General features: G+C 61.2%; 69 protein-coding genes and 1 pseudogene. 48 read left to right on the forward strand and 22 right to left on the reverse strand.

Going from position 1 to position 83,039, the window contains the following annotated elements:
• Positions 1-156 precede the first annotated feature (156 nt).
• Positions 157-1,158: an AsnC family transcriptional regulator gene (locus AC6CHY_RS19315; protein WP_498227911.1), complete on the reverse strand. Its 1,002-nt coding sequence runs from the start codon at positions 1,156-1,158 to the stop codon at positions 157-159.
• Positions 1,159-1,275: 117 nt separating this feature from the next.
• On the opposite strand from AC6CHY_RS19315, the gene AC6CHY_RS19320 reads away from it, so the two are divergent.
• Both AC6CHY_RS19320 and AC6CHY_RS19325 read left to right on the forward strand, forming a co-directional pair.
• A complete protein-coding gene (locus tag AC6CHY_RS19320; RefSeq protein WP_217390965.1) occupies positions 1,276-2,547 on the forward strand; it encodes a metal-dependent hydrolase family protein in 1,272 nt (423 codons plus the stop codon).
• On the forward strand, positions 2,544-4,115 hold the full coding sequence (locus tag AC6CHY_RS19325) for an AbgT family transporter (RefSeq protein ID WP_254456432.1): 1,572 nt from the start codon (positions 2,544-2,546) through the stop codon (positions 4,113-4,115). The genes AC6CHY_RS19320 and AC6CHY_RS19325 overlap by 4 nt, the downstream gene beginning before the upstream one ends.
• A gap of 420 nt (positions 4,116-4,535) precedes the next feature.
• Here the strand turns inward: AC6CHY_RS19325 and AC6CHY_RS19330 are convergent, their stop codons facing one another.
• A complete protein-coding gene (locus tag AC6CHY_RS19330) occupies positions 4,536-5,882 on the reverse strand; it encodes an MFS transporter (protein WP_217390966.1) in 1,347 nt (448 codons plus the stop codon).
• A 189-nt stretch (positions 5,883-6,071) separates the two neighbouring features.
• Positions 6,072-6,569, reverse strand: coding sequence for a flavin reductase family protein (locus tag AC6CHY_RS19335; RefSeq protein WP_336245173.1), 498 nt, complete (start codon positions 6,567-6,569; stop codon positions 6,072-6,074).
• Between the two features lie 230 nt (positions 6,570-6,799).
• Between AC6CHY_RS19335 and AC6CHY_RS19340 the strand changes: the two genes are divergently transcribed.
• From AC6CHY_RS19340 to AC6CHY_RS19355, 4 genes are read left to right on the forward strand one after another with little or no spacing between them, the layout of a single operon-like run.
• The gene (locus AC6CHY_RS19340; protein ID WP_498227912.1) at positions 6,800-7,327 is read left to right on the forward strand and encodes a cupin domain-containing protein; all 528 of its coding nucleotides are present in this window, start codon (positions 6,800-6,802) and stop codon (positions 7,325-7,327) included.
• The gene (locus AC6CHY_RS19345) at positions 7,327-7,785 is read left to right on the forward strand and encodes a nuclear transport factor 2 family protein (protein WP_498227913.1); all 459 of its coding nucleotides are present in this window, start codon (positions 7,327-7,329) and stop codon (positions 7,783-7,785) included. The genes AC6CHY_RS19340 and AC6CHY_RS19345 overlap by 1 nt, the downstream gene beginning before the upstream one ends.
• An 8-nt stretch (positions 7,786-7,793) precedes the next feature.
• A complete protein-coding gene (locus tag AC6CHY_RS19350) occupies positions 7,794-9,029 on the forward strand; it encodes an acyl-CoA dehydrogenase family protein (protein WP_498227915.1) in 1,236 nt (411 codons plus the stop codon).
• A gap of 14 nt (positions 9,030-9,043) precedes the next feature.
• Entirely contained in the window at positions 9,044-10,387 is a 1,344-nt protein-coding gene (locus AC6CHY_RS19355) for a carboxylesterase family protein (protein WP_498227917.1), read from the forward strand.
• On the opposite strand, the gene AC6CHY_RS19360 is transcribed toward AC6CHY_RS19355, so the two are convergent.
• Entirely contained in the window at positions 10,311-11,240 is a 930-nt protein-coding gene (locus tag AC6CHY_RS19360) for a PaaX family transcriptional regulator (protein WP_498227918.1), read from the reverse strand. The two genes, AC6CHY_RS19355 and AC6CHY_RS19360, sit on opposite strands and share 77 nt — an antisense overlap.
• A 506-nt stretch (positions 11,241-11,746) precedes the next feature.
• Here AC6CHY_RS19360 and AC6CHY_RS19365 point away from each other — a divergent pair.
• Entirely contained in the window at positions 11,747-12,793 is a 1,047-nt protein-coding gene (locus tag AC6CHY_RS19365) for a PDDEXK nuclease domain-containing protein (protein WP_498227919.1), read from the forward strand.
• A 332-nt stretch (positions 12,794-13,125) separates the two neighbouring features.
• On the opposite strand, the gene phtC is transcribed toward AC6CHY_RS19365, so the two are convergent.
• The gene (gene phtC, locus AC6CHY_RS19370) at positions 13,126-13,863 is read right to left on the reverse strand and encodes a 3,4-dihydroxyphthalate decarboxylase (RefSeq protein ID WP_498227920.1); all 738 of its coding nucleotides are present in this window, start codon (positions 13,861-13,863) and stop codon (positions 13,126-13,128) included.
• A 233-nt stretch (positions 13,864-14,096) separates the two neighbouring features.
• Here phtC and AC6CHY_RS19375 point away from each other — a divergent pair, with 233 nt between their 5' ends.
• From AC6CHY_RS19375 to AC6CHY_RS19395, 5 genes are all read left to right on the forward strand, one after another.
• A complete protein-coding gene (locus AC6CHY_RS19375; protein ID WP_264268569.1) occupies positions 14,097-14,423 on the forward strand; it encodes a 2Fe-2S iron-sulfur cluster-binding protein in 327 nt (108 codons plus the stop codon).
• Between the two features lie 70 nt (positions 14,424-14,493).
• Entirely contained in the window at positions 14,494-15,741 is a 1,248-nt protein-coding gene (locus AC6CHY_RS19380; RefSeq protein ID WP_498227922.1) for a Rieske 2Fe-2S domain-containing protein, read from the forward strand.
• Positions 15,738-16,226, forward strand: a complete 489-nt coding sequence (locus AC6CHY_RS19385) for a hypothetical protein (protein WP_498227924.1) — start codon at positions 15,738-15,740, stop codon at positions 16,224-16,226. Before AC6CHY_RS19380 ends, AC6CHY_RS19385 begins: the two co-directional genes overlap by 4 nt.
• Positions 16,223-17,035, forward strand: a complete 813-nt coding sequence (locus AC6CHY_RS19390) for a 3-methyl-2-oxobutanoate hydroxymethyltransferase (protein WP_498227925.1) — start codon at positions 16,223-16,225, stop codon at positions 17,033-17,035. Before AC6CHY_RS19385 ends, AC6CHY_RS19390 begins: the two co-directional genes overlap by 4 nt.
• An 18-nt stretch (positions 17,036-17,053) precedes the next feature.
• Positions 17,054-17,902: an alpha/beta fold hydrolase gene (locus AC6CHY_RS19395; RefSeq protein WP_498227926.1), complete on the forward strand. Its 849-nt coding sequence runs from the start codon at positions 17,054-17,056 to the stop codon at positions 17,900-17,902.
• 25 nt (positions 17,903-17,927) lie between these two features.
• Here AC6CHY_RS19395 and AC6CHY_RS19400 read toward each other — a convergent pair whose 3' ends face one another.
• Positions 17,928-18,395 (reverse strand): RpiB/LacA/LacB family sugar-phosphate isomerase, encoded by a 468-nt coding sequence (locus AC6CHY_RS19400; RefSeq protein WP_310289542.1) that lies wholly within the window; start codon positions 18,393-18,395, stop codon positions 17,928-17,930.
• Positions 18,395-19,324, reverse strand: a complete 930-nt coding sequence (locus tag AC6CHY_RS19405) for an ABC transporter substrate-binding protein (protein WP_498227928.1) — start codon at positions 19,322-19,324, stop codon at positions 18,395-18,397. The genes AC6CHY_RS19400 and AC6CHY_RS19405 overlap by 1 nt, the downstream gene beginning before the upstream one ends.
• Positions 19,325-19,411: 87 nt before the next feature.
• On the opposite strand from AC6CHY_RS19405, the gene AC6CHY_RS19410 reads away from it, so the two are divergent.
• The 4 genes from AC6CHY_RS19410 to AC6CHY_RS19425 are packed head-to-tail and all read left to right on the forward strand — an operon-like array spanning position 19,412 to position 23,287.
• Positions 19,412-20,575, forward strand: coding sequence for a zinc-dependent alcohol dehydrogenase (locus AC6CHY_RS19410; RefSeq protein WP_498227930.1), 1,164 nt, complete (start codon positions 19,412-19,414; stop codon positions 20,573-20,575).
• On the forward strand, positions 20,575-21,282 hold the full coding sequence (locus tag AC6CHY_RS19415; RefSeq protein ID WP_498227932.1) for a 4-carboxy-4-hydroxy-2-oxoadipate aldolase/oxaloacetate decarboxylase: 708 nt from the start codon (positions 20,575-20,577) through the stop codon (positions 21,280-21,282). The genes AC6CHY_RS19410 and AC6CHY_RS19415 overlap by 1 nt, the downstream gene beginning before the upstream one ends.
• Entirely contained in the window at positions 21,279-22,289 is a 1,011-nt protein-coding gene (locus tag AC6CHY_RS19420) for an amidohydrolase family protein (RefSeq protein ID WP_498227933.1), read from the forward strand. The genes AC6CHY_RS19415 and AC6CHY_RS19420 overlap by 4 nt, the downstream gene beginning before the upstream one ends.
• Complete coding sequence (locus AC6CHY_RS19425) at positions 22,286-23,287, forward strand: type 2 periplasmic-binding domain-containing protein (protein ID WP_498227934.1); 1,002 nt, start codon at positions 22,286-22,288, stop codon at positions 23,285-23,287. Before AC6CHY_RS19420 ends, AC6CHY_RS19425 begins: the two co-directional genes overlap by 4 nt.
• Positions 23,288-23,336: 49 nt before the next feature.
• On the opposite strand, the gene AC6CHY_RS19430 is transcribed toward AC6CHY_RS19425, so the two are convergent.
• Positions 23,337-24,593, reverse strand: a complete 1,257-nt coding sequence (locus AC6CHY_RS19430; RefSeq protein ID WP_498227936.1) for an NAD(P)/FAD-dependent oxidoreductase — start codon at positions 24,591-24,593, stop codon at positions 23,337-23,339.
• Between the two features lie 50 nt (positions 24,594-24,643).
• Entirely contained in the window at positions 24,644-25,366 is a 723-nt protein-coding gene (locus AC6CHY_RS19435; RefSeq protein WP_498227937.1) for a FadR/GntR family transcriptional regulator, read from the reverse strand.
• A gap of 348 nt (positions 25,367-25,714) precedes the next feature.
• Between AC6CHY_RS19435 and AC6CHY_RS19440 the strand changes: the two genes are divergently transcribed.
• The 6 genes from AC6CHY_RS19440 (at position 25,715) to AC6CHY_RS19465 (ending at position 33,462) form a co-directional block, all read left to right on the forward strand.
• The gene (locus AC6CHY_RS19440; RefSeq protein ID WP_498227938.1) at positions 25,715-27,259 is read left to right on the forward strand and encodes a tripartite tricarboxylate transporter permease; all 1,545 of its coding nucleotides are present in this window, start codon (positions 25,715-25,717) and stop codon (positions 27,257-27,259) included.
• Between the two features lie 26 nt (positions 27,260-27,285).
• Positions 27,286-27,825: a tripartite tricarboxylate transporter TctB family protein gene (locus AC6CHY_RS19445; RefSeq protein ID WP_498228001.1), complete on the forward strand. Its 540-nt coding sequence runs from the start codon at positions 27,286-27,288 to the stop codon at positions 27,823-27,825.
• A 44-nt stretch (positions 27,826-27,869) separates the two neighbouring features.
• On the forward strand, positions 27,870-28,925 hold the full coding sequence (locus AC6CHY_RS19450) for a Bug family tripartite tricarboxylate transporter substrate binding protein (protein ID WP_498227939.1): 1,056 nt from the start codon (positions 27,870-27,872) through the stop codon (positions 28,923-28,925).
• A gap of 109 nt (positions 28,926-29,034) precedes the next feature.
• Positions 29,035-30,204: an MFS transporter gene (locus AC6CHY_RS19455; protein ID WP_498227941.1), complete on the forward strand. Its 1,170-nt coding sequence runs from the start codon at positions 29,035-29,037 to the stop codon at positions 30,202-30,204.
• A gap of 459 nt (positions 30,205-30,663) precedes the next feature.
• Positions 30,664-31,344 carry a pentapeptide repeat-containing protein gene (locus AC6CHY_RS19460; protein WP_498227942.1) on the forward strand — a complete coding sequence of 227 codons (681 nt, stop codon included), beginning with the start codon at positions 30,664-30,666 and terminating at the stop codon, positions 31,342-31,344.
• Between the two features lie 1,878 nt (positions 31,345-33,222).
• Entirely contained in the window at positions 33,223-33,462 is a 240-nt protein-coding gene (locus tag AC6CHY_RS19465; RefSeq protein ID WP_217390979.1) for a hypothetical protein, read from the forward strand.
• A 381-nt stretch (positions 33,463-33,843) separates the two neighbouring features.
• On the opposite strand, the gene AC6CHY_RS19470 is transcribed toward AC6CHY_RS19465, so the two are convergent.
• The 6 genes from AC6CHY_RS19470 to AC6CHY_RS19495 form a co-directional block, all read right to left on the reverse strand.
• On the reverse strand, positions 33,844-34,197 hold the full coding sequence (locus AC6CHY_RS19470; protein WP_217390980.1) for a GNAT family N-acetyltransferase: 354 nt from the start codon (positions 34,195-34,197) through the stop codon (positions 33,844-33,846).
• 772 nt (positions 34,198-34,969) lie between these two features.
• Positions 34,970-36,673, reverse strand: coding sequence for an ATP-dependent nuclease (locus tag AC6CHY_RS19475; RefSeq protein ID WP_498227943.1), 1,704 nt, complete (start codon positions 36,671-36,673; stop codon positions 34,970-34,972).
• A gap of 91 nt (positions 36,674-36,764) precedes the next feature.
• Positions 36,765-38,885 carry a CHAT domain-containing protein gene (locus AC6CHY_RS19480; protein ID WP_498227945.1) on the reverse strand — a complete coding sequence of 707 codons (2,121 nt, stop codon included), beginning with the start codon at positions 38,883-38,885 and terminating at the stop codon, positions 36,765-36,767.
• 291 nt (positions 38,886-39,176) lie between these two features.
• Positions 39,177-39,752, reverse strand: coding sequence for a hypothetical protein (locus AC6CHY_RS19485; protein WP_498227946.1), 576 nt, complete (start codon positions 39,750-39,752; stop codon positions 39,177-39,179).
• Positions 39,753-39,807: 55 nt separating this feature from the next.
• Positions 39,808-40,383: a recombinase family protein gene (locus tag AC6CHY_RS19490; protein ID WP_498227947.1), complete on the reverse strand. Its 576-nt coding sequence runs from the start codon at positions 40,381-40,383 to the stop codon at positions 39,808-39,810.
• 1,023 nt (positions 40,384-41,406) lie between these two features.
• A complete protein-coding gene (locus tag AC6CHY_RS19495) occupies positions 41,407-42,297 on the reverse strand; it encodes an isocitrate lyase/PEP mutase family protein (RefSeq protein ID WP_498227948.1) in 891 nt (296 codons plus the stop codon).
• 103 nt (positions 42,298-42,400) lie between these two features.
• Between AC6CHY_RS19495 and AC6CHY_RS19500 the strand changes: the two genes are divergently transcribed.
• The 8 genes from AC6CHY_RS19500 (at position 42,401) to AC6CHY_RS19535 (ending at position 49,533) form a co-directional block, all read left to right on the forward strand.
• The gene (locus tag AC6CHY_RS19500; protein WP_498227949.1) at positions 42,401-43,651 is read left to right on the forward strand and encodes a cytochrome P450; all 1,251 of its coding nucleotides are present in this window, start codon (positions 42,401-42,403) and stop codon (positions 43,649-43,651) included.
• The gene (locus tag AC6CHY_RS19505; protein WP_498227951.1) at positions 43,651-44,835 is read left to right on the forward strand and encodes an NAD(P)/FAD-dependent oxidoreductase; all 1,185 of its coding nucleotides are present in this window, start codon (positions 43,651-43,653) and stop codon (positions 44,833-44,835) included. Before AC6CHY_RS19500 ends, AC6CHY_RS19505 begins: the two co-directional genes overlap by 1 nt.
• A gap of 9 nt (positions 44,836-44,844) precedes the next feature.
• Complete coding sequence (locus tag AC6CHY_RS19510) at positions 44,845-45,039, forward strand: ferredoxin (protein WP_498227952.1); 195 nt, start codon at positions 44,845-44,847, stop codon at positions 45,037-45,039.
• A gap of 29 nt (positions 45,040-45,068) precedes the next feature.
• Positions 45,069-45,854, forward strand: coding sequence for an SDR family NAD(P)-dependent oxidoreductase (locus tag AC6CHY_RS19515; RefSeq protein WP_498227953.1), 786 nt, complete (start codon positions 45,069-45,071; stop codon positions 45,852-45,854).
• A 144-nt stretch (positions 45,855-45,998) separates the two neighbouring features.
• Positions 45,999-47,408 (forward strand): FAD-dependent oxidoreductase, encoded by a 1,410-nt coding sequence (locus tag AC6CHY_RS19520; RefSeq protein WP_498227954.1) that lies wholly within the window; start codon positions 45,999-46,001, stop codon positions 47,406-47,408.
• 43 nt (positions 47,409-47,451) lie between these two features.
• Positions 47,452-48,213 carry an HpcH/HpaI aldolase family protein gene (locus AC6CHY_RS19525; RefSeq protein ID WP_498227955.1) on the forward strand — a complete coding sequence of 254 codons (762 nt, stop codon included), beginning with the start codon at positions 47,452-47,454 and terminating at the stop codon, positions 48,211-48,213.
• A 125-nt stretch (positions 48,214-48,338) separates the two neighbouring features.
• Entirely contained in the window at positions 48,339-49,046 is a 708-nt protein-coding gene (locus tag AC6CHY_RS19530; protein WP_498227957.1) for a GntR family transcriptional regulator, read from the forward strand.
• Positions 49,039-49,533 carry an HtaA domain-containing protein gene (locus AC6CHY_RS19535; protein ID WP_498227958.1) on the forward strand — a complete coding sequence of 165 codons (495 nt, stop codon included), beginning with the start codon at positions 49,039-49,041 and terminating at the stop codon, positions 49,531-49,533. Before AC6CHY_RS19530 ends, AC6CHY_RS19535 begins: the two co-directional genes overlap by 8 nt.
• A 603-nt stretch (positions 49,534-50,136) precedes the next feature.
• On the opposite strand, the gene AC6CHY_RS19540 is transcribed toward AC6CHY_RS19535, so the two are convergent.
• A complete protein-coding gene (locus tag AC6CHY_RS19540; RefSeq protein WP_498227960.1) occupies positions 50,137-51,798 on the reverse strand; it encodes a GMC family oxidoreductase in 1,662 nt (553 codons plus the stop codon).
• A 95-nt stretch (positions 51,799-51,893) separates the two neighbouring features.
• Here AC6CHY_RS19540 and AC6CHY_RS19545 point away from each other — a divergent pair, with 95 nt between their 5' ends.
• Both AC6CHY_RS19545 and AC6CHY_RS19550 read left to right on the forward strand, forming a co-directional pair.
• Positions 51,894-52,544 (forward strand): TetR/AcrR family transcriptional regulator, encoded by a 651-nt coding sequence (locus AC6CHY_RS19545; RefSeq protein ID WP_498227961.1) that lies wholly within the window; start codon positions 51,894-51,896, stop codon positions 52,542-52,544.
• 187 nt (positions 52,545-52,731) lie between these two features.
• The gene (locus tag AC6CHY_RS19550; RefSeq protein ID WP_498227962.1) at positions 52,732-54,219 is read left to right on the forward strand and encodes an aldehyde dehydrogenase family protein; all 1,488 of its coding nucleotides are present in this window, start codon (positions 52,732-52,734) and stop codon (positions 54,217-54,219) included.
• 609 nt (positions 54,220-54,828) lie between these two features.
• On the opposite strand, the gene AC6CHY_RS19555 is transcribed toward AC6CHY_RS19550, so the two are convergent.
• Positions 54,829-56,154 (reverse strand): cytochrome P450, encoded by a 1,326-nt coding sequence (locus AC6CHY_RS19555; RefSeq protein ID WP_498227963.1) that lies wholly within the window; start codon positions 56,152-56,154, stop codon positions 54,829-54,831.
• A 343-nt stretch (positions 56,155-56,497) separates the two neighbouring features.
• On the opposite strand from AC6CHY_RS19555, the gene dctP reads away from it, so the two are divergent.
• The 6 genes from dctP to AC6CHY_RS19585 all read left to right on the forward strand — a co-directional run bounded on the left by dctP (position 56,498) and on the right by AC6CHY_RS19585 (position 63,314).
• Positions 56,498-57,586, forward strand: a complete 1,089-nt coding sequence (gene dctP, locus AC6CHY_RS19560; protein ID WP_498227965.1) for a TRAP transporter substrate-binding protein DctP — start codon at positions 56,498-56,500, stop codon at positions 57,584-57,586.
• A 33-nt stretch (positions 57,587-57,619) separates the two neighbouring features.
• On the forward strand, positions 57,620-58,207 hold the full coding sequence (locus AC6CHY_RS19565; protein ID WP_498227967.1) for a TRAP transporter small permease subunit: 588 nt from the start codon (positions 57,620-57,622) through the stop codon (positions 58,205-58,207).
• Entirely contained in the window at positions 58,200-59,684 is a 1,485-nt protein-coding gene (locus AC6CHY_RS19570; protein WP_498227969.1) for a TRAP transporter large permease, read from the forward strand. Before AC6CHY_RS19565 ends, AC6CHY_RS19570 begins: the two co-directional genes overlap by 8 nt.
• A 79-nt stretch (positions 59,685-59,763) precedes the next feature.
• Positions 59,764-60,306: an HtaA domain-containing protein gene (locus tag AC6CHY_RS19575; protein ID WP_498227970.1), complete on the forward strand. Its 543-nt coding sequence runs from the start codon at positions 59,764-59,766 to the stop codon at positions 60,304-60,306.
• A 375-nt stretch (positions 60,307-60,681) separates the two neighbouring features.
• Positions 60,682-62,136, forward strand: a complete 1,455-nt coding sequence (locus tag AC6CHY_RS19580; protein ID WP_498227972.1) for an aldehyde dehydrogenase — start codon at positions 60,682-60,684, stop codon at positions 62,134-62,136.
• A gap of 89 nt (positions 62,137-62,225) precedes the next feature.
• Positions 62,226-63,314: an alcohol dehydrogenase catalytic domain-containing protein gene (locus AC6CHY_RS19585; protein ID WP_498227974.1), complete on the forward strand. Its 1,089-nt coding sequence runs from the start codon at positions 62,226-62,228 to the stop codon at positions 63,312-63,314.
• 961 nt (positions 63,315-64,275) lie between these two features.
• Here the strand turns inward: AC6CHY_RS19585 and AC6CHY_RS19590 are convergent.
• Positions 64,276-65,667: an amidase gene (locus AC6CHY_RS19590; protein ID WP_498227976.1), complete on the reverse strand. Its 1,392-nt coding sequence runs from the start codon at positions 65,665-65,667 to the stop codon at positions 64,276-64,278.
• A gap of 198 nt (positions 65,668-65,865) precedes the next feature.
• On the reverse strand, positions 65,866-67,365 hold the full coding sequence (locus tag AC6CHY_RS19595) for a peptide MFS transporter (RefSeq protein ID WP_498227978.1): 1,500 nt from the start codon (positions 67,363-67,365) through the stop codon (positions 65,866-65,868).
• A 189-nt stretch (positions 67,366-67,554) separates the two neighbouring features.
• Between AC6CHY_RS19595 and AC6CHY_RS19600 the strand changes: the two genes are divergently transcribed.
• From AC6CHY_RS19600 to AC6CHY_RS19625, 6 genes are all read left to right on the forward strand, one after another.
• The gene (locus tag AC6CHY_RS19600) at positions 67,555-68,292 is read left to right on the forward strand and encodes a TetR/AcrR family transcriptional regulator (protein ID WP_498227980.1); all 738 of its coding nucleotides are present in this window, start codon (positions 67,555-67,557) and stop codon (positions 68,290-68,292) included.
• Between the two features lie 27 nt (positions 68,293-68,319).
• Complete coding sequence (locus AC6CHY_RS19605; protein WP_498227982.1) at positions 68,320-69,579, forward strand: flavin monoamine oxidase family protein; 1,260 nt, start codon at positions 68,320-68,322, stop codon at positions 69,577-69,579.
• Between the two features lie 674 nt (positions 69,580-70,253).
• Positions 70,254-71,600, forward strand: a complete 1,347-nt coding sequence (locus AC6CHY_RS19610; protein ID WP_498227984.1) for a hemolysin family protein — start codon at positions 70,254-70,256, stop codon at positions 71,598-71,600.
• Positions 71,597-72,640, forward strand: coding sequence for a hemolysin family protein (locus AC6CHY_RS19615; protein WP_498227986.1), 1,044 nt, complete (start codon positions 71,597-71,599; stop codon positions 72,638-72,640). The genes AC6CHY_RS19610 and AC6CHY_RS19615 overlap by 4 nt, the downstream gene beginning before the upstream one ends.
• Positions 72,641-73,009: 369 nt before the next feature.
• Entirely contained in the window at positions 73,010-74,032 is a 1,023-nt protein-coding gene (locus AC6CHY_RS19620; RefSeq protein ID WP_498227988.1) for a TerC family protein, read from the forward strand.
• Positions 74,033-74,133: 101 nt separating this feature from the next.
• Entirely contained in the window at positions 74,134-74,472 is a 339-nt protein-coding gene (locus AC6CHY_RS19625) for a hypothetical protein (protein WP_498227990.1), read from the forward strand.
• Between the two features lie 106 nt (positions 74,473-74,578).
• Here the strand turns inward: AC6CHY_RS19625 and AC6CHY_RS19630 are convergent, their stop codons facing one another.
• A complete protein-coding gene (locus AC6CHY_RS19630) occupies positions 74,579-75,682 on the reverse strand; it encodes a zinc-binding dehydrogenase (RefSeq protein WP_498227992.1) in 1,104 nt (367 codons plus the stop codon).
• A gap of 113 nt (positions 75,683-75,795) precedes the next feature.
• Positions 75,796-77,061 (reverse strand): MFS transporter, encoded by a 1,266-nt coding sequence (locus AC6CHY_RS19635; RefSeq protein WP_498227993.1) that lies wholly within the window; start codon positions 77,059-77,061, stop codon positions 75,796-75,798.
• A 199-nt stretch (positions 77,062-77,260) separates the two neighbouring features.
• Between AC6CHY_RS19635 and AC6CHY_RS19640 the strand changes: the two genes are divergently transcribed.
• Entirely contained in the window at positions 77,261-78,739 is a 1,479-nt protein-coding gene (locus AC6CHY_RS19640) for an aldehyde dehydrogenase family protein (RefSeq protein ID WP_498227995.1), read from the forward strand.
• A gap of 19 nt (positions 78,740-78,758) precedes the next feature.
• Here AC6CHY_RS19640 and AC6CHY_RS19645 read toward each other — a convergent pair whose 3' ends face one another.
• A complete protein-coding gene (locus AC6CHY_RS19645; RefSeq protein ID WP_302263676.1) occupies positions 78,759-79,487 on the reverse strand; it encodes a GntR family transcriptional regulator in 729 nt (242 codons plus the stop codon).
• A 59-nt stretch (positions 79,488-79,546) separates the two neighbouring features.
• Here AC6CHY_RS19645 and lhgD point away from each other — a divergent pair, with 59 nt between their 5' ends.
• The 3 genes and pseudogenes from lhgD to pyk all read left to right on the forward strand — a co-directional run.
• Entirely contained in the window at positions 79,547-80,797 is a 1,251-nt protein-coding gene (gene lhgD / locus AC6CHY_RS19650; protein ID WP_498227997.1) for an L-2-hydroxyglutarate dehydrogenase, read from the forward strand.
• Positions 80,798-81,325: 528 nt separating this feature from the next.
• Positions 81,326-81,739, forward strand: coding sequence for a hypothetical protein (locus AC6CHY_RS19655; protein ID WP_498227999.1), 414 nt, complete (start codon positions 81,326-81,328; stop codon positions 81,737-81,739).
• Between the two features lie 238 nt (positions 81,740-81,977).
• Positions 81,978-83,039 (forward strand): annotated as a pseudogene (pyk, locus tag AC6CHY_RS19660) (pyruvate kinase); the annotation flags it as partial.

The raw sequence follows: 83,039 nt of genomic DNA on the forward strand, positions 1-83,039 counted from the left end.
ACGCCGAGGGGCGCAACCCGGCCGGCCTGCGATATTACATCGAAGGGGCCAGCCAAGGGGTCGGAAAAGAAGCACCTTCCTGCCGACACGCGCGCCTGGTGACCGGTTGCTGATCCACACCCCTAGGCCCCAGCGGGTAGAGCGAAGGCAAAAAACTCAGAATCCCACGGGCAGCACGTCGCCAAATCGCCCGGATTCGGTGATGCGCGCCCCGTTGTATTTAAAGGTACGCAAGACGATGCGCCGGTCATCGATCGTCAGTCCGGGAATCGCGTGCAGGATCTTGCGTTCGACGGCGAGCGAATCCCAGGGGCTGTTCAGCCACACCACCATATGGATGTTGTTGGCGCCGGTGACCGCCGTCATGATCCGGATTTCGGGCAGTTCCGCTGCTAGGTTGGGGCCCACGAGCAAGATGTCTTCGGGTGACATCGACCCCCAGAACACGGCGCTGACATTCTGGCCAAGCCCCTGTCGCACAATGTCGCACCGCACCATGATGTAGTTGCCGCCAATGAGGCGGTTGACCCGCCGCGCCGCCGCGGGTGGGGTGATCCCGGCACGCTGGGCGATTTCCCTGAAGCCCATGCGACCGTTGATGCTCAAGGAGCGCACGATTTCCTGGTCTATCTCATCCATCGCGACATGAGTCTCTCCGCCGTGGGATTCCGGGGGGTTCGCCAGCCGGCGCAATTTGCGCATGGTAGCCGGCGGCAACGCACGAAAATGCCAGTTGCTGGCTTCCACTAGCTGGCCTGTCACGGTTCGCACCGAGTAATGCAACACTCCGTCTAGGGAGCCAATGGTGGTGAGCAGGAAGTCGGCCAGGCTCTGCCCGGGGGCTGCGACCGTCACCAGAAGATGTGCGGATCCCGCAATGAACTGGATCGTCATGGTCCTGTGGTCCTGAAACAAGTCTTCGGCCACCTGGGTGACTTGGCTGTTGCGGCAAGTCAGTTCGATGAATGCCAATTCCATCAGTGCCGCCATGCCCGACCCCGGTGCAATCGAGATGCGCGCCATGCCTGCATTGGTGATGCGTTCCCAGCGTCGGGCCAGGGTGGTGGCATGTTGGCCCAGGATCACGGACAGCTCGCTCCAGCTCACGCGCGGCGCCAATTGCAGCGCATTGACGAGTTCCATGTCGTTTTCGGACATGCCGTCAGTTCCTTGCAAGTTTTTGCTCCTATAACCATTTTCGTGCGTTTTGAAAGAAAAGCGCCTCATCATCTTAGCGTTTAGTTCGATATATGACCTGGAGCACATGGAGGAAAGATGCCACAGCAGCGACAAACGGTGATCGAACATGCAACCTTGATCGATGGCACGGGTGCCGCCCCGGCACAGATGCACACCGTCGTCTTGCGTGGACGCAAGATCCAGTGGGTTGGACCGGACGCCGAGACACCCATCCTGGACACCGATGCGGTCCGCATTGACGGGCGCGGACAATTCCTGCTCCCTGGCTTCATCGATTCGCACGTCCACTTGGCCATGCCCGCCGGCCAGCTCAGCGGCACAGGTATGTTGCACCTGCCCCCGCGTTTTGGCTACTACGCCTCCATCCCGCTGCTGCGCGCCACGCTCGATGCCGGCGTCACCACCGTGCGCGACCTGGGCGGCATCGATATGGCGACCGAGGTTGCCATTGAACGCGGGCTTATCGAGGGTCCCGAAATCGTCTTTGCCTACCGCGCCCTGGGACCCACCGGCGGCCACGGCGACTTCCGCACCTGCTGCGGATTCAACCAGGGCGAGGCATTGTCCCCCAACGGGGACATCGGTTTCCTGACCGACGGTGTCGACGAGGCGCTGCGCAACACCCGCGAGGTCATGCGCCTGGGCGGTAAGGTCATCAAGGTCATGGCGGGCGGCGGCGTCTGGTCCCCGCGCGACACCCCTTGGCACGACGGCCTGAACATTGCCGAGATGCGAACCATCGTCGAGGAAGCGAGCAGCCACGGCGTACCGGTGGCCGCCCATGCCCAGTCGGCGCGTTCCATTTCCAACGCCCTGGTCGCGGGGGTGCGCAGCATCGAGCACGGCTACGAAATCGATGACAAGGCCATCGAATTGATGCTTGCAAAGGGCAGCTTCCTCGTTCCCACCCTGAGCACAGGAACCATCCCCCCGGACCCGGCCAAGGCCGCCCCGTATGCGGTGGAAAAGAAGCTGCGCCTGCAGGAAAAGCTCTACGGCTGCGTCTCGAAGGCCATCTCCGCCGGGGTCAAAGTCGCGCTGGGGACCGATGCCGGGGTCTGCGAGCACGGCATCAATCTGACGGAGCTTGGACACTTGGTCGATTTCGGCATGTCCCCCATGGATGCGCTCGTGGCCGGAACCTTGAACGCCGCAAAGCTGCTGCAATTGGAGGACCGCGTTGGATCCATCGAGCCCGGCAAGGACGCAGACATCGTGCTGACAGGCGTTGATCCGCTGGGCTCCATCCACGCGCTGGCCGATGCGAAGAACATTGATATCGTCTTTGCCAAGGGCCGGATGGTTAAGGACCTTCGTACCTCGGTCCCCGCAGGAGTAGGCGCATGAGCACATTGATGGGCAAGAAGCCGGCGCCCCGGCCTTCCAGCGAGAAGAAGAAGTTCGGAGCGGCCGCCCTTGACCGCATTGAGCGCGTGGGCAACAGGCTGCCCGAGCCCTTCGCCCTCTTCCTGTACCTCTTCCTGGCCGTGGGACTCATTTCCACGGTGGTGTCCTGGTTCAATGTCAACACCACGCTTCCCGGTGCCGAAGGACCCACCGCGATCAAGGGCCTGTTCACCGGCGAGGGCATCACTTGGCTGATGACCACCGCAGTGCAGAACTTCATCGGGTTCCCGCCCCTTGGGGTAGTGGTCACCTTGTTGTTGGCCGTGGGTGTTGCCGAACGCACTGGCCTGCTGCTGGTGCTGGTAAAGTCCACCCTGGGCCGCGCCCCTGCCTGGGCATTGCCCTACGTCATGGCACTGGTGGCGTTGTGCGCGCACATCATGTCCGACGCCTCGATTCTGGTCATCCCGCCGATTGCCGCCCTGGTGTTCCGAGCCGCAGGCCGCAACCCGGTCGCGGGCCTGCTTGGGTCCTATGCCGTGGGCATTGCCGCCTTCAGCTGCACCCCGTTCGTCACGTCGACCGACGCCTTGCTGGCCGGCATTTCCAACGCCGCCGCAGTCCCGGTCGCCGGGCTGGTGCTGCCGGTCACTGCGGTGTCCAACCTTTTGCTGAACATCGTGCTCGCCGGTGTCCTCACGGTGGCCGGCGGCCTAGTCATCGACAAACTGCTCGAGCCGCGGCTGAACCGCACCGGTGTCGGGGTCAACGCCACGGCAGCCGAAGAAGCCAGCACGGACGTCACCGCCGCGGAGAAGTCGGCCCTGCGTTGGGCAGGAATCGCCCTGTTGGTGGTCGTCGGGCTGATCCTGGCCCTGGCCCTTCCGGCCGGTGCGCCGTTGCGCAACGAGACCGGCGGGTTTCTGCCCAAGTCCCCCCTGTTAAGCTCGGTCATCTTCATAGTGTTCTGCGTCGTGCTGGCGCCGGCCATTGTCTTCGGCGCACGTCTGCGCTTGATCACCAACATCCAGTCGGTCGTGGAAATGATGGGACAGGCAGTGAAGGACGCGGTGTCCTTCATCGTGGTGGCCTTCATCTTGGCCCAGTTCCTCGCCCTGTTCACGTGGTCGGGGCTGGCGTCCTGGGTTGCCGTGTCGGGCGCGCAAACGCTCAAGGACGTGAACTTCACCGGCTACGGGGCCATCATCGCGTTCATCGTGGTGGTATCGATTCTGAACCTGTTGATATCCTCGGGATCCTCCCTGTGGACGCTGATTGCCGCGGTGTTCATCCCGATGTTTGCCCTGATCGGTTACGAGGCCGGATTCGTCCAAGCCGCCTTCCGCGTGGGAGATTCCGCCACCCAGGCACTGACTCCCTTGAACCCGTACTTGGTGATTATCCTGGGCTTCTTGCGCAAATACGAGCCAGAAGCCGGCATCGGTTCCATCATCGCCCGCATGCTGCCATTCACCGTCGTATTCTGGGTCCTGTGGGTGCTGGTGCTGACGCTGTTCTTCATCACCGGCACGGGCACGGGACCGGGCATGGACATCATGGTCGGATGATGTCTCCCGACATCCCGGGGTAAAGACGAGCAGGGCCGGTTGATTTTCCGGCCCTGCCCGTCTTTGCCGATGGCGCCAACGACAGGGATGCCACTTCACCGAGACCTATCCCGCGGATTCTGCAAGAGGATCATTTCTGAACGACAGAAGTGCGATTATCGGCGATCATCAACGAGTCGTAGTAGGCATTGCAACCTCTGTGGCGGAATATCGGCATCGGCACGGTCGATTCCCCGATTCCTGGGGGAGCAATCCGTGCTGTCGCGCTTGCCGTGGGTAGCAGGGTGGTGACCCGGCCATGGTCATCCGAATTGCCCTGTGAGGGCGGCATCCAATACCGGTGTACCAAACACCCGGGGGAGGGCCGCGTGGCCCTCCCCCGGGTGAGATTCGGGAATAGGGTATCCCCGTGGGCACGGACTAGTCGTTGAGGTCCTTGCCCTTCGTTTCGGGGGAGGCGATTGCTGCGATGAGTACGAATGCGCAGAGCACCATCAGGTAGATGTCGAAGATCCGTGGGTTGCCTTGGGAGTACAGCCACGTCTGGAGGTAAGGTGCGGTGCCGCCAGCCAGGGCCCCGGCGATTGAGTAGGGCAGGCCCATGCCCACTGCGCGCACATGGGTGGGGAACTGCTCGGGGAAGGTCGCGGGCATGATTGCCGTTGGCGCCGAAATCAGGATCATGCCCACGCCCATGTAGCAGGCCAGGCGCCAGACCTCGGGTCCGCCGTTGAGAACGAGCGTGAGCGGAATGATGAGCACGATGGCACCGATGGCGAAGAAGTACCAGTTGAACTTGCGGCCAATGCGGTCCGAGAGCCAGCCCCAGAACACCAGGCAGGCCATGAAGAAGACGTTGGCGCCGGTGCTGATCCACAGTACCTGGGTGGGGTCCATTTTCAGCGGGCCCATGGCGAAGGCCGGGGCCATGATCGACCAGACGTAGAACATCACGGTGCCGCCGGCGGCCAGGCCGACGATGCGCAGGCAGGCGCGGCGGTGGCGCCAGATCTCGCGTCCCAACCCGCGTGTGCGCGGAGCTGCCAGCCCGGCGGCCTTGGCTGCCTCGGCGGCTTCGACCTTGGCGCGGAACATGGGGGTTTCATCCAGCTTGCGGCGGAGGTATAGGGCGTAGACGCCGAGTAGGCCGCCGAGGATGAAGGGCACCCGCCAGGCCCACTCGCGCACGGCGTCGGTGCCGAGGGTCGAGGATAAGACGGCGCCGAGCAGGGTGGCGGCGATGACGCCGACGGTGACGAAGACGAATACCGAGGATGACCACAAGCCGCGGGAGTGCCGCGGGGCCATTTCCGTGACGTAGGTGAACGAGGAGACCACCTCGCCGCCGTGCCCGAGGCCCTGGAGCATGCGGCCCGCGAGCAGGAAGACTGCCGCAGTGGCCCCGATCATTTGGTAGTTGGGGGAGATGCCGATGAGCAGGCTGCCGCCTGCGGTGATGAGCATCGATACGCTCATGGCGTGGCGGCGTCCGTACTTGTCGGCGAACCAGCCGAAGAACAGTCCGCCCAGGGGTCGCATGAAGAAGCCGGCCCCGAAGATGGCCAGCGTTCCCAGCAGGGCCGTGACGGGGTCCTGGGCATGGAAGAACTGCCCGGCAAAATAGGCGGCGAAGATGGAATAGGCGGTCCAGTCGTACCATTCGAGGGCGTTGCCGACGCCCACGCCAAGGATGATCTTGCGCTTTTCCTTTCGCTCCATGGGAGTGTCGGACGAGCCGGGTAACGCTGTGGTGGTTGTTTCAGTCATGGTGGTGCCTTCGCGAGTAGACGTCGGACGGGTGGGATCTCTGGGCTTCGTGGAAAGGCCACGGCCTGGCACCTGCATCCCACGCATGGTTCACGCTTCGTGCGGGTGCGGGCGCTTCGCCGGCGGCCCCGGGGCCGCTACGGTCTTGTAGCGATCGTCATCGAAATGCCCGATCGCCGGGATGCGTGGTTATGCGGCGAGTTGCCTGAAGGCGGAGTCGTGGAACACCAGCGGGCTGGTCTGCTTGTCGAGGTGCAGGGCATGGATTTCCAGCAGCACCACGTCGTGGTCCCCGGCGGGATGTTCGTCGAAAACGCTGCATTCAAACCACAGGGAGGCGTTGGGCAGCAGCAGGGCGCCTGAATCCAGGCGATGCACCTCCACGCCGGCGAACCGCGCGTCCTTGTCCCGATTGGCGAGCTGCCTGCAGAGCGCGCCCTGGTCCTGTCCCAGGATGGAAACTCCGACGCGAGTTGCCTGCCGGAGAATGGGCCAAGTCCCCGAGGACTTCTGGACCGCGAACATCACCAGGGCCGGCTCGAGCGAGACGCCGACGGTGAACGACGAGGCGACAAGCGCATGGGCGAGGCCGTCGACCTCGGCCGTCATCGCGGCAACCCCTGAGGGAAAGTGGGCAAAGGTCTCGCGGAGGACCTGCGAGTCCAGGGACTGGGATGTCATGATCATTTTTTGCTCCTTGGCTGGTTCCTCCACCGCCGCCGGGGCTCGGTGGAACTTCCTGTGAGCAGAAGCCTGCCAGATGAAAGCGAGCGTGTATAGCTCTTTTTGAACGTTCGTCTAAATTTCGGCAATATGACGCGGCTCACAAAACTTTATTGCACTTATGTTGCGACCGTAGTAGTTTCGGTCACAACATACGGTGCCGGTGCACCCACCCGCCATGAAGGAGCAAAAAAATGACACAGCAAATCCAGCGCCAGACCAGCCGCCTGAGCGTGGTCCGCCAGTCCGAGCGGGAAAACCTGTGGTTCCTGGGCGACTTGATCCAGCCGATCATCAGCAGTGAAATGACGGACGGGCGATTCATGATGGCACTGACCCACTCGAAGCTCGCCTCGGAACCGCCGCTGCATGAACACATCGGCGAGGACGAGATCTTCTACATCCTTGAGGGAACCGTGACGTTCTGGGCCGCGGAGGCCGACGGCCTGGTCCTTGGCCCCGGTGACTGCATCCTGATGCCCAAGGACGTCCCGCACACCTTCCAGGCCAGCCCCGACATCGAAGCCAAATGGCTGGTCATGTCGGCACCCGGCGGGCTGGAGAAGTTCTTCCGCGCCGTGGCCATCCCCGCGGACTACGCCGGGCCGCAGCGCGGCTGGGAAATGGACGAGGAAACGGAACAGCGCCTGCAGAATGCCTGCGACGATTTCAACATCACGCTGCTGGCCGAGCCCGGGGTGGCGACGGGGACGGGCGCCTGATGGAGGACGCGTCCGGCTCGCAAATGCTCGCGGTGCGGACGTTCTGGGAGGCGCAGGCGGCAGGAGACGCGGAAACGGCCCGCGCGGTCCTGGCCGAGGACGTGGAATGGACGCTCGTGGGCCGGCACTCCGCCTTGGCGCGGACCTATCGCGGGGTGGATGAATTCTTCGAGGAATTGATCGGAACGCTCGCAGCGACGTTCATGCCGGGCAGCGCCGTCATGGAAATCCGCGGCATGTATCTCGACGCCGGGCAGTCCACGGTGGTCACCCACCTGCGCGAAACCGCCACCACCCGCGACGGATTGTTCTTTGACAACGACATTGTCACCATCATGACCGTCATCGACGGACGCATCACCCGGTGCCAGGAATTCATGGACCTCCACGAGGTCCGCCGAACCTTCGGCGAAGAAGACCTGCGCACGCCCCTGGCAAGATCCAACATCCAAGGTTAGGCAGAGCAATGACCCAAGTAGCAGTAAACCCGTCCACCGAAGACACCCGTGCGGTCATAGCCGAAGCCCCTTCGGCGCAGGTCGTCTCCGACATGGTCCAACGCGTCCACGAGATCGGCCCGCTGTTGCGCAAGAACGCGGTGGTTGCCGACCAGCAACGCGTGATGTCTGATGAATCCATGGAGGCCCTGGATTCCATCGGGGCCATGCGCATCGCAGCCATGCGGCGCTACGGGGGCCACGAGGGCGGCGCCTCGATGCTCCTGGAGGTCGCCCGCACCATCGGGTACTACGACCCTGCCGCGGCCTGGTGCACCGTCATCTCCAACGGATCGGTCATGCTGGCCAACCGCTACTCCGATGAGGTCCTCGACGAGGTGTTCGCCGACGGCCCGGTGCGCATGGCCTCGATCTTCGCCAGCCCGCAAGGCACCGCAACCCCCGAGTCAGGCGGCTGGCGGGTCACCGGCGAATGGCCGTTCGCCTCGAACTCCTCGCACTCCGAGTGGGCCATTGGCATTCTCTTCATCGAGGACGGTACAAGCGAAACCCCGCAGATCGGCTTCGCCTTGATGCGCCGCGGCGAATACGAGGTCAAGGACACCTGGTACACCATCGGCATGCGCGGCTCGGGATCCAACACCATGTCCACCCGGGACCTGTGGGTGCCCCGGGACCGGGTCATCACGTTCCAGCAGCTGATGGGGGACGCGAACGAAAAGGATCCACACGCGACCTTTGCCCGGCGCCTCACCCCGCACCTGACCATGTCCACTACCATCCAGGCCGCATCACTGGGGGCCGCGGCAGCGGCGCTGGACTTCGTCACGGAAAAGGCCCAATCCCGCGGTATCACCTACACCCAGTACAAGCGCCAAATCGATTCCGGCGCCTTCGTGCAGAACCTGGGGCAGGCGAGCATGAAGATCGATTCGGCCCTGCTGCTGCTGCGTCGTTCCGCCGCCGAGATCGACGCCGCGGCCGCAAGCACCACGCCCATTCCTTTGGCGGATCGCGCACGGAACCGCGGCGGGATCGGGCACGCGGGCCACGAATTGGTGGACGCGGTCAACGACTTGTGCTGGTTGCACGGGACCGCGGCCTTTGCCGAGAACAGCCTGCTGGGACGCATGTGGAGGGACATCAACACCGGGACACGGCACGCCTCGATTACCGCACCCATGGGCTATGAACTCCACGGCAACGGCATGACCGAGACCGACTACATCTCGACGAAGCTGTAGGGCAACGACACGTGATGGGAACCTCCAGCCCCGTGGCCCCGGGTAGATTCAGGGAAAGGACAAGCGAGGCAGGGATCCGTTCCGTGCTGGGCATCCGGTATGCGCGGCTGTCGGGAGGGGAACGGTTCGCCGCCCCCGTCGCGGCGGCCGGCCAGCTTGATGTCGACCGGCTGGCCGGGGTTCCCGTCTTTCCCCAGCTCCCCAGCCGGCTGGCTGCAGCCATGGGAGTGGGCGAGCCCAATCCGCAGGCCGAGGATGCCTTCTTCCTCAATGTCTGGGCACCCGCAAATGCCATCGGAGCGCCGGTCGTGGTCTTTGTCCACGGCGGTGCCTGGATGGGCGGGGGAGGATCCAACGAATGGTATGACGGTTCGTTGCTGGCCGCCGAGGGCATGGTGGTAGTGACGGTGAACTACCGGCTGGGTCCCGTGGCCCACTTGGCGCCGCCGGACACACCCGACCTCCCGCTGCAGGATCTGGCACTGGCCCTTGCCTGGGTGCGGGAGAACATCGGGGCCTTCGGCGGGAACCCGGACGAAGTGACGGTGGCCGGGCAGTCGGCAGGGGCCTGGTACGTGCATCTGCTCAGCCTGGATCCTGCCGCGCGCGGGCTCATGCGCCGCGTGGCGTTGCTGAGCATGGCCACGCGCCAACCGTGGACGCGCGAACGTCTCGGTGCCGTGAGGGATGCTGCGGCCCGGCTCCTGCATCCGCAGACGATGGAAAACGCCGGGATCCCGGATCTGTTGAGGGCCGGCGCCGGCGCCCTGCAGGAAACCGCCTTGCCGCGGCCCGTGGGGCACGCTGCCTCCGGGTACCTGCCCAGCGAAGCGGTGAACATTCCCGGGCGCTTCCTTGACCCCGCATGGTGCGCGCAACACCGCCACGTCGAGGAGGTCCTGCTCAGCTTCACGGCCGATGAAACGGCGACGTTCTTCTTCGCCTCGGATCCGGAGCGTGCGGTGACCCATGAAATGGTTGAGGACTGGATCGCGGCCCTGGATCCCGGCGCCGTGCCGCCCGCAGCGGAAACCCGGTCCCGGGGGCCCTACGAGCGGCTGGTGGCGATTTCATCGTGGATCCAGTTCCAGCGATTCCCCACGGAACTCCATGCCGCCTACCGCCAGCGAGGACTGGCTTCGGAGCTGATGGAACTAAGCATGCGCAGCCCGCTGCCGGGGCTGATGGGCGGGCATTGCCTCGACTTGCCGTTCTGGTTCGGAACCCGCCGCGCCTGGGCCGACGCGCCCATGCTCGAAGGCACCGACCCCGAGCAATTCGCTAGGCAGTCGCTGCTGCTGCGCCGGCGGCTTGCCGGGTTCGTCCTTGGCCGGCCGGACCCGCAGCCGAATGGATGACCCGCTGGGCGTGCCAGCCCGCCAGCGGGCTGAGCCGCGCCCGCAGGTCCAGGAAGAGGGAACGCGCCTCGCCGCCCTTCCAGGATTCGGGCAGCGCCTCGGCCGGAAGGCCCGGATCCAGATAGGGCAGGGCGCGCCAATCGGTCACCATCCGAATGAAGTCTCCGAAGGCCGCCCGTGAGCCGGCTTCCGTCTGCTGGGCCGGATCGCCCCATCTGCCCAGCAACACGGAGTACTTGTCGATAAATTCCTGGTAGTGGGCTTCCAGGCTGTCCAGGTCCCACCACTGGGCCACCTTGGTTCGCAGTTCCTTCGGCCCGCCATGGTCGGCGTGGAAAAAGTCGACGAATTGGAGCAGGTCGTTGTCCTGCAGGTATTCCAGGGCCTCGTCGTAGACGTTCCCCGGGGCAACACACAGTCCGGCACCGACCACGCCGAACCCCATCCGGGCCAGCCCGCTGCGGATCTTGTGGCGCTGCCCACGCTGGGCCTCTGGAACCGAAAACGACACCAGCAGCCAGGGATCGGAGACCCGTGCCGGGTGAGGCGAGAAGATGCGTTCGTCGCCCACGCGCATGTGTTCCTCCAACGCGGGCGACAGGGCATACCCCGCCTCGCCCTTGACATGTTCGCTAATGAGCACTTCGCGTTTTTTCAACCGGGAAATCGACGACCGGACACTCGCCGGCTCGGCACCGAGATCCTGCAGCAATTGCACGATGGCGGCCACGGCGATCGGAACACCGGCCGGACGCGCGTAGAGACCAAAGACCGTCAGGATATGACGATGGTGGGCAGCCTGCCCCAACTCCCCGGTCAGGCGACCGGCAATGATTTCTTCAATTGCACGCATACTTCGAGCGTATCAATACGAAGGCATGCCTAACGCAAAGTCCATGGTCATAATCAGCCCATCCTTGCACGGACTGACCGGCATCTCGCAAACGAAGGGCGCTGGTCCGGAACCCAACGAGGCATTTGGCGCCACCTCCGCCGACTGGCATATCTCCCAGGAAACCGTGGGAGCGCGACCCCATCCCAAGCCGGATCACTGAGCAGATTCCCCGATGGACGGGAAAGCATCATCGTGCGACAGGAGTGCGGTTATCGGCGATTAGACCATTCCGGTAGACGTGGCGGGAGTACCCACATCTACCGGATATTTCCTCGAATCCACACGGCGCCGGACGTGGCTTCCCGATCAGAAAGTGCCCATTGCCCCCGCTCAGCCCGTCCGCGGCAACCCCTGCCAATAATTATCTTGTCAGTTGATGGGGTCAGGCCCTTTGTCCGCCAATTGTCCGGACGGCGTCTGGACAATTGGGCCGGGACGTCGGTGCCTCCAACTAGGGTTGAACCATGACCGAGCTCGAGCCTGACCTTCCCGGGGACTATTCCGACGCACTCACCACCCTGAAAGACCTCGTACGGGAAGCACAGCACCGCGCGCAGCGCGTCGTGAACACCGCCATGATCGAGCTGTACTGGAACATTGGCCGCACCATCCTTCAGCGCCAGCATAGCCAGCCATGGGGGAGCAAGGTCCTTGACCGGATCGCCCACGACCTGCGCGCGGAGTTCCCTCATATGAAGGGATTCTCCCGGACCAATGTGTACAACATGCGTGCCTTCGCCGCGGCCTGGAACGGCGAGGAACCAATTGTCCAGACGCCGTCTGGACAATTGAGCTGGAGCCACAACGTCGCGCTCCTGAACAAGCTGGACGACCATGACCTGCGTCGCTGGTACGCCACACGGGCCGTCCAGCATGGCTGGTCGGTGGCCGTCCTCGAGCACCAGATCCGCACGTCCCTGCACACCCGCACCGGTGCGGCCCCGAACAACCTCGAGGCACGGCTGCCGGGCGAAGGCACAGACCTGGCGCGGGAGGTCGCCAAGGACCCCCTGGTGCTGGACTTCCTGGGACTCACCGAGGAAGCCCAAGAACACGCCCTGGAGGAGGCCATGACGCTGCGCCTGTCCCAGACCCTGGCCGAATTCGGGCCGGGCTTCGCCTTCGTGGGGCGCCAATATCACCTGGATGTCGACGGGGACGACTTCTTCGTGGACCTCCTGCTGTACCACGTGCCTTCGGACCGCTACGTGGTGGTGGAGCTCAAGGCCGGCAAGTTCAAGCCCGAGCATCTGGGCCAGCTGAACTTCTACGTCGCTGCCGTCGACGACATGCTCCGGTTGCCCCGGCAGGCACCGACCGTCGGGATCCTGGTGTGCGGGTCCAAGAACGACCGCACCGTGCGCTATGCCCTGGACGGTTCCGCCCAGCCCCTGGCCGTGACGTCCTACACGTACGAGGCCCTGCCGGTCGATGAGAAAGCGACCCTTCCGTCCCCGGATGCCATCACCGCAGCACTCGAGCACGATCCGGAGATCCTGCCCGACGCGTGACGCTTTGAAGGAGCCACCACACCCGTCTCCGAACGGTGCAGGTCACCCAGAAAAATCGGCGGAGAAATGACGAAAGTGCGGTTATCGGCGACCAACCAAGACGATTTCAGCAATCATGCCCCAACCAAGCGCAGCAGGGTTACCTAGGCACGTGAACTTGAACTTAGCGTGGCAGGCCGTAGACGCAAGGCGTTTATAAGGAAATTTCGGTAGAGAATCCTTGTTTTTTGAGGGCTATTTGGCGGCGCTGCCAGCGGCGAATGGTGGATCCCATGTCGGCAACCGGATTCTCCAGTTCACCCCACCTGCGCCGGGACGGCGATGATCGGGTGTCAGTGGGAGGCAAGGACACCGTCGATTCGCGCCATCTCGTGACGCCACGCCGTGCCCGTGTTGAAACCCGCTCCGAGGTCGGGCAGTTCGGCCATGTCCTCGTCGGAGAGATCGCTTAGCGTGCCCCCGGCGGAGAGGATGTCCATCGAGAGGCCGGCGATCGTGTCGACACTGATCGTCTGGAGCACGGCCTGCTCCACGGTGGGTGCCACGCTAGTGATGCCATGCGCCCTGAGCACGAGGACGGGACGTCCCTGCATTGCGGCAACCATCTCGGCCGCGAGCGAGTGATCTCGTACGAGCACGCCCCGTGGATACACCGGTATGCCCCCTGCCGCGAGCCGAGTGCCGGGGATGTCGAATGCGCCGACGATTGGGCGGATCGCAATGCCGGCGAGGTCGGCTGCGACGATGCGCGGCGGGTGCGCGTGCACTACCGCCGCGACGTCGTCGCGGGCCCTGAGCACCGCTGTGTGCAGCGGCAGCTCGTTCGGCACGGACCAACCGTCCAGCTCGCCCGGTGCGGCTTCGGTGCCGTCGAACCGGACGAGGCGGATGTCTTCGGCCTCGGTGTAGCCGAGACCTCGTTCGCGCGGACCCCGGCAGCGCACAAGGAGACTCTCGTCGTTGACGCGCAAGCTGATGTGTCCGAGGATCCCGTCGGCGAGGCCGCGGCTCGCGAGTACACGGCATGCGTCAGCGATGAGTGACCGCTCTTCTTCGAAGTTGTCGAGCATGCTCTTCCTTCTCATCTGTTGGATCTGCGGTCCCGCCTTCGAAGCCGGGCCTCACTACGCCCGTTGGTGGCGCACATATTGCCCTGGGGGTTTCGACCTTTGGCCGTCGCCAGCCAGCATAGCCCGTGAGCGCGAAAGTGGGCGAATGGCGGGGGCGCCAGCGGATTTCTCTTGACAGGTCCTCAACCTGAGGTATATTGGTCAGGCCATTAGTTATATCGGAGGAGCCTTAAATGCCCAAGGTTGTGTACGTCGGGAACGGCAATGAAAAGCATGTGGTCGATGCGACGATCGGTGAGAACGTGATGAGCGCGGCTGTGCGCTCTGGAGTCCCCGGAATCGTCGGCGAATGCGGAGGACAGATGTCCTGTGCCACGTGCCATGTGTGGGTCAATGACGAATTCCGCGAACGAGTCGGCGGTCCTGGCGAGATGGAAGCTGACCTTCTTGACCTCGGGGTGTCGGACTACACGGAGGCGAGCCGTCTCGGTTGCCAGATCTCCATCACTGACGAGCTCGACGAACTCGTCGTCGAGCCGCGCCCTGAAGCATGGCACTGAGAGAAAAGGGATAACGATGTTGCGTCCAGATATAAATGACCTGCTCACGCAGACCGGCCCAAAGACCCCCATGGGCAAGTTGTTCCGGCGCTATTGGCAGCCGGTCCTGCATACTGATGAGCTGCCTGAGGACGGGTGCCCACCCGTCCGAGTGAAGATTCTCTCGGAGCGGCTCATCGCCGTTCGCACGCCTGAGGGTGAATACGGACTCATGGACGAGTTCTGCGCGCATCGCGGCGTGTCGATGTTCTTTGGTCGTGTTGAGAACGGCGGCATCCGTTGTCCCTACCACGGCTGGAAGTACAACGCCGATGGACAGGCGATCGAGGTACCCAGCGAGCTCAACAACTCCGAGTTCTGCAAGAACGTCAAGCTCCGCTCTTACCCACTGGTCAAGGTGGGTGACCTTCTGTGGGCCTACCTTGGGGAACCCAATATGCAGCCGCCGCTTCCGACATGGGAGTTCGCGACCGTCCCTTCGGGACAGACCTTCACGTCGAAGCGACTCCAGGAGAGCAACTGGCTCCAAGCGCTCGAGGGGGGGATCGACTCCAGCCATGTGACGTGGCTCCACGGCGGTGGCCCGACGGGTGCCGGGCTTGAGGCCGACCCGTTGTTCGCAGGGGCGAAGGGTAATCAATACAACAAGGGCGACGTGAAGCCCTCCTTCGAAGTCGTCGAGAACGAGGGAGGACTGCTGATCGGCGCACGCCGCAATGCGGAGGAGGACCACTACTACTGGCGAGTTACCCCCTGGGTGCTTCCCAACTTCACCCTGGTTCCTCCACGTGGCGACCACCCCGTGCACGGTCACTTCTGGGTGCCGATCGACGACGAAAACTGCTGGGCCTGGAGCTTCGACTATCACCCTACGCGAGACCTCACGGAAGCGGAGGTCGCGGCGATGAAGGCCGGAGCGGGTGTGCACAGCAAGAACATCCCCGGCACGTATCGTCCCGAGGCCAACAAGGACAACGACTACCTGATCGATCGCGATAAGCAGAAGACGGGTGAATTGTTCTCAGGCGTCGAGGGCATCGCAATTCAGGATTCTTCCCTGCAGGAGAGCATGGGTCCGACAGTCGATCGCACGAAGGAGCGGCTCGTCGCGACCGACGCCGGAATTATCAAGGCTCGTCAGAAGCTGCGTCGTGTCGTTGAGGCGCTGCGTGATCACGGCACCGAGCCGATGGGCAACGTTCCCGAGCACCAGAACATCCGTTCCGTGGCGATCGTACTTCCGGCGGACCAACCGTTCGTCGAAGGTATCGGAGACGGGTTCGAGGCGCGCGCAGGCGTTCGGCAGACCACGGTATGATCACGACTGCACCGATCTCGGTTAGCGCCTGTGCTCGTGCGGCCACGGCGGAGGAGGCGGCCTACCGCATTGACTATCCGCTGGCATACGCCCGCTCGACCCGTGTGGTCGCATTCGATGAGACGGCGGAGAAGACCGTGCGGTCCGTCTCCGACGGACCTTGGGGACAGGCACAGTTCTATACGACGTCGGACTCCGGCGAAGAGCTCATTACCCTCGATGGCGAGCGGCGCCCGATGGCGATGGAGATCGAGCACTCCGACTCCGTCATCATGGTCGCGACGAATTCGGTCGTCGCGAATGCCGCCGCCGCAGTGGGTGTGGCCTGTCGCGAACGGTCGATCATGACCGCAGGTCTGCTCCTGCTGGACGCGGGCGCGCTCGGCGGCGACGCATTGAGCGCGCTTCGTCCATATGCCCGCATCCTGCTGGTTCCCGCGGACGAGGAAGACCTCTTCGAGCTGTTGAAGGGGATCAGGGCATGAGAACGATTCCTCAGCTCCAGGCGATGAAGCATGCGGGTGAGAAATCCGTCTGCTTTGTCTGCTGGGATTTCCAGATGGCGCGCATAGCCGATCGAGTCGGCGCCGACATCATATCGATCGGCGACACGGTCGGCGTCAACTTGTGGGGTCAGCCGAATCCGCTGGAGATCACATTCGACGAGCTACTCGTAGTCGCGAAGGCGGTGCGCCGCGGCGTGACGAACGCGCTCCTGAGCTGCGATTTCCCCTTCGGTCCGTTGCAGTCCGGAGGTGCGCTGCCCGCTGCAATCCGCTTGGTGAAGGAGGCGGGGATCGACCTCGTCAAGCTCGACGGCGCCGCCGACTTCCCGGAGGAGGTCGAAGCGCTCACGCGAGCGGGAATCCCGGTCTTCGCGCAGTTCGGGATCACGCCGCAGACCTCGCTGAAGTACGGTCTCGACTACTCGAGCGCCCACACCGTCCAGGTGCCTGACGAGCTGACGGAGGAGCTCGTCGCCGAAGCCAAGCGGTTGGAGTCGGCCGGCGCCGTGCTGCTTAACTTCACGAACTCCGGGTCGGTCGTGGGACCGGCCGTGGCCCAGGCGGTCTCGATCCCCGTGCTCGGCGGCTTCGGCGGAGGACCCTGGCTGGACGGCAGGATCCGCATGGCCACGGCGGCGCTTGGATACAACGAGAAATGGCTTGATGCCGAGCCCGACACGTACGCGAACGTCGCTCGCATCGCCTACGACGGACTTGCTGCCTGCGCAGAAGACATCCGCGCGGGACGCCAGATCCGTGGCGGCATCAAGGTCCCCGGCGCAAGTTGACAACCAGAGGAGAGGGCCATGCCCGTTATTGAAGTGGACGGAATCCGCACCCGCTACGAGATGGTCGGCGAGGGTCCGCCGATCCTGATGTTTAGCCCAGGCGGCTTCGACTCGAGCCTGGATAACTGGACGACGTTCGGGCGTTACAAACAGCTTGGATTCGTCGATGCCCTGTCACAGGATTACACCTGCATCGTGTTCGATCGGCGCGAATCGGGCCAGTCGGGCGGTCGCCTCGAGCGGCTGGCCTGGCCGAAGTACATCGATCAGGCGATCGGTCTGATCGACCACCTCGGTCTCGACGCCGTGCACACGATGGGCGGGTGCGTCGGCTGCTCGTCCGCCGCACTGCTCGCAATCGCGCAGCCTGAGCGCGTACGCAGCATGGTGCTGTTCTCCCCAGCTGGCGGAGTGACGTACCGGGCAGCTCAGAACCAGCGCTTCACGCAGCATCTCGGGTTCGCCCTGGAACACGGAGTGAATGCCGTCGTCGAGCACGCACGGTCCACCACTGCGGGGTTCACCAAGGATCCCCGCGTCGGGCCATGGTCCGCGGCGCTCCGCACTGACGAGGCATTCGCCGAGCGCTACGCGTCCACGAGTCTCGAGCGGTACCGAACGATCGTGTCGGGATCTGCGCGGCTGTTGTTCGACCGCGACACCGTTCCAGGGCCGGAACCGGAGGATCTCCAGCTACTTGAAGTCCCCGCGCTCGTCGTGCCCGGCGAGGATCTCTCGCACACCCGCTCGGCCGCGCGCTACCTCGAGGAGTGCCTGCCCCGGGCCGAGTACTGGGATGTGCCGGTCATCGAGCAGACGCCCGAAGCGTCGACGGCACGCGTGCGCGAGTTCCTTTCGCGCCACTGAGGCCGGCGGCCTCGGCGAGGAGTGATCACTCCTCGCCGAGGCCGCTCTCGATACGCGCGATCTGCGCGATCCGCTCTGCGTGGACGCCACCCTTGAACGGCGTCGCAAGCCACCGGTCGAGCAGCGTGAGGGCGGTCTCGTCGTCGACGACCTTCGTGCCGATCACCATCACGTTGGCGTCGTTGTTGCCGCGCGAGATGTCGACGGAGAACTCGGAGTACGCGAGCCCCGCGCGGATCGCACGCACCTTGTTGCAGGCGATCACCTCTCCCTGGCCGCTGCCGCCCACGATGATGCCGAGGTCGGCATCGCCCCGGGCGACCGCCCGGGCGACGGCAGCGCACAACGGCGGATAGTCCACCGTTGTGCCGCCGCGCGGGGCCAGGTCCAAGACAACATGGTGGCCCCGGGCACTCAAGACGCCCACGATGCGGTCGATGAGCCGCACGCCGTGGTGGTCTCCTGCGATGGCGATGCGTGCGAGATCTGGCATCATCCCTGAAGCTCCAAGGTTCCGTCGGCGAAGAGGTCCTCGATCACCGGACGGGTGCGGACGATGTGCTGGCTCATCGCGTTGTCGATGAGCTCTTCGAGCGTACCCCGATTCTTTTCGACGCCGTAGGGCAGGGGGTCTGATCCCGTGATCTTCATGACCCTCGCCAAGATCTGATCCTGGCGGCTGTCGCCGGGACCGCTGCGCAACCGCTCGACGTAGCGACGCTTCGCCTCGGCGAAATCAGCGAACAAGGTCGAGGCCAACTCGGGGTGCTGTGCGAGCAGCTCGTCTCGCACGACGACGAGGTGGTTGATGGGGAAGACCCCGCGCTGCCGGAGCACGTCGGTCGCTGCCTCGTCGGGGTTTGCGATCTGGGAGACCACCTCGGGATGCGTGATGCCGGCACCGACGACGGCGTCGATTTCACCGGCGAGGAGCATCTCCTCGAGCGTCGCCCCGTGGGGTGCGCGGAGCACGTTCTTCGGAGGCACATACGCGGGGACATGCTCGTCCCCTGAGCACACCCAGGTCACCGAGTCGAGATCGAGGCCGGCCTCGGCCAGTGCCGCTCGACCCCAGACTCCCGTGGTCACCGTGTAGCCGCGGTTCACGCCGATGCGCCTGCCGGCGAGGTCTGCGACGGGTCGGCTGCTGTTCTTCCGCAGCACCTGGGTGGCACCGTGGTGGAAGTCGCGCACGAGGAAGATCGGCAGTGCGGTGAACGCTACGCCGTGCTCCTTCGCGGTGAGATATGTGGTGAGAGCCATCTCGGCGACATCGAACTCGAGATCGCGCACCATCCTGCGGAACCCCTTCACGAGGACGGGTTCATCGACGAAGTCGAAGCGGAGCCCGGACGCCGCCGCGCCACCCTCGATCAGTGCGCGATTTGCTCCCTGCTGGCGCGTGAGTAGTGACAAGTGCATGAATCCTCCATGTCGTCAGAAAAGTTGTCTTATTGGATGCTAGCCTTGGTATTACCATTATGCCAATCACTAGCCCAAGGAAGTGCAATGACTGATTCAGTGCTCGCCGCCGTGCGTACAGCCCCCGGAATGACCGAGATGCGCGAATTCCCCAAGCCGCGCATCGACGCAGACTCCGCATTGCTCAAGATCGAGGTGGCGGGCATCTGCGGCACCGACGCCAAGCTGTATTTCTCGCCGCCCGACACTCCGGCGACCCAGGGACCCGTCATCATGGGGCACGAGAACGTCGGCGTGATTGTCGAGGCAGGAGAGCGGTTCAGGAGCCGGCACGGGCTAGCAGAGGGAGACCGGGTCTTCGTCGAGCATTACGTGGCCTGCTACAACTGCGAGTGGTGTCGCATCGGCGAGTATCGCCACTGCGAAGCCACCGATTGGCGTACGAACCCCGACGCGCGACGTTTCGGCTACACGTCCTCCGACATGCCCGGCCGCCTCTGGGGTGGATTCTCCGAGTACATGTACCTGCCATGGAATGCGGTGCTTCACCAGGTCCCCGAGACGATGTCTCCTGAACTAGCGGGACTCATCATGCCGCTGTCGAACGGCATCGAATGGGCGCTGCTCACCGCCGGGATCGGGTACAACGACACCGTACTCATCCAGGGTCCCGGCCAGCAGGGACTTTCCCAGCTCATCGCGGCGAAGCAGGCGGGCGCCTCGCGAATCATCGTCTCAGGCACAACCCGTGACAAGGAGCGCCTCGAGCTCGCGCTCGAGCTCGGTGCCGATGACGTCATCGACATCCTGACGGAGGATCCGCGCGAAAAGGTCATGGATCTGACTCAGGGGCGCGGGGTCGACTACGTACTCGACTGCACGTCAAGAGCCGGCACGGCCCCCTTGCTGCTCGGAGTCGACGTCCTCACTCGTCGCGATGGCACGCTGCTCGTGCAGGGCGAACTGGCAGCCTTCCCCGACTTCCCCTTGAAGAAGATCACCGAGAAGTCGATCACGATCAAGTCGGCGCGTGGCCACTCGTACCGCGCCTGCGAACTCGCCGTCGCGCAGATCGCATCGGGCCGGTTCCCGCTCGAGAAGCTCGCTACGCACCGGTATGGAATCGATCAGGTCGATCACGCGATCCGGGTGCTCGCCGGCCAGACCGACGAAGATGCGATCCACATTTCGATGATGCCCGACATGATCGGCCAGCCCGGTGGGCGGACAAGCGCGAAAGCGACAGCCTGATGGGCGGCCTCGTCGTGACGGGCACGCCCCGCACGCCCCTCGATCTCCTTGGCACACTGGCCCAGTACAGCGTCGCCACGGTGCACGAGGCACAGGGCCGCAGAGGACTGCTCGCATCGGCGATCACGCCGATTCAGAGCGGGATGCGCGTCGCCGGGTCGGCTGTGACAGCGACGGTCACCCCAGGGGACAACACGACTATCGCTGTGGCAGTCGAGCAGTGCCAGGAAGGTGACCTGCTCATCATCACCCCGACGGCGCCGTGCGACATGGGTTACTTCGGCGACCTGCTCGCCACCTCACTGAAGGCCCGTGGCGTGCGCGGCCTGGTCATCGACGCCGGCGTGCGTGACGTCGCCGACCTGCAGACGATGGGCTTCCCGGTGTGGTCGCGGCATGTCTGCGCCGAGGGTACGACGAAGGGCAACCTCGGCGATGTCAACGTGCCGATCTCTATCGCGGGACAGATCGTGCATCCCGGCGACGCGGTACTCGCCGATGATGACGGCGTCGTGATCGTGTCACGCGCACGGGTCGCCGAGGTGCTGGTCACCGCACAGGAGCGCGAAGCGAAGGAAGAGCTCTCCCGGGCCCGGTACCTCGCGGGCGAGACAGCGCTCGACGTGAACAACATGCGGCCGATGATCGAGGCTGCAGGGATCCGATACGTCGACTATCGCATGTGGCAGGAAGGGCGGACATCATGATCATCGACATCCACGGGCACTATACGACAGAACCCGAACCGCTCCATCGGTTCCGTGCGGCCCTGCTTCGGGGAGAGTCTCCGAGCGCGGCGGTCCTCAGCGACCAAGTGTCGGATGAAGAGCTCCGCCAAAGCGTCGAGGGCCACCAGCTCCGGGTCCTGCGTGAGCGCGGTGGCGACCTGATGCTGTTTTCGCCGCGCGCCTCCGGGATGGCACATCACGAGCCGGATACGGATATCGCCAATACGTGGGCGCAGGCGTCGAACGACATGGTCCATCGCGTCAGTGAGCTGTTTCCCGCACATTTCGCCCCCGTCGCGCAGCTTCCCCAGACGCCGGAAGGAAACCTCGAAGGCGTGCTCGCCGAGTTGCGACGCACCGTGGGGGAGCTCGGATTCGTGGGTGCCAATCTCAACCCGGATCCCTCGGGGACGTGGGCCGGCAAGCCGCTGACGGATCCCTCGTGGTTCCCGATCTACGAGACCGCCGAGGACCTCGATGTGCCTCTCATGGTCCACGTCTCGGCGGCGTGCAACCCGAACTTCCACACGCTCGGCGCGCACTATCTCAACGCCGACACGAGCGTCTTTATGCAGTTGCTGCAATCGGATCTGTTCACCCGGTTCCCCGGGTTGAGGATCGTCATCCCCCACGGTGGCGGTGCGGTTCCCTATCACTGGGGACGCTATCGCGGACTTGCGATGCGCAATGGCTGGCAGGATCCCTCTGAGCTGTTGGGCAACGTGTTCTTCGATACGGCGGTATACCACCAGCCCGGATACAACCTCCTCGTCGATTTGATCCCGGCATCGAACGTGCTCTTCGCCTCGGAGATGCTCGGAGCCGTGCGCGGCGCCGACCCCGACACCGGCGTGGAATGGGATGACACCCTCACGTATCTGCGGGCATCTGAACGATCGCAGGCCGACTGGGATGCGATCACGCACGAGAATGCGTTGCGCATCTACCCGCGGCTTGCCGCGCGCCTGGCAGGGAGCGGCGGATGAGTCGCCTGCAGCTGACCTTTGCCTGTGGCGACTACGACCGCACCCGCGGGGTCGAGGACGGCAGCGTGGCGGTCGACGGCATCGACCTCACGTACCTGCGCTTGCCGGTGGAGGAGACCTTCTTCCGCATGGCGAGGCATCATGAGTTCGATGCGGCGGAGATGTCGCTGTCGACCTACGTCTCGACCCTCAACGCGCTCGATAGGGGAGAGCAACCGCCGTTTGTCGCGCTGCCGGTCTACACGTCGCGTCAGTTCCGCCACGGAGGGATGTTCGTCAACGTCGATGCCGGGGTGGTGAAGCCCTCCGATCTGCGCGGCAAGCGGATCGGCATGCCCGAGGTGCAGCTGACCGCGTGCGTGTGGCAACGAGGGATCCTGGCCGACCACCACGGCCTGCCGCTCGATGCATCGACGTTCTTCACCGGCGGCCAGGAAAGTCCCGGGCGGATCGAGAAGGGCGTTGTGGATGTGCCGTTCGACATTCATCCGATTCCCTCGGACCGCACGCTGTCCGAGATGCTAGCCGTGGGCGATCTCGACGCGGTTTTCTCGCCGCGGATCCCGAGTACCTTCGGGCGGCCGGACGGGCGCATCGCTCGACTCTTCCCCGACACGAAGCAGGCCGAGCAGGCGTACTTCCGGGCAACGGGGATCTTCCCGGTCATGCACGTCGTCGTGCTGCGTCGCGAGTTGTACGAGCGCCACCGGTGGGTTGCGCAATCGCTGACCAAGGCCTTGGCCGCAGCGAAGGCACAGGCGGCAGCGCGCATCTACGACTCCTCGGCTCTGCAGTTCATGGAGCCATGGCTGATGTTCCATCTCGAAGAGGCGCGTGAGCTCCTGGGCAATGACTACTGGTCGTACGGGTTGGGTGGCGCCGATCGAAAGGTGCTCACCACGTTCCTCAGGTACCACCACGAGCAGGGATTGTCCGGAGCACGTCGAGAGCCCGAGGACCTGTTCGCTCCCGAATCGCTGGAGTCCTTCGTCATCTGACGCAGTTCGGCCGGAGCGCTCCCTTAGGCGCTCCGGCCGAACTACGTCGTCACCTCGTGAGGTATTTCTTCAGCGGAATGTCCGTGTCACCCGCAGCCTCCGGTGGGATGTTTCCGCCTGCCTCGAGGATGCGCCTGGCCGTCATGTAGTCGAGCGGAGCGTTGACCGCCTCGATCGATGCGAGCTGACCATCGCGGTAGTAGAGCGCCGAGAAACGCTCGCTGTCGGGATCGCCGCGAACGACCACCTGGTCGTGGCCCATCGTGAGACCGGCCATCTGGAGCTTGAGGTCGGCCTGATCCGACCAAAACCACGGCACCGCCGTCACGCCCGGCTCATGGCCCATCAAGGAGGCGGCCGCCGCCTTCGCCTGCGCGATCGCGTTCGGCACCGACTCGAGCCGGACAGGGCCGTGGACGGGGTGGGAGCTCACCGCGCAGTCGCCCGCGGCGACGATGCCAGGGATGCGAGTGCGCCCGAAAGCGTCGACGTCGATGCCGCCCTCGCTGGCCAGCCCCACCGACGCGGCGAGCTCCGTGTGGGCGATCAGGCCGATGCCGATGACCACGACATCGGCGTCGATCACACGTCCATCAGCGAGCTCGACGCCGCTCACGCGATCTGTTCCGCGGAAGCCCGACACGGCGGCATCGAGCACGATGCGCGTGCCGCGGCGCTGATGCGCGTCTGCATAGAAGCGGGACATCTCGGGCGCGACAGCGCGTGCCATGAGACGGTCCTGGGCTTCCAAGACGGTGACGTCCTTGCCGCCCGCCGTCGCCGCAGCTGCGATCTCAAGACCGACAAAGCCGCCGCCGACGACGACGACGCGAGACGCATCGTCGAGGGATTCCTTGAGCGCGACGGCGTCGTCGATAGTGCGCAGATAGTGGATCCCCGCGAGCTCAGCGCCATGCGCACGCATCCGACGGGGTGTGCCGCCAACAGTGAACGCGAGCCGGTCGAAAGCGATCGTCCGGCCGCTGCGAGTCACCGCTTCGCCCGACCCGGCGGCATCGTCGTCGAGCGTGATCGTATCCACCCACTCGCCGCAGACGAGGGTGATGTCGTTCGCCGTGTAATAGTCGGCGCCGCGAAGCTCCAGCTCGTGCTCCGCGGCCCTGCCGCTGAGGAAGGCCTTCGACAGCGGTGGGCGCTGATATGGCGGCCGGCTCTCCCCGCCGACAACGGTGATCGGCGCGGTATCCCCCAGCTCGCGCAGGGTGGCCGCGAGCTGGAGACCAGCCTGGCCGGCGCCGATGATCAGGGTGCGGGCGGAAATTCGAGGCGTTGCGATGTGATTCATGGTCCTCCTTAAGGGTAGGACCATTAGACCACATTATGTCGAGGTCGTCCCTACTTCTCCGCGACCCGTTGCGCCGTTCGCTCGAGGTGCTGGGCGAGGATCGCACGAGCGCGATCGAGGTCGCCGTCCTCGATCGCCTCTACGAGGTGGCCGTGCTCCTCGACGCCCTTGAGGCCCATATGCGGGGCGATGGTCTTCGCCACGCGGAGGGAGGAGATGAGGGGCCCGTGGAAGCTGTGCATCAACGCTTCGATGGCTGGGTTGTGCGTGCATGCCGCGAGTCGCACGTGGAACGCGGCAGACATGTCCGTGGAGGAGGCGCCGTCGACCTTCGCCTCGGCCACGAGGTCGTGGAGGGCGGCGATGTCCTCTGGCGTCGCCCGCTCGAGGACCAGGGGGAGGATCCCGAGCTCGAATATCTGGCGTGCCTCCGTTGTGGCACTCGCAGTGATTGGCGAGAGGGTCAGCAGGTGCGCGAGGTTCTCCCCCACGAGTTCTGGCGAGGGGGAGGTCAAGAACGATCCGCCGCGTGCGCCGAGGTTTACCTGGATCAATCCCGTCGCTTCGAGAACGCGGAGCGCCTCGCGAACCGTGACGCGGCTGACCCCGAGCTGCTGGCAGAATTCGCGTTCGTTCGGCAGGCGGTCGCCCGGCTTCAGGTTACCGTCCCTGATCAGCTGCTTGATCTGCTCGACGATGACGTGATAGGCGCGATCCACATTCACCTGGCTGAAAAGCTGTGTGGGTGGCGGGCTTGCGGGGGTTCCGGACAATGCCGTCTCCTGTCATTCGGATGCGTCGAGATCAATCGATGATTGCGTTCGCAAGGGGCTGGGCGCTGGCGGTTGCCAGCCCTGGGTGCGGGTGCACATACCTAGGATACCGGGCTGTTGACGAAAGGGTAAATGGTGGTATGGTCCTTCCATTGAGAATATGAGTCCGGTCACACCGATGTGTTCGGGCAGGGAGTCGCAGGCGATGCCCTGTGAATCAAAACGAAGTGAAGGGCGTTCGATGGTGTCAGCGACACGAAGGCGGGTCTTAAGACCGCTCCCTCGAGAAGTCGTGGGTAGCGTGGGTTTGCACGCTATGCACAGGGCGTGCACAAGGAGGCGTCTCGCATGATCGACGCGATCACAAGTGGTCTCGACCAAGTGCTCCAGTGGGAGACCCTGGGTCTGATGATCATCGGAATGCTCATTGGATTCGTCGTGGGGATCCTGCCGGGACTCGGAGGCGCCGTGGCGCTCGCCCTCCTGCTTCCATTCACCTTCGCGATGGAGCCGGTTCAGGGGCTTGTGTTCCTCCTGAGCATGTGGATCGTGACAGGGACCGCCGGCGACATCACCTCCGTACTGTTCGGCATCCCGGGCGAAGCCACGTCGGCGGCCGCGGTGCTCGACGGCTACCCGATGACGAAGAGGGGGCAAGGGGGACGCGCACTTGGAATTGTACTCACCAGCTCCGCTATGGGCATAGTCTTCGGTGCGATCGTCCTCGGTGTTTTCATCACCGTGATCCGCCCCCTCGTGCTGCTGCTGGGACCGCCCGAGTTCTTCATGCTCGTGCTCCTGGGGTTGGCATTTGTGGTGACGCTCGCCGGCAAGAACCTAGCGAAGGGGATGGCGATGGTGGCCTTCGGCCTCCTCGTTTCCTACGTCGGATCAGACCCCTCCGCGGGCCTGCCACGGTTTACATTCGACCAGATGTATCTCTGGAGCGGCATTGCGCTGATCCCTGTCGTCGTGGGTCTCTTCGGTGGCGCCGAGGTGCTCCAGCTGATGCTGACCCGAACGTCCATCGCCAACGGACCGCTCGGCGATACCAAGCTCACCGGCACGATGCGTGGAGTGAGTGACGCCCTCCGTCATTGGCCCGTAGTAATCCGTTCGTCGTCGATCGGCGTGGTTATCGGAATGCTCCCCGGTCTCGGCGGCACTGTCGCCCAGTGGATCTCGTACGGGCAGGCGCGCCAGACTTCCAAGAACCCCGAGCAATTCGGCAAGGGCGCCGTCGATGGGCTCGTCGCGGCGGGGGCGACGAACAACGCGAAAGACGCGGGTTCGCTCATACCCACGATCGCGTTCGGAATCCCCGGCGGAGCGGCCACAGCGGTCCTGCTCGGCGGATTCCTCGTTCTCGGAGTCAAACCGGGTCAGGAAATGCTGACCACGCAGCTGGGCATCACATTTTCGATGGTGTGGACGGTCATCATCGCCGGGATCCTCGGGGTCGTTTTCGCGTTCGCGCTCGTTCGCCCGCTCGCAGCCATGACGAAGATCAGCGGCCCAGTTATCACACCGATCCTGTTCATGTTCATCGTGATCGGTGCCTATACAGCCAACAACAGCTGGGGTGACCTGCTGGTGATGCTCGGAGCCTCAGTGCTCGGCGTGGTGTGCCTGCGGTGGGACTGGCCGCGCGTGCCGTTCCTGCTCGCGCTCGTGCTCGGAAAACTGCTCGAGCAGTACTTGAACCTCTCCAACACACTGTTCGGCGCCGAATGGCTCACCCGTCCCGGCGTCCTCATCGTCGGCTTGGCCGTCCTCGCGACGCTGTTCCTCAGCATCCGCTCGGTGCACCGCGACCACCGCGCACGCCTTGCCGATGAGACGGTCCCGGGGCCCCGCACCCGTGCAATGCAAACGATTGGAAAGAAGAAATGACGGCCCCGTCGACGAATCGGTCCGCGATGCCGGACCTTGTCATCTCGTGTGTGGTTCTTGTCATCTGCAGCGGGGCGCTCGTCACGAGCGTCACCTATCCTCCCGCGGTGTCGCTGCTGCTGCCCCGGCTGGCTGCGGGCCTCGGCCTGCTGTGTGCAGCCTGGCTGCTCGTCAGCAAGTCGATCGCGCTGGCGCGGCAGCGTGGGGAGACCGGGACTGACAGGACCGCCGGCCCCGCCGAGGAGCAGGCAGCGATGCTCAACGAGCCCGCAGAAGACAACGACGAGATTGATCCGAACGACGCGGAGTACGTCCTGTCGCACACCTCGCGGCGCGTGTGGCTGACGACGCTCGTTTTCATCGCCGGGTTCTTCTTGGTTCTCTACCTGTGCGGGCTGTTCGTCGCCGCGGCCGCGCTGTCCCTCGTATACCTGATGGCAATTGGCAAGAAGACCTGGATTTTCTCGCTCATATACACAGTGGTCCTGACTGGGCTGCTGTGGGTCCTCATGCGCTGGGTAACGTACATCCCCAGCCCCCCAGGAGCCTTGCTTCCCGGAGGATGACCTCCACCTCAAAACCCGGCATAAGTACCAAGGAAGGTATGTTCATGTTTCAAAATAAATCTCGCATCGCCCGTGTCGCCCTGGGGGCGAGTGTGATCGGCGCTCTCGCACTGACCGGATGCACGGCACCCGGTCAGGAGCGATCAACTTCCGGCGCGGCTGCGGCCGAAAGCTGTTCATCCTTCAAGGGAAAGACCATCGAGCTCGTGATCCCATACAACGCCGGAGGAGGGTACGACGTGCTCTCACGTGTCATCATCCCCGGCATAGAGAACGCGCTGGATGCCAAGGTGATCCCCATGAACAAGCCCGGCGCGGGCGGCCTGCTCGCAATCAATCAGCTCACCACGGCCCCTGCCGACGGCAGCCAGATCGCCATCGTCAATGGAACGGGCGCGGCCGCCGCGATCCTTGCAGGCGCCCAAGGGCCGGAATTCGGATTCGACGACCTCAGCTACATCGGACGCGTTGCCGTCGACGACCTGGTCGTCACCACCAATGCTGACAGCGACTACCAGACGTGGGAAGACGTCATGAAAAGCGATGGGTTCAGGTTCGGATCAACCGGCCGCGGGTCCTCCGATTACATCGTAGCCAACGCGCTAATCAAGGCATTCGACCTGAAGAACGCCGAGGTCGTCGTAGGATTCAACAGCCAAGCGGAAACCGACCTTGCCCTCATCCAGGGCAACGTGGACGCGATCGCAGGTCCGCTGGACAGCCGCCGCACGAGCATCGAGAACGGTGAGACGATCGTCCCGCTGTCGTTCGCGGACGAGGCACCGGCGGTTGCCCCCGACGCCACCGTGTTCAGCGAACTCGACCTCTCTGCGGATGCGCAGGAAATCATCAACGGCATCAAACTGCTCACAGAGTACGGCCGCCCGCTGGTCGCGCCGGCGGGCATGGATGAGCAGACGCGCGGCTGCCTGCAGGACGCGCTCGCAGCGGCAGTGGAGGACCCCGAGGTCCTCGAGCAGGCCGAGAAGATGCAGCGCGAACTGTCCTACCTCTCGGGCGAGGAACTCGCGAACGACGTCGTCCCGGCCTTCGACGAACTGCCGGCGAACTTCATCGACGTGCTCAAAGCATCGTACTGACTCGTTCGCGCACATAACCACCGGGGCCTTCGTCTCCGCGAACAACTTGCGGAGACGAAGGCCCCCTTTTCTTTGTGCGACCGGGAGGTCGTGAGAACGGGCATGAGACATGACGTCAGTGCATGACAGCGCGGTCCCCACGCCGCGGCGGGAGGACATCCTCTCCCAGTCGACTATCCTTCTGTTCTCCGTCACGCTCGGAATGGCGACAGTCGTCGTCCCGCTCGTGGCCACGGCAGCCGGGTACCAGTTAGGGGCTGTGGGATTCCTCGTCGGCGTGTCCGCCATCACGCAAATCATCGCGAGAGCAGGAATGGGCGCGCTGATGGATCGCTTCAGCACGCGGACCTTCGTCCTCGTCGCGCTGATTTTGTTGGCGTCCTCGTGCGTGATCCTCGGCGTTACCGATGCGCTGTGGGCGTTCGTCGCCTCGCAACTCCTCCAGGGGGCCGCCCGCGCGTACTTCTTCACGGGCATGCAGACGCACGTGATACGTGCATCGAGACCGGCGGTGTCCGCTCTAGCCATCATGAATGTGACAAACGGCGTCGGATTGCTCATCGGCCCCCTCCTCGCAGGAATCATCGGCGCCTCGTCGCTGTCTTTCGCACTCTTCATAGCCGCAGGCATCGCAGGACCGGGTGTCTTGAGTTGTGCATTCCTCATCCGATACGAACCGTTCGCGAAGCCGCGCACGGAACCCGCCGAGAAAGCGGTTCCTATGTGGCGGCGCGATGGAGTGACGACGGCGGGATGGATGGGCGCGACGGCCGGCGGGTGGCGGGGCATCCTGAACTCGTATCTGCCCGTTCTCTTGACCGAGGCGGGGCACTCCATCCCGGTCGTGGGCGCGATGATGACGCTGGCGAACCTCGCAGCGCTGGCGGGTTCCGCCGTCGCGAGGCCGGTTCGTCGGACAGGAGTGAGGCTGTCGGCCGTCCTAGGCGCGGCCCTCGCAGTTGGAGGGGTGGCGTTGATGGCGTTCATGACGCCCCACCTCGTGCTGGCGGGCGCGTTCCTGTTCATCTCGGGGGTGGGAGCGGGGATCCTGCAGACGCTTGGCCCAGCGCTCGCCACGGAGGCCGTCGGGTTGGAGGAACGCGGGCGTGCCATCGCCTCGGTCGGCACGTTCCGTGCCATCTCACTTCTTGTCACGCCAATGGGCATCGGCGCTCTGATCTTCCTTGTTCCTTCCGCAGCAGTTGCGACTGCGATCGTCGCTGTCGCCGTCGGGATCCCTGCGATGGCGACGAGGGGCGGCACGAGAAGAAAACCCTGACCCGAACAGGCGATCATCGGCGTCGCGTGGAACCGGTGCGACACCGCCCCGGACCGCGTGGCAGCGTAGGGGCTCCACGCCCACATCCGTACCGAACAATCCTCAATGCCGCAAATCTCCCAACCACTTCACGATTGAAGTTGGTGTGCCTCGAACTACCTGCTCGTTACCGGCGTCTCGGCGCCAACCCTCTACCGGTGAGTTCCGGCAGCAGGCGCTGCGGGGGATCGACGCAATAGTCGATGCTGTTTGGTGCAGACAATATCTGAAAATGACACATCCATTTACAGGATCCTCATGTGTGCGGACTCAGCGGGGAACCTCGCCAGGGAGCCCTCGCGCCGCTACTCTTGGCCCATGAGCCAAGCAGTGCCGCCTCCAACCGGTGCAACGCGACCACGCCAGTAGGGAATGGCGGCCTGGGTGCGGGAGACCATTGTGCGGGACATCATCGTAGCCATGATCGTTGGACTACTGGTCGGCACTGTGTCTGGGTTCATCGTCGCCGGCAGACAGGAGTCCCTCGACGAGGCTCGGGCGCAGCGCGAACTAGCGGCAGCCGAGCAACTCGCTGACCAAGCCATCAGAATCGAGAACCTTCGCTTCGTTCGCTCACAGCCCGATGATTCTGGGCCAAGCAGGCGTTTGAATGGCCTCGATCTTGCCGGCATGAATTTGTCCAACCAGTTTCTGACTTATGACGATTTCTCAGACTCCGACTTCACAGACAGCGTCATGGATGAATCCAACGTCTATAGGGCCATCATGGTCCGCGCCAACCTGACGCGCAGTCGCGCCGAGAGAACGTACTTCCAAGGGGTGGATTTCCGCCAGGCGACACTTGCCGGGGGAAATTTTCACGGGTCTTATTTCTTCAAGGCAGATCTGCAGTGGATTGACGGGCGCGGCTCCGACTTCACGGATGCACATCTCGAGCTCGCCAAACTTGCTCACGCGGACCTGCACGGGGCGAACTTGACGGGGGCGACCTTGGATGACACTGGGGCAGTCGGGACGTGTTTCGACGAAACCACCGTATGGTCAGCGGGATACACGCCAGCTGCCAGTGAGCCGCTTGATACCTGCGGCCCTGACAACTGGAATTCCAGTGAGCGAGAGAAAGCGTTTTGGGAGGACTAGCGCGGCGATTATGCAGTCCGGAGTCTCAGCAAAGGATCCGATGATGGGATGCTGGCCCGCGTGTCTCCACGCCGAAATCGAAGTGCGGTGAACCGCCGAATTTCGGGGAAACCAAAATTCTCAACATTGTGTCTCGTGTCCTATTTCTCAAGGCAGGTGAAATCCAACCGTTGATAAGACCCGGGGGAGTGGGTTTAGCCGGTATTGGTTGTGCGCGGGTCGGTACCGTGGAACAGAATGCCTTGGTGCGGATGTTCGCTTGTGGCAATCCGACGATCGTGATCGACAGCTCCTCGTCCCGGGGCCCGCCACCGGCCGGCCAACAGGATCTGCCCGGTGGGGCCGCTACAGCCTGGCCACCCCCGGGCATCCCGAAGGGACCATCCCGCAAGCCAGCGACCTCGTGTGGACGAGTGCCCAACCCCTCCAAAAACCCCGGAAACCTGGGGATTTGATTTTCTCTCGAAGCACTACTATATTTCTTGGCATGCGGGTGGGAAGAACGAATTACCCCCCAGGTTGAGGAAGCTGCAGTTGCTTCCTTTGGGGAAACCCGCACAGCAGTACCTGGCCGTCGGACAGTTTGAGACGGCCACCGCAGTAATGAAGTACCAGCAGTAAAGCAGTAGCAGCAGTACCCGGCCGTCGGACAGCTTGAGACGGCCACCGCAGTACAGCAGTAGCCGGAGGGCGTGGTCGTCGGACCGCTTGAGACGACCGCAGCAGTACAGCAGTACAGCAGGACCAGCAACCCCGGCAGCAAAGCAGTACAGCAGTACAGCAGTAAAGCAGTAGCCGGACGGCGTGGTCGTCGGACCGCTTGAGACGGCCGCAGCAGTACAGCAGGACCAGCAACCCCGGCAGCAAAGCAGTAAAGCAGTAGCCGGAGCGCGTGGTCGTCGGACAGCTTGAGACGGCCGCAGCAGTACAGCAGGACCAGCAACCCCGGCACTACAGAAGTACCAGCAGTAAAGCAGTAGCCGGAGCGCGTGGTCGTCGGACAGCTTGGGACGGCCGCAGCAGTACAGCAGGACCAGCAACCCCGGCACTACAGAAGTACCAGCAGTACAGCAGTACAGCAGTACCCGGCCGTCGGACAGCTTGAGACGGTCGCAGCAAAACCGGCAACACCAGCAGTAAATCAGTAAAGCAGTACCCGGAGGGAGTGGTCGCCGGACAGCTTGAGACGACCACAGCAGTACCAGCAACACCGGGAAGTACCTGCAGTACCGGGCCGTAGGACAGCTTGAGACGGCCACAGCAGTAAAGCAACACCCCATTGGGCGGGCTGGTGATGAATCCGTTTTCATCACCAGCCCGCCCCTTTCCGTTCTTGCCAAAGTTGGCGTCGCTCACCAGTTGCGCGCCACCGGGGCAGGAACCGGAGCTGACACTATCCAAGAACCCACCCCTTGCCTCCTCGGGTGTCCCTCTGCCGCTCGTGAGTGCTTCCCCATAGGGTTCGGGTTTGGGTAGCAATGGCGTGAAATGTGGACTTCGGCGCTCGTGAAGGTTTTCTGTTGTCGTTAGTTGCCGATGACGAGGATGATTGCAGCCGCTTCGATGACATCGTCGATGATGGTTTAGAGCTGGTTTAGAGCTGGTTGAAGCGGATGGGCTTCCTGGCGGGGTGCGTTATGCAGCGATCACGGAACGCCTCCACTTAGCGATCAAATCCACGCCGGTAACTGTCGAGGAACTGCCAGAAATCGATCCCGTCTTTCCAGCCGCATCATTAGCGGAACGGGGGCCGGTGGCCGATCCTAGCCACTTTTGGTTATGGTTGGCCACCAACCCAACCCCCCAAACAATTTGAGGGCGTCAGAACGCCGATTAGCTGACATTGAGTGCCGCACCTACGCCGGATAGGAAGTTTTCATGACCACACCTCCCTTCACAGCTGAGAAAGCTGCTGAAATCCGGAAACGGTTTGCAGCAGGAATCAGCAGGGTTCAACTCGCCAAGGAATTTGAGCTGAGCCAAACCGTCATCGGGCAGATTCTCCGCAACGAAGCCGTGGGCAATGATTCACAAAGTGAAGGGTTACGCACCGCACGCGTCCACAACCGGACGAATCCACGCGGCCAAAAACACGCACCGCGAAAAAACTGGTACTAATCCCGTGAAATCCTGGGGTGCCAACCACCCCGGATTTCACGGCTGGACCCTCACAAGCGGAGGGGCTTCCGGGCCGGGTGCGTTTGCAGCGATCACGGAACGCCGCCACTTAGCGATCAAATCCATAGACAACGTGGTCTCAACAAGATGTCTCGTGATATCCGGTGCAGGGAAGGCCGGACCGGAGGTTTGGTGGGACATGTCTGTCGGCATGGGGATCTCGGGAGGGCGCCGACAGCGTAATTGGGACTCACTGGCCTCGACCCATGAGGGGGGCGTTGCTAATACTTCACCTCCAACCAGTGGTGAAGCGGTAGCCGTTTCCTTGGCGAAGGCAAGTGCCGTTGGTCCGGGGCCAAGCACAGAACCCCAGGGGCATCGTTAGTTCATCGGCTTGTATGAGCGGTCCTCAAGCATCTCGAAAAGCTTGGGCGCATCGTTCTCGGCGGCGATGGCCTGCATGAAGTGACGGTCCAGGTTTCCGGACAGCGTCACCATGTATGGACGGTTGCGACCGAGACGCTCGAAGATCTTATGCATCATGTCCGTTGCCAGGCCATGCTTCCGGTACTCGTTGTCGACGAAGAAGCCGCTGAGGTAGGTGAACTCGGGTTTGTGCTCCCAGCGTTTGTAGGTCGCCTGGCCGACAATGCTCCCGTCCTTGGTGAATGCCGCCAGCTGGCCCCATGCATCGGTCGGTGTTTCCCCCACCCAGCGAATAATGATGTCGTCCATGCTCGAATTATGGCAGGGCAGCATTAAGCAAAACAAGATCCATGATTACCGCTTGTCATTCTGGGGTATGCCCCAACTCGACATAAAGAAGCGAGCAAAGAGCGGCCGCTTAGGGTTACAGCTTGGTTCTTGCTGACGCTTTTATTGCACCCTCTTGGAAGCTATCCGGACATAGCAACGTTGGCGGAAAACTAAAATATTCTGATAATCATCCTTCTCGCAAAACGACGGTCTGTTGACCGGGACGATTCAAACTCAGCGAGTGCGGCGTGTTTGACGGATGCTTGAAGCCCGGAACTCCGCACTGAGCCATTAGCCGCGTTTGCGCCGGTATATGCGGCGACATAAGCAGCCGGCCTGGTCGTTTTGGGGAATCCTTTTGAGCGCTTGCTACGGCTATTCGCTCCCGAAAGTCGATCAGCGGGCGAATCGGGATGTCGAATCCCGGGTGCCGGTGAAAGTGCCCGTGATGGCGAGGTCCGCTTGCCAGATATCCACGCTGACGGCGACTGAGGTGGTGTGAAGCTCGTGGGCAATCGACCTGTCCGGCGGCCGTCGGTTCTAGCTCTTTCAATCGTTTGTGCTGCCGCACCTATCTGGTGCTCTCTGCGTGTCCCCGCTGACGGGCATGAAGCGGGCTTGTCGATTGCCGTTGGCACCCGTCGGTCACGATCAAAAGGGCTACGACTACAGAGGCCGACGAGGAACCGCGAATTGCGGCACTGCTGGCGCAAAGCTTCGAAGAGACGCCCGAGGTAGTGACTTGGGGTCTCTATGTCGCAGCGGCGGCTTTGGCCGGCAAGGACCGGCGAAGGAGCTTGTACGAGTTTGGGAGTTTCATTGGCTGCAAGCCCGAAATGGCAGGTATCAAAATGTCCTGGCGTTTTATCTGCTTGGTTCTGTTTTCTAAGAGCTCTTTCGTCGTACGTTTGTCAGTTCCGTAAAGGCTACAGAGATCGTAGAGGCGCTCTCGAGGTGTTTCGGCGGCGATCAAGTCGATCTCAAGTGACCAGCGGAAGCAGAAAAAATCCACTTTGGCGAGCATTTCCATCGCTGCCGAGTGGTTATCCACCAGCAGGGACAAGAGCTTTAGCTGATCCGATTTCTTTGGAAACAGGTGCTCCACTACGGTTTCTGATTTTAGTCTTGAGGCGTATTTAGGGAATCCCTTCGCATCTCTGCTCTCCTTAAGATTCGTTCCTGTGTATGGCAGGAAGTAGTCTTTGTCGACCACGAACGCGGAGGCGATGTCGAGGGTTCGGAGAAGGTGGAAGACGTTCTCCAGGTTCTCAACCCCATCCAGCGACAAGACCGTCATGTTTAGATCCTCCATTGACACACCACTGCCGACCAAGAGCTCGGAGATTACTGCTGCGTCTATCGGGCTCTCCGTGACTACGACAAAGTCGGCGAAAAAGAACTCTGAGTTCCGACGGCCATGGAACTTGTAGTAGGCGTCTCTATCCATTCCATTCGACGGGAAAAAGTCCATGGGGAGCTGCGTGATGCGGGTTTCGATATCACGGGTACTGGATCGCACCCTCCGACACAGTACGACCTGTTCATGATTGAGGGCATCGATCATCGCCGAGGAATGAGTAGTGAAAATAACCTGTAGGTCCAGGGATTTCAGGTTGGCAAGGAGCTGATTTTGAGCTTGAGGGTGGAGGTTCTGCTCGGGCTCTTCGAAACCCAGGATATATGTGCTGTTCTCGAGCTCAGCAAGGTAAGAATAAAGAGCAAAGACAGCCATGCTCTGGGTGCCACTTCCACTGTCGGCCAGCCTAACCATCTGCGTTCCTTCTCGCACATGCAGGATGAGGTCACGCAACAAAACGGAGTAGTCGGGGACTTTTTCGTACTCGAGTGAGAAGTCAAATTTCCCGTTCAGTGGGGTGTTTTTTCGGAGCTGTTTTGCAAGTCCGTCAAGCGGGCCGTTGCGAATTTTCTCGCTCAGGCGCTGAATTCCAGGAGTGATGTGGTCACGTTGACGGTTCGATGCCACCCAGGCATCAACCACACGTTCCATAAGGCCGTCGGGACCCCAGCCTGCTATATGGTGGTCACGTCGAAGGGGGATGAACGCATAGCTGATGAACCGCTGCAGCTCCTGCTGCAGGTCCTGCGGAGCGGTCACCCAATCCCGTCCCTTCATGACTTGCCATTGGGCAGTCTTACGATATCTTAGCCTCGCTCGGACTTCCTCGCTTCCGGTTGATACACGTTCGATCTTGCAGTCGGCTGGTGTCCCGGAGAATGTCAGGTCAATTACGGAAAATGCTGTTTTTGAGAAGGAATGCTGACCGGTTTCGAAAGCGGTCCGCTCTTGTCCAAAATTGAAGAAGGCATTAAGTGCACGCAGCACTGAAGTCTTACCCGCACTATTTTGCCCAACCAGCGCAAGTTCGTCACCGATTCGAATATCGGCTTCTCGTATTGCTCGGAATTTGTCGATCTTCAGCCTAGTTAAGCGCACCCGTATCCCTCAGTAACTTTGTTTGTATTTTAGATTGTGGCACTGATTTGCATCCAAGACCGTACATGTCGGAAGACTGGAATCTAGGCATCTACTGAAGGCTTATTCGGTCCGGATAGCCCAGGAAGCAATAGAAGGCAGATTCAGGCACGTATCCTCTTTGGAGCCATGACTCCACGAGGCTCCGGTCACCTGATTGGTCGGCCACCTCAAGCAATCGGCTTTCGCTGTCCTTATATATGTCGCGTCCGGTGAGGGGCACGGTGGATGGTTCGCGTGTAAACCGAAATAGCGGTGCTTTTAGTCCCTTGCTGGGCGTCATGAACCAGCGGTGGAAATTTTGATTTCCTGCAGTCATATCGAAAACTGCATGGGTTGACTGGACTCGATGCCAGACGTCAAGGAGTGTTCCGTGGCGTTCTCGGCCACTTAGGACTTCTGTCATGTAGACAAAGAGACGCTGCATAAAAATTCCATTGTGTTTGACGTCAACGGGCACCATCGTTGAGAGCACCGCTAGGGCCCCTTCGCGCAAGAGGATGTCTGCGATTGTCACTGCGCCGGTTCCGCGAGGCCCGACATGACATGCGCTGAGAATGACAAGTGGTGGAATTTGGGCCAACTCCTCACCCATGAAAAAGTCGTGACCAACCATGATTCCTGCAACATTTTGGTCTGGTTTAGTGGACCCGTGGGCGCTGATAAGGAGCACGTCTGGCTGCTCTTCTTGAATGGCTGATCTAAGAGCTTGAACAGTCAGAGTCTCCCGGATCACCAACGTCACTCGAGGGTCATCCGTCGAGAAGTTCTCTGCAACGCCGCTCCACACCATTCGGGATAGGGGCCCAATTCGATCGCCTGGAAGGATGCATTCGGCAATCAAGACTTTGAAACCCTTGACGAACGTTGTGGTCAAATCGGGAATAGAAATATGTTGAATTGCCCGTGTCAGTGGTGTTAACGGGCGGTAAGCAATGCCAAGCCTGCTTGAAAACGGCGCGGATCCCCCCGGAGGGCTAGTCAATCCAAGCGGAAAGTTGCTGATTACTGATAGCGAAGATGCCCTCTGCATGGCTATGGCAGCGTCGGAGTTCCAAACCGGTTCCATAGCGCGGTTGAGTTCTTCCAATATTCTGTTGACGGCCTTCGGCTTCGTGGGCTGGAGTAGATGTTTTTCGAGCTTGGCCAGCGCGACGAAGGCCGCCGGCGGACATTCCGGGAGCACAATGCCGATTGAGTCACGCGCCACGGCTTCATGCGAGACAATTAGGGAGATGGCTGAGGCTTCGATTTCTGAGTCGGAACAACCCTCATATTTTTTGGGCCACTCAGGCGTGGGATTCGTTTCGTCTAGGGGAACGTTTTCCGTGGCGGAAGGATAGAACTTGTGTTGCTTTGGTGCCACACCTGGAAATCCGACCACGACTGGAATTGCTAGTGCCGCGCTTTGAACGGCAGACTCTTCTTTCATGCGAACTTCGGTTTCAGCTTCTGTGAAGATTTCGCCGTCTAACTTTGCAATGGTGGCAAGGTGGGCGTGGACTGCCCATAGGTTGACAATTGCGTCAGTGGTTTCAGTTGGGATGATTGCATCTTGCATCAATAATTGGCGTTTAAGCCGTTGGAAAGGGAGCTCTATGCCTGCTCGCTCCAAATCTAGGACCGGTCTGACGGGTGGCTGGTCCAGCATGCGAACTTGGGCGTTGATCTTTGCTTCGATCTGACGCCAGTGCTTTTCTAGCGTTGAAAGTGACAACTCCGAATACACGGCCGCAGGCAAATCAAATTTGTACTTCGTCGCCAAACGTTCAAGATGCGATTTTTTGTTATCAGGACCGATCAGTAATGTTCGACGTGCACCGGCAAAAGGACCTTTGAGAAGTACTTTAAGATGCATCTTGAGAGCATCAAAGGGAAGCAGAATAACGGTGTGGGCTCGGCCGTATCTTTGTTGCTCTTGGATTATTTGGCAAGGCGTGTCAAAGAAATCCAAGGTGTCTTTTGGGAGGTGCCGGCAGTACCAGAGAGCGGGTAGAGCTGGCACGATATCGCGATCCAAAAGATGGGGACCAGTCCCTGGACCAGTTAAAGCATCTACATCGGAAACATCTGACGTATACAGGATTGGCGAGTATGCGGATCCGGCAACGTCATTTGAAGAAAACGCAACGATGTAGACGAACGGCTCATACGGTGAAGATTCAGCTGACAATTGCGGTTCCCTCATTGATCGTTTGACTATCGTCACAATACTCACGTGCCCAGTGCATACGCTAAAACCTTGAAATCAGGCGAAAGGATTTGGCTTCATACGGCAGAGCATTCTGGACAAGTCGCCACCGCCTGTGACCGATTTCTGTAGGAGCCTTTTAGTTCAGGTGCTTGGTCTCGCCAGGGATCAATCCTTCGCCGGGATCGCCTTGTAGGTCTCGCCGCATGTTAGTCCGAGGGGTTTACTCGTCGAGAGCCGCGCCTAAGCATTCCAATGCCCCATTTCAGGCGTTTATTTGGTGATGCCCAGAGCAGCCCGTGAGGACGTGACAAAGGCCGAGCGTACTCGGCGGAGATCATATGCCGTTCCATAGACGACATCTGATTTGAAGAAACAATCCAAATCGCCGATCGCTTCTAACGCCGCATCATAAAGTGCGTTGCCAGCTGCATATTCCTCTTCGTCGCCGATGAGCTGCAGTTCCGATATAAGTCTTCCGAGTTCAGCAAGGTCGTTGAAACACTCTTGTAGCGCTTCAACCATGATTTCTCGGGCGATTTCGTCCAAAATATCCGGAATGCCTTCTTCCGGTGTCAGAAGGACTGACTTATGACCGGGGAGACGCTCGGCGCGTTCGTCGTTGTCCGTAAAGCACGCGGTGTCCAGCACTTTCTCTTCAATTTTTCGAGCAATGTTGATCAAATCCGTCGAGAGGTCGAGACGCTTTTCATGCCACCGCGTCGCATCCTCATGCTTACGCCGGTTCTTCTCCGCTTTTTGGCTAAATACGCTTGTTAGGATGACACCCAACAGGGTTGCGGTAAGGCCCGCTATCGCAACCAAAGCGTTAAGTGAGGAATCTTCCATGCTCCATTACTAGCATTGTTTGTTTCGATGATTTCAATGTGTCGATGGGCGGTTCTCACCGCATTGTGCGCTGCACAATGCGGTACACCGTGCTGCGGGCGACCCCGAAGAGCTCGGCGATCTCCGCGCTGGTGTGCTTGCCGCCGTGGTGCAGGGAGACGAGGTGTTTTTCCTGCGCGGGGGAGAGCTTGGGCTGCTTGCCGCGCAGCCGGCCCTTGGCCTTGGCGATCTGCATCCCTTCGCGGGTGCGGGCGCGGATGAGGTCGGATTCGAACTCGGCGACCATGGCCAGCACGTTGAACAGCAGCCGGCCGACCGGGTCGGTGGGGTCGTGGACGTTCCCGCCGAGGCTCAGCTTGATGTTGCGCTTGGTGAGGTCCTCGACGATGTCCCGGGCGTCGGGCAGGGAGCGGGCGAGGCGGTCGAGCTTGGTGACCACCAGGGTGTCCCCGGCCCGGCACGCGGCCAGGGCCTGGTTCAGTCCGGGGCGTTCGCGGTTGCGTCCGGTGAGCCCGTGGTCGACATAGACCAGGTCCTCCGGGACTCCGAGCGCCTTCAGGCCGGCCTGTTGGGAAGCGAGGTCTTGGTGGTTGGTGGAGACGCGGGCGTACCCGACCAGATGCGGTGACATGGCTCCAGTGTAGCGTTTGGGTTACCTTCACCGGGCATTAATGCGGGCGGGGCATGCGCGAATCCGGTTTCCTTGAATTTTCAACGTTTTTAGATGTGGGATTTTCGAGGCTGGGGTGTCGCGGTGGGGGATCGGCTTATAGGACCCCAATTCGAGTCGGACCGCGCCCGAAATCTGCTCTGTACGGTGGGGCTGGGATGTTCCATTGAACCAAGGCATGGAACGCTCAATGCGACTATTCGTTTCTGGCACGAATTTCGTGAAGCGGGGACCGTTGTCCGCGCCCCGGCGCGGGTAGCGGCTGTGCGCCAGCAGCAACAGCAACACACCGTAGTCCGGACACGGGAACGTACTTTTCGCACGGGTCCGGACCGATACCCTTCTCTGCGCTTTTACACGGTGCACCTGCTCCATCAGCGCCTTGTCCTGATATGGGAACAGCACACGCAGCGACGATCCATCACTGGTGGCAAAATTCGGGCCAAAACAATTTACCGTTTGGATTCACAAGTTATGACGCACACACGATAGCTGCAGGTGGCCCGCTATGGAACCGGGGCGGGCAATCCATGAGACCGCACTGACCGAATGCGCATCGCATTCCGCCAAACACTGTTGCGATTCCACCGCCAACAATCACTTCCAGGGGGGCTCCCAGATTGAGCCCCCGAGGTAGAAACCAACTGCTAATCGCGCCACTAACCGCTGCGAAAAACAAGCCACTTACCGTTGAGATTCACATGTCCATTGGACTCCTGCATTTGATGACTTCGAGTCTGATGCGCGAATACATGGGTGGAAAGCTTCGGTACTCCCTCTGGGCAGTCGGGTGATGCCTCCGACTGCGGATGGCTTTGTTTGGTGGGCGCTCCTTGGCTTTGTGGCCAGTATCGATTGGTCGCGCCAGCGCAAGAAAATGCCGAATTCGGTCACCTCTCAGAGCAAAAGGCGCTCTGTGGGACGCTGGACGCCGCACTCCTCGGCTCGGCCATAGAGACTTCAATCTGGCCGCGGCCGATGTCTTCAGCGGCCAGGGAATTCCTCGTCCCGTAGGACATACTCGTCGAGGCCCAGACTTTGCATCATCTCCAGATTGGCGGGCAGTCGTGGTGGGAAGGCGGCCATGTGCGCATCGGAGGACCCTGTGGCGCGCAACGAGTCAAAGTAGTTAATGGCGGCTGTCGTCGAGGCTTCCAGCGAAGCCAGTGGCATGACGACGAGGGCGACGCCGATATTGAATAAGTCTTGTGCGGTGAAGCCCGGGGGTGGATCCAGGGTCACAAGCGGATGCTCAATGCGATCAACGAGATCCGCGTAGATATTCATGCGCTCCTGCGCGGTGCGGTCCGTGAGGGGGATGCCGTCCAGGTTTCGCACCATGGGCAGGACGAGGTCGGCACCGGCCTCTGCGAAAAGCCGGCAGCGCTCCACCACCTCCGACGTGGAGATCTCGTCAGCGTCGGTTCGGGCAATAATCAGCATGTCTTCGCCCTGTCGGGCTTCGGAAGCGATGCGAATGCGCGCCACGGCGGTTTCCCGATCGACGACCTTCCGGCCACCCAGAAATGGGCATCTTTTCGGATCGGCCTGGTCCTCGATCTGGATGGCGGCGGCTCCTAGGCGCTCGAATTCACGCACGGTGCGGTGCAGGCTGTTGGGCCCTCCAAAGCCCGTGTCGACATCGCAAATGACGTCGACGTTTGCGGCATTGACGATGTGCGAAACATGAGTCGCTAGTTCGCTCATCGTCGCCAAGCCCATGTCGGGTGCCCCAAGCTGCGTTGCCTCGAACGCAAAGCCGGAAACGTAGATTGATTCGAAACCTGCCTTCTGTGCGAGGACGGCCGTCAGTGCGTCGTGGGCGCCGGGGGCGATTACTCCGCCGTTCTTTAAGCGGGTGCGAAGGGAATTCATTGCGGGACTCCTGGTGTCGGGGGCATCTACGGGGAAAGCTTGCGCTCCATAAATACTTGTGTTCAACTGTTACACAGTTCACATCATAGTAGAAAGGTTTTCGATGAGTAACCAAACAGCCCAGAAGACGACCTACCCGGTCCCGTATCCGATGCAGTCTCGGCAGGACCTCATCGTCGCTTCCGAGCTTGAGACCGAACTGGGGACCCTGCGCCACGAGCATGGCCCGGTGGTCCCGGCACTCATGCCTTTTGGCAAGGGGCGGGCCTGGATCGCCCTCGGCTACGACGAGGTCAAGCAAGTGATGAGCGATGAACGCTTTGTCGTATGGAAGCACCGCGGCAACGACTACCCCCGGCTTCGACATAGCGAGGGACACAAGCCACCCTTCCGCATGGCATTCGACAAGATGGACGGGCCGGAACAGATCGCCCGGCGTCGAGTCCTTGCCCGCCACTTGTCCGTCCGCCGTGTGATGGCCATGAAGGAAGGCTCCCGCGCGAAGATCGAGGGTTTCCTTGACCAGTTCATCGCGCTGGGCCAAGGCGCGGACATGATGAAGAAGTTCGTCGAGCATGTACCGCTCGCAGTCATCAGCGACCTCCTCGGTGTCCCGGCTGACGAGACGGACATCTTCCTCGAAGCCGCACTGGACCACATGAACGGGCGGATCACCAGCGAAGAACAGGCAAACGCGCACATCACCAAGGTCAACGAGTACTTTGACCGACTGGTGGCCCGCCGGCGCCAGGAGCCGGGGGACGACCTGATCAGCGCGCTGATGGGGGATTTGGATGGCGGCATCTGGGACGACGAGGAACTGGGCGGAGTCGGCTTCGTGCTCCTGACCGCCGGGCACGATTCCACCGCCTCCATCGTCGGCGGGATCCTCTACTGGCTCGCGCACGATCCGGAACGGTTCACGTACCTCAAGGAGAACCGCGAATTGCTGCCGCGCGCCGTCGAGGAATTCTTGCGTGTGGTGCCCGCAGGAACCGGTACGCGCGTGCGAATCGCCACGGAGGATGTCGAGATCGGTGGCGTGACAGTGAAGAAGGATGACGGGATCCATCCCGTGGTCCACCCGGCCAACTTCGACGAGGGAGTTTTCGCCGATCCGCGAAAACTGGATTTCGAGCGTGAGGGAGAGGCGCACTTGCGTTTCGGGTTCGGCCCGCACGCCTGCCCCGGCAACCAGCTGGCGCGCATGGAAATCAGAGAAGTGCTGGATGCGGTGCTCAACCGGTTCGCGACGATCCAAGCGGTTCAGCACACCGATGACTGGCGTGAGCGGATGCTCATGCGCGGACCGAAGTCGCTGGAAATCAACTGGACGCTCGAAGGAGAGCAGTGATGTCAAGGAAGACAGCAGTCATTATCGGAGCCGGAGCTGCAGGGCTGGCAATTGCGGACGGCTTGCGGGATCGCGGCTGGGACGGCGAGATCATCATGGTTGGCGCCGAAGTGCACCCCCCCTATGACCGTCCGCCCTTGTCCAAGCAGCTCCTGGCAGGAGACAAGGAATTCGAGTTCGTCCAGCTTGCCGCCTTCGAGACCTGCAAAGCCCGGGACATCGACCTCCGCCTGGGGACTACAGCGACCCGCCTGGACACCTCGACGAAGACCGTGCTCCTGGCCGACGGGGGAACGCTCGATTACGACGTGCTGGTCATCGCCACCGGCGTAGAGGCGCGCAAACTTGAGCTGGCCGCGGGAATCCCCGGGGTGTTCTCGCTGCGGACTTTCGATGACGCGATGGAACTCAGGGAACACATGGAAAGCGGTCGCCATATGGTGATCGTGGGCGCCGGCTTCATCGGCCTGGAAGTCGCGGCAACGGCCATTTCAAAGGGCTGCATCGTTGATGTCATTGAACCGGCGCCCAGCGCCCTGCTAGGGAAGTTCCCCACGGAACTGGCCCAAAGGATCGAGCAATCCCATCGCGCCAAAGGCGTGCGATTCCACTTCGGCCAGGTGGTGGAAAACTGGAACACCCACGAGGGGCGGATCGACTCGGTGACCTTGTCAGGTGGAGAGACCTTGCGCAGCGATGCGGCACTGGTGGGCATCGGCACCGTTCCCGCAGTGCGCTGGCTAGAAGGCTCCGGGCTTGAGCTTGCCAATGGGATCGTTTGCGACAGCCTCGGACAGGCCGCCCCGGATGTCTACGCCGTGGGCGATGTCGCCAACTGGTTCCATCCACTGCTGGGAGCGAACCAGCGCGTTGAGCACCGGCTCAGCGCCGGAGAACAGGCCCAAGTGGTCTCCGCCGTGCTCTGTGGCACGGACGTCCCGCACATGGACCTCCCATTCTTCTGGACCGACCAGTATGACGAGAAGTGGCAGGCCTACGGGTATGTCCACGGTGACGCCGAGCTGGAGATTGTCCTTGACGATGCCGACGCCAACCGGCTGGTGGCCGTGCTGCGCCGGGACGGGAACTTGGAAGCCGTGGTCGGCAAGAACGCAGCCAAACAACTGATCCCCTACCGCCGGGACCTTCGGGAATCGGCATCCAAGAAAAACCTTCAGAACTAGGAGTACACCGTGAAAGTCAAAGTTGACACCGACAAGTGCATTGCCGCCGGCGCCTGCGTCATGGAAGCCATGGAGGTCTTCGACCAGCGGGACGAGGATGGCGTGGTCATCCTGTTGCAGGAAAACCCGAGCAGTGAACAGCATGCCGCTGTTCGCCGCGGCGCCGCGGCCTGCCCGGCCAAGGCAATCCTGATCGAGGACTAGAACCCCCACCCGGAAAGAGAAGGAACACCATGAATGCACAGCAAACGACCACTGGCAAGATCGCCGTTGTGACGGGCGGGGCCAGTGGCATTGGCCTGGCCACCGTAAAGCGGCTCCAGGAGGACGGGCACACGGTCGTGATCGTTGATCGGTCGGAAGCAGCAGCTTCGGTTGCACAGGAACTGTCGAAAGACGGGGCCCGGCCGGTCTTTTCCGAGGTCGCGGATTTGGGAACGGCAGCGGACATCGAACGGGTGACGGCCGTGATCACCGCCACGTACGGCGGCGTCGACATCTTGGTCAACAACGCCGGTATCCATCCAAAGCGCAACGATGGCAGCCACTTCCCGATCGAGGAGATTTCGCTGGAACAGTGGGAGCAGGTCATGACCGTCAACCTGACGGCAACCTTCCTGCTGTCCCAGTGGGCCATGGTCCAAATGAAGAGCAAGGGCTGGGGGCGGATCATCAATGTCTCATCACGGGCCGGCCGGGTCTACATGCCCATCAGCGGAGCCCACTATGTCGCAAGCAAGGCGGCTGTCATCGGGTTTACGCGCACCTTGGCCGGCGACTGCGGTCCGTATGGCGTGACGGCAAACACCGTTGCCCCCGGCCGCATCAAAACGCCGTTGTCCGACGTCAGCGGTTTGGGCTCATCCCAGAACCTCCATGAGGAATTTTCCAAGTCGGTACCGCTGGGCCGCGTTGGAACATCCGACGAGTTGGCGGCAGCCGTCTCTTTCCTGGCCTCCGAGGACGCCAGCTTCATCACCGGGGCAGTGCTCGACGTCAATGGAGGAATTTTCGGCTGACACCGATCGGCCCGTTGCTGATTCCCACGAAACCGAGGTAGGACGTGGGAATCGGTGGGTCGAACGGCCCACCGATGCCCCCGGAACGCTCCCAGATCCGGCCATGGCCCTAACCGTGGCCTATATGCGTAAGGAAGAAATACCTTGGAATCCACAACATTCGACCTATTGGTCATCGGAGCCGGGATAGCCGGATTGACCGCGGCCACCGCTGCATCGGAATCCGGACTTGACGTCGCAATCGTCGAGAAGACCGAAGACATCGGCGGGTCCTCGGCGATGAGCGGCGGATGGTTCGCCTTCACCGGAACCAGCGAGCAAGAGACTGCGGAAATCCGCGACTCCCGCGAGCAATTCCTCCAGGATCTGCTCGAAGTGGGAGCCTATCGCAATGACCCCGGGCTTCTCGAGGCATACTTGGACAACCAGCTGGAGACCTACCAGTGGTTGAAGGATCACGGCGTCGAGTTCGGGCAAGTCGAGATCAGCTCCGGACAGTCGGCGCCCCGCGGCCACAGCACACGGATCCGCGAGGTCCTCCGGGAACTGCACAGCCACTTCGAAGGGCTGGGCGGGAGGACCCACTATGGACATCGTGTGCGTTCCCTGCTCCGTGACCGGGAAGGCCGGGTCACCGGCGTGGAAATCGAAACCGCGAATGGACCGGTCCTCATGAAATCCAGACGGGGTGTGGTCATCGCCTCGGGCGGATTCTCGCGCTCCAGCGACCTCCTGGCGACATTTGCACCCGAGCAGCTGGCCGCGATTCCCTATGGCGGCCGCGGAAACACCGGTGACGGACTGCGCATGGCGTGGAAGATTGGTGCAGGCATGGCCGACATGTCTTCGATCTCTGGCACCTACGGCTCGCATCCGGACACGACGGACGAGCAGCATGAGTTGCTCACGTCCTTCTACCTGGGCGGCATCATCGTCAATGCCGAAGGCGAGCGATTCGTCGATGAATCACTGGACTACAAGACCTTGGGCTCGGCCGTTCTGACACAACCGGATGCCATGGCCTTCCAGGTCTTCGATGCGCCGGTCCGCGCCAAATCGCAACGCGGCATCGCTTTGAAGGACATGGATACGCTCGAGGACCTGGGACACATCTTCCGGGCCGATACCCTTCCCGAGCTTGCCGAGCTGGCCGGCATTCCGGCTGACGCTCTCCTGACGTCCGTTCAGCGCTACAATTTGGTGGCCACCGGGCAGATCGCCGACGAGCTGGGCCGGACCCATCTGTGCAACGGCGTCGGGGCCTTGGGCGCCCTTGAGACGGGCCCCTTTTATGCCTACCCGGCCAAGACGCTGATGACCACCACCTATGGGGGATTGACGATCACTCCCCAGGGCCAGGTCACCGACGTGGACGGGGAAGTCATCGATGGACTCTACGCCATCGGGGAAGCCACCGGGGGATTCCACGGAGCGGCGTACATGACGGGCACATCATTGGGGAAGGGCGCGGTGTTCGGAAGGATCGTAGCCCGGCATATCGCATCGAAGGATGCCGAATCGGGAGTCCTGGCAGGTGTTCCCCATGCCGGCTAGAACAAACAACATCCTGGGCGCACTTCGCTGCGGCAAGACTTCATTGGGCGTCAATATTCAAACCAACAGCCCGGAATTTCTGGAGATGGTGGGCCGCGCCGGGTATGACCACGTCATGATCGACTGGGAACATGGTTCCTTTGGAACCGATGCCGTGGTGTCGATGATTCGCGCCGCACAGGTTTCACAGCTCACCCCGATTATCCGGGTACCGTCAAACGACGAAGTCTGGATCAAGCGCGTGCTCGACGCAGGGGCCTTGGGCATCGTCGTGCCCCATGTCTACAATCGTGAACGTGCCGAAGCCGCCGTGGCCGCGGCCCGCTATTCCACCCCGGGTGGCCCCGGCGCCCGGGGCGCTTGTCCAAGTGTCCGCGCGGCCGACCACATGGCATCGGACTGGCGCACCTTCGCGGAGTGGTCCAACGACAACGTCTTTGTGGCGGTGGCGATCGAGAGCCGCGCCGGCGTCGCCGCAGCGCAGGAGATTCTGGAAGTCCCCGGAATCGACGCACTCTTCCTTGGGACTTTCGACCTGGCCCAGGAAATGGGCCACCACGGAGATAATTCCGTTCCGGAAGTCGAGGAGCAGATCCTCAAGCTCGTCGAGGCGGCAAAACGTGCCTCGGTTCCACTCTTCGCGACACTGTATCGCGGACGTACGCCCGAGGAATCACGGAAGGAACTTGAGCACTGGGAAGGTCTCGGTGCCCGAGTCATCAATACCGTCAGTGACCGACGACTGATCCTGCAATCACTGTCGGAGAGACTCGAAATACTCCAGGACCAGGCACTTCCATGCTGACCGAAACATGGTTTCCCAAGGCTCCATCGGCATCGAGCCCGGTCCCGTTGGAGTAGTGTTGAGCAGTAGCACACTAGGAATCCCCGCTCCAACACCTGCAACGAGAATAGGATGGTCGATTCGACATGACAGCAACGAGTGAATCCCTGCTGACCAGCGGAAAGCTGCAGACGGTTTCGGTCGTGGATGCGTTGGAAGGGCGACTCCGCCTGGAAATCTTTGGCGGCAACATCCCGGCCGGAGAACGGATCAAGGAAGCTCCACTGGCCCAGGAGCTGGGGGTGTCCCGGCATACCCTGCGTGCTGCGCTTACCCGCCTCGAGAACGTGGGCCTGCTCCAGTACCGCGAGAACCGAGGATGGTCGGTACCGGTTTTCGGCCGCGAGGAATATGCCGACATACTCCTGCTGCGGGAGAGCCTGGAATCAGCCGCCTACCGTGTGGTCCTTGCAAAAAAGGCCAAGCCCGGTAAAGAGGTTGAGCGGGTGCTGGAGCAAGTGGTCTCCATGACGGACGACGACCCTTGGCCGCTGCGCCTTGACGCCGATTGCTCCCTGCATCAGGTCCTGGTGAACCTTGCCGGGAGCAAGAGGATCAGTCGTGCCTTCGCTGACATGATGGACGAATTCAGGCTTTGCCGGTTGCAGTCGATCGATTGGCTGGAGCACTTGAGCCTGGATGACTGGAAGGAAAAGCACGTGGATTTGGTCGACGCGCTTCGCGCTGGCGACATCGAAGCCATCTCAGTGGCCACCAGCGGGCACTTCACAAACGATCCGTGGAAGGACCCCCGAATCGAGGACTTCAAACCGAGAAAGACCGCGAGTGAATAACGCAGATCCCGTCGCACAGAATTTCGGGCCTCTCGCATGGGGGATAAAGCCAAGCTTCCTCTCGTACCTCCAAGGCCTGGAAGACCTGCTCGTCATGGCCAACGACGGTGCCACGGCCAGCGAGCATGGCGACGTGTTCAACTTCCCCTTCGCGGCGCGGACGGATCTTCCCGAGGGCGGGATGCGCCTCGAATTCACGGGAGACCTCAGGCTAAAGGCCCACGGCGGCATGCTGCTCGTCATCTTCATGAATCCCTGGCTCACATTGGCTCCTGAAGGCGCCGAGCTAAGCATCGTGGATCTCATGGCATGGCCGGATACCTCACGGCGAGAGACCATTGCCGTGTCGTCCGAGGGCTACAGCTACGCCGGGAACGGCGACATCGAGGTCCCCTTGCAGCTCACGGCCAACGGCGTGGAGACGTTCAACAACGTTTACCCGCAGGGATCGATGCTCGCACCAGCCCGGGTTCAGAACATTGGATGATCCCGAAGGAAACGAACCATCCGGCGGCGGATGCCATTAGGCTCACCGGTGCCCCGGCATGGACGCCGTCGGACAGCCTGCGCCCTGGCGGCAGTTCGCGCAACAGGGGAAGACCGCGGCGCCCGGGATCCGTTCGGATGCACTCCGGCCTTCCGTTGTTTCCCCAGGCGGGCGGACCCGCCGGCCATGGTGTGCATCGGCCGCGGTGGCTGGACAGCCCGGCATTTCACTGGTCCGGATTCTGGAGTCCTGGATGCGGCGGAAGGCTGATAGCGGCGATGCCCCTCGGTCGATGGCGCACTGGATGGGCCCCGCGGATGTGTATTCGTCCAGTGCAGGAAAATGCCTCGGTCCTCATCCTCCGCCTCCCGGACCGGGAACCTTGCATGTGGCGACCGTGCTGTCCACCTTGGCGTGGCCTCGGAAGCGAGTTTGCCCGGTGCTGGTTCGTACAGCAAGCGCCATGCACCGCGGGCGACTTCCCCGATTGAATCGTTGTACCGGTTGATGTCATCCCAGGCGAAGTCTCTGCGGGCCCCTAAAGTGCACGACGAAGCCCGCTGGGCTTCCGAATACCTCGGGCAGCTCAGCGGGCTTCGATCCTTACTGAGTCACGTTGGAGCCGGACGACTTGGTCTCGGATGCTTCACGCCGCGTGGATTCTTCCTTGATGAAGTCGGCCCCACGTTCGGCAATCATGAGCACGGCGGCATGGATGTTCGCCGTCAATTCTTCGGGCATGACGGAAGCATCAATAACCCTGAGTCCCTCAATGCCATGAACGCGCAATTGGGGATCGACGACCGACATCTCGTCGGTGCCCATTCGTGCCGTGCCTGCGTAGTGGAAGGCCGTGTCCGCATTCGCCCGAATGTACTCAAGCAGCCCTTCCTCGCTGTCTCCCTGGGGTCCGGGAGCGACCTCCTTCACCCCAAGTTCCTTGGGCATGGCTTCGGCAATCTTCTTGGCGATGCGCATCCCCGCCATGAGCGCCTTGCGGTCCTCTTCATGTGACAGGTGGTTGAAGATGAACTCCGGGTTGGCATCCGGGTCTGACGAGGTGATGCGCACATGTCCGCGGCTCTTGGGCCGTCCCTGGTACATGCCCAACCGGAAGCCTGAGAAGGTGGCCAGGTCCCAGCCTTTGTCGCCTGGCATGAAAGGCAGGAAGTGCAACTGTAGGTCCGCGTCTGGGGCCGCCGGATCGGTCTTGAGATAGGAGCCGGCCAGCGATGCGCCAATGGTCAGTGGGCCGGAGCGTTGGCCCAGCAAGTATTTGATGGCCTGCAAGCCTTGTTGGAGGGGAAGTCGGATGAGCTTGTTGAACGTGTACTTGCTTGTCGTGACGTACTTGCGCCCGACCTGGGCATGGTCCATGAGATCCTCGCCCACGCCCTTGAGATCGTGGACCACCGTGATGTCGTGCTTCCTCAGCAGTTCCGCTGGCCCGACGCCGGACAGCTGCAGCAGCTGGGGCGTACGCAATGCGCCGGCGCTGAGGACGACTTCTCGGGCCGCGGACACCGTCAGCTCCTGGCTGGTCTTGCGGTAGGTGACTCCAACGGCGCGTTTGCCATCGAAATTGATCTTGATGACTTGTGCCTCGGTGAGCACTGAAAGGTTGCCCCGTTTGCGGGCCTGCTTCAGGATCGTCTGGGAGGTCGATGAACGGACACCGTTATGGGTGGCCAGATCCCAGTACCCGGATCCTTCCGGGTTTCCGGAGTTGAAGTCCACGTGCTTGCGTGTGCCGAGCGTTGTGGAAGCGGCCTCGATGTACGCGTCGGCCAGCGGATTTTGCCATCGTGCCTTTTCGATGCCGATGGGGCCGTGACCGTTGTGCACCTCGGTATCGCCGCGATGGTCGGATTCGTATCGCTTGTGATAGGGGAGGATGTCGTCCCATCCCCATCCTTCCGCACCCTTGTCGACCCACGATTGGTAATCGCTCTTGGTGCCGCGCACATGCACCAGTCCATTGATCGCGCTTGATCCGCCCACGAGACGGCCGTAGGGCAAGGAGTACCTGCGGTTCTTGAGTTGCGGCTCGGGCTCCGTCTGGAGATCCCATGAAGTGTATTTTTTGTCGAACAGGATCTTCGCAAAGCCCAGGGGGATGCGTGACCACGGGCTTCGGTCCTCCGGGCCCGCTTCGATTAGTAGCACCTGGTTGCGTGGGTCTTCGGACAGGCGAGAAGCAACTACCGACCCTGCTGAACCGGCACCAACGACGATGTAGTCGAACTGGCGTGGAAGATGATTCATGAGTGTGGACTTTCCTTAGCTCTGGAGTGTGTCACGTCACAGCTTGCATCATTTGTGAACAGGTGTCAATAAACTCTTCGCGATAGAATTTGCCCATGACAGTTAGCTCCCAAGGCACCAGCATCGACGGGCGGCGAGAGGTGCTGCGAGGCTCGACGGACTCGCGCGCCATGCGCACCCGCAAGCAGATCGCCGACGCCCTTGACGAAATGGCTCGCCGCAAGATCGACGTGACCGTAAGCTCCTTGGTGCGGGAGGCCGGGATCAGCAGGGGAACCTTTTACACGCACTACGCGGGCTTGGACGAGCTGGCGGGGGAGCTTCAGGCGGCAATCGTGCACCGAATCGCCCGCTGGGAACGGCAGCGCGCGCACATGGACCCGCGGGAGGTCGTGCGGTCCAGGCGGGACAGCATCGCGGAGGCGTTGCGGATGGTTGTTGAGCACTATTCGGAGTATCGACTGTTTTATACCGCGGTATTCTCTTTGCCGACATCCCTGGTTGCCACCAACGTCCTTGTTGAAGCCCTTGCCGATGAGCTGCTCGAGCACATGCTCCATGACGCGCAGATCCCGCCGGACGTCGATCCGCCGATGGCCGCACTTTTCATCGCGGGAGGGTGGATGGCGGTGATCTCCGAATGGGTCATGGGACGCATTGAGGCGAACGAGGAGGCGGTGGCGCGACACTTGGTGACGCTGGTTCCCGAATGGATGTATCAACTTCGGGGCGCCGGAGAACTGTGACGTGGCCACCTTGCCCGTCCGACGCCCTTTTTCGGCAAGTCCTTGAGTATGTGATCCGAATCATGCAGAATGGGCAACTGTGGAACAATTCCACAAAACCCCCGCACGTTGCGACGCAATGCAGAACGGCCGTTGGCATAGCCAGTAGATCCATGCGGGCGGCACACACTCACAGGAAGGCCTACCAGTGGCAACCAATCTCCTCCCAGCAACCGATGTGAAGGAATTAGGGCTGTACATCGACGGAGAGTGGACCTCTCCATCAAGCCGCGAGCTCACCGATGTCGAGAACCCCGCGACCGGAGAAGTTTTCGCCAAGGTCTCGGTGGCCACAGTGGGCGACGTGGACAGGGCTGTGAAGGCTGCTCGACGATCCCATGACCAAGGCGACTGGTCACGAGCCACACCGGCACAGCGCAAGCGTGTCCTTGTGCGCTTTGCTGAGATCATGGAGCGCCGCAAAGACGAGTTGGTCGAGCTTGATATCGCCGAATGCGGCTCAGTGCGTTGGTTTGCCGAGGTGGGCCAGGTTGGGGGCGCCATTGCCCACCTGCGGTCCACCATTGATGCGATGGACAAGTTCGACTGGGAGCATTCATCTTCCGTCCATTTTGGAAATGGCATTGGGCAGGGACAGGTCGTGCGCGAGAGCTACGGAGTGGCAGCGCTGGTCAGCGCCTACAACTTCCCGCTGTGGCTGAACATCACCAAACTCGCCCCGGCATTGGCGGCGGGCTGCTCCGTGATCCTGAAGCCGGCATCGCCAACGCCCCTCGAAGGCCTCGTTCTTGCCGAGATCGGCGAGGAGGCCGGGCTTCCGCCCGGTGTCCTCAACGTTCTTACTGGGGACCGGGTCGCGACGAAGGCATTGACGACCCATCCGGAAGTCGACATGGTCAGCTTCACCGGGTCCGATTCCGTCGGCTCGCAGATCTACCAGCAGGCAGCTGCATCCATCAAGAAAGTCGTACTCGAGCTTGGCGGCAAGAGCGCGAACATCGTTCTGGAAGATGCCGATTTGGATGCAGTGGCGGCGCAGGTCGTCATGCACACCATCATCCAGGCGGGACAGGGGTGCTCCTTGCTGACCCGCACCCTGGTTCATCGCTCGCGGTACGAGGAACTGGTCGCAAAAATCGCTGACGGCCTATCCGCAGTGAAGGTCGGTGACCCAACGGCGCCCGACACCCAGATGGGTCCGTTGATTTCCGCAGCACAGCGGGAGAAGGTCGAGGAAATGATCGCTTCCGGGATTGAAGCCGGTGCACGGCTCGTCACCGGCGGAAAGCGGCCTGCCGACCTGGAGGAGGGGTATTACTTGGAGCCGACACTGTTCGCCGATGTCGATAACAAGATGCGCATCGCCCAGGAAGAGATTTTTGGTCCGGTCAACGTCGTTATCGCTTTCGATTCCGATGACGAGGCCGTGCAAATCGCCAATGACAGCCCCTACGGCCTGTCGGGCGCAGTCAATTCCGCGGACTCGGTCCGCGCATATGACATTGCACGGCGCCTGCGGACGGGCGCCGTGATCATTAACGGCGGCGGCGGTTTCCCCGATATCAGTATGCCGTTCGGGGGCTACAAGGCCAGTGGTATCGGCCGCGAATACGGCGCATGGGGCATTGAGGAGTACCTACAGGTGAAATCCATCGGCTGGGGCGTCGGACGCTGAGGGCACTGACCACCTAAAATTGCCGAAGGTCGGCCCCGGACGAATCGGGGCCGACCTTCGGCAATTTCGCATCCGGACGGCGCAGGCACCGGGATTTCAACCGACGTGCCATCATCTGGCCGCAGCCCAACGGGGTGAACCTGTTCCGACGACTTGAGATACTGATGCGAGTCTTCTCGTGCGGCACAGGCAGATAATTTCCAGCACGCGTGAAGATGAGCCGGAACGCGTTGTTTCAGTGGCGCGGGACGTCGTTGTCCCATCAACGCGAACCCCTTGCGGGCGCCCAGCACAGTGAATCGATGCGGACAAAGATGAGTAGCCGGTCCGCCTTCACGGGGTGGGGACGTGATTCGCCAGGAGGCTGGCTCTGGCTGGATGTACCTGGTCGCCATCCCAAGCACAGTCGCCCCCGCCGCGTCGATTTGAGACCAAACCCGGGATCGCTGGCTGCAACCGCTCGTGCCCCCACAAATGGCGGGAAACTCCACTTAGGACATGAAATGAAACCCGTGTGGCCAAGCAGCCCGGTGAAGTCACCGGACTGCTTGGCCACACGGGTTGGACCGACAGTACCTTTCGGGTGCCGGGTGGATCAGGCCGACGGCATTAGTCGATCAATTCCAATCGCACGGGCAAGGACTTAACGCCGCCCACGAAATTGGTCTGGAGCACCTTTCGGCCTTCAAGCAGTTCGATGTTCCGGACCCGAGGCAAGAGCTCTTCGAACAAGATGCGCAGTTCCAGACGTGCCAAGGGCTGGCCCAAGCAAGAATGCGGACCGCTGCCGAAGGCGATATGCGGATTCGGCTTTCGATCGTGTCGGAACTCGTGCGGGGCTTCGAAGATCTCCTCGTCGCGGTTGCCCGACTGGAACAGCAGCATCAAGCGGTCACCCTTCAGGATCTGCGTCCCATGCAGGTCATAGTCCACGGCGGCTTGGTGAACGAAGTGCTTCACCGGCGACGCCCAACGAAGGCCCTCATTGATGAGTGTGGGAATCAGCGAGGGGTCCTCTTGGACTGCCTTGAGCTGATCCGGGTGCTTCGCCAATTGCTCGAATATCGTTGCGGCGGTTGTCGAGGTGGTGTCATGGCCGGCACCGGAGATCGCGATGTAATACCCGATGCAGGTCTTCATCGGGTAGTAGTCGCCGTTGTCCTGTCGCGCATTGGCGATGAGGCTGGCCAAGTTGTCCTTGGGGCTTTTGCGCAGGTTTTCAACGAGAGAAACATAGTACGCTTCAAAATCACGGATATTGGCCGAATTCTGCTCCGCGGCGGCGGTGGCCGAATTCGAACCGATGCCGGAACGTCGCGATTCGGGATCATTGACGCCGAAGCGCTCGTGGGCCAACTTCATGATGACGGCTTCGTCCGCCTCAGGAACTCCGAAGAGCGTCATGATGACGTGCAACGGATAGAACCAGGCGAATTCGCGGGAAAAGTCGAGTTCGTTGATGCCGGGCTGGAGGTGCTGGTCAATGACTTTTCGTGCCAGATCCCGAATGCGTCCATTCCACTTCTTGAGCTCGACCGGTCGGAACCAGCCTTGGGCGATGTCACGGACGATCGTATGTTCAGGAGCGTCCATCATTTGAAGTGATTCCAGGGGACGGAGAGATCCGTGGGTCTTCTTCGTCCACGCGTCCCCGGCCTGTGTGGCAAGGATCGGGTTGTGTGTTCCCGGGTTTTCGCCGCCACCGTTGTGGAACACTTCCGGTTGTCGTTCGATTTCAAGAATGTCCGCGTGCTTTGTCACCAGCCAAAGCGGGTCATATCCCTCCACCTCGACCTTCGCAAGAGGAGCATTGTGCCGTAGCCACTCGTAGGCGGCAAACAGGGCCTCCTCATCCAGATGGCCTTCGGGCAACACTATTCGACGAGCGATTTCGTCGGGTATGCGTATTTGGGTTTCGACTTGAGTTGCAGTCATAACTCCTCCTTCGTCAATGTAGGTCATCCGCAGGATCGCCCAGAGTTAGGGAACCGCGGGCCCTCGGGTTGTTTCCGTTCGGTGGTTGTGTGGTCCGGCCCAGCTGTGTACGATGTGTGTCGTGTCACATAAGCACAGTGCTACTGTGTCACAGTTCATCGAAATTGCGCAACTTTGTCATCACCGGCACCGCTTGCCCATCCCCACCGACTCGAGGATCCCCATGCGACGCACTTCAACTCGCCCACTACTGGCTGCCGGAATGGCTTTCGGTTTGTTCTCCCTATCGGCTTGCGGTGTCCCCGGCGCCGCTGCCGGAGGCGCCGGAAAATCCCTGGCCGACATGGAGCCCCTGACGCTCACGTACAGTGACCTGACTTCGTCAACGTCCAAGGCCGGGGAAACCGTCCAGCAATGGATCGAGGAGCTCGACGAGCAGAGCCAAGGAAAGCTCGTGGTTGAGCCGTACTTCTCGAGTTCATTGCTGACCAGTGCGGACGCCTTGGCCGGCACCGGGAGCGGGGTTTCGGATATCACCTACACCGTGGTCACGTACAAGCCCCAGGCGCTGCCCGTCGCCAACTGGATCAACGAAGAGGGTTCCCTTCCGGTCGATTCCTACCCGCACAACCAACTCCAGACCGTCGGCGTGATGAACGAGATGTTCTCAACCGAGGCAGCCGAGAAGGAATTTGAATCCCAGAACGTCAAATTCCTGACCTCGACGAGTGTTGCCGGAAAGTACGACATGCTCTGCAACAAGGAGCTCAAGTCCCAAACCGACTTGGGCGGACTGCGTGTCCGTGCGCCGGGCCCCGTGTGGGCCGCTGAAGCTGAAGCCCTGGGAATGACGGTGGTCAGCGTGGCCCAGAACGAGGCCTACGAGGCGCTTCAACGAGGAGTCATTGATTGCCAGATCGGGGCGCCTTTCATGTACGAGGACTATGGCCTCTCGGAAGTGGCGAAGGAATACTACCCGGCCACCTTTAGCGCCAACATGGGATTGGTGATGCTCATGAACCTCGATACGTGGAATGGCCTATCGACCGAGGCGCAACAAGTCCTGCAGAAGAGCATGGAGGACTTGGCAATGAACCGCACCCAGGCGGACATCAAGGCCCAGCAGGTCTTCTTCGACCGTCGCGACGAATTGGGCATCACCACCCACGATGTCACCGAGATGAATCAGGTGCTTTCTGCTTTCCAGAAACAGCGCAGCGACACGTGGGTTCAGCGAGCACCTGCTTCCGTTGAAGACCCGGAGAGCCAATCCGAAATCCTCGGTTCAGCCATGGAGTCATGGGCGAAAGTCCTGGAAGAGGACGTTCCGTTGGTCAAGGCAGGCAAGGTCGCCAGCACGGACATCCAGGACTTCCCGGCATGGCAGTCCAAACTGGCGGAAGTCTTCGAAGCTCGCACCCCGCGTTCGTAGCGGATCCGCAGCTACAAGAAGGGATGCACTGAAGTGAACACAACTATTGTTCAAGACCGCCCAGCCCGCAAGGTGCTGGGGGCAATCAATCGGGGCAGCTCCGTCTTCATGGCAGTTTCCGGAATCGCGCTGGTCATCATGCTGGGACTGGTAGCGAGCGACGTGCTCCTGAGAAACCTTTTCGGCGTGGCAGTCACCGGGGTGTCCGAATACGTGAGCCAGTGGATGATGCCGGCAACGATTCTCTTCGCGATGGCATTCACGGAAAGGAAAAAAGACCACATCCGGGTGACCATCGTCGAAGACAGCATGATGGATCGTCCCCAGCAGGTTTTTGCAGTCTTGGGCCAATCCCTGGCAGTCATTGTCTCGGTGATCCTGGCGTGGGGGAGCCTGAATCTCTCAATTGAGTCGATGGATCTTCGCGAGACCGTTCCCATGGGTACCGGCGAGCTGGCCGTCTGGCCCATCAAACTCATCATCGTCGCCGCCTGGATATGGATGGCAGTGCAGGCATTCGCAAATCTCATGACAATTATGTTCCCGCGCTGGGCTGCCGAGCCGGCCACCGACGAGCAATCCGACGGGAATCTGAAGATGGAAGGTGGCACACATGCTTGAGACCATGGCGCAACCGGCGTTGAAACTCCGCCCTTCGACGGGGCTTTTCCAATGGCTCAAGGTCGTCATCCTGTTCGGGGGCTCCTTGGTGATCGCCGGAGTCTTGCTTTTCGGCAATCTCTCGCGTGAGTCGGTCGGTTTCTTGACGGTGCTTCTGATGCTGTTCCTCATGCTGAGCGGAGTCCATATCGGTCTGGCCATGGTTGGCGCCGGACTGTTGGGATTGTTCGCCTTGGGAGGCTGGACCGCGGCCACCTCGACACTGGCGCAATCGGTGTACGACCCGACCGCTACGTGGCAACTAAGTGTGATTCCCACCTTCATCCTCATGGGCACGGCCCTCTGGAAGTCCGGTCTGACCCAACGGGCATTTGAAGCCGCAAAGGTGTGGCTTGGGAACGTGCCCGGCGGACTGGCCCTGACCACCACCGTGGCGGGTGCCGGCCTTGCGGCATCCAGTGGCTCCACCATCGCCTTGGCCCATGCGCTGGGTCGAGTAGCGGTCCCGGAAATGCTCCGGGCTCAGTATCGGCCCGGATTCGCCATTGGTGCCACCGCAATGGCCGGGACGCTCGGCCAGATTATCCCGCCCAGCGTGCTGCTTGTTGTTTATGCAGGAGCTGCCCAGACTTCGGTCGGAACCCAGCTGATGGCCGGGATCGTTCCCGGCCTGTTGCTGGCGGCGGCGTTCTGCCTGTACATTTTCTGCGTCGCGGTCTTCAAGCCGAGCATTGCTCCCCGCATGGGGGAATCCTTCCCCCTTGGGGTCAAGGTCAGGGCGCTTCTGGGTGTAGTTCCATTGGCTGTTGTCGCCATCATCGTGGTAGGTGGCATAGCCTCTGGACTGTTCACGCCAACGGAATCGGCAGCCGTCGGAGCCGTCGTTGCCATCCTCCTCGGCTGGAGTATTCGGCCCAACGAACCGAAAACCCTTAGGGCGTTCGGTCGGTATTTCCTTGACGTGGTGTCCATTTCAGCAATGTCTTCGGCTGGCATCTTCCTGTTGTTGATCGGCGTCCATGCCCTCACCCGGGTGGTAACCCTGAGCCGGATCGCCAATGGACTCACGGACAGAATCGTGGGACTGGGGCTCAGCGCGTCCGCGTTCCTGTTGGTCCTGGTCGTGCTCTATTTGCTCCTTGGCATGTTCATGGACACCATGGCCATCATTCTGCTGACCGTGCCGATCCTTGCAGCGCCGCTGAACGAATTAGGTGTCGACATGGTGTGGTTCGGTGTCTTCATGGTGGTCATGGTCGAAATCGGGATGGTGACCCCGCCGATGGGAATTTTGAGCTTCGTGCTCCATCGCATCGTCCAGGACCCTGAAGTCAACCAAGGCAAGGCGATCTCCTTGACATCCGTCTTCGCCGGAGCGATGCCGTTTGTCCTGGTGGCACTGGGGTTCGCAATCCTGTTGATATACGTCCCGGACATTGTTACCTGGCTTCCGGGCCAGCTGGCCACCACTGAATAGCTCTCGCGGCTCGAATCGAAGGGGCCCTGAAGGACACTCGTTAACGCGAAAAGGCTCGAACAGAAGGAAGGTTTCCGAGATGGATCAGGCAATGCAGCACCTTGGCATTATGGAATACAACGAAACGACGTTCCCGGGAACGGCGCGGAGCGTGGTTTGGGGCGTCAAGGAGTCGTTTCGAACGTACTTCGAAAGACTCCCGGACCATGTCTACTCGCTTGCCGGGGGAACTTCGAGGAACGCCGACGGCACGTTCAGCTTCCCCGGAAGATCGCAGCGCGAATTGTTGGCCGGCGGCTGGCTCTTGTCGTTTACTGGCACGTTGACCCTGACCGCTCATCACGGGGCGTTGTCCGTGACACTCGCGGAGCCGGAAATACTGCTTGGCGATGATGGGCGGGGAACCCTGTCTGCGATTGTGGACGAGGAGAACGAGGAGCCGATCCGCATGGCTATTGCAGAGCTGCAATTCACCGGTATGACCGGCGGCCTTGAAACTCCGCAGGCCAACTATTCGGCGGTCCTGGCGACCGACGGTCAATACCTCTTCATGGGGAACTACTTTGCTGGCGACCCCTTGGATCAGGTGGCGATCCAGTTCGAGGGTTCAACGGGGTCATGATCTGGCCGTCGGCGTGGGCACGAGTTATGTCTGCGCCGACGATCACGCCCATCCGGACGCTCCGTGATGAATGAGGGCCCGGGGGCCGCCCCACTTTCGAGGGCTGAATAGTCCACTGGCGGCCACCGTGCTTGAAGTCACGGCCCATGAACGCTAAAGTAAAAGTGTTGCACAGTTCCACAGATCACTTTGGCTTTTGTGGGTGCAGCCGCTCCTTCGGTCCCGAGATGACCGCTTCCTGGATCCAGTTCGCACCCTCCACTGCCATACGCGCGATCCGCGCTACAGACGCTGGACCAGAGCTTCAACAATAGCTCCAAGCCATTGGCAACGAGTGGGGCATACACACACCACAGAAACGGCAGGAAATTCGCAATGACAACCATTGAATACGACCGTCTTTACATCGGCGGGGAATGGGTTTCCCCATCGGACGCATCGGTGATCGACGTGCGTTCACCTGCAACCGAAGAACTTGTTGGTCGCGTTCCGAACGGGCGGAATGCCGATATCGACCGGGCGGTCGAGGCGGCCCGCGCAGCCTTTGACGACCCGAATGGATGGCCAAGGTGGGACCCCGAGAAACGAGCCAAGGCGCTGCTCCGATTCGCATTCGCCCTGGAGAGCAGGGGGGCCGAAATGGCACGTCGGGTGACAATCCAAAACGGCATGCCAATCTGGCTTTCCGAAGCGTGGGAAGCGAACAATCCCGCAACGCTCTTGCGCTACTACAGCGATCTGATCGTGGAACAGGACGATGAATTGCGGCAGGGCATCAAGGGAAAGCAGACCCTTGTCACACGCGAGCCGCTCGGCGTGGTCGCGGCAATCGTTCCGTGGAATGTCCCCCAGGGAATCACGTTCCTCAAGCTCGCCCCGGCGTTGGCCGCCGGATGCACGGTCGTGTTGAAGCCTGCTCCCGAAACCGTGCTCGATGCCTTCCTGGTGGCCGAAGCGGCGATTGAGGCCGGATTGCCCGCCGGCGTGCTCAATATCGTCCCTGCCGCCGGCGAAACCGGTAGTTACCTGGTGCAGCACCCCGGAATCGACAAAGTATCGTTTACGGGATCGCCTGAGGTGGGACGGATGATCGGAGAAACATGCGGAAGGCTCCTGCGTCCGGTCACCTTGGAACTCGGAGGCAAATCCGCGGCCATCGTTCTTGACGACGCCGACCTCCCGGGCAACATCGAGAAGTTATTCGCATCGACCATGGTGAACAACGGCCAGGTATGTTGGCTCTCGACCAGGATCCTGGCGCCGCAAAACCAATATGACAAGACGGTGCAGCTCGTCACGGACATGGTGTCCGGGTTGCGTGTGGGAGATCCCTTGGACCACGACACCAAGATTGGTCCGCTGGTTTCCGAAAAGCACCGGGAGCGAGTTGAGGGGCTGGTTGCCCGGGGCATTGCACAAGGCGGACGGTTAACCACCGGAGGAAAGCGACCCAAGGGCTTTGATCGAGGCTGGTTCTTTGAGCCCACCGTGTTCGCGGACGTTGGCCGCAAGGATCTCTTGGCGCAAAAGGAGATTTTCGGTCCTGTGCTGACAGTCATCCCTTATTCTGACGAACAAGACGCCATTGAAATTGCCAACGATTCCGACTACGGCCTGGCAGGCAGCGTCTGGACCTCGGACGACGAACGCGGACTTCGGGTCGCTCGACAGGTCAAGACCGGAACCATCGGCATCAATGGATATGCCACGGACCCGGTAGCACCCTTTGGTGGCGTGAAATCCAGCGGTCTGGGCCGCGAGCTTGGACCGGAAGGCCTAAACCACTACCAGGCTCTCAAATCGATCTTTCTCAACCGCCCAAACGCCTAGCGCATTCCATGGCGATGCAGAGCCTCTCATCGCCGACAGCCCATGATCTCCAGCATCCTGCTGGTCACCCGCCCTTCCGAAGGAAAATGATGAAAACCGCAGTAGTACATTCACCAGGCGCTGGTTTTGTGATCGAGCAAGTCAGCCTGGATTCACCGCACGGCAACGAAGTAGTGGTCGACATCAAGGCCGTAGGCCTATGCCACTCCGATCTCACCATGGCAGGATCCGACCTTGGATTCGCGATGCCTGCCGTATTCGGCCATGAAATAGCAGGCGTCGTCAGGGAGATTGGTGCAAACGTCCGGACGATATCGGTCGGCGACCATGTGGTGGGTGCACTCATCCGTTTCTGCGGTGAATGCGAGCGGTGCCTGTCGGGGCAGTCCTACTACTGCCGAAACTCATACCGAACAGAACGATCCGCCGACCAGCGCCCCCGAATCACCAGCGCCGCCGGTCCGATCAACCAAGCGTTCGGCTTGGGCGGTTTCGCCGAGCAGGCACTCATCCACGAGAACCAACTGGCTCGTGTCCCGAAGGACCTCCCTTTCCACCACGCAGCACTTCTGGGATGCGGCGTCATCACGGGCGCGGGAGCCGTACTGAACACAGCCAAGGTCGGCCGTGGCGAGACAATGGTTGTTGTCGGGGCGGGTGGCGTCGGATTGAACGCAATCAGCAGCGGAGTGATTGCTGGAGCTTCCGAGATCGTCGCCATTGACGTCTCCGATGCGAAGCTCGACCGCGCCAAGGATTTCGGAGCGACAGCCACGATCAATTCCGGCAACCAGGATCCTATCCGGGCCCTGCGCCAGGTTCTTCCGCAAGGAGCCGACTACGTCTTTGACTTCGTTGGCTCCCAGGTCGTAGCACAGCAGGGACTCGAGATGCTCTCCTATGGAGGGGGGCTCTACTTGGTCGGAATCGGCGGAAAAGACGTCTCCATCAATGTGGACGCGATGTCGTTCATGCGGAACCGGAACCGCCTTGAAAGTGTATATATGGGGTCAGCCAACTTGAAGGTGGACGTTCCGTACTTTGCGGGCCTGGCCTCACGGGGTCTTCTTCGTTTGGACGAGCTGGTGACCGAGACAATTGCCTTGGAACAAATCAATGAAGGCTATCAGCGACTCAAAGACGGGAACGTCGCAAGAATCGTCGTGACGAATCCTTGACTTGAAGTTTCCACGATTGCATTTTTGGATCGTGGAAACTGGCGCGGGGGAAACATGATGGAAGCTGTGGAATAGATTCGTTGCCCGGCTTCGGCTGCCGTCTAGCGCGTCGTGCTTCCGAAGGTTTCACGTAGGAGACGTCCCCCTCCGACGGTGCGATGCACAGCAAATTGGACTGTCGGATTTCTGGCGGGTGGATGATGCCTGGGGGTTCGGGCTATGGGACAGGAGCGGAGCGAGCGCTTCCAGCCGGGGGTGGAGGATTGTTCGGAAATGCCATCCCCAAGAGGCCACCGGACGGGATTACAGGCCCCCGCGTCCGCGCCTAACCCCAAGGTGTGCGGCCGTGGGGGGCGTTTTGAAGCCGCACTGGTTGCGGGCCCCGCGTCCACACACCCGCCAGGTTCCGTTCCGCCCTTGTTCCCGCTTGCCGCTGCCGGCGATCGTGCACACGCTCGCAATCGTCGTGGGTTTCGGCGTAGTTCCCCATGGTCCAAGAATCGCCGACCGGGCCCATCTGTTTGGTGGGCCAGTTTTTCGGCATTTACCACGAGTATGCGTCTTGGGCAGGAGCGAACTTTTCACGATGGCCTAGGCGTGGCCACCGCTGTTGGGAACCCATGTTCCCAGGACCAACAACCCACGCTACAAGGATCTAGGTAGGCTAACTGCCAGATTCTTGACGCCAGGGTGTCGCGCTGGACCATCGGCTTGCGCGATCCCCCCATTCAAGGATGACCGCCCAATAAGTACTCCCGGAACAAGGTCACCGCTGTCCGTTTATCTACTGAAGACTGGCTTGGATGGGGCTGGTTGGCAAGATGCTGCCACTGCGGCCGGGACTGGCTCGTTTCGTTGTCGACCTGTTACGGCAGGGGTCGGCTTCTGGCACGTCCGCCCGGGCAGGGCCCCAGCAAGTTGCGACGGCCTCATCCCCGGGATGCCTTGAATTGAGGTAGGACTACTGGCCCGCCAGCCTGGGCCAGGTTGGACGTGCCAGGAGGGATTCTATGGCCCTACCGACGTTGAAGACCGTTGCCTCGTCGTAGGGGTGGCCCACTACCTGCACACCTGTGGGAACCCCGTTGTCCGCAAGTCCGCTGGGAACTCCCAGTACCGGGCAGCGGTTGGCAATGTTGAAGGGGCTGGTTAGGTGTCCCTCCCAATAGTGGCCCAGATGCCGATCGCCGACTTGGATTCCATCTAGGTAATCCCCATCGGCAGCAAGCGAGGCCACGGCGGAAGTGGGACACAGCAGCACATCGAATCCTTCCATGGCGGTTGCCAGCTCCGCTTGGATTCTCCGGTCGAGTTCCAATGAATCCACGAGGGTGTGCCGCTGTCCTGCCTTCCGCGCATCAGCCATGAACTTGCGCGTATATGCGGCCAGATGGTTCTCGGTGCCCGTGGTTTCGGCCTTCATGGCCGGTCCCAGGATGTGCCCGAAGTGGGCGAAGACCGTCTCCATGATTTGCTCCGTGGTCCATGGCAGCTCCACGGGAACGACGACTGCGCCTGCAGCTTCCAGTGCACCGGCCACTGCCAAGGTCTTGGCCAAGATCTCCGGGGCCACCTGGTAGTTGCCCAGCGTGGTGGACAGGGCAACCCTGAGACCTTGGACCGAAGCTGGCCCGGCCCCGAAGCCGGTGCCCGCCCGCCCACCTGTTGCCGGACCCCATGAGCCGTGGTCGGCGCGATGCCTGCCGGACATGACCGCGGCCAGCAGTGCCGTGTCGGCAACGGTGCGTGCCATCGGGCCATCGCCACGGTACCAGTCGGCTGCCAGCGGACCCGCGCCGGGTACTCGTCCGTAGGGTGCCTTGTAGCCGACGGTGCCGGTGAAGCCGGCCGGGATACGGGTGGAGCCGGCGATGTCGCTGGCAGTGGCCAGTGTGGTCATCCCTGCTGCGAGGGCTGCGCCGGCCCCACCGGAGGATCCTCCCGGGGAACACTCCAGATTCCACGGATTGCGGGTGGTGCCCCACATGGGGCTGTGCGTGACCGTGGCGCAACTGAACTCAGGTGATGTGGTGCGGGCGTGGATGATGCCCCCGGCCGCCCGGATGCGTTCGATGACCGGGTGGTCCCTCTCGGCGATGCGCCCACGGTGGGCGTACAAGCCTTGTTCGATCCGGTGCCCGGCCAACGCATGCTTTTCCTTGGTCGCGACCGGCAGCCCGAGCAGTGCTCCTGGCTCATCCCCGGTTCTGGCGCAGCGTGCGTATTCATCGGCGGCGGCCCGGGCCTGCACCATGGCTTCGTCGAGGAGCAGTTCGGTGAACGCGTTGATGCCGGTATCCCGGTCCCCATTGACGGTCTCGATGCGTTGGACGATGCTGGCCAACAGTTCCACGGGGGAAAGCTGCAGCGATCGGAATGCTGCGCGGGCGCTGCAGGCATCAAGATATGCCACGTTCCCGACGTCACTCGCAGTGTCATTAATCCCGCCGACGGCGCTTTTGCCTAAAGCGGCGATCTGGGTTGGCTTGGCCTTATTTTTCAACGGGTACCTTCATCATGTGTGAGTCGAATCGATGGGATTTGTGTGTTCTTACTTCCCGGTGAGACCTGCGTTGATTGCTCCTTCGATGTGTGTGGAGAAGAAACGCAGGGCAAGGCCCAGTGCGATGGCGATGACGGCGATCATCCCCAGATACACGTTCTCATTCATGGTGGAGTAAATCTGGCCTAGAAGTCCGGACAAGGACGATCCCGCGGCAAGTGCCAGGAAGATCAAGGCGACAAGTTGCGACTTGTATTTTTCCGGTGCGATGCGTGTTGCCAAAGACAGTCCGATGGGACCGACCATGACCTCGGAAATCCCGACGATGACCATGAACAACAACATCACGAGCAGAGGAATCCGGGTTCCGGAGACCATGGACGCGCCGAGCAGCACGAGGTAGCCGACTCCAATCTGGAGCATGCCGAACGAAAAATTGTTTGCTGCCCCGGGCTGTCGAGCGCCCATCCCGCTCCACATCCGGGCGATCAGCGGGGTGGCCAGAACGGCGGCAAGTGGTCCCATGGTGGTGACCCATGCTGCGGGGAAAGTCCAGGAGCCGAGATTGAGATCCACTCGCTCGGTGATGATGATGGCGATGGTGGTGAAGTTCTGGAACAGGAACCCAAAATAGAGGCCGCTGCACACGAACAGGGGGATGAAACCTCGAAGGCGTACCTTTTCTACGGGGGTGACGACCTTGGAGGAGAGCATGATGGTGAAGTAGATGGCAGAAGCAGCGACAATGGTCAGCGCAGTGGCATTTGCCATGTTTGCGCTATTGAGAAGGCCACTGGACCATGCGAGGTAAATCAGGACGGCGATTGAGGCAATGACCAGCAGCGGCTTGCCGAGGTTGCGTGGTGGCAGGGGATTGCGGACCAGTCCGGATTGGGCCGGAAGTTTTCGCATGCTCACCATGTACTGGATGAGGGCGGCAATCATGCCGATGGCTGCGAGCCCAAAGCCCAGGTGGAAACCGGCGGTGCTTTGTGCGAAGCCGGTGGCCAGAGGACCGATGACGGCACCGATATTGATTGCCATGTAGAAGTAGGAGAAACCTGCGTCGCGTTTGGACTGGTCGGATTCCAACAGAAAACCGACGATTGAGGTGATGTTGGTTTTCAAGGCTCCCGTGCCCAGAACGATGAGGCCCAATCCCGTGGCCAAACCCACGAGCCCGGGAAGGAAAGCCAAGGCCACGTGTCCGAACGTGATGACAACCCCACCCCACAACACCATTTTTTTTGGAGCCAGAACCCGGTCACCCATCCAGGCCCCGAAGATTTGGGCCAGATACACGGCGCCACCATATGCACCGACAATGCTGACCGCAGTGGTTGGGCCAAGGTTCAACCCTCCTTCTTCAATCGAGTAAAGAAGGTAGAACGCGAGGATGCCCTGGAGACCGTAGAAACTAAATCGTTCCCAGAGTTCGGTAAAGGCCAGCCCACTTAGCCCCGCCGGTAGGCGACTGGTCCGGGGGGCACTGCCCCGGGGTGCGGAGTGTGGCACACCGGATGCGGTGCGTTGGTCGGTGGTTTTCATGGGAATTCACCTTGGGTTGAGAAGGTCGGAGGAAAGGCCGCGTGGATGATGCCGGACACAGGGTCCTGTAATCCAAGCCACATACATGAAACCATGAGTAAATGTCTTGGTCAATGGCATTGACTAAGATGACGTTGAGCCCTTTAATGGAATGATCGATCTCTCGACGGACCCTAGCAAGGAGTTTTTATGGAGATGAAGGATGAATTGGCGCGGACTAAACTCCCGCGGGGAGCCCTCTCCGAACGAATGATCGCGCAGCAAGCCCTCCGCTTGCTGGACAGCGCGGGAGCCAGCGGTTTCACCCTGCCCTCGCTTGGGCGCGCCCTGGGCGCAGACCAGACGGCCGTATACCGTCACTTCTCCGGGAAAGACGAGATTATTCTGGCCGTCGCTGACTTACTGCTCGAGGAGGTGCTAGCGGGCTTCGCGCCTTCCGAATGCTGGAGAACAACCCTGGCTGACCTCAGTCGCAGAATGCGTGATGTCTACAAATTGCATCCCGCTGCAGGTTCGCTCTCGGCTTCCCGAACCACGGGCAGAGAAGGCGAAAAGAAGGTGGTGGAGGTTTTCCTGGCCGCCATACTCGATGCCGGCTTTAAGGATCGCGAAGCTGCGCTGTATTACCGTGTCGCCGCCGACTTTTCATTGTTCTGGGCAGGTGGGCACGCCAGCTACCTCTCGCTTGACCCCTCACGACAGCTGAACGATGAAACTTCATGGTCGCGCGAGTACTTCAATGCCGACCCCTCCATCCACCCTCATACGGCGGCAATCCGCGGACACCTGGTAGAAGTCGGTTTTGATGAGATTTTCGAAGCAGCATTGACCTTGATGCTCGACGGCATCAACGCACGGGCAACCAAGCCTTGCCAATGCCCTATCTCCGCCAAGCCACCCACGGACGCACGCCGAGCCCGAACGTAAACACCAATCATCGTGTAGGAGCAATTTGTGACCAACAATTCAGAACCACCCCTGGACGTAATCATTGTCGGAGCGGGTGTGGCCGGCCTTTGCGCTGCCCGCACGCTCAAAGACCGCGGGTTGGAAGTCCTCGTACTGGAGGCACGCAACCGCATCGGCGGGCGCGTCCTGACCTCTCGCGGTGATCAACACCGCCCCATCGAACTCGGCGCCGAAATGCTCCATACCAACGGCAACCCACTGCTGGAAGTGTTCGCAGCAGCCGGGGTGGATACGCCCTATGTGGGGGGTACCCGCACGCTACCTGCAGACTTCCACGCCCGCCTGAAACTGGTCCTCGAGGATGCGCCCGCACCGGCCAACGGACAATCGGTCAGCACATACCTAGACCAGTTCCCTTCCGGGACAGAACGAAACCTCATGGAAGAAGCCTTTGAGGCACAGCTGGGCCGTGAAGCGCACCGGAAAACGAGTGCCTCCGATGCAATCAATGAACTGAAACTCGAACTCGAACACGGAGAATTCATGGGAGTCAACAACTCCCGGGTACCGCAGGGGCTTGACCAAATCACACAGCTACTCGCCAGTGATTTGCAGGTACAGACTTCAACACGGGTTGAACGCATTGCACTAATCGACGACGGCGTCGAAGTCAGCGCAAAAACCGCAGACTCTACCCAGATTTTCCGGGCTGCCCGTGTTGTCGTTAGCCTGCCACTTGGAGTTCTAAAGAACAACGACGTCCAATTCGTTCCGCCGCTGCCCGAGCGCACGGTTCGAGCGATCCACGAAATGACAAGCTTGGATATAGTGAAGGTTCTCTTTGGTTTTGACGGGAACGTGTGGTCCGGCGAGGACGATATCGTGCACTGTGAATCGGGGGCACTGAGCTCCATTTGGAATTCGACGTTCGAGGGTGCTCCGACCGACCAAACAGTCCTCGTGGCGTGGGCTGTGGGCGACAAGGCACGACGGCTTCTCGAGATGCAGAATCCCGATGTCATGGACGAAACGCTGGAAGAGGTCCGTAGGCAACTGGGCAACCCCCACCTCGTGCCAAGCTTTTCCGCATACCACTCGTGGATGGGGGATCCCTTCGCACGCGGAGCCTACAGCCACCTTCCACCCGGGGCTGCACCGGATTCGCGGCGTCGATTGTCCCAAGCCATCGAAGATAGAATTTTTTGGGCCGGTGAAGCAACTGCGCAGTGGCGTCCCCGCACGGTCCAGGGAGCGTATCTATCCGGTCTGCGGGTTGCCGATGAGATCGCACAGGTAAACGCGTAGGGATGATCGCGTGGCATGAATGGCCCGATAAGTAGTATCCGAGCGCTGGGATGGGCCTTCAACACGCTTCAGAAGTCGTCCGATTGATTTACGGATCGGACAACTTCGGCCAGGCATGTTAATCGCAGCACCAATTGGCCGGGACCTGTCAGCGACATGTGGCCAGGTGACGGAAGATTTTCCCTGCAACCCAGTGATTCTCATGCTTGAGGCAATCACAATACGGCTAGAAATCCCCCTTGCCCCCATGATCCAACGGCTTGTCGCTAAGAATCGCCGGTCTTCTTCATGGGCTGCCATGCGTGTGAAACCGAGCAATTTACCGCGGCTTTTCACAGTATTCAACGGTCTGATTTTTGGTGCCAGGGTGTCGCGGTGGGGGATCCTTGGTCGCGGCACTCAATCCGCCTGAATCTGAAGGTGTGCAGGAGGCGCGTAGCAGGATAGAGATGTGTATATGCTGTGAAAACGTGGGGTATTTGGCAAACAAGCTCCGCTTCCTTCCGAAAGTGATCCTGGTCTGCTGGATAATCAGTCGAAGTATTTAGGCCGTAGGAAGATACTCCGGCCAGAAAGGAATGATGGACTCTCCAAGCGGCAGTCAATATCACAGTCCAAGCCCTCTGCTGGGCGAGCACGCCCCAGGGATGCATCACGGCAGGGGGTGCAAATAGATGGAGTGGATATCACTGCTTCTGGCCATCATCCTGATCTTCGGATGTGGCCTGTTCGTCGCCGCGGAGTTTTCCCTGATCACGGTCAGCCGAAATGAAGTCAAGGCGGCCGCTGCCGCCGGTGACAAGCGTGCAGTCGGTGTGCTCAAGGGGATGGGTACCCTCTCGACCCAGCTCTCCGGCGCCCAACTGGGCATCACCCTGACCAACCTGGGCATCGGCTTTCTTGCCGAGCCCGCCATCGCGGCGCTGGTCGTTGGACCACTGCAGTCCGCCGGGATGCCCGAAACGGCGGCTCGATCGATTTCCATCGCGCTGGCGTTGGTCATCGCCACCATCTTGACCATGGTCTTTGGTGAGTTGGTCCCCAAGAACCTCGCCATCGCCAAGCCCTTCGCCACGGCTAAGGCCGTGGTGGGTTTCCAGCGCGGGTTCAGCGTCGTGACCGGGCCCCTTCTGTATTTCTTCAACGGCAACGCCAACTGGATCGTGCGCCGTTTCGGCATCGAGCCAAAGGAAGAGCTGGCATCGGCACGGTCGGCCGAAGAACTGGTGGCATTGGTCGGCCACTCGGCGCGTGAAGGGGTGCTGCCGTCGGAAACGGCGGAAATGCTCCGGCGCACCGTGGCCTTTGGCAACCGCCGTGCACATGATGTCATGACTCCGCGAAGCCGGATGGTTTCGGTCACCGCCGACCAATCCGTCGACAGCATCTTGGCCTTGGCCGCCGAATCCGGTCATTCCCGGTTCCCCCTGCTCGATGCCCAGGGTCATCGAGCAGACGGGCTCGTACATATCCGCACCCTCTTGGGGGTGCCCCACGCCCGGCGTTCCACCACCCCGGTGGGCGCATACGTCGAAACAGCTATCCTGGTTCCCGACACCATCGAATTGGATGAGCTGATGGATCAATTGCGCGGCGGCGGCATGCAAATGGCAGTGCTGATCGATGAAACCGGTGATATCGCCGGGCTTATCACCCTCGAGGATCTTGTCGAGGAAATTGTCGGCGAGGTTCGCGACGAGCATGACCCCGAGGAAAACACCGTTCAGATCCTCGCGGAGAACCACTGGCTCCTGGATGCCTCCCTGCGCCCGGATGAGGCCAACGATCTGATCGGCTGCGAGATTCCGGAGAATTCCGACTACGAAACCCTCGCCGGTCTGGTCACCTTGCATCTGGGCCGTTTAGCTTCCAGGGGGGACGCTGTCACGTTGGTCGTACCGGGATTGCCCGGCCAACTGCGGAAACAGTTGCTCTTCACTGTCAATGAGGTCCAAGGCGCGCGAATCGCCGCCTTGGACGTGGTGGCCACCGAACTCGATGACCTGGAGGAAACCCGATGAGCGATGTGGCTGGAATCGTTGTCACCCTCGTGCTGTTGGCCGCGAACTTCTACTTTGTGGGAGCAGAATTCGCGTTGATCTCCGCGCGCCGCAGCATCATCGAACCGCAGGCTGAACGCGGGAGCCGCAGCGCCAAGATGGCGTTATGGGCCATCGAAAACGTCTCCCTCGTCATGGCAGGCGCGCAGCTGGGCATCACCGTGTGTTCACTTGCTCTGGGATACGTCACCAAACCGTTGGTGAAGTACGCGGTGGCCGGTCCCTTCGAGGCGATCGGCATCCCGGCCTCGTGGATCGACCCCCTGTCCTATGCGATCGCACTCGCCCTGGTGACCTACCTGCACGTCGTATTTGCGGAAATGGTGCCCAAGAACATGGCCCTTGCCGGACCCGAACGGATGGCCCTGGTCTTGGGTCCAAGCATGGTGGTCCTGGTGAAGATCCTGCGCCCTGTCCTGTGGCTGATGAACAGCATGGGCAACCTGGTGCTGCGCGGTATGGGCGTTACCCCGAAGGATGAAGTTGCCAGCACCTTCACCCGGGACGAAGTGGCCAGCATGGTCGCCGAATCCCGCGAAGGCGGACTCCTTGACCACCACGATGAACGCCTGCTGATGGGGGCTTTGAGCTTCGATGCCCGCACCATCGGTTCGGTGGCCATCGACTTCGCCCGGGTCCAGACGCTGCCGCGGGATGCATGTGCGGCAGATGTCGAAGCAGTAGCCGCACATGGCTTCTCGCGCTTCCCGTTGACCGATCCCACCGGCGCCCCGGTGGGTTACGTTCACATCAAGGATGTGTTGGGACTGGACCCAGGGGCCCGCATCCTCCCCTTGGAAGACGATGTCGTGCGGGCCTTGCCCGAATTCATGGCCGACCAATCCGTGCGTCCGGCGTTGCAGGCCATGCAACGCAATGGTGCCCACCTCGCCCTGGTGCGAGACACGGCAACCGGAACAATCACCGGAATGGTGACCCTGGAGGACATGCTGGAAGAACTAGTCGGGCAGATCCGCCACGACAGCAACACCGCACTCTAGTCACGGCAACGGAGGGGTGGCCATCATTTCGGTGGCCACCCCACTGCATGCTCCAGCGCCGTTCCCCACCCGCGTCCTGGTGGAATCCCGAATACCTGCCCAAAACCGGATCGTGGACTCCCAACTAGCCTGTCGTGAAGGCTCCACAGTCGCCAAGAATTCGCTGGGTAAATCCTGAATCTTGGACTCATGGCATCAACGACCGGTCGGCGATGTTGTAGTCTGATTTGTATCAAGGGGAGTACTCCCGTTCGCGATCGGTCCGTCAATACGTATGCATTGGTGCATCCCGGGCCATCGGCTCTGAACTGATCAGAGCGGAGGAGACCTTGGCGTCATGTCCACGCCATATCCCTTTGGAGTACCCTCATGCAGGTATCACCCCTGATCTGGATCATCACCATTGCCGTGACGATCGTCTTCTTCGTTTACGAATTCTTCGTCCACGTGCGCAAGCCCCACGAGCCGTCCATCGGTGAATCCGCCCGATGGTCGGTGTTTTACATCAGCCTCGCACTGCTGTTCGGTGTCGGTATCGGCGCGCTCTCGGGATGGGAGTACGGGGGTGAGTACTTCGCCGGTTACCTCACCGAAAAGGCACTGTCGATCGACAACCTCTTTGTTTTCCTGCTGGTCATGGGTGCGTTCGCCGTACCGAAGATCTACCAGCAGAAGGTGCTGATGGTAGGCATCATCATCGCGCTGGTGCTGCGTGGCATCTTCATTGCCGTCGGTGCGACGCTGATCGAGAACTTGTCCTGGATCTTCTACGTCTTCGGCGCCCTGTTGCTCTTGTTGGCCTACCGCCAGGCATTCTCAAACCACGAAGGCGATCCGGCCAACAACCGGTTCATGCGCTTCATACGCCGCCACTTGGCGGTGACCGATGAGTACCACGAAGACAGGCTCACCGTGAAGAAGGACGGCAAGCGGTTCGTTACCCCGATGCTGCTCACCATCATCGCCATCGGGTTCGTCGACTTGATCTTCGCTGTCGACTCGATCCCCGCCATCTACGGGCTCACCGACCAGGCCTACATCGTCTTCACGGCGAACGTCTTTGCCTTGATGGGGCTACGCCAGCTGTTCTTTCTCATCGGCGGCTTGCTGGAGCGACTGGTCTACCTCTCCCAAGGCCTTGCCGTCATCCTGGCGTTCATTGGCGTGAAGCTCGTCTTCCACGCACTGCACGTCAATGAGCTTGCCTTCATCAACGGCGGGCAGCCGCTCCTGTGGATCCCCGAAATCCCGATCTCCTTCTCCCTCATCTTTATTGCCGCCACGATCACCGTGGCCACCGTCGCGAGCCTGTTCAAGACCCGCGGAAACCAAAAGCGTCCCGCTGCACCCGCACCGAGCGACCCCTCCACCACGAAGGATGACTCCAAATGAGCATGTTCGCCAAACATACAGGCCTCTCCCAGTAAGCCCTGGACAAGTCCGGTACGACGAATCAGCCCCAAAGCGCCGGCCAGAAAGACTGGTGTGCGATCGTGCGCACTGCAGCAGAAGCCGATACCCTGACCGGCGACGGACGCGCCACCGAGGCTTCTGCCAGCCGTCGGCCAGCTTCCCCCGAGACGTATCGTGCACAGTCGCACCGCTCCGATTCGCGTGTTCCATCCGAGGAGATCAGCAAGGCTGACCGGGCGGCCATCGCGCGCTACGATTACCTCCTGGAAACAGCCGATCCGCACCAAAGAGAGCAGATGCACCGCGAAGCCTTCGAATGCCTGACCCCGGCCCAGCGGGATCAAATCCAGCAGCGGATACGCACGGAACTTCCCATCAAGGACCATTCCCGAACCTCCGGTGCCGATGACCTGGCCTGAACCGCCATAGCCCTGCCGGCAGCGGCTCTGCTGGGGACAGAATGAGGGCGTTCGCACGTTGGCATGCGAACGCCCTCATTTCATTTTTCCCTGGCCCTACTTCTGGTTAGTTCCCTGTCTGAGGTCTTAGGGCGGCCTTTGTAACCGCGCCTGATGCTACATCGGCAAGTGCTTCGTTCACGTTCTCCAAGTCGTATACGGAGAGTATGGAAGCCAGATCGTGATTTTTGACCAGCTGCGGTAGTGATTTCACGTACTTGACGTAGTGTGCCGGCGAGAAGCCCCAGGATCCGAACATCTTGAGCTGCTTCTTGGTGATCAGGTGGGGGTTGATCGGAGTGGGGCCGTGATCCGTGTATTGCCCGAGCACCAGTACCTGGGCGTTTGGCCGCGCCAGGTCTATGGATTCGGCCACAGCGGATGGTATACCGGCGCATTCGATTACGACGTCTGCTCCCTGGCCGGCAATCTCGTGGAAAGCTGCAAGACGTGCTTCGGCAGTCGGATAGGTATCCATATCGATCGCGATATCCGCAGCCCCTATCTTCAAAGCGACCTCAATACGCGAGGTTGGGCCACCCAGGATGATGACCTGGGCGGCACCCATGGCCTTGGCGTACATGGCCGAAGCCAGACCCACCGGCCCGGCTCCCTGGACCGCGACGATCGAACCGGGTTCGATCCTAAGGTTTTCAACGACACCATGGATGGCGGTTGGTCCCGCGCAGCCTAGTGTGATTACCTCCTCGAAGCTGACGGAGTCCGGCAGCTTGATGATGGTCGTACCTGCTTCTAGGGATATGGTTTCTGCCCAGCCACCTTGAAGGTGTGGTGCATCCGAGGCTTTGCGGTTGATGCCGTAGATCTTGCGGTTGAGGCAGAGCGTAGGTTCTTTCAGCACAAGGCATTCGTAGCAGCTGCCGCAGGGAATGTTGTTGGCCCATACAACGCGGTCGCCAACCGACAGTGGTTGGCCCTCAACGTCGGTGGTTAGTCCCTCGCCAAGTGCCCGGATATGGCCGACTCCTTCGTGTCCCATGGCCAGTGGCAGTGGCACGGAAAGGTGCCCGGTGCGCAGGTGGACATCGGTGCCACAGATTCCGCCGAGCGCAACATCCACCAGGGCGCCACCGGGCGCTGCGGAGGGCATTGGATACTCCTGCAACTCGACCGATTCATTGAATTCTTTCAACACAGCCACTTTGGGCATGGAACTACTCCGTTCTTGGGGCCATTGTCAGGTTTATTTTTTCCTGAAAGGCCCGCTGTCCATTAATTTGATTCTTGTAAGCGTATCGTCCGACGATTGCGCCTTCGCGGCTGTTAGTCAGCCGAGACGGAAACGGCGTCGGCTTCCTGCGGGCTGCGGGGATCCTTGGCCCTGCGAGCCAGAGCAATTGCCACGAATCCAATGGCCGCGGCGACGGCAATGTACGTGGCCACGGCCGTGGAAGAGCCGGTATTTTGCATCAGGTACGCGGCGATGAACGGAGCAGGAGCCGAGGTGATGATTCCACCGAGTTGATAAGCCAGAGAGCTACCGGTAAAGCGAACTTCGGTCTGGAAAAGTTCAGGGATGAAGCTGGCCACAGCTGAATAGGCGGTTGCGTGCGCAATGGGCAGAGCCAGGATCATCGCAGCAAGAGCGCCCATCGGTTCCCCGGTGTTGACAAGCCAGAATACCGGGTAGATCAGAAGGGCGACCAGGGCGGCACCGGCCAGCATGACGGTTTTCTTGCCAATTCGATCGGCGAGCATTGCGACCAGCGGGATGGTGAAGACCTGGATGCTAGCCGCGATGATCAGGGCCATAAAGACGGATTCACGGTTGAGTCCAACGTGAGCGGGACCGTAGCTGAGCAGGTAAACGGAAGAGATGTAGAAGATGATGTTCGGTGATGCCAACGTCAGGGTGCCGAGGACTAGTGGCCACCATGCGGTACGCAGCAACTCGAAGAGTGGAACTCGAACTTCACGCTTTTCCGACTTCATCTTGAGGAATTCCGGCGACTCCGTGATCCGCAAGCGGATGAACAATCCAACGACGATCAAGAGGGCCGAAATCCAGAAGGGTACCCGCCACCCCCACGCATGGAAGGAGGCTTCGTCCATCTGCTGCATCAGCAAGAAGATGGTGGAGGAAAGGACCAGTGCAGCAGGGACGCCCGACTGGGTCCAAGATGCGTAGAAGGCCTTCTTGTTCTTCGGCGCATGTTCCAGAGCCATAAGGACCGCGCCTCCCCATTCGCCGCCGACGGCCAATCCTTGGAGGAAACGGAGTACGACTAGGAGAATCGGGGCCCAGATGCCAATGGCGTCGTAGTTAGGCAAGAATCCGACGAGGAAAGTGGAGACACCCATCAGTATCAGGGACCACACGAGAATGGTCTTGCGGCTAACCTTGTCACCGAAGTGACCAAAGAGGATGCCACCAAAAGGGCGGGCGATAAAGGCGACGGCAAAGGTGGCGAGCGCTGCCAGGGTGCCGGCTGCGGGTGACAACTGGGGGAAGAACTGGTCATTCAGAACGAGGACCGCGGCAGTGCCGAAAATGTAGTAGTCGTACCATTCGATGGTGGTACCGATCATTGAGGCGGCTGCTACGCGTCTCGCCTTAAGGCGATGCGTTTGCGCAACGTTGGGCATGTATTACTCCGCTCGGGGGTGACAGGGTCAATAAATATGTACTTTAAGTCACACCAATACTTGCTTGCATGTAACATGTATGTCAAGAACTACGCCGAACCCAGTGTGAAATACGCAACCTAGTATAGAAGGAAGATGTCATATGACCGATGCTCCATGGAAAACGATTACCGGGAAGCTTGGAGAGATCGAGGTTCCGCTGGGGCTGTACATCGATGGTGAATGGCGGGCAGCGGAGGGGGAAAAGGTCTTTTCCGTGCAGAACCCGGCAGATGAGACCGAGATTGCGGCCGTTTCCGATGCCAGCACACACGATGCGCTCGATGCCCTGACCGCGGCGACCGCTGCCCAGGAGGCGTGGGGAAGCACCACGACGCGCCACCGTTCCAATATTCTTCGCAAGGTCTTCGAGCTGCTGGTCCAGCGCAAGGAGGAAATTGCTTGGGTGATGTCGGCCGAAATGGGCAAGCCACTCACGGAGGCGCGTGGCGAAGTCCAGGTGTCGGCGGATTACTTCCAGTGGTTCTCGGAGCTGGTCACGCAACAGCAAGGCACCTACACAGAGTCGCCCACCGGCGGCTTCAAAATCATCACCACACGCCAGCCGGTCGGTCCTTCCTACCTGGTCACACCATGGAACTTCCCGCTCTTCATGGGCGCGCGCAAGGCAGCTGCGGCACTGGCCGCCGGGTGCACGATTGTCATCAAGCCCGCCGCACTGACCCCATTGGTGACCCACATGTTTGTGCAGGTCCTACACGAGGCCGGGCTTCCAAAGGGCGTGGTTAACCTTGTCACCACGAGTTCGTCGTCCAAGCAGTCGCAAGCCCTGATGTCGCGCACCGAACTGAAGAAGGTCAGCTTTACCGGCTCGACGGCAGTTGGCGTCACCCTGCTCAAGCAGGCGGCGGACAACGTGATGGCTACGTCGATGGAACTGGGCGGAAACGGCCCGTTTGTCGTTCTTTCCGATGCGGATGTGGAAGAGGCTGCCGCGGGTGCAGTGGTAGCGAAGTTCCGCAACGCCGGGCAGGTTTGCGTTGCCGCGAACCGCATCATCGTGGAGAAATCCGTGGCTCCTGCCTTCCGGGAAAGCTTTCTTGCCAAGGTTGCCGAGCTCCGGGTCGGAGCAGGTACAGAAGACGGGGTCAATGTCGGACCCTTGGTCGATCAGAAGCAACACAACAGCGTGCAACAGCTTCTCAGCGACGCGGTGGCCGAAGGAGCGGAGATCATCTTCGGTGGCGAGTCGGCCAAGGGGCCAGGCTTCTTCATTAACCCCACGGTGGTCGCGAACGCTGGTCTGGACTCGACCATCGCCACGAGTGAGATTTTCGGTCCGGTTGCCTCCATCTACGAGGTCGAAGGCGACGACGCCGCGCTTGACCTGGCCAACCAAACGCCCTTCGGCCTGGTTTCCTACGTCTACACGCGGGACGTGAGCAAGGCGATCAAGGCCGCTGAGCGACTCGACAGCGGTATGGTCGGCGTCAACCGCGCCGTGGTGGCCGATCCGGCGGCACCGTTCGGGGGGATCAAGGCTTCGGGCTTTGGCAAGGAAGGTGGGCACGCGGGCATCGAAGAATACCAAATCGAAAAGTACATCGCGCTCAACATCTGACCTGCAAGGGGAGCCGGAGTCAGAGGACACCTCTGCTTGGCTCGGACAACCAGGCGAATGAATGTTCGATGTCCGCCATAGCGAATTCGGGACGATTCTGGGTTTCCTGGTGAATCAGAATCCGCGCGGTATTCGTGATGTGCCTGAACACCGCACGTTCAACCGCCTGAGCATTGCCTTCTCGATAGCCGCTGATGATGTCGGCATGGTCATCGAAGCATTCCCTGGCAGAACGGGAGGTGGGGACGGTCCCGACGCCGGTGCTGAGAACAAAATCACGTTGTTCTTGAAGCATGATCAAGGCCTTTTCATTCCCTGAGCCGGCGAGCAAAGTTTGGTGAAAGTCTCTGTCCGCGCGCAGCACCGCGTCAGGATCACCTGACTCGGCAGCTGCCCGAAATTTTTCCACAGAGGATTCGAATTGAACAGAAGAGAAATGGTTCTTTCGCATGGTTGCCAGCCGAGACAATGGCACTTCAAGCATCACCCTGATCTGGAAAACCTGGATCAAGGTCTCCACTGACGTATTGAGGACACGAAATCCTTTCTTGTCTTCGATACGTACCATGCCACGACGCGCGAGTTCCATGAGTGCCTCGCGGACCGGGGTGCGGGAAACGCCCAACTTAAGGGCGACCTCTGATCCCGTGTACAGCTGGCCGGGAATGAGTGAACCCTGGACGATTTCCAATCGGATTGAATCGACAGCTTGCTCAGTCAGGGTTGCGTTGCGATTGACGGATTCCATTTACCTATTATCCCAATTCAAGTAAGAGCCAAGACACATTCACAAGGAGAGACGTAGCAATGTCTACATATTCGTTCGGCGTCGTAGGCGCCGGAATAATCGGTGCGGCAGTGGCGAGAGAACTGACACTCCGCCACCCGGGCGCGCAGATCACCGTTATCGACAAGGCAAGCGAAGTCGCGTCCCACCAGACTAGCCACAATTCAGGGGTCGTCCACGCCGGTTTGTACTACCAGCCCGGAAGCCTCAAAGCCCGGCTGTGCAGGCGTGGCGTCGACCTACTGCGCGACTACGCAGTTGCCAAGAACGTTCCCTACGAGGAGTGCGGAAAGCTCGTCGTAGCGCTCACCGCTGAGGAAGAGCGCAGGGTTCGAGATATCTACGCTAAGGCCATGGCCAACGGCGTACCTGATGTCGAGCTCATCGGACCCGAAAAGATCCGGGAAATTGAACCCAACGCCGTCGGACGCTTGGCACTGCATTCCCCGCACACCGCCATCATCGACTATGCGGCCGTTACGCGCGCACTGATCGACGACGTGACCAACGCGGGAGGGAAGCTCCTGCTGGACAGCGAGGTCACAGACATCTCCAATACCGGGGAAGAATGCACCGTGACCGTAGACCGCAATGGGCAGCTAACGAGGCACCGGTTTGATTACCTCGTTGTTTGCGCCGGCCTCCAGACTGACCGGGTCGCCCGTCTCGCGGGAGGGGCAACGTATCCCAAGATCGTTCCATTCTTCGGCCAGTACTCGATGCTTGCTTCGGAACACCGGAGCATCCTCAACGGACTCGTGTACCCGGTTCCTGACCCCGCATACCCGTTCCTCGGCGTACATCTCACCAAGCGAGTCGATGGCGAAATGCTGGTTGGCCCGAATGCGTTTCTTTCGTTTGGACGAGAGAACTACAAGGGCTGGGGCATCGGGATCAAGGACAGCCTCGACGTGGTGTTCAGCGTAGCCTTCTGGAGGTTTGCATCACGGAACATCAAGGCCGCCATCCATGAATTTGGCGCAGTGATTTCTCGCAAAAAGTTCCTTGCGGGCGCAGCCGCCTACGCCCCGAGCTTGGACGGAGCACAGTCCACCCCAATTACCCGCGGAATCCGCGCGCAGGCGATGGATGAAAACGGACAGTTGGTGGATGACTTCGTGATCGAGCAATTGGGTCGAGTCACCGCGCTGAGAAATGCTCCCTCTCCCGGTGCGACATCTGCGTTGGCCATTGCTGAGCATCTCGCCCAAAAAATCGATGAAACTTTGTCTAAAGTTACAGACGGCGTGCCGAAGAGCGACGCTCACTAACCTAGGGGTTTTACCGTGGTGCAGGAAACCGCTGATTTCCGTTTTTTGGGATTCAGCGGTTTCCTGATCTCTGGATCGTCGTTCACACCGTGGTCGCTGGTTTGAGTGCCGGGCTCCACACCTTTCGCTCGTTGTTCCCTTCTTGCGTCAGGCAGAAGGGCTGCCGATTCAAGCGGCAAGGGTGTCTGTGGCGCCATTGCCGCTTGAAGCATGTGAGGAGGAGGGCTATGCCCGGCGTTTCATTTTCGTCGCTAAAGACGCTAAATGACATCCCCCGCCATGAAAACGACAGACTAAGAGAACAGACATCCCCTTCACCTTTCCCCGGAGCAGGCGATTGAACAACCTAGCCACATTCCCTATGAGATCCTGGCGGGATTGAACGCGCTTTTCCAGATAAATAGAGGAGCAAACGCATCGCAGCGGGGCTGCTCTCCCGGATGGGGGCAGGCTCCACGCTGTACGTGGCCTCGGCCATGCTGTCGGAGTCCCACAACAACAACGCGCCCAAGTAAGGAGCCCACTCGCATGCGCGCAGCCGATGGACGGTTCTGGTCCAAGGTCATCAAGGGACCGCGTCCTGAGGGCTGCTGGTTCTGGGTCGGAGCGATCAGTGACGACGGATACGGCAGGTTCACCGTGAACCGGGACGGACATACCAGGGCGGTGCGCCCGCACCGCTACGCCTACTGGCTGGCGACAGGTGTGTGGCTCGATGATATGCCCTCGTTGATGCATGACTGCGACGAACCACTGTGCATCCATGCCAGTGCGGATCCCGGTTCGCATCTGGTGCCGGGGAGCCACCGGGAGAACATGCTCGGCCGGATCAAGAAGAGGCGCCACAGCAATGGAACGGGCTTGCGCTATTGGGGCGTTGGCCGTGTCGCCCAATCAGACAGGTCACGGCGATTGCGTGACGAGTTGCTGGCCAACGGATAGAACCAGGAACGGATCGCGGCGATACGCTTCAACCACGACCCGGACACCCCACCCTGTTCTAGGCTTCCCAAGGTTCGGAATCCGTCGCGGCGGAAGCAGGGGCCGGCTGGTACTTCTCGCTGAGCTCGATGACCGCCCTGGATAGTTCCCGCGACCCCGAGCTTTTGGCGGCGCTACTGACGGAGCTCGGAAAACAAATATCCTCCACCGTTACCCCGCACAAGGACAGCATCCATTCATGAGACGCGCCAAGAACGTTGCCACGTTCGGTCCCGCCATCGACAGCTACGCTGCCACACTCGCCGACCTGGAAGCGGGTGTCGACATTGCCCGGTTGAACATGAGCCACGGTGAGCACGACGTGCACGAGCAGACATACCTCAATGTGCGCAAGGCCGCAGAAGAATTGAACCGGCCCGTTGGGATCTTCGCCGACCTCCAGGGACCGAACATCCGGCTCGGGCGGTTCGCCAAGGGACCACACCACCTCGCCGCGGGACAGCGGTTCACCATCACCATTGACGACATCGAAGGTACCGCCCAGATCTGTTCCACCACCTTCAAATGATTGCCCGGCGAAGTGAGTCCCGGCGACATCCTGTTGGTTGACGACGGGAAGGTCGCGCTGCGCGCGACCTCGGTCACGGACACCGATGTGGTGACCGAGGTCGTGGTGGCGGGAACCGTCTCCAACAACAAGGGGATCAACCTTCCCGGCATGGCCGTCAGCATCCCCGCCCTGGCCCCCAGGGACGAAGAGGATCTGCGTTGGGCGCTGCGCACCGGCGTCGACATGGTCGCCCTGTCCTTCGTTCGGGATGCGGCCGACATCCGCCGGGTCCACGAAATCATGGATGAGGAAGGCAGACGCACCCCCGTCATAGCCAAGATCGAAAAGCCCCAGGCCGTGGCCGCTCTGGAGGAAATCATCGACGCCTTCGACGCCATTATGGTTGCCCGCGGCGACCTCGGGGTGGAGCTACCCCTGGAGGAGGTGCCCTTGGTGCAAAAACGCGCCATCGAGCTGGCACGGCGACGGGCCAACCGGTCATCGTCGCCACCCAGGTGCTCGAGTCCATGATCGAGGCCCCCACACCCACCCGGGCTGAGGCCTCGGACTGCGCCAACGCCGTGCTGGACAGTGCGGACGCGGTCATGCTTTCGGGTGAAACCAGCGTGGGCAAGTATCCGATCGAAACGATCCGCACCATGGCCAAAATCATTGAATCCACGGAGGACCACGGGCTCGAGCGCGTGCCCGCGCTGGGCACCATTCCGAAGACCCAAGGCGGTTCCATCA

The sequence above is a fragment of the Paeniglutamicibacter sp. GQ140 genome (assembly GCF_059759235.1).

What these genes read in the sequence shown, in the direction of transcription:
- AC6CHY_RS19315 (WP_498227911.1), bottom strand. Translation starts at nt 1,158, where the DNA reads ATGTCCGAAAACGACATGGAACTCGTCAATGCGCTGCAATTGGCGCCG.
- AC6CHY_RS19320 (WP_217390965.1), top strand. Translation starts at nt 1,276, where the DNA reads ATGCCACAGCAGCGACAAACGGTGATCGAACATGCAACCTTGATCGAT.
- AC6CHY_RS19325 (WP_254456432.1), top strand. Translation starts at nt 2,544, where the DNA reads ATGAGCACATTGATGGGCAAGAAGCCGGCGCCCCGGCCTTCCAGCGAG.
- AC6CHY_RS19330 (WP_217390966.1), bottom strand. Translation starts at nt 5,882, where the DNA reads ATGACTGAAACAACCACCACAGCGTTACCCGGCTCGTCCGACACTCCC.
- AC6CHY_RS19335 (WP_336245173.1), bottom strand. Translation starts at nt 6,569, where the DNA reads ATGATCATGACATCCCAGTCCCTGGACTCGCAGGTCCTCCGCGAGACC.
- AC6CHY_RS19340 (WP_498227912.1), top strand. Translation starts at nt 6,800, where the DNA reads ATGACACAGCAAATCCAGCGCCAGACCAGCCGCCTGAGCGTGGTCCGC.
- AC6CHY_RS19345 (WP_498227913.1), top strand. Translation starts at nt 7,327, where the DNA reads ATGGAGGACGCGTCCGGCTCGCAAATGCTCGCGGTGCGGACGTTCTGG.
- AC6CHY_RS19350 (WP_498227915.1), top strand. Translation starts at nt 7,794, where the DNA reads ATGACCCAAGTAGCAGTAAACCCGTCCACCGAAGACACCCGTGCGGTC.
- AC6CHY_RS19355 (WP_498227917.1), top strand. Translation starts at nt 9,044, where the DNA reads ATGGGAACCTCCAGCCCCGTGGCCCCGGGTAGATTCAGGGAAAGGACA.
- AC6CHY_RS19360 (WP_498227918.1), bottom strand. Translation starts at nt 11,240, where the DNA reads ATGCGTGCAATTGAAGAAATCATTGCCGGTCGCCTGACCGGGGAGTTG.
- AC6CHY_RS19365 (WP_498227919.1), top strand. Translation starts at nt 11,747, where the DNA reads ATGACCGAGCTCGAGCCTGACCTTCCCGGGGACTATTCCGACGCACTC.
- phtC (WP_498227920.1), bottom strand. Translation starts at nt 13,863, where the DNA reads ATGCTCGACAACTTCGAAGAAGAGCGGTCACTCATCGCTGACGCATGC.
- AC6CHY_RS19375 (WP_264268569.1), top strand. Translation starts at nt 14,097, where the DNA reads ATGCCCAAGGTTGTGTACGTCGGGAACGGCAATGAAAAGCATGTGGTC.
- AC6CHY_RS19380 (WP_498227922.1), top strand. Translation starts at nt 14,494, where the DNA reads ATGGGCAAGTTGTTCCGGCGCTATTGGCAGCCGGTCCTGCATACTGAT.
- AC6CHY_RS19385 (WP_498227924.1), top strand. Translation starts at nt 15,738, where the DNA reads ATGATCACGACTGCACCGATCTCGGTTAGCGCCTGTGCTCGTGCGGCC.
- AC6CHY_RS19390 (WP_498227925.1), top strand. Translation starts at nt 16,223, where the DNA reads ATGAGAACGATTCCTCAGCTCCAGGCGATGAAGCATGCGGGTGAGAAA.
- AC6CHY_RS19395 (WP_498227926.1), top strand. Translation starts at nt 17,054, where the DNA reads ATGCCCGTTATTGAAGTGGACGGAATCCGCACCCGCTACGAGATGGTC.
- AC6CHY_RS19400 (WP_310289542.1), bottom strand. Translation starts at nt 18,395, where the DNA reads ATGCCAGATCTCGCACGCATCGCCATCGCAGGAGACCACCACGGCGTG.
- AC6CHY_RS19405 (WP_498227928.1), bottom strand. Translation starts at nt 19,324, where the DNA reads ATGCACTTGTCACTACTCACGCGCCAGCAGGGAGCAAATCGCGCACTG.
- AC6CHY_RS19410 (WP_498227930.1), top strand. Translation starts at nt 19,412, where the DNA reads ATGACTGATTCAGTGCTCGCCGCCGTGCGTACAGCCCCCGGAATGACC.
- AC6CHY_RS19415 (WP_498227932.1), top strand. Translation starts at nt 20,575, where the DNA reads ATGGGCGGCCTCGTCGTGACGGGCACGCCCCGCACGCCCCTCGATCTC.
- AC6CHY_RS19420 (WP_498227933.1), top strand. Translation starts at nt 21,279, where the DNA reads ATGATCATCGACATCCACGGGCACTATACGACAGAACCCGAACCGCTC.
- AC6CHY_RS19425 (WP_498227934.1), top strand. Translation starts at nt 22,286, where the DNA reads ATGAGTCGCCTGCAGCTGACCTTTGCCTGTGGCGACTACGACCGCACC.
- AC6CHY_RS19430 (WP_498227936.1), bottom strand. Translation starts at nt 24,593, where the DNA reads ATGAATCACATCGCAACGCCTCGAATTTCCGCCCGCACCCTGATCATC.
- AC6CHY_RS19440 (WP_498227938.1), top strand. Translation starts at nt 25,715, where the DNA reads ATGATCGACGCGATCACAAGTGGTCTCGACCAAGTGCTCCAGTGGGAG.
- AC6CHY_RS19445 (WP_498228001.1), top strand. Translation starts at nt 27,286, where the DNA reads ATGCCGGACCTTGTCATCTCGTGTGTGGTTCTTGTCATCTGCAGCGGG.
- AC6CHY_RS19450 (WP_498227939.1), top strand. Translation starts at nt 27,870, where the DNA reads ATGTTTCAAAATAAATCTCGCATCGCCCGTGTCGCCCTGGGGGCGAGT.
- AC6CHY_RS19455 (WP_498227941.1), top strand. Translation starts at nt 29,035, where the DNA reads ATGACGTCAGTGCATGACAGCGCGGTCCCCACGCCGCGGCGGGAGGAC.
- AC6CHY_RS19460 (WP_498227942.1), top strand. Translation starts at nt 30,664, where the DNA reads ATGATCGTTGGACTACTGGTCGGCACTGTGTCTGGGTTCATCGTCGCC.
- AC6CHY_RS19465 (WP_217390979.1), top strand. Translation starts at nt 33,223, where the DNA reads ATGACCACACCTCCCTTCACAGCTGAGAAAGCTGCTGAAATCCGGAAA.
- AC6CHY_RS19470 (WP_217390980.1), bottom strand. Translation starts at nt 34,197, where the DNA reads ATGGACGACATCATTATTCGCTGGGTGGGGGAAACACCGACCGATGCA.
- AC6CHY_RS19485 (WP_498227946.1), bottom strand. Translation starts at nt 39,752, where the DNA reads ATGGAAGATTCCTCACTTAACGCTTTGGTTGCGATAGCGGGCCTTACC.
- AC6CHY_RS19490 (WP_498227947.1), bottom strand. Translation starts at nt 40,383, where the DNA reads ATGTCACCGCATCTGGTCGGGTACGCCCGCGTCTCCACCAACCACCAA.
- AC6CHY_RS19495 (WP_498227948.1), bottom strand. Translation starts at nt 42,297, where the DNA reads ATGAATTCCCTTCGCACCCGCTTAAAGAACGGCGGAGTAATCGCCCCC.
- AC6CHY_RS19500 (WP_498227949.1), top strand. Translation starts at nt 42,401, where the DNA reads ATGAGTAACCAAACAGCCCAGAAGACGACCTACCCGGTCCCGTATCCG.
- AC6CHY_RS19505 (WP_498227951.1), top strand. Translation starts at nt 43,651, where the DNA reads ATGTCAAGGAAGACAGCAGTCATTATCGGAGCCGGAGCTGCAGGGCTG.
- AC6CHY_RS19515 (WP_498227953.1), top strand. Translation starts at nt 45,069, where the DNA reads ATGAATGCACAGCAAACGACCACTGGCAAGATCGCCGTTGTGACGGGC.
- AC6CHY_RS19530 (WP_498227957.1), top strand. Translation starts at nt 48,339, where the DNA reads ATGACAGCAACGAGTGAATCCCTGCTGACCAGCGGAAAGCTGCAGACG.
- AC6CHY_RS19540 (WP_498227960.1), bottom strand. Translation starts at nt 51,798, where the DNA reads ATGAATCATCTTCCACGCCAGTTCGACTACATCGTCGTTGGTGCCGGT.
- AC6CHY_RS19545 (WP_498227961.1), top strand. Translation starts at nt 51,894, where the DNA reads ATGACAGTTAGCTCCCAAGGCACCAGCATCGACGGGCGGCGAGAGGTG.
- AC6CHY_RS19555 (WP_498227963.1), bottom strand. Translation starts at nt 56,154, where the DNA reads ATGACTGCAACTCAAGTCGAAACCCAAATACGCATACCCGACGAAATC.
- dctP (WP_498227965.1), top strand. Translation starts at nt 56,498, where the DNA reads ATGGAGCCCCTGACGCTCACGTACAGTGACCTGACTTCGTCAACGTCC.
- AC6CHY_RS19570 (WP_498227969.1), top strand. Translation starts at nt 58,200, where the DNA reads ATGCTTGAGACCATGGCGCAACCGGCGTTGAAACTCCGCCCTTCGACG.
- AC6CHY_RS19575 (WP_498227970.1), top strand. Translation starts at nt 59,764, where the DNA reads ATGGATCAGGCAATGCAGCACCTTGGCATTATGGAATACAACGAAACG.
- AC6CHY_RS19580 (WP_498227972.1), top strand. Translation starts at nt 60,682, where the DNA reads ATGACAACCATTGAATACGACCGTCTTTACATCGGCGGGGAATGGGTT.
- AC6CHY_RS19585 (WP_498227974.1), top strand. Translation starts at nt 62,226, where the DNA reads ATGAAAACCGCAGTAGTACATTCACCAGGCGCTGGTTTTGTGATCGAG.
- AC6CHY_RS19595 (WP_498227978.1), bottom strand. Translation starts at nt 67,365, where the DNA reads ATGAAAACCACCGACCAACGCACCGCATCCGGTGTGCCACACTCCGCA.
- AC6CHY_RS19600 (WP_498227980.1), top strand. Translation starts at nt 67,555, where the DNA reads ATGGAGATGAAGGATGAATTGGCGCGGACTAAACTCCCGCGGGGAGCC.
- AC6CHY_RS19610 (WP_498227984.1), top strand. Translation starts at nt 70,254, where the DNA reads ATGGAGTGGATATCACTGCTTCTGGCCATCATCCTGATCTTCGGATGT.
- AC6CHY_RS19615 (WP_498227986.1), top strand. Translation starts at nt 71,597, where the DNA reads ATGAGCGATGTGGCTGGAATCGTTGTCACCCTCGTGCTGTTGGCCGCG.
- AC6CHY_RS19620 (WP_498227988.1), top strand. Translation starts at nt 73,010, where the DNA reads ATGCAGGTATCACCCCTGATCTGGATCATCACCATTGCCGTGACGATC.
- AC6CHY_RS19630 (WP_498227992.1), bottom strand. Translation starts at nt 75,682, where the DNA reads ATGCCCAAAGTGGCTGTGTTGAAAGAATTCAATGAATCGGTCGAGTTG.
- AC6CHY_RS19635 (WP_498227993.1), bottom strand. Translation starts at nt 77,061, where the DNA reads ATGATCGGTACCACCATCGAATGGTACGACTACTACATTTTCGGCACT.
- AC6CHY_RS19640 (WP_498227995.1), top strand. Translation starts at nt 77,261, where the DNA reads ATGACCGATGCTCCATGGAAAACGATTACCGGGAAGCTTGGAGAGATC.
- AC6CHY_RS19645 (WP_302263676.1), bottom strand. Translation starts at nt 79,487, where the DNA reads ATGGAATCCGTCAATCGCAACGCAACCCTGACTGAGCAAGCTGTCGAT.
- lhgD (WP_498227997.1), top strand. Translation starts at nt 79,547, where the DNA reads ATGTCTACATATTCGTTCGGCGTCGTAGGCGCCGGAATAATCGGTGCG.
- AC6CHY_RS19655 (WP_498227999.1), top strand. Translation starts at nt 81,326, where the DNA reads ATGCGCGCAGCCGATGGACGGTTCTGGTCCAAGGTCATCAAGGGACCG.